This is a genomic window from Halorientalis persicus, from assembly GCF_900110215.1.
GTDB classification, from domain to species: domain Archaea; phylum Halobacteriota; class Halobacteria; order Halobacteriales; family Haloarculaceae; genus Halorientalis; species Halorientalis persica.
Genome location: NZ_FOCX01000003.1, coordinates 164,187 through 274,505 on the forward strand (window position 1 = coordinate 164,187; position 110,319 = coordinate 274,505).

General features: G+C 67.0%; 122 protein-coding genes, 3 tRNA genes and 2 pseudogenes (2 of these 127 running past the window's edge). 66 read left to right on the forward strand and 61 right to left on the reverse strand.

Annotated features, from left to right (window positions below):
* The 6 genes in view from lysX to argF are tightly spaced (at most 22 nt apart) and all read left to right on the forward strand, a layout consistent with a single transcriptional unit that may run on beyond the window.
* Nucleotides 1-524: the 3' portion of a lysine biosynthesis protein LysX gene (gene lysX / locus BMX17_RS04590; RefSeq protein ID WP_092658133.1), read on the forward strand. 337 nt of this gene lie to the left of the window's left edge; the window shows 524 of its 861 coding nt (coding positions 338-861); its start codon lies off the left edge, out of view; the stop codon is at nt 522-524.
* Nucleotides 524-1,573 (forward strand): N-acetyl-gamma-glutamyl-phosphate reductase, encoded by a 1,050-nt coding sequence (gene argC / locus BMX17_RS04595; protein WP_092658135.1) that lies wholly within the window; start codon nt 524-526, stop codon nt 1,571-1,573. The genes lysX and argC overlap by 1 nt, the downstream gene beginning before the upstream one ends.
* 22 nt (nt 1,574-1,595) lie before the next feature.
* On the forward strand, nt 1,596-2,474 hold the full coding sequence (locus BMX17_RS04600; RefSeq protein ID WP_092658137.1) for an acetylglutamate/acetylaminoadipate kinase: 879 nt from the start codon (nt 1,596-1,598) through the stop codon (nt 2,472-2,474).
* Nucleotides 2,471-3,610: an aspartate aminotransferase family protein gene (locus tag BMX17_RS04605; protein ID WP_092658139.1), complete on the forward strand. Its 1,140-nt coding sequence runs from the start codon at nt 2,471-2,473 to the stop codon at nt 3,608-3,610. The genes BMX17_RS04600 and BMX17_RS04605 overlap by 4 nt, the downstream gene beginning before the upstream one ends.
* A complete protein-coding gene (locus BMX17_RS04610) occupies nt 3,607-4,692 on the forward strand; it encodes a [LysW]-lysine hydrolase (protein ID WP_092658141.1) in 1,086 nt (361 codons plus the stop codon). The genes BMX17_RS04605 and BMX17_RS04610 overlap by 4 nt, the downstream gene beginning before the upstream one ends.
* Nucleotides 4,693-4,694: 2 nt before the next feature.
* The gene (gene argF, locus BMX17_RS04615) at nt 4,695-5,585 is read left to right on the forward strand and encodes an ornithine carbamoyltransferase (protein WP_092658143.1); all 891 of its coding nucleotides are present in this window, start codon (nt 4,695-4,697) and stop codon (nt 5,583-5,585) included.
* Nucleotides 5,586-5,784: 199 nt separating this feature from the next.
* Here the strand turns inward: argF and BMX17_RS04620 are convergent, their stop codons facing one another.
* The 3 genes from BMX17_RS04620 to BMX17_RS04630 form a co-directional block, all read right to left on the reverse strand.
* Entirely contained in the window at nt 5,785-6,141 is a 357-nt protein-coding gene (locus BMX17_RS04620) for a hypothetical protein (protein ID WP_092658145.1), read from the reverse strand.
* 232 nt (nt 6,142-6,373) lie between these two features.
* On the reverse strand, nt 6,374-6,598 hold the full coding sequence (locus BMX17_RS04625; protein ID WP_092658146.1) for a helix-turn-helix transcriptional regulator: 225 nt from the start codon (nt 6,596-6,598) through the stop codon (nt 6,374-6,376).
* Complete coding sequence (locus tag BMX17_RS04630; protein ID WP_092658148.1) at nt 6,595-6,996, reverse strand: DUF2178 domain-containing protein; 402 nt, start codon at nt 6,994-6,996, stop codon at nt 6,595-6,597. Before BMX17_RS04630 ends, BMX17_RS04625 begins: the two co-directional genes overlap by 4 nt.
* 327 nt (nt 6,997-7,323) lie before the next feature.
* On the opposite strand from BMX17_RS04630, the gene BMX17_RS04635 reads away from it, so the two are divergent.
* Entirely contained in the window at nt 7,324-7,767 is a 444-nt protein-coding gene (locus BMX17_RS04635) for an acyl-CoA thioesterase (protein WP_092658150.1), read from the forward strand.
* Between the two features lie 157 nt (nt 7,768-7,924).
* On the opposite strand, the gene radA is transcribed toward BMX17_RS04635, so the two are convergent.
* Nucleotides 7,925-8,962, reverse strand: coding sequence for a DNA repair and recombination protein RadA (gene radA, locus BMX17_RS04640; RefSeq protein WP_092658152.1), 1,038 nt, complete (start codon nt 8,960-8,962; stop codon nt 7,925-7,927).
* Nucleotides 8,963-9,155: 193 nt separating this feature from the next.
* Here radA and BMX17_RS04645 point away from each other — a divergent pair, with 193 nt between their 5' ends.
* Nucleotides 9,156-9,827 carry a histidine kinase N-terminal 7TM domain-containing protein gene (locus BMX17_RS04645; RefSeq protein WP_170845325.1) on the forward strand — a complete coding sequence of 224 codons (672 nt, stop codon included), beginning with the start codon at nt 9,156-9,158 and terminating at the stop codon, nt 9,825-9,827.
* Here the strand turns inward: BMX17_RS04645 and pspAB are convergent.
* Nucleotides 9,824-10,456 carry a PspA-associated protein PspAB gene (gene pspAB, locus BMX17_RS04650; protein WP_092658156.1) on the reverse strand — a complete coding sequence of 211 codons (633 nt, stop codon included), beginning with the start codon at nt 10,454-10,456 and terminating at the stop codon, nt 9,824-9,826. The genes BMX17_RS04645 and pspAB overlap by 4 nt on opposite strands.
* A 103-nt stretch (nt 10,457-10,559) precedes the next feature.
* Between pspAB and BMX17_RS04655 the strand changes: the two genes are divergently transcribed.
* A complete protein-coding gene (locus BMX17_RS04655; protein WP_092658158.1) occupies nt 10,560-12,410 on the forward strand; it encodes an ATP-binding protein in 1,851 nt (616 codons plus the stop codon).
* Nucleotides 12,411-12,413: 3 nt separating this feature from the next.
* On the opposite strand, the gene BMX17_RS25895 is transcribed toward BMX17_RS04655, so the two are convergent.
* Entirely contained in the window at nt 12,414-12,800 is a 387-nt protein-coding gene (locus BMX17_RS25895) for a DUF2270 domain-containing protein (protein WP_170845326.1), read from the reverse strand.
* On the opposite strand from BMX17_RS25895, the gene BMX17_RS25900 reads away from it, so the two are divergent.
* A complete protein-coding gene (locus BMX17_RS25900) occupies nt 12,783-12,947 on the forward strand; it encodes a hypothetical protein (protein ID WP_170845327.1) in 165 nt (54 codons plus the stop codon). The genes BMX17_RS25895 and BMX17_RS25900 overlap by 18 nt on opposite strands.
* Here BMX17_RS25900 and BMX17_RS27485 read toward each other — a convergent pair.
* Together BMX17_RS27485 and htpX are read right to left on the reverse strand one after the other, a co-directional pair.
* Nucleotides 12,881-13,036 (reverse strand): annotated as a pseudogene (locus BMX17_RS27485) (DUF2270 domain-containing protein); the annotation flags it as partial. The gene BMX17_RS25900 and the pseudogene BMX17_RS27485 sit on opposite strands and share 67 nt — an antisense overlap.
* 79 nt (nt 13,037-13,115) lie before the next feature.
* Complete coding sequence (gene htpX / locus BMX17_RS04665; RefSeq protein WP_092658162.1) at nt 13,116-13,985, reverse strand: zinc metalloprotease HtpX; 870 nt, start codon at nt 13,983-13,985, stop codon at nt 13,116-13,118.
* Between the two features lie 111 nt (nt 13,986-14,096).
* Between htpX and BMX17_RS04670 the strand changes: the two genes are divergently transcribed.
* On the forward strand, nt 14,097-15,233 hold the full coding sequence (locus BMX17_RS04670; protein WP_092658164.1) for a 60S ribosomal export protein NMD3: 1,137 nt from the start codon (nt 14,097-14,099) through the stop codon (nt 15,231-15,233).
* Complete coding sequence (locus tag BMX17_RS04675; protein WP_092658166.1) at nt 15,230-16,252, forward strand: class I SAM-dependent methyltransferase; 1,023 nt, start codon at nt 15,230-15,232, stop codon at nt 16,250-16,252. Before BMX17_RS04670 ends, BMX17_RS04675 begins: the two co-directional genes overlap by 4 nt.
* 129 nt (nt 16,253-16,381) lie before the next feature.
* On the opposite strand, the gene BMX17_RS04680 is transcribed toward BMX17_RS04675, so the two are convergent.
* On the reverse strand, nt 16,382-18,124 hold the full coding sequence (locus BMX17_RS04680) for an ATP-dependent DNA helicase (protein ID WP_092658169.1): 1,743 nt from the start codon (nt 18,122-18,124) through the stop codon (nt 16,382-16,384).
* 86 nt (nt 18,125-18,210) lie between these two features.
* Between BMX17_RS04680 and BMX17_RS04685 the strand changes: the two genes are divergently transcribed.
* Entirely contained in the window at nt 18,211-19,491 is a 1,281-nt protein-coding gene (locus BMX17_RS04685; protein WP_092658171.1) for a hypothetical protein, read from the forward strand.
* Nucleotides 19,492-19,554: 63 nt separating this feature from the next.
* On the forward strand, nt 19,555-20,862 hold the full coding sequence (locus tag BMX17_RS04690; RefSeq protein ID WP_092658173.1) for a hypothetical protein: 1,308 nt from the start codon (nt 19,555-19,557) through the stop codon (nt 20,860-20,862).
* On the opposite strand, the gene BMX17_RS04695 is transcribed toward BMX17_RS04690, so the two are convergent.
* From BMX17_RS04695 to BMX17_RS04710, 4 genes are all read right to left on the reverse strand, one after another.
* Nucleotides 20,859-21,062 (reverse strand): DUF7561 family protein, encoded by a 204-nt coding sequence (locus tag BMX17_RS04695; RefSeq protein WP_092658175.1) that lies wholly within the window; start codon nt 21,060-21,062, stop codon nt 20,859-20,861. The two genes, BMX17_RS04690 and BMX17_RS04695, sit on opposite strands and share 4 nt — an antisense overlap.
* 45 nt (nt 21,063-21,107) lie before the next feature.
* Nucleotides 21,108-21,827: an AAA family ATPase gene (locus BMX17_RS04700; RefSeq protein WP_092658177.1), complete on the reverse strand. Its 720-nt coding sequence runs from the start codon at nt 21,825-21,827 to the stop codon at nt 21,108-21,110.
* Between the two features lie 55 nt (nt 21,828-21,882).
* A complete protein-coding gene (locus BMX17_RS04705; RefSeq protein ID WP_092658179.1) occupies nt 21,883-22,311 on the reverse strand; it encodes an HIT family protein in 429 nt (142 codons plus the stop codon).
* A gap of 62 nt (nt 22,312-22,373) precedes the next feature.
* On the reverse strand, nt 22,374-22,751 hold the full coding sequence (locus tag BMX17_RS04710) for a DUF5658 family protein (protein WP_211611287.1): 378 nt from the start codon (nt 22,749-22,751) through the stop codon (nt 22,374-22,376).
* Nucleotides 22,752-22,953: 202 nt separating this feature from the next.
* On the opposite strand from BMX17_RS04710, the gene BMX17_RS04715 reads away from it, so the two are divergent.
* Genes BMX17_RS04715 through BMX17_RS04725 form a run of 3 tightly spaced genes read left to right on the forward strand, consistent with a single transcriptional unit; the run spans nt 22,954 to nt 25,305 of the window.
* Entirely contained in the window at nt 22,954-23,376 is a 423-nt protein-coding gene (locus BMX17_RS04715; protein ID WP_092658181.1) for a hypothetical protein, read from the forward strand.
* 1 nt (nt 23,377) lies between these two features.
* Nucleotides 23,378-24,100, forward strand: a complete 723-nt coding sequence (locus BMX17_RS25905) for a HalOD1 output domain-containing protein (RefSeq protein ID WP_092658183.1) — start codon at nt 23,378-23,380, stop codon at nt 24,098-24,100.
* A gap of 53 nt (nt 24,101-24,153) precedes the next feature.
* Nucleotides 24,154-25,305, forward strand: a complete 1,152-nt coding sequence (locus tag BMX17_RS04725) for a thiolase family protein (RefSeq protein WP_092658185.1) — start codon at nt 24,154-24,156, stop codon at nt 25,303-25,305.
* Nucleotides 25,306-25,591: 286 nt separating this feature from the next.
* On the opposite strand, the gene BMX17_RS04730 is transcribed toward BMX17_RS04725, so the two are convergent.
* The 3 genes from BMX17_RS04730 to BMX17_RS04740 form a co-directional block, all read right to left on the reverse strand.
* The gene (locus BMX17_RS04730) at nt 25,592-25,813 is read right to left on the reverse strand and encodes a hypothetical protein (protein ID WP_092658187.1); all 222 of its coding nucleotides are present in this window, start codon (nt 25,811-25,813) and stop codon (nt 25,592-25,594) included.
* A 74-nt stretch (nt 25,814-25,887) separates the two neighbouring features.
* The gene (locus BMX17_RS04735) at nt 25,888-27,708 is read right to left on the reverse strand and encodes an LEA/WHy family protein (protein WP_092658189.1); all 1,821 of its coding nucleotides are present in this window, start codon (nt 27,706-27,708) and stop codon (nt 25,888-25,890) included.
* Nucleotides 27,709-27,785: 77 nt separating this feature from the next.
* Nucleotides 27,786-28,655: a ZIP family metal transporter gene (locus BMX17_RS04740; protein WP_092658467.1), complete on the reverse strand. Its 870-nt coding sequence runs from the start codon at nt 28,653-28,655 to the stop codon at nt 27,786-27,788.
* Nucleotides 28,656-28,765: 110 nt separating this feature from the next.
* On the opposite strand from BMX17_RS04740, the gene BMX17_RS04745 reads away from it, so the two are divergent.
* The 4 genes and pseudogenes from BMX17_RS04745 (at nt 28,766) to BMX17_RS04760 (ending at nt 33,605) form a co-directional block, all read left to right on the forward strand.
* Nucleotides 28,766-29,314, forward strand: coding sequence for a type IV pilin domain-containing protein (locus BMX17_RS04745; RefSeq protein ID WP_092658191.1), 549 nt, complete (start codon nt 28,766-28,768; stop codon nt 29,312-29,314).
* Nucleotides 29,315-29,497: 183 nt separating this feature from the next.
* Nucleotides 29,498-32,704, forward strand: a complete 3,207-nt coding sequence (gene ileS, locus BMX17_RS04750) for an isoleucine--tRNA ligase (RefSeq protein WP_092658194.1) — start codon at nt 29,498-29,500, stop codon at nt 32,702-32,704.
* A gap of 184 nt (nt 32,705-32,888) precedes the next feature.
* Nucleotides 32,889-33,186: pseudogene (locus BMX17_RS27490) on the forward strand (toxin-antitoxin system TumE family protein).
* A gap of 20 nt (nt 33,187-33,206) precedes the next feature.
* Nucleotides 33,207-33,605 (forward strand): HVO_A0114 family putative DNA-binding protein, encoded by a 399-nt coding sequence (locus tag BMX17_RS04760; RefSeq protein ID WP_092658196.1) that lies wholly within the window; start codon nt 33,207-33,209, stop codon nt 33,603-33,605.
* A 3-nt stretch (nt 33,606-33,608) separates the two neighbouring features.
* Here BMX17_RS04760 and BMX17_RS04765 read toward each other — a convergent pair whose 3' ends face one another.
* Nucleotides 33,609-34,457: a ribose-phosphate diphosphokinase gene (locus BMX17_RS04765; protein WP_092658198.1), complete on the reverse strand. Its 849-nt coding sequence runs from the start codon at nt 34,455-34,457 to the stop codon at nt 33,609-33,611.
* Nucleotides 34,458-34,580: 123 nt separating this feature from the next.
* Here BMX17_RS04765 and BMX17_RS04770 point away from each other — a divergent pair, with 123 nt between their 5' ends.
* On the forward strand, nt 34,581-34,913 hold the full coding sequence (locus tag BMX17_RS04770) for a DMT family transporter (RefSeq protein WP_092658200.1): 333 nt from the start codon (nt 34,581-34,583) through the stop codon (nt 34,911-34,913).
* Here BMX17_RS04770 and BMX17_RS04775 read toward each other — a convergent pair whose 3' ends face one another.
* The 13 genes from BMX17_RS04775 to BMX17_RS04835 all read right to left on the reverse strand — a co-directional run bounded on the left by BMX17_RS04775 (nt 34,914) and on the right by BMX17_RS04835 (nt 47,391).
* A complete protein-coding gene (locus BMX17_RS04775; RefSeq protein WP_092658202.1) occupies nt 34,914-35,711 on the reverse strand; it encodes an HVO_0234 family beta-propeller protein in 798 nt (265 codons plus the stop codon).
* A gap of 48 nt (nt 35,712-35,759) precedes the next feature.
* Nucleotides 35,760-37,100 (reverse strand): glutamate-1-semialdehyde 2,1-aminomutase, encoded by a 1,341-nt coding sequence (gene hemL / locus BMX17_RS04780; RefSeq protein ID WP_092658204.1) that lies wholly within the window; start codon nt 37,098-37,100, stop codon nt 35,760-35,762.
* Between the two features lie 70 nt (nt 37,101-37,170).
* Nucleotides 37,171-37,470 carry a hypothetical protein gene (locus tag BMX17_RS04785; RefSeq protein WP_092658206.1) on the reverse strand — a complete coding sequence of 100 codons (300 nt, stop codon included), beginning with the start codon at nt 37,468-37,470 and terminating at the stop codon, nt 37,171-37,173.
* Between the two features lie 59 nt (nt 37,471-37,529).
* The gene (gene lrp, locus BMX17_RS04790) at nt 37,530-37,994 is read right to left on the reverse strand and encodes an HTH-type transcriptional regulator Lrp (RefSeq protein ID WP_092658208.1); all 465 of its coding nucleotides are present in this window, start codon (nt 37,992-37,994) and stop codon (nt 37,530-37,532) included.
* Nucleotides 37,995-37,997: 3 nt separating this feature from the next.
* Nucleotides 37,998-38,363: a nitrogen regulatory protein GlnK1 gene (locus BMX17_RS04795; protein WP_092658210.1), complete on the reverse strand. Its 366-nt coding sequence runs from the start codon at nt 38,361-38,363 to the stop codon at nt 37,998-38,000.
* Nucleotides 38,360-39,688: an ammonium transporter gene (locus tag BMX17_RS04800; protein ID WP_092658212.1), complete on the reverse strand. Its 1,329-nt coding sequence runs from the start codon at nt 39,686-39,688 to the stop codon at nt 38,360-38,362. The genes BMX17_RS04795 and BMX17_RS04800 overlap by 4 nt, the downstream gene beginning before the upstream one ends.
* Nucleotides 39,689-40,129: 441 nt before the next feature.
* Nucleotides 40,130-40,624, reverse strand: coding sequence for a DUF7519 family protein (locus BMX17_RS04805; protein WP_139203425.1), 495 nt, complete (start codon nt 40,622-40,624; stop codon nt 40,130-40,132).
* Nucleotides 40,621-41,913: a DUF58 domain-containing protein gene (locus BMX17_RS04810; RefSeq protein WP_092658216.1), complete on the reverse strand. Its 1,293-nt coding sequence runs from the start codon at nt 41,911-41,913 to the stop codon at nt 40,621-40,623. The genes BMX17_RS04805 and BMX17_RS04810 overlap by 4 nt, the downstream gene beginning before the upstream one ends.
* A complete protein-coding gene (locus BMX17_RS04815; protein ID WP_092658218.1) occupies nt 41,910-42,440 on the reverse strand; it encodes a DUF7269 family protein in 531 nt (176 codons plus the stop codon). Before BMX17_RS04815 ends, BMX17_RS04810 begins: the two co-directional genes overlap by 4 nt.
* The gene (locus BMX17_RS26635) at nt 42,440-43,117 is read right to left on the reverse strand and encodes a DUF4129 domain-containing protein (protein ID WP_211611288.1); all 678 of its coding nucleotides are present in this window, start codon (nt 43,115-43,117) and stop codon (nt 42,440-42,442) included. The genes BMX17_RS04815 and BMX17_RS26635 overlap by 1 nt, the downstream gene beginning before the upstream one ends.
* A gap of 76 nt (nt 43,118-43,193) precedes the next feature.
* Entirely contained in the window at nt 43,194-44,177 is a 984-nt protein-coding gene (hemB, locus tag BMX17_RS04825; RefSeq protein ID WP_092658220.1) for a porphobilinogen synthase, read from the reverse strand.
* Between the two features lie 37 nt (nt 44,178-44,214).
* A complete protein-coding gene (locus tag BMX17_RS04830) occupies nt 44,215-44,985 on the reverse strand; it encodes a CPBP family intramembrane glutamic endopeptidase (RefSeq protein ID WP_092658222.1) in 771 nt (256 codons plus the stop codon).
* Between the two features lie 201 nt (nt 44,986-45,186).
* Entirely contained in the window at nt 45,187-47,391 is a 2,205-nt protein-coding gene (locus BMX17_RS04835) for a heterodisulfide reductase-related iron-sulfur binding cluster (RefSeq protein WP_092658224.1), read from the reverse strand.
* Nucleotides 47,392-47,553: 162 nt separating this feature from the next.
* Here BMX17_RS04835 and BMX17_RS04840 point away from each other — a divergent pair, with 162 nt between their 5' ends.
* The 4 genes from BMX17_RS04840 to ilvA all read left to right on the forward strand — a co-directional run bounded on the left by BMX17_RS04840 (nt 47,554) and on the right by ilvA (nt 50,912).
* Complete coding sequence (locus tag BMX17_RS04840; protein ID WP_092658226.1) at nt 47,554-48,162, forward strand: hypothetical protein; 609 nt, start codon at nt 47,554-47,556, stop codon at nt 48,160-48,162.
* Between the two features lie 185 nt (nt 48,163-48,347).
* Nucleotides 48,348-48,743, forward strand: coding sequence for a hypothetical protein (locus BMX17_RS04845; RefSeq protein WP_092658228.1), 396 nt, complete (start codon nt 48,348-48,350; stop codon nt 48,741-48,743).
* A gap of 64 nt (nt 48,744-48,807) precedes the next feature.
* The gene (locus BMX17_RS04850) at nt 48,808-49,455 is read left to right on the forward strand and encodes a CRISPR-associated protein Cas4 (RefSeq protein WP_092658230.1); all 648 of its coding nucleotides are present in this window, start codon (nt 48,808-48,810) and stop codon (nt 49,453-49,455) included.
* 245 nt (nt 49,456-49,700) lie between these two features.
* Entirely contained in the window at nt 49,701-50,912 is a 1,212-nt protein-coding gene (gene ilvA / locus BMX17_RS04855) for a threonine ammonia-lyase (protein WP_092658232.1), read from the forward strand.
* 4 nt (nt 50,913-50,916) lie between these two features.
* Here the strand turns inward: ilvA and BMX17_RS04860 are convergent, their stop codons facing one another.
* Complete coding sequence (locus BMX17_RS04860) at nt 50,917-51,876, reverse strand: patatin-like phospholipase family protein (protein WP_092658234.1); 960 nt, start codon at nt 51,874-51,876, stop codon at nt 50,917-50,919.
* Between the two features lie 30 nt (nt 51,877-51,906).
* Nucleotides 51,907-52,761: an SDR family NAD(P)-dependent oxidoreductase gene (locus tag BMX17_RS04865; protein ID WP_092658236.1), complete on the reverse strand. Its 855-nt coding sequence runs from the start codon at nt 52,759-52,761 to the stop codon at nt 51,907-51,909.
* A gap of 95 nt (nt 52,762-52,856) precedes the next feature.
* Between BMX17_RS04865 and BMX17_RS04870 the strand changes: the two genes are divergently transcribed.
* The 11 genes from BMX17_RS04870 (at nt 52,857) to BMX17_RS04920 (ending at nt 63,460) form a co-directional block, all read left to right on the forward strand.
* Nucleotides 52,857-53,234, forward strand: coding sequence for a Rid family detoxifying hydrolase (locus tag BMX17_RS04870; RefSeq protein ID WP_092658238.1), 378 nt, complete (start codon nt 52,857-52,859; stop codon nt 53,232-53,234).
* A complete protein-coding gene (locus BMX17_RS04875) occupies nt 53,234-53,446 on the forward strand; it encodes a DUF7981 family protein (RefSeq protein ID WP_092658240.1) in 213 nt (70 codons plus the stop codon). The genes BMX17_RS04870 and BMX17_RS04875 overlap by 1 nt, the downstream gene beginning before the upstream one ends.
* A 27-nt stretch (nt 53,447-53,473) precedes the next feature.
* Nucleotides 53,474-53,555, forward strand: a tRNA-Ser gene (locus BMX17_RS04880).
* 470 nt (nt 53,556-54,025) lie between these two features.
* The gene (locus BMX17_RS04885) at nt 54,026-54,847 is read left to right on the forward strand and encodes a DUF6159 family protein (RefSeq protein ID WP_139203426.1); all 822 of its coding nucleotides are present in this window, start codon (nt 54,026-54,028) and stop codon (nt 54,845-54,847) included.
* A gap of 42 nt (nt 54,848-54,889) precedes the next feature.
* On the forward strand, nt 54,890-55,282 hold the full coding sequence (locus tag BMX17_RS04890) for a DUF7383 domain-containing protein (protein ID WP_092658244.1): 393 nt from the start codon (nt 54,890-54,892) through the stop codon (nt 55,280-55,282).
* Between the two features lie 55 nt (nt 55,283-55,337).
* Nucleotides 55,338-56,210, forward strand: coding sequence for an alpha/beta fold hydrolase (locus BMX17_RS04895; RefSeq protein WP_092658246.1), 873 nt, complete (start codon nt 55,338-55,340; stop codon nt 56,208-56,210).
* Between the two features lie 186 nt (nt 56,211-56,396).
* Nucleotides 56,397-58,076 (forward strand): thermosome subunit beta, encoded by a 1,680-nt coding sequence (gene thsB / locus BMX17_RS04900; RefSeq protein WP_092658248.1) that lies wholly within the window; start codon nt 56,397-56,399, stop codon nt 58,074-58,076.
* Between the two features lie 300 nt (nt 58,077-58,376).
* A complete protein-coding gene (locus BMX17_RS04905) occupies nt 58,377-58,829 on the forward strand; it encodes a hypothetical protein (RefSeq protein WP_092658250.1) in 453 nt (150 codons plus the stop codon).
* Nucleotides 58,830-59,043: 214 nt separating this feature from the next.
* Complete coding sequence (locus BMX17_RS04910; RefSeq protein WP_092658252.1) at nt 59,044-61,701, forward strand: alkaline phosphatase PhoX; 2,658 nt, start codon at nt 59,044-59,046, stop codon at nt 61,699-61,701.
* A gap of 37 nt (nt 61,702-61,738) precedes the next feature.
* A complete protein-coding gene (locus BMX17_RS04915; RefSeq protein WP_092658254.1) occupies nt 61,739-62,410 on the forward strand; it encodes a PGF-CTERM sorting domain-containing protein in 672 nt (223 codons plus the stop codon).
* A gap of 96 nt (nt 62,411-62,506) precedes the next feature.
* Nucleotides 62,507-63,460 carry an AEC family transporter gene (locus tag BMX17_RS04920; RefSeq protein ID WP_092658256.1) on the forward strand — a complete coding sequence of 318 codons (954 nt, stop codon included), beginning with the start codon at nt 62,507-62,509 and terminating at the stop codon, nt 63,458-63,460.
* On the opposite strand, the gene BMX17_RS04925 is transcribed toward BMX17_RS04920, so the two are convergent.
* On the reverse strand, nt 63,457-64,908 hold the full coding sequence (locus BMX17_RS04925) for an MATE family efflux transporter (protein WP_092658258.1): 1,452 nt from the start codon (nt 64,906-64,908) through the stop codon (nt 63,457-63,459). The two genes, BMX17_RS04920 and BMX17_RS04925, sit on opposite strands and share 4 nt — an antisense overlap.
* Entirely contained in the window at nt 64,905-65,522 is a 618-nt protein-coding gene (locus tag BMX17_RS04930) for a TetR/AcrR family transcriptional regulator (protein ID WP_092658260.1), read from the reverse strand. Before BMX17_RS04930 ends, BMX17_RS04925 begins: the two co-directional genes overlap by 4 nt.
* Before the next feature lie 180 nt (nt 65,523-65,702).
* Here BMX17_RS04930 and BMX17_RS04935 point away from each other — a divergent pair, with 180 nt between their 5' ends.
* Nucleotides 65,703-67,448 carry a hypothetical protein gene (locus tag BMX17_RS04935; RefSeq protein WP_139203427.1) on the forward strand — a complete coding sequence of 582 codons (1,746 nt, stop codon included), beginning with the start codon at nt 65,703-65,705 and terminating at the stop codon, nt 67,446-67,448.
* Between the two features lie 41 nt (nt 67,449-67,489).
* On the forward strand, nt 67,490-68,095 hold the full coding sequence (locus BMX17_RS04940) for a hypothetical protein (RefSeq protein ID WP_092658264.1): 606 nt from the start codon (nt 67,490-67,492) through the stop codon (nt 68,093-68,095).
* Between the two features lie 121 nt (nt 68,096-68,216).
* Here the strand turns inward: BMX17_RS04940 and BMX17_RS25910 are convergent, their stop codons facing one another.
* Nucleotides 68,217-68,384, reverse strand: coding sequence for a hypothetical protein (locus tag BMX17_RS25910; protein WP_170845328.1), 168 nt, complete (start codon nt 68,382-68,384; stop codon nt 68,217-68,219).
* 52 nt (nt 68,385-68,436) lie between these two features.
* Here BMX17_RS25910 and BMX17_RS04950 point away from each other — a divergent pair, with 52 nt between their 5' ends.
* On the forward strand, nt 68,437-69,264 hold the full coding sequence (locus BMX17_RS04950) for a hypothetical protein (protein ID WP_139203428.1): 828 nt from the start codon (nt 68,437-68,439) through the stop codon (nt 69,262-69,264).
* Between the two features lie 9 nt (nt 69,265-69,273).
* On the opposite strand, the gene lrp (BMX17_RS04955) is transcribed toward BMX17_RS04950, so the two are convergent.
* Nucleotides 69,274-69,729, reverse strand: a complete 456-nt coding sequence (gene lrp / locus BMX17_RS04955; RefSeq protein WP_092658270.1) for an HTH-type transcriptional regulator Lrp — start codon at nt 69,727-69,729, stop codon at nt 69,274-69,276.
* A gap of 127 nt (nt 69,730-69,856) precedes the next feature.
* Between lrp (BMX17_RS04955) and glnA the strand changes: the two genes are divergently transcribed.
* Nucleotides 69,857-71,230: a type I glutamate--ammonia ligase gene (gene glnA / locus BMX17_RS04960; RefSeq protein ID WP_092658471.1), complete on the forward strand. Its 1,374-nt coding sequence runs from the start codon at nt 69,857-69,859 to the stop codon at nt 71,228-71,230.
* A 44-nt stretch (nt 71,231-71,274) separates the two neighbouring features.
* Here glnA and BMX17_RS04965 read toward each other — a convergent pair whose 3' ends face one another.
* Together BMX17_RS04965 and BMX17_RS04970 are read right to left on the reverse strand one after the other, a co-directional pair.
* On the reverse strand, nt 71,275-72,180 hold the full coding sequence (locus BMX17_RS04965; protein ID WP_092658272.1) for a phosphatase PAP2 family protein: 906 nt from the start codon (nt 72,178-72,180) through the stop codon (nt 71,275-71,277).
* A 1-nt stretch (nt 72,181) separates the two neighbouring features.
* The gene (locus BMX17_RS04970; protein WP_244514934.1) at nt 72,182-73,450 is read right to left on the reverse strand and encodes a YihY/virulence factor BrkB family protein; all 1,269 of its coding nucleotides are present in this window, start codon (nt 73,448-73,450) and stop codon (nt 72,182-72,184) included.
* 112 nt (nt 73,451-73,562) lie between these two features.
* On the opposite strand from BMX17_RS04970, the gene BMX17_RS04975 reads away from it, so the two are divergent.
* Nucleotides 73,563-73,964: a hypothetical protein gene (locus BMX17_RS04975; protein WP_092658276.1), complete on the forward strand. Its 402-nt coding sequence runs from the start codon at nt 73,563-73,565 to the stop codon at nt 73,962-73,964.
* On the opposite strand, the gene BMX17_RS04980 is transcribed toward BMX17_RS04975, so the two are convergent.
* A complete protein-coding gene (locus tag BMX17_RS04980) occupies nt 73,961-75,073 on the reverse strand; it encodes a tRNA (guanine(26)-N(2))-dimethyltransferase (protein ID WP_092658278.1) in 1,113 nt (370 codons plus the stop codon). The genes BMX17_RS04975 and BMX17_RS04980 overlap by 4 nt on opposite strands.
* 141 nt (nt 75,074-75,214) lie before the next feature.
* On the opposite strand from BMX17_RS04980, the gene BMX17_RS04985 reads away from it, so the two are divergent.
* Together BMX17_RS04985 and BMX17_RS04990 are read left to right on the forward strand one after the other, a co-directional pair.
* Nucleotides 75,215-75,562 carry a hypothetical protein gene (locus tag BMX17_RS04985; RefSeq protein ID WP_092658280.1) on the forward strand — a complete coding sequence of 116 codons (348 nt, stop codon included), beginning with the start codon at nt 75,215-75,217 and terminating at the stop codon, nt 75,560-75,562.
* 45 nt (nt 75,563-75,607) lie between these two features.
* Entirely contained in the window at nt 75,608-76,012 is a 405-nt protein-coding gene (locus tag BMX17_RS04990; protein WP_092658282.1) for a pyridoxamine 5'-phosphate oxidase family protein, read from the forward strand.
* Nucleotides 76,013-76,073: 61 nt separating this feature from the next.
* Here the strand turns inward: BMX17_RS04990 and BMX17_RS04995 are convergent, their stop codons facing one another.
* Together BMX17_RS04995 and BMX17_RS05000 are read right to left on the reverse strand one after the other, a co-directional pair.
* Entirely contained in the window at nt 76,074-77,126 is a 1,053-nt protein-coding gene (locus tag BMX17_RS04995) for an aldo/keto reductase (protein ID WP_092658284.1), read from the reverse strand.
* Nucleotides 77,127-77,197: 71 nt separating this feature from the next.
* Nucleotides 77,198-78,178, reverse strand: coding sequence for a CPBP family intramembrane glutamic endopeptidase (locus tag BMX17_RS05000; RefSeq protein WP_092658286.1), 981 nt, complete (start codon nt 78,176-78,178; stop codon nt 77,198-77,200).
* Between the two features lie 165 nt (nt 78,179-78,343).
* On the opposite strand from BMX17_RS05000, the gene BMX17_RS05005 reads away from it, so the two are divergent.
* From BMX17_RS05005 to BMX17_RS05025, 5 genes are all read left to right on the forward strand, one after another.
* Nucleotides 78,344-79,252, forward strand: a complete 909-nt coding sequence (locus BMX17_RS05005; protein ID WP_092658288.1) for an acyltransferase — start codon at nt 78,344-78,346, stop codon at nt 79,250-79,252.
* A gap of 84 nt (nt 79,253-79,336) precedes the next feature.
* Nucleotides 79,337-79,612 (forward strand): DUF7577 domain-containing protein, encoded by a 276-nt coding sequence (locus BMX17_RS05010; RefSeq protein ID WP_092658290.1) that lies wholly within the window; start codon nt 79,337-79,339, stop codon nt 79,610-79,612.
* Between the two features lie 36 nt (nt 79,613-79,648).
* The gene (locus tag BMX17_RS05015; RefSeq protein WP_092658292.1) at nt 79,649-80,371 is read left to right on the forward strand and encodes an Nmad3 family putative nucleotide modification protein; all 723 of its coding nucleotides are present in this window, start codon (nt 79,649-79,651) and stop codon (nt 80,369-80,371) included.
* Between the two features lie 93 nt (nt 80,372-80,464).
* Nucleotides 80,465-81,151, forward strand: a complete 687-nt coding sequence (locus BMX17_RS05020) for an RAD55 family ATPase (RefSeq protein ID WP_092658294.1) — start codon at nt 80,465-80,467, stop codon at nt 81,149-81,151.
* Nucleotides 81,148-81,567, forward strand: coding sequence for a DUF8057 family protein (locus BMX17_RS05025; protein ID WP_092658296.1), 420 nt, complete (start codon nt 81,148-81,150; stop codon nt 81,565-81,567). Before BMX17_RS05020 ends, BMX17_RS05025 begins: the two co-directional genes overlap by 4 nt.
* Here the strand turns inward: BMX17_RS05025 and BMX17_RS05030 are convergent, their stop codons facing one another.
* Nucleotides 81,568-82,671 (reverse strand): sensor histidine kinase, encoded by a 1,104-nt coding sequence (locus BMX17_RS05030; RefSeq protein ID WP_170845329.1) that lies wholly within the window; start codon nt 82,669-82,671, stop codon nt 81,568-81,570.
* Between the two features lie 193 nt (nt 82,672-82,864).
* Here BMX17_RS05030 and BMX17_RS25915 point away from each other — a divergent pair, with 193 nt between their 5' ends.
* Entirely contained in the window at nt 82,865-83,164 is a 300-nt protein-coding gene (locus BMX17_RS25915) for a hypothetical protein (RefSeq protein ID WP_092658300.1), read from the forward strand.
* A gap of 313 nt (nt 83,165-83,477) precedes the next feature.
* Complete coding sequence (locus BMX17_RS05040; protein WP_170845330.1) at nt 83,478-84,614, forward strand: DNA cytosine methyltransferase; 1,137 nt, start codon at nt 83,478-83,480, stop codon at nt 84,612-84,614.
* On the opposite strand, the gene BMX17_RS25920 is transcribed toward BMX17_RS05040, so the two are convergent.
* On the reverse strand, nt 84,611-85,459 hold the full coding sequence (locus BMX17_RS25920) for a hypothetical protein (RefSeq protein WP_211611289.1): 849 nt from the start codon (nt 85,457-85,459) through the stop codon (nt 84,611-84,613). The genes BMX17_RS05040 and BMX17_RS25920 overlap by 4 nt on opposite strands.
* Before the next feature lie 386 nt (nt 85,460-85,845).
* Nucleotides 85,846-85,916, reverse strand: a tRNA-Gly gene (locus BMX17_RS05050).
* A gap of 294 nt (nt 85,917-86,210) precedes the next feature.
* Here BMX17_RS05050 and BMX17_RS05055 point away from each other — a divergent pair.
* Entirely contained in the window at nt 86,211-87,065 is an 855-nt protein-coding gene (locus BMX17_RS05055; protein WP_092658304.1) for a DUF4397 domain-containing protein, read from the forward strand.
* Nucleotides 87,066-87,194: 129 nt separating this feature from the next.
* Nucleotides 87,195-88,049 (forward strand): NAD+ synthase, encoded by an 855-nt coding sequence (locus BMX17_RS05060; RefSeq protein ID WP_092658306.1) that lies wholly within the window; start codon nt 87,195-87,197, stop codon nt 88,047-88,049.
* Here the strand turns inward: BMX17_RS05060 and BMX17_RS05065 are convergent.
* Nucleotides 88,046-88,684, reverse strand: coding sequence for a hypothetical protein (locus BMX17_RS05065; protein ID WP_139203430.1), 639 nt, complete (start codon nt 88,682-88,684; stop codon nt 88,046-88,048). The two genes, BMX17_RS05060 and BMX17_RS05065, sit on opposite strands and share 4 nt — an antisense overlap.
* 82 nt (nt 88,685-88,766) lie before the next feature.
* The gene (locus BMX17_RS05070) at nt 88,767-89,447 is read right to left on the reverse strand and encodes an enoyl-CoA hydratase/isomerase family protein (RefSeq protein ID WP_092658310.1); all 681 of its coding nucleotides are present in this window, start codon (nt 89,445-89,447) and stop codon (nt 88,767-88,769) included.
* Between the two features lie 61 nt (nt 89,448-89,508).
* Between BMX17_RS05070 and BMX17_RS05075 the strand changes: the two genes are divergently transcribed.
* The 3 genes from BMX17_RS05075 to aceA all read left to right on the forward strand — a co-directional run bounded on the left by BMX17_RS05075 (nt 89,509) and on the right by aceA (nt 92,480).
* Nucleotides 89,509-90,267, forward strand: a complete 759-nt coding sequence (locus BMX17_RS05075; protein ID WP_092658312.1) for a DUF7114 family protein — start codon at nt 89,509-89,511, stop codon at nt 90,265-90,267.
* A gap of 48 nt (nt 90,268-90,315) precedes the next feature.
* A tRNA-Thr gene (locus BMX17_RS05080) sits at nt 90,316-90,387 on the forward strand.
* Nucleotides 90,388-91,409: 1,022 nt separating this feature from the next.
* Entirely contained in the window at nt 91,410-92,480 is a 1,071-nt protein-coding gene (aceA, locus tag BMX17_RS05085; RefSeq protein ID WP_092658314.1) for an isocitrate lyase, read from the forward strand.
* 84 nt (nt 92,481-92,564) lie between these two features.
* On the opposite strand, the gene BMX17_RS05090 is transcribed toward aceA, so the two are convergent.
* Nucleotides 92,565-92,747, reverse strand: a complete 183-nt coding sequence (locus BMX17_RS05090; protein ID WP_092658316.1) for a hypothetical protein — start codon at nt 92,745-92,747, stop codon at nt 92,565-92,567.
* A gap of 294 nt (nt 92,748-93,041) precedes the next feature.
* Here BMX17_RS05090 and BMX17_RS05095 point away from each other — a divergent pair, with 294 nt between their 5' ends.
* The 3 genes from BMX17_RS05095 to aceB all read left to right on the forward strand — a co-directional run bounded on the left by BMX17_RS05095 (nt 93,042) and on the right by aceB (nt 95,582).
* A complete protein-coding gene (locus BMX17_RS05095) occupies nt 93,042-93,698 on the forward strand; it encodes a helix-turn-helix domain-containing protein (RefSeq protein ID WP_092658318.1) in 657 nt (218 codons plus the stop codon).
* 113 nt (nt 93,699-93,811) lie between these two features.
* On the forward strand, nt 93,812-94,168 hold the full coding sequence (locus BMX17_RS05100; protein WP_092658320.1) for a DUF7344 domain-containing protein: 357 nt from the start codon (nt 93,812-93,814) through the stop codon (nt 94,166-94,168).
* Nucleotides 94,169-94,277: 109 nt separating this feature from the next.
* The gene (gene aceB / locus BMX17_RS05105; protein WP_092658472.1) at nt 94,278-95,582 is read left to right on the forward strand and encodes a malate synthase AceB; all 1,305 of its coding nucleotides are present in this window, start codon (nt 94,278-94,280) and stop codon (nt 95,580-95,582) included.
* 21 nt (nt 95,583-95,603) lie between these two features.
* Here aceB and BMX17_RS05110 read toward each other — a convergent pair whose 3' ends face one another.
* Nucleotides 95,604-95,993 carry a hypothetical protein gene (locus BMX17_RS05110; protein WP_092658322.1) on the reverse strand — a complete coding sequence of 130 codons (390 nt, stop codon included), beginning with the start codon at nt 95,991-95,993 and terminating at the stop codon, nt 95,604-95,606.
* 148 nt (nt 95,994-96,141) lie between these two features.
* On the opposite strand from BMX17_RS05110, the gene BMX17_RS05115 reads away from it, so the two are divergent.
* The 3 genes from BMX17_RS05115 to BMX17_RS05125 all read left to right on the forward strand — a co-directional run bounded on the left by BMX17_RS05115 (nt 96,142) and on the right by BMX17_RS05125 (nt 98,798).
* Nucleotides 96,142-96,804 (forward strand): potassium channel family protein, encoded by a 663-nt coding sequence (locus BMX17_RS05115; protein WP_092658324.1) that lies wholly within the window; start codon nt 96,142-96,144, stop codon nt 96,802-96,804.
* Nucleotides 96,805-97,104: 300 nt separating this feature from the next.
* Nucleotides 97,105-98,193: a putative sulfate/molybdate transporter gene (locus BMX17_RS05120; RefSeq protein ID WP_092658326.1), complete on the forward strand. Its 1,089-nt coding sequence runs from the start codon at nt 97,105-97,107 to the stop codon at nt 98,191-98,193.
* Between the two features lie 131 nt (nt 98,194-98,324).
* On the forward strand, nt 98,325-98,798 hold the full coding sequence (locus BMX17_RS05125) for a DUF7384 family protein (RefSeq protein ID WP_092658328.1): 474 nt from the start codon (nt 98,325-98,327) through the stop codon (nt 98,796-98,798).
* Nucleotides 98,799-98,801: 3 nt separating this feature from the next.
* Here the strand turns inward: BMX17_RS05125 and BMX17_RS05130 are convergent, their stop codons facing one another.
* The 11 genes from BMX17_RS05130 to BMX17_RS05180 all read right to left on the reverse strand — a co-directional run bounded on the left by BMX17_RS05130 (nt 98,802) and on the right by BMX17_RS05180 (nt 105,512).
* Entirely contained in the window at nt 98,802-99,017 is a 216-nt protein-coding gene (locus BMX17_RS05130) for a hypothetical protein (protein ID WP_092658330.1), read from the reverse strand.
* A 153-nt stretch (nt 99,018-99,170) separates the two neighbouring features.
* Nucleotides 99,171-99,869, reverse strand: coding sequence for a non-canonical purine NTP pyrophosphatase (locus BMX17_RS05135; protein WP_092658332.1), 699 nt, complete (start codon nt 99,867-99,869; stop codon nt 99,171-99,173).
* A gap of 39 nt (nt 99,870-99,908) precedes the next feature.
* Nucleotides 99,909-100,181, reverse strand: coding sequence for a DUF5808 domain-containing protein (locus BMX17_RS05140; protein ID WP_092658334.1), 273 nt, complete (start codon nt 100,179-100,181; stop codon nt 99,909-99,911).
* Between the two features lie 52 nt (nt 100,182-100,233).
* The gene (locus BMX17_RS05145) at nt 100,234-101,922 is read right to left on the reverse strand and encodes a bifunctional N(6)-L-threonylcarbamoyladenine synthase/serine/threonine protein kinase (RefSeq protein WP_092658336.1); all 1,689 of its coding nucleotides are present in this window, start codon (nt 101,920-101,922) and stop codon (nt 100,234-100,236) included.
* Nucleotides 101,923-102,027: 105 nt separating this feature from the next.
* Nucleotides 102,028-102,162 carry a 30S ribosomal protein S27ae gene (locus BMX17_RS05150; protein ID WP_092658338.1) on the reverse strand — a complete coding sequence of 45 codons (135 nt, stop codon included), beginning with the start codon at nt 102,160-102,162 and terminating at the stop codon, nt 102,028-102,030.
* A complete protein-coding gene (locus tag BMX17_RS05155) occupies nt 102,163-102,477 on the reverse strand; it encodes a 30S ribosomal protein S24e (protein ID WP_092658340.1) in 315 nt (104 codons plus the stop codon).
* A gap of 83 nt (nt 102,478-102,560) precedes the next feature.
* On the reverse strand, nt 102,561-103,058 hold the full coding sequence (locus BMX17_RS05160; protein WP_092658473.1) for a GTP-dependent dephospho-CoA kinase family protein: 498 nt from the start codon (nt 103,056-103,058) through the stop codon (nt 102,561-102,563).
* 73 nt (nt 103,059-103,131) lie between these two features.
* Nucleotides 103,132-103,329 (reverse strand): transcription elongation factor subunit Spt4, encoded by a 198-nt coding sequence (spt4, locus tag BMX17_RS05165; protein WP_077206065.1) that lies wholly within the window; start codon nt 103,327-103,329, stop codon nt 103,132-103,134.
* A gap of 2 nt (nt 103,330-103,331) precedes the next feature.
* Nucleotides 103,332-103,907 carry a DNA-directed RNA polymerase gene (locus BMX17_RS05170; protein ID WP_092658342.1) on the reverse strand — a complete coding sequence of 192 codons (576 nt, stop codon included), beginning with the start codon at nt 103,905-103,907 and terminating at the stop codon, nt 103,332-103,334.
* 1 nt (nt 103,908) lies between these two features.
* Nucleotides 103,909-104,286 carry a PIN domain-containing protein gene (locus tag BMX17_RS05175; protein ID WP_092658344.1) on the reverse strand — a complete coding sequence of 126 codons (378 nt, stop codon included), beginning with the start codon at nt 104,284-104,286 and terminating at the stop codon, nt 103,909-103,911.
* Nucleotides 104,283-105,512, reverse strand: a complete 1,230-nt coding sequence (locus BMX17_RS05180) for a translation initiation factor IF-2 subunit gamma (RefSeq protein ID WP_092658346.1) — start codon at nt 105,510-105,512, stop codon at nt 104,283-104,285. The genes BMX17_RS05175 and BMX17_RS05180 overlap by 4 nt, the downstream gene beginning before the upstream one ends.
* Nucleotides 105,513-105,641: 129 nt before the next feature.
* Between BMX17_RS05180 and BMX17_RS05185 the strand changes: the two genes are divergently transcribed.
* From BMX17_RS05185 to BMX17_RS05195, 3 genes are read left to right on the forward strand one after another with little or no spacing between them, the layout of a single operon-like run.
* On the forward strand, nt 105,642-106,325 hold the full coding sequence (locus BMX17_RS05185) for a haloacid dehalogenase type II (protein WP_092658348.1): 684 nt from the start codon (nt 105,642-105,644) through the stop codon (nt 106,323-106,325).
* Between the two features lie 39 nt (nt 106,326-106,364).
* Nucleotides 106,365-107,525 carry a PstS family phosphate ABC transporter substrate-binding protein gene (locus tag BMX17_RS05190; protein WP_092658350.1) on the forward strand — a complete coding sequence of 387 codons (1,161 nt, stop codon included), beginning with the start codon at nt 106,365-106,367 and terminating at the stop codon, nt 107,523-107,525.
* 37 nt (nt 107,526-107,562) lie between these two features.
* The gene (locus BMX17_RS05195) at nt 107,563-108,531 is read left to right on the forward strand and encodes a DUF5787 family protein (RefSeq protein WP_092658352.1); all 969 of its coding nucleotides are present in this window, start codon (nt 107,563-107,565) and stop codon (nt 108,529-108,531) included.
* Here the strand turns inward: BMX17_RS05195 and BMX17_RS05200 are convergent.
* Complete coding sequence (locus BMX17_RS05200) at nt 108,524-108,727, reverse strand: hypothetical protein (protein ID WP_092658354.1); 204 nt, start codon at nt 108,725-108,727, stop codon at nt 108,524-108,526. The two genes, BMX17_RS05195 and BMX17_RS05200, sit on opposite strands and share 8 nt — an antisense overlap.
* A 43-nt stretch (nt 108,728-108,770) precedes the next feature.
* Complete coding sequence (locus BMX17_RS05205; protein WP_092658356.1) at nt 108,771-109,595, reverse strand: MBL fold metallo-hydrolase; 825 nt, start codon at nt 109,593-109,595, stop codon at nt 108,771-108,773.
* A gap of 114 nt (nt 109,596-109,709) precedes the next feature.
* Here BMX17_RS05205 and BMX17_RS05210 point away from each other — a divergent pair, with 114 nt between their 5' ends.
* Nucleotides 109,710-110,319: the start of a fibronectin type III domain-containing protein gene (locus BMX17_RS05210; protein WP_092658358.1), read on the forward strand. 1,628 nt of this gene lie beyond the right edge of the window; 610 of the gene's 2,238 nt are visible here — the first part of the coding sequence; it begins with the start codon at nt 109,710-109,712; its stop codon lies beyond the right edge, outside the window.

Sequence of the window (110,319 nt, forward strand, 5' to 3'; positions counted from 1 at the left end):
AGGACGCGGCCATGGAGGCCATCGAGGAGTTCGGCTACCCCTGCGTCCTCAAGCCCGTCGTGGGCTCGTGGGGTCGCCTGATGGCCAAGATCGACAGCCGGACGGCCGCCGAGGCCATCCTCGAACACAAGGAGACGCTGGGTCACTACGAGCACAAGGTGTTCTACGTCCAGGAGTACGTCGAGAAGGGCGGCGAGGACATCCGTGTGCTCGCGACCGACGGTGAACCCGTCGCCGCGATGGTCCGCTCGTCGGACCACTGGATCACCAACGCCGCCAAGGGGGCCGAAACCGACCAGTTCGGCCTCGACGACGAGGCGCTCGACCTGGTCGAACGCGCCTCCGACGCCGTGGGCGGCGGCCTGCTCGGCGTCGACCTCATGGGGACTGGCGAGGGGTACACCGTCCACGAGGTCAACCACAACGTCGAGTTCAAGGCTTTGAACGAGGCGACCGACGTGGACGTGCCCGCCCGCGTCGTGGACTGGCTGGAGACGAAGGCACAACAGGAGGTGAGCGCCTGATGAGTACGGATGCCTCCCTCACTGCGTCGGTCGTCGGCGGCACCGGCTTCACCGGCGGGGAACTCCTGCGGTTGCTCGCAGGCCACCCCGAGTTCGAGATCGTTCAGGCGACGAGTCGCTCGAAGACCAACAAGACGGTCGGCCACCAGCACCCGAACCTGCGGGACCTGGACCTGCGCTTCTCCGAGCCCGACGACCTCGAATCGGTCGACGTGCTGTTCGCCGCGACGCCCCACGGCGTCACGATGGAGCGGATCGACGAGTTCCGCGACGCCGCCGGGACCGTCGTCGACCTGTCGGCGGACTTCCGGCTCGACACCGAAGCCCAGTACGAGGAGTGGTACGACGGTCACAGTCGGCCCGAACTCCTCGAAAAGGCCGAGTACGCCCTGCCCGAGTTGAACCGTGAGAACCTCGAAGGAGCCGAAATCGTCGCCTCCGGCGGCTGTAACGCCACCGCGACGATCCTCGGACTCCTGCCCCTGTTCGAGCAAGGGGTACTGGACGGCGACGAGCAGATCGTCGTCGACGTGAAGGTCGGGTCCTCGGAGGGCGGTGCCGGCGGCGGGGAGGCCTCCAGCCACCCCGAGCGCTCCGGCGTCGTCCGCCCCTACGCGCCCACCGGTCACCGCCACGAGGCCGAGATCCAGCAGTTCCTCGGCGTCGACGTGTCCTTCACCGTCCACGCGGTGGAGATGATCCGCGGCGCGAGCGCGACCTGTCACGTGTTCCCCAACGGCCCCATCTCGAAGGGCGATCTGTGGGGAGCGTACCGCAGCCAGTACGAGGACGAACCGTTCGTCGAACTCGTCGCGGGCGGCGGTGGCGTCTATCGCTACCCCGAGCCCAAGGCCGTCGCGGGGACGAACAAGGCCGAAGTCGGCTTCGAACTCGACCCCGGAAACAAACGGCTGGTCGTGTTCTCGGCCATCGACAATATGATGAAGGGGTCGGCCGGTCAGGCCGTCCACGCCGCAAACGTCGCCCTGGGGCTGGAGGAGACGGCGGGCCTCGACATTCGGGGTCTGCACCCCGTGGGCTCCCCGTAGCAACTGGAGAGGTATTTTCGTAATGACTACAGTTATCAAAGTCGGCGGCGCTCGCGCGGTCGATCCCGCGGGTGCCCTTTCGGATATCGCAACGCTCGACGACGACGGCGAGGACGTGGCGGTCGTCCACGGCGGGTCGACCGCCGTCGACGACACGCTGGAGCGACTCGGCATCGAACCGGAGTACGTCGAGACGCCCAGCGGTGTGGTCGGTCGGTTCACCGACGCGGAGACGATGGAGGTGTTCGAGATGGTCTTTGGCCACCTCAACACCCAACTGGTCGCGGGCCTGCAGAGCCTCGACGTGGACGCCGTCGGTCTCAACGGCGTCGACGGAAAGCTCCTGTACGGCCCCCGGAAGTCGGCGGTCCGTGTCGTCGAGGACGGCAAGAAGAAGATCAAACGGGGCGACCACTCCGGGACCATCAAGCAGGTCAACGGCGACCTGCTCGAATCGCTCCTGCGTGATGGATACGTTCCGGTTGCCGCGCCGCCGATGGCCGGCGCAGACGAGGGGCGCGAGGCGCGGAGTGCGTCGGACAGCGCGAGCGGCGACGAGCCGGGAGCGGAGATCGTTCCCGTCAACACCGACGCCGACCGCTCGGCGGCGGCGATTTCGGGCGAACTCGGCGGAACGCTCGTCCTGCTGACCGACGTGGAAGGCGTCTACGAGGATCCCGACGACCCCGAGTCGCTGATCGAGGCCGTCGAGACGAGCGAGGAGTGGACGGCACTGGAAGACGCCGCCGAGGGCTTCATGGGTCGGAAGATCATGGCGGCCGAGGAGGCGCTGGACGCGGGGGCCGACGAGGTCGTGATCGCGGACGCCAACGCCGACGAGCCGATCCTCTCGGCGCTGGACGGCGGCGGGACACACCTGTATCAGGAGGCACTACAATGACTGGATTCGTCTTCAACGAGAAACCCATACAGATCGAACGCGGCGAGGGAGCGTACCTCTACGGATCGGACGGCACCGAGTACCTCGACATGGGGGCCAGTTACGCCTGCGTCCCGCTGGGGCACGACCACCCGGCGGTCCAGTCGGCCGTCCGCGACCAGTTGGACGACCTGACCTACGTGCAGGCGTCCTATCCCGTCGAGACCCGGACGCGGCTGTACGACCTGCTGGCCGAGACTGCGCCCGGCGACATCGACTACACGTGGCTCTGTAACTCGGGCACGGAGGCCAACGAGGCGGCGCTGAAGTTCGCCCGCTCGGCCACCGGCGACTCGAAGATCGTCGCGACGATGCAGGGCTTCCACGGCCGGACGATGGGCGCGCTGGCGACCACGTGGAAGGACAAGTACAAGAAACCCTACGAGCCCCTGATCGGCGACGTGGAGTTCGTGCCCTACGACGACCCCGAGGCGATGGCCGAGGCCGTCGACGAGGAGACGGCGGCGGTCATCGTCGAACCCGTCCAGGGCGAGGGCGGGATCAACCCCGCCAGCGACGCGTTCCTCCAGCGGACCCGCGAGGTCACCGCCGACGCCGGTGCGGCGCTGATCTTCGACGAGGTCCAGACCGGGATGGGCCGCACGGGCAGCCTGTGGGCCTCGGCGGAGGCCGACGTGGTGCCCGACATGATAACGAGCGCCAAGGGGCTCGGGAACGGCCTCCCCATCGGCGCGACGCTGTGTCGCGAGTGGATCGCCGAGAACTACGGCTCCCACGCTTCGACGTTCTCGGGTGGCCCCGTGATCTCGGCGGCCGCCGAGGCGACCGTCGAGACGATCCTCGACGACGGGGTCACCGAGAACGCGGCCCGTATCGGCTCGTACATCCAGGATCGGCTCGACGACGAACTCGGCGACGACGTGCGCGAGGTCCGGGGCGAGGGCCTGATGATCGGCGTCGAGGTCGGCCGCGGGGCCAACCGCGTGCTCAAAGAGTTGGCGCTGAACCACGGTGTGCTGGCGCTGCCGGCGGGACGGACGGTCGTACGGCTGCTCCCGCCGCTGACGATCACCGAGGACCACGCCGACGAGGTGGTCGACGCGCTCGTCGCCACCATCGGGGAGGGCGACGCATGAGTGGCACCCAGTTCACCAGCCAGAGCAGTATCGACGTGGACGGGGAGGCCCGGCAGTTGCTCGTCGACCTCGTTTCGACGCCGTCGGTGTCGGGCGAGGAGCGCCGCTGTGCGGAGGTGCTGGTCTCCTATTTCGAGGGCCACGACCGCGAGGCCTGGATCGACGAGGTGGGCAACGTCCGTGCGCCCGCCGCCGACGGCGTCCTCCTGACCTCACACATCGACACCGTCCCCGGCGACATCCCCGTCGAGATTAGCGGGGCCGAAGCCGGCGACGAGGAGGCCCTCTGGGGTCGGGGTAGCGTCGACGCGAAGGGGCCGCTGGCGGCGATGGCCGTGGCCGCGGTCCGGACCGGAGCCTCGTTCGTCGGCGTCGTCGGCGAGGAGGTCGACTCTCGTGGCAGCCGCTACCTGATCGAGGACCGGGAGTCGGCACCCGACGCCGTGATCAACGGCGAACCCTCCGGCTGGGAGGGGATCACGCTCGGCTACCGCGGTCTGGTGGCCGGCACCTACGTGGCGACCAGCGAGTCGGGCCACACCTCCCGCCCGGAGAACAACGCCGTGCAGGACGCGATCGCCTGGTGGAGCAACGTCGAGGACGAGTTCGCCACCGACGAGTGGGAGGCCGTCTTCGAGCGCGTGACTCCCAAACCCACGAAGATCGAGGGTGGACTCACCGACGACGGGCTCTCGGTCGAGGCGACGATGGAAGTGCAGTTGCGCGTGCCGCCGAGCATGAACACCGCCGAGGTCATCGAAATCACCGAGGGACATCTGGACGTGGCCGACCGGGTCCACTGGAAGGACAAGGTCGAGCCCGTGATGATGTCGCCCCGGACGGACGTGGCGCGGGCGTTCCGTGCGGCCATCCGACAGACGGGGGGTGATCCCCGTCTGCTCCGGAAGACCGGCACAAGCGATATGAACGTGTACGCACAGGCGTGGGACTGTCCCATGGTTACCTACGGTCCCGGCGACTCCGACCTCGATCACGCGCCCAACGAACACCTCGAACTCGCGGAGTACGACCGCTCGGTCGAGGTACTGGAGACGGTCGCCCAGCGGCTGATGGAGGAGTAGACATGGTGCGCGCACTTCTGGACGTCGACGACCTGACCGGCGACGAACTGACGACGGTTCTCGACCGGGCCGCAGAGCTGAAGGCGGCCGACGACGGCCGGCAACCGCTGGTCGATCAGACGCTGGGTATGATCTTCGAGAAACCATCGACCCGGACGCGGGTCTCCTTCGAGACCGGGATGACACAGCTCGGGGGCCACGCCATCTTCCTGGGGCCGGACGACATCCACCTCGGGCACGGTGAGCCGATCAAGGACACGGCCCGCGCGGTCTCGCGGTACGTCGATTTCATCATGGCGCGGGTGTTCGATCACGCGGACGTGGTGGAACTGGGCGAGTTCGCTACCGTCCCGGTGATAAACGGGTTGACCGACGACGCCCACCCCTGCCAGACGCTGGCGGATCTGCTGACGATCCGCGAGCGGTTCGGCGGGTTCGACGTGGACGTGGCCTGGGTCGGCGACGGCAACAACGTCGCCCAGTCGTTCGTCCTCGGCGCGGCGATGGCCGGTATCGACCTGACCGTCGCCACGCCCGAGGGCTACGGCATCGACGACGACGTGCTAAAGCGGGCGGCGGGACTCGGCAGCGAACCCGAGACCACCCACGACCCCGAGGCGGCCGTCGAAGACGCCGATGTGGTCTACACCGACGTGTGGGTGAGCATGGGTCAGGAAGACCGGCGCGAGCAGAAACTGGCCGACTTCGAGGGGTTCCAGGTGACCACCGACCTGCTCGGGGACCGGCCGCTGATGCACTGCCTGCCAGCCCATCGCGGCGAGGAGGTCACGGACGAAGCGCTGGAGAGCGAGAATTCGATCGTCTGGGATCAGGCGGAGAATCGGATGCACGCCCAGAACGGCCTGCTGGTGTGGCTTGGTGAGCAAGCGTAGCAGCGGCCACGAACGGAGTGAGTGGCCGCTTTTTCGCCCACGTTTTTGCGGCGAGTGGTGCGCGCAGCGCACCCGAGGCGGAAAAAGGTGGAGGCGGAGAACCGGATGCACGCCCAGAACGGGCTGTTGGTGTGGCTGTCCGAGCAAGGATAGCATCGGCCACGAGCGGAGCGAGTGGCCGCTTTTTCGCCCACGTTTTTCAAGGAGTGGTCGCGCGAAGCGCGACCCGACGCAGAAAAAGGTGGAGGTGGCGAACCGGATGCACGCCCAGAACGGCCTGCTGGTGTGGCTTGGTGAGCAAGCGTAGCACCGGCGAGTGACTGGCGGAAACGCCGCTTTCCCTGAATCGGTATTCGGACGTGCGGGATCGGAGCGGCCGCACTACACCAACCCACGAGACGAACAGGAGCATGAAGATGAGTTCGACGCTCGGGAGCGACACGAGGGCGACCCGTCCAGTCCAGATCAGCCAATCGAGTGCGCCGGCCGCCGTGAGTACGAAGAGTGCGACGGGAACGGGCCCCGGTGCAGGGATGTCGGTTACCCGCGGGACCATGCCGCCAGTTCGTGTCGAACGGATCATCAATCTGGCGTCCCAGCCCGTCGATGGGCGGATCGGGGATCGAGACTCAAACGACCGTTTGACTCTCCGGTAGCACTGTTATCCCGCGGTGCCAAGGAACGAGTGGGTGGCCCACCACCCGCACACCACCCTGCCTGCCCCTGCGGCCCCGCTGCCCTCCCGCCCCGTCTCTCATGGAGGAGTTCCGGGGACACGCTCTCCGTTTTCACTCGTGATCGCTCGCGGTCGTCTCGACGTCCACCTCCGGGTGGAACACGTCCTCGACCGGACACTCGAAGAACGCGGCGAGTTTGAACACGAGTTCGACGGAGGGGTCGTACCTGTTGCCCTCGACGGCATTTATGGTCTGGCGCGTGACGCCGACGTGTTCGGCCAGTTCGCGCTGGCTCAGTCCGTACCGTTCCCGGTACGCCTGCAGTGAGTTTTTCATGCTGATCGCTTCCGTCCCAGCGCGAACGCGAGCGCCCCGTAGGTGAGGTACAACACCGCGACGAACAGTGCGATAGCCACGCTCCAGAGTGGCCACTCGAAGATACCGAGCCCCCACGCGACCGTCAGCGCGGGGAACACGCCCGCGGAGGCCCAGCCGAAGATGGCGAGTGTCCAGTTCGCGGCGTCCCGGGAGATGGCCTCGTCCCGTTCGTCGAAGACGGGGACCTCGGCGGTCGCCTGGAGCCCCACTGCGCCCGCCAGCGCGACCGCGTAGACGCCGACGGCGACGAACGGCCGGTTCAGCACCGTAAACGCCGCGAGGCCGAGGCCGGAGACGGCCGCCAGGCCCGCGACCGCCGAGCGAATCCGACCGGCGCGCTCGAACACTCCCGTCACGTCTCGATCCCCCGGACCAGTCGTCGAAACCGGATCGGTACAGCGCCGAACGGGAGGTCAGCGCCGATCTGTGCGTTCGCGTCGCGGGTTCGCCGTGTTCGTTCCATGCGTGCCACCTCGTCAAACGCTCTTGTCGTAAAGAGCGTTTTACAGTAAAACACATTTGACGTAGTAAAATAAGTTTTACGCCCCGTGGGTTAGACGGGCCTGAACGGCAGTACAGTCGGTCTCTGGGTCGATTGCCGGCGTCGCGTTCGACGCCGCATCCGTAGGGCCGCGTTCCTGCCGCGCCGTCTCGCTTTTGCACTCGGGTGCCGACGCACTACCATGGCGACGATCACGGAGACGTACATCGAGAACAGGGAGCGGATCCAGCCCAACGACACCAACAACTACGGGGCCGCACACGGCGGCAACATCATGCGGTGGATGGACGAGGTCGGTGCGCTGAGCGCGATGCGACACGCCGGCGAGGCGTGTGTCACCGCCCACGTCAGCGATCTCAACTTCGAGCGCCCGGTGCCGCAGGGCGACACCTGCGTCGTCACCGCTTACGCCTACGCGACCGGGCGAACGAGCGTCCGCGTCCGGTTGCAGGCGTTCCACGAAGCGCCCCGAACCGGGGAGCGCGAGCAGACAACCGACTCCTACTTCGTCTTCGTCGCGGTCGACGAGGCGGGCGATCCGACGCCGGTCCCCGAACTCACCGCCGAGACCGAGCGCGGCGAACGCCTGCGGGAGACGGCTCTCGCCGACGAGTCCAGCGAGTAGGGAAGACCGGCGAGGTGCGGTTGCGGTTCCGGTGCTGTACGGTCACCACACCGCGTCGTACCGAGCGCGCGCCGGCGGCGCGCGCTCGGCCTTTTTCCCCAAGTTTTTGCGCAGGGGGGTGCGCCCCGCGCACCCCCCTGACGGAAAAAGTGGGCGGTTACTCGTCCATCAGGCCGCCTTCCTCGACGCGCATGACGCCCTCACCGTCGGGGAGGTTGGGGGCGTCGACGAGTTTGACGATCCGCTTGTCGCCCTTGGATTTCCGGAGGTAGATGCGGAACGTGGAGGTGTGGCCCAGGATGTTGCCCCCGATGGGCTGGGTAGGGTCGCCGAAGAACGAATCGGGGTTGGAGGCGACCTGGTTGGTGACGACGACGGCGGTGTTGTTGAGGTCGCCGACGCGCATCAGGTCGTGGAGGTGCTTGTTGAGCTTCTGCTGGCGCTCGGCGAGTTCGCCACGACCGACGTACTCGGCGCGGAAGTGCGCGGTCAGGGAGTCGACACAGAGCAGGCGGACGGGGAACTCGTCGTCCTGGCTCTCGCTGGCGATCTCCTTCGCTTTCTCCGCGAGCAGGATCTGGTGGTTTGAGTTGAACGCCTTCGCGACGTGGATGTTGTCGAGGAACCGCTCGACCAGTACCTCCAGGTCGTCCTCGTTATCGACACTGGCGTCTTCCATCCCGAACAGTTCCATCGTGTCCTGGAGTACGTCGTCGTCGTGTCCGCGGACCATCTGGTCGATCCGCTCGGGGCGGAAGGTGTCCTCGCTGTCGACGAAGATCGCACTGCCTTCGAGGCCGCCGTGTTCCTTGGGGAGCTGGACGTTGACCGCGAGCTGGTGGGTGACCTGGGACTTCCCGGCCCCGAACTCGCCGTACACCTCGGTGATCGACTGGGTCTCGACGCCGCCGCCGAGCAACTCGTCGACCTCCTCGACGCCCCAGGTGAGCTTCCCGATCTGTTCACGGCGTTCCAGAACTGCGGCACCGGACTCGAAGCCGCCGATGTCGGCGGCCTCGCGGGCGGCCTGGATGATGTCGGCGGCGCTCGATTCGCCGATGTCGGCGGTGTTGGACAGCTCCCCGGGGCTGGCGACCGCGATACCCTGATAGCCGTCGAATCCGTTCTCTTTCAGCTTCTCCGCTGTCGCCGGTCCCACACCCGGCAGCTCTTCGAGGTCTTCGTTCGTTGCCATACGCTGCCCTTCTGCCCCCTCCCACATAAACCCCCGTTAACACCGTGGTGAAAGTGAAACTGCCGGCCTGCGGCGGGTCGATCTCGACTCCTGTCCGAGGGCTTAACTATCAGATGCTGTGGGGGTAATTCGCATAGCAATTGCAATCTTTATATATGAGTGTCCGTTGATACTCTCCAACGGGGGATTCGGTGTGGAATTTACAGTATACACGATACCGCTGTGGATCGTCGCGGTCGTCGGGACCGGCCTGGCGGCGCTGACGGGGTACAATCACGAACAGAAGGGCGCGTACGAACTGTTTGCCGTGTTCATCGGGGCCGTGTTCTGGGCTGGCGGATACGCCATGGAGATGAGTTCCCAGCCCGGACAGACGGCGATTTTCTGGTACAAGATCCACTTCATCGGGAGCGCGATCGTGCCGACGGCGATCCTGCTTCTGGCGTTTCGGTTCACCGGCCGGGACGACCTGATCAACGCCCGGAACGTGGCCGCGCTGGCCGTGATCCCGGTCGTGACGACCGTGATGATCGTCGTGAGCCACGGGCTCTGGGTGGCAGGTCCCTTCCTGGCGAACAGCGAGAGCGCGATACTCCCGCTGACCTACCAGTTCGGGCCGTGGTTCCCGCTCTACGCGTACTACTCGCTGGGGATCGCGGTGGCCGCGATCGCGCTGTTCGGGCAGGCGGTGCTCGATCGCCTCGACGAAGGGGTCATAAACACGAGCACGGCGTTTCTGGTCGCCACGATTTTGCCGACGGTCGGCACCGGCATCTACGTGATCGGGGGCACGACGATCGACTACGGTCCCTTCGGCTTCCTGGTCTCGGGGGTCTGTATCATGGCCGCGATGTTTTACCTCTAATCCCAGGGGTGACCGCTGGCTGACTCGGGCCAGAGCGGATACCAGTAGCTTTCGTCGTCCTCCACGTCGAGTTCGCCGTCGAGGACGCTCGCGAGTTTGAACTCGGTCGTGTCGTCGCGCTCGTGCTCGCCCGCCGGCGCGAACGGGTAGTACGCGCCCCGTCGGAACGAGTACACCCAGTACAACGGGCGGTCGGCGGTGTCGCCGGCGAGCGCGGTCTCGGTCCGTTCGAAGGCGAAGAGTGCCGCGAGGAGTCGGGAGCCGTAGCCCCGTTCGACGAGGGTGTCGGCGGCGAAGTGGAGGCTCGTCAGGAGGTCTTCCACGTCGTCGTCTTCGAGGACGATCCAGTCGTAGCCGTGCCGATCCGCGCGGAACGCCGCGGCGGTGCCGGTCTCGGCCTCGCCGGCGTCGAGGATGGCCGCGACCTCGTCGACGGCGTCGGTGAAGTCCGCGCTGTCGACGCTGGAAAAACAGAGTGCAGCGACGCCCGCCGACTCGAACCCCAGATCGGCCGCCATCGTGACGTAGGCGGTGCTCATCCCGAACAGGTCTTCGGGGTCGGCCGGCCGGGTGGCGGCGGCTTCGGCCTCGGTCCCGAGGACCCGCCGGAGTCGGTCGAACAGTCCCATACCCACACCGTGGGAGCGGACGCTCTTGGCTCTGCTCACTGTCGTTTCGACTGTCGTTTCTCGACCCGGATTTAAGCCCCGTCAGTGCCGGAGTGTTGACACCATGGCTGTCCAGAGCGTGCCGGCAGTGACGGCGCTGTCCGTGTCCAGTGCCGTCGCGTTCGCGGCCGTCGCGGTCTGGGTCACTCGCCGTCGCCCGGGGGCCGGGGCACACTGGTTCGCGGCGACGCTCGGATTGCTGGCCGTCGGAGCGGTCGGGTCCGGCGTGGCCTACTATCTGGTGGGGACGGTCAGCCTGGCCACGGGCATCTACCCCCTGATCGTCGTCGTGATGCCGGTCGTGTGGGCCCGCTTTGCCTTCGAGTACTACGGCCTCTTCGAGTTCACCTCCCGGCGGCGGACGGTGGCGCTGATTTCGCCCGCCGTCGTCGCCGCGCTGGCCGGCACGTGGGTGGGGCTCGTCGAGGCTGGTTTCTTCCAGACCGTCTCGGAAACCTTCGCACTCAGTGTCTACAGCGGCTACGTCGCGATGCACTTCTACTCGGCGACCGTCCTGCTCGTCGCGGTCGGCCTGCTCGTCCGGACGGGGCTACGCCGGGATCACCTCGGGCCGTCGCTGGGGGCCGCGCTGGCGCTGATCGTCGTCGCGCCCTGGGTCGGGAACTTCATCCACGGCGCGCTCCGGGTCACCGACACCTCCGTGCCGGGCGTCGCCGACGAGATGGTCCGTGCCGGCGCGATCGCCATCGGTGCCGTCGCCGCCGTCGCCGCCGTTGCCCGGTACCGCCTGTTCGAGGGGTTGCCCGCGGCCGGGACCATCGGTCCCGAGACCGTCCTCGAAGAGATGGACGACCTCGTGATCGTCACCGACAGCACCGGGCGGGTCGTCCGGCTCAACGAACGGGCGCGCCAGACGTTCGCCGACGACGGCGAACCCGTCGGTCGGACCGCCGACGACGTGCTGGGGACCTCGGTCGACGCCCTGGCCGACCGGGACGGCGTGCGCCTCGACACCGCTACCGGTCCCCGCCAGTTCGACCCGTCGGTGTCCGAACTCACCAACGAGCAGGGCCACTGCATCGGACACACGCTCGTCCTCCGCGACGTGACCGAGCGGTACACCCGCCGCCAGCGGCTCTCGGTGCTCAACCGCGTCCTGCGGCACAACCTCCGCAACGAGACCGCGACCATCGTCACCCGCGCGGAGGTGATCGCCGAACGGGTCGACGACGACGTCGCCGAGATCGCCGACGAGGTCGTCGACACTGCACTGTCGATCGCCGAGACCGGCGACAAGGCCCGCCGGATCGAGCGGATGATGGCCGTCCCAGTGACCCCCGATCCCCGGACCGACGTGACCAGGATCGTACAGGATGCCGTCGACACGATCCGGGAGGAGACGGGCTGTGACATCTCCCGGTCGGCCCCCGACACCGTCGTCGCTCGGGCCGACCACCGTGTCCTCCACCCCGTCATCGAAGATCTCGTCGAAAACGCCGTCGAACATGGTTCGACGGGCCCTCGGTCGCAGGCTCCCGATGACGCCGTGGAGCACGACGAGTCGGCCGACCCGACCGTCGACGTGTCCGTCACCGTCGACCCCAAGGCCGATCTCCCGGTCGAGATCACCGTCACCGACGAGGGCCCCGGCATCCCCGAGTCCGAGCGCTCGCCGGTCGTCGCCGGCGACGAGGCCCCGCTCGAACACGGGAGCGGCCTGGGGCTCTGGGGCGTCAAGTGGGGTGTCACCCGAATGGGCGGCTCGCTCAGCTTCGAGGACAACGAACCCCACGGGACGATCGTTCGCGTCCGCATCCCGACGCCCGCCGATACGGACGACGCGGCGGCCGTCGACGAGGCGGCCGCGGCGACCGAAGTCCCGCCACGGACGCCGCCGGCAGTTCCGCCCGGTACCATCCGCGACCTGGACACCTCGACGGGCGGATCGCCGTAGCTCTTACTCGTCTTTCCGGTCGCCGGCCTTCCCGCGTTCCTGCAGTTCCCCTTTCGCTTTCCGACTTCGCGGCCAGAACGCGACGGCCAACAGCGCGATCGCGAGGGCGGCGACGCTCGCGACGACGAGTCGCCCCGGCAGGCCGAAGACGGCGGCGGACGCGAACGGATCGCCGCCCGGTGCGACGAGCAGTATCCGGACGACCCAGGCGGCGAGGACGACGAGGAAAAGCGGGAGGGAGACCCGCCGTAGCCGACGGGTATACGCCTCGGCGAACGCGATCTTGTGTGCGGGGTCGCGCAGGTCCTCCTCGACCAGTCGCACGCGAGACCGCCGGGCGTCGTCGGCCCGGTAGCGCCGCGTCTCGACGACGTGGAGCAGGCCCAACACGAGGATGCCCACGAGCAGGACGTGTGTGGCTGGTCGCCGCTGGAGAAGACGAGTGCCAGGATCGCGGCGAGCAGCGTGATCGCCCAGTTGGTCGTCCGGTCGATCCGATTCTGTTCGGTGTTCGTCCGATCCAACTCGCCGCGGTAGTAGTGACCCATCAGCGAGGTGGCCGTCTCGATGTCGTCGCTCACCCGCTCGCCCACGTCTGGCGGATCGGTGTCTGTCGCGTCGCACATACGGGCGTTTCGAACGCCGCCGCACTGCCGATTGTCGGCAGGTGCAACCGCGGGAAGCGCTACCGGGTAGCCGCCACGGTCACCGTCCCGCCAGTTCGCGTTCGAGCGCCTGGAGCCGCTCGATCCGGCGCTCGGTCGCGGGGTGGGTACGGGCGAACTTCCCGATGAACCCCCGCGTGATGGGGATCACGAAGAAGGCGTTCATCTCCGCCTGCTCGCGCAGATCCTCCGTGGGGGCGCGGTCCATCCGGCCGTCGATGGTCGAAAGCGCCGAGGCTAGCGCGGCGGGGTTGCCCGTGATGAGCGCGCCGCCGCGGTCGGCCGCGAACTCCCGATACCGCGAGAGGGCCCGGATCAACAGGAACGAGACGACCCAGACGACGAGCGAGATGGCGATGGCGACGACGACGCCCCCGCCGCGGCGGTTGCGACCCCCGAACAGCCATCCCCACCGGACGATCAGGAAGGCGATGGTCGACAGGAACGATGCGATGGTCATCACCGCCACGTCGCGGTTCTTGATGTGGGCGAGTTCGTGAGCCAACACGCCGTCGAGTTCGTCGGCCGAAAGCGTCGCCAGCAGGCCGGTGGTTACGCAGACGGTCGCGGTCTGCTGGGACCGCCCGGTCGCGAAGGCGTTGGGCACGTCCGAGTCGGCGACGGCAACCGTCGGCATCGGCAGGTCCGCCTGCTGGGAGAGTCGGCGAACCGACCGGTAGAGGTCGGGGTATTCGGACTCGCCGACTTCGCTCGCGCCCATGCTCTTCAGCGCCAGTTTGTCGCTGAAGAAAAACTGTGCGCCCATGAACGCGCCCATCACGAGCAAGATGGGGAGAATGCCCTGGAAGTACAGCGAGAGGACGCCGATGAACAGGACGTAGAGGCCGCCGAGCAACAGCATGGTCACCAGCATACGGCCCCGGAGCCCCCAGTCTGTCTGCCACTCCATGCGTCCCGTAGGGGCCGCGTCCAATTAAGGACCGCGTGGGCCGCGACAGCGTGGCGGGGCCTGCGACCGAGAGCGCGAGGCTTAACCGGCCGAATCGAGTACGAGGGGCCAATGAGCGAGTCACGCGAGTTCTGTCCGCGCTGCGGGGAGACTATCCCGGAGCGGCCGGAACCCAGGCCCGGCGAACCCAGAGATCCGGATCGCGTGCTCTGTAACGACTGTTACTTCGAGGAGTTCGACCTCGTTGACGCGCCGGATCGTATCGAGATCCGCGTCTGTGCCCAGTGTGGCGCGGTCCACCGCGGCAACCGCTGGGTCGACGTGGGAGCCGACGACTACGTCGACGTGGCCGTCGAGGAGGTCAGCGAGGCGCTGGCGGTCCACCTGGAGGCCGAGGCCGTCGACTGGGAGGTCGCCCCCGAACAGGTCGACGCGACGACGATCAAGATGCACTGCCGCTTTTCGGGTGTCGTCCGGGACACGCCCGTCGTCGAGGAGGTGCTCGTGCCCGTGAAGATCTCGCGGGAGACCTGCAAGCGCTGTGGCCGGATCGCCGGCGGGTCCTACGCCGCCATCGTACAGGTGCGGGCCGACGAGCGTGACCCCAGCGACGGCGAACTGGACGAAGCCGAGCGGATCGCCCGGGAGTACGTCGCCGGTCGCGAGGACGACGGCGACCGCGAAGCGTTCGTCACCGAAGCCAAACGGACCGAGGGCGGCCTGAATATGCGGCTCTCGACGACGAAACTCGGGAAGGCCGTCGCCGACCGGATCGTCCGCCAGCTGGGCGGCAGCTACACCTCGAACGAGACCCTCGTCACCGAGGACAGCGACGGCAACGAGGTCTACCGGGTGACCTACGCCATCCGCCTGCCCCGCTACCGCCCCGGCGAGATCATCGATCCCGAAGACGACGACGGGCCCGTCCTCGTTCGCAGCGTCAGGGGCAACCTCAAGGGACGGCGCGTCACGACCGGCGAGTCCTTCGAGGCCAGTTTCGAGGACGAGAACGCCCCGGACGCCCGGCGGCTGGGCACCCGCGAGGAGGCCGACGAGACGACCCTCGTCGCCGTCGAGGACGACCACGCCGTGCAAGTGCTGGACCCCGAGACCTACGAGGCCAAGACCGTCGCCCGGCCGGACTATCTCGACCCCGATGCGGACAGCGTGCCCGTGCTCAAGAGTCGCGCCGGTCTGCACGTGCTGCCCGAGGACGACGAGAACGACGGCGAGGACGACGAGGCATGACCGACGAGACCGACGACGCCGACCCCCTCGCTGCGGTCGTCGCCCGCGGTCGCACCGAGACGGCAGCCGACGCGCTCCGAGCGGAGGGCGTCTACGACGACGACCGCAGCGTCAGACCGTTCGGCGAGGACGCTGTCGCGCTCCCGGTGACGGCCCCGCCCGAGGAAACCGCGATCCGAGAGATCGTCCGGCAGGAAGCCGAGCCCCGCCTCCGGAATCTGGACGATCACCTCCGGGAACGGGGCTGGACCGAGGCCGAACGCGAGCGAGCGCCGGGGTCGTGGGCGGTCATCGGCACCGTCGTCCTCGTGGACATCGGCGACGCGCCCCGTCCCGACGAGGTGGGCGAGGCGTTGCTCGACCTCCACGCCAACGCCGACACTGTGCTGGCGCGCCACGGCATCGACGGCGAGCAACGGCGTCCCGACGTGGAGGTGATCGCGGGTGCGGGCGACACCGAGACGATTCATACTGAGCACGGGACCCGGTACGCGCTCGATCTGGCCGACGTGATGTTCTCGCCGGGGAACAAGGCCGAACGCAAACGGATGGGTGAGGCAGTCGAAGCCGATGACCGCGTCTTCGATATGTTCGCCGGCGTCGGCTACTTCACGCTCCCGATGGCCCGGGCCGGCGCGCGGGTCACGGCCGCCGAGATCAACCCCGCCTCCTTCCGCTATCTGCTGGAGAACGCCAAACTCAACGACGTTCACGAGCGGGTCGACCTCTACCGGGCGGACTGCCGGGACGTGGCCGATGGCGTCGAGGCCGACCGGGTAGTGATGGGCTACTACGAGGCCCACGAGTACCTCGACGCGGCCCTCGATGCCCTCGTTCCCGGTGGTATCGTCCATCTGCACGAGGCCACGCCCGAGACGCTGGTGTACGACCGCCCCGTCGAACGACTCACCGAGGCCGCCGCCGAGCGCGGCCGGGCGGTGGAGATTCTGGACCGTCGCAAGGTCAAAGGGTACAGCGAGGGGGTCGCCCACGTCGTCGTTGACGCGCGGGTCGCGTAATCTGGGAGTGCGAAAACCCTAATTCCCGTGGTACCGAAGGGCGGGTATGGACCGAAAACAGATCATTGCGATCATCTTCGTGATCCTGATGATCGGCTCACCGATCGCCTACGCGACGGTGTCGTTCTTCTAGCTGTCCCAGACGTCCGACAGGGGGTGGGAACCGTCGGAGTCACGGGTCGACGAGCGACGCGATCGTGAGCGCGACCGGGACCGACTCCGCCCGCTGGATTCGCCGACCGCCGCGCCCGAATCGAGCGCCGGCAGGTCGGGCGTCGACATCCGGTCGACCTGTTCGGCGAACCAGTCGGGCATATCGGTGCGAGCGCGCTCGAAGAGGTCGAGCAACGAGGAATCTCCCAGATACGTCGCCCCGTAGTCGTCCGGTGCCCGGACCACGCGGCCACAGGCCTGGATCACCGTCCGGAGCGCCGCCCGGTAGTACCAGCCCCACTGGCCGTCCTCCAGCCGCTGAGCGACCCGCGAGTCCCGCGTGTTGGGGTAGGGCGCTTTACAGAGCAACTGCCAGCGCGCCAGGTCGCCCTCCAGATCAAGCGCCTCCTCCATCTTCACGGACAGAAAGACCTCGTTGCCGTCGCTTCGCTTCCACGTCGAGAGGACGGCGTCGCGGTTCTCACGGTCGTGGACGCGGACGCGCTCGTCGACACCGTACTCGCTGAGCAGGTCGACCAGTCGCTCCTGAATCCCGTAGGAGTGGCAGTGGACGAGCCCCTTCTCGTCGGGATGGGCCTGCATGATCCGCACCAGCGTTTCGGCCATGCGGGGGAGGGTCCGGTCGCGCTCCTCGTAGGTCATCTTCCCCTGTGTCACGTCGTACAGCGGCCGGTTCTCGACGGGGAAGGTGTGGTCGACCTCCACGAGCGCCACCCGGGACGGGTCCAGTCCCGCGCCGGCACAGAACGCGTCCTTGCTGAGGATGGTCGCCGACAGCAGGGCGAACTTCTGGCCGCGGTCCCAGACGGTGTGTTTCAGATAGCGCTCGGGGTTCATCGGCTTGATCGTCACCGCCGTCCCCGCGCCGTCGGGCTGGTCGACGACCCACGTCGTCGCGCTGTCGGGGTCCCGGTAGTCCTCGAGGAACCACTGGAGTTCCGAGATCAACTCGGTCAGTCGGTCGCGTTCGGCCACCTCGTCGGGGTCGAGTTCGGCGTTGCCCCGCAACTCCTCCTGGCGGCGCGAGGCGATCCGCATCACTTTCTCGGCGTACCCCTCGGCGTCGTCGGGGCCGTCGATGTCGGGCGGTTGCACGTCACCCCAGACCGGGACGCGGCGGGGCGACAGATCGATGGTCGCGTACATCTCGGCCCACTCGGCGAGGCCGTGGGCCTCGTCGATGACGACCACGTCGCGCTGGCCGAACACGTCAGAGCCGGCGGTCTGCATGAAATAGGCCAGCGTCATCGCGGCGATGGGACGGTTGGCGGCGATCGATCGATCGGAAAAGTACGGACAGCGGTGTTTGACCTGGCAGTCGAACATCCGCTCGCGGTTGCAGGGGGCCTGATCGACGGGGGTATCGGTCTCGCCCGGCAGGATACAGGAGTAGTTGTTCTTCCCGCGGATGATCTCCAGGTCTTCCAGCAGGTCGTCGGATGCCACGTCGTCGAGCTGTGAGACCTGGGGTGTGGTGTAGTACGCGCCGATGGGCTCGTTGGCCTCGGCTTCCCCGGCGGTGCGGGCTGCCCCAGCGATGGATCGCGCGAGCAGGGACTTGCCGCTCCCGGTCGGGGCGCGCACCAGCACCACGTCGTTGCCGGCCTCGAACGCGGCGCGGATGTCCGCCAGCGCCTGCTCCTGGTTGCCGCGATAGGCGGGCGCGGGAAACTCCGTCTCGATCCGGGCGGGGTTCACGTCATCAGTTCCACGCGTCCGGGGCTAAAGTCGTTCGGCTCGCAGGACCCCCGGAGTTAAGTTACAGCTAATCGTCACGTTCGCGCATGGACGAGTCCCCGCGCCGTCGCGTCCTCCGGACGGGCGGCACCCTCCTCGCCGGCGGCCTGGCGGTAGGCCTCGGCGGTTGTCTGCAGAACGACGGCACCGGCACACCGACCGACGACGGCGACGACGGCGGCGACGGTGGCGACGACCTGCCCGCCTACACCGACTGGTTGCCCGCGCCCGCGGCGTTCGGACGCGATCACTACCAGTTCAGGGCAGCCACCGTCGCCACCCTCCGTGACCACCGATCCGCCGTCGAGGGAACTCGGTTCGAGAGCTTGCTCTCGGCCGCCGGGCAGTACTTGAGCATCGACGCGAGTGATGTCACGTCGATGATCGACGCCCAGCTCGCCTGGGTCGTACTCGGCGATTTCGGTGAGTACGCGTCCGCTCTCGAGTCGGAGGGTGCCGCGGTGACCGAGACGTACCACGGGTACGATATCTACGACGGCGCGGTCGCCGTCGGGGACGGCGCGATCGCCTTCCCGCGAAACCGAGAGGCTGGAGACCTCTCCGGGCTGAAGGCGGCGATCGACGCGAAACGCGGGACAGCCGACCGGTACGTCGAGGTCGACGACGACTGCCGGCGGCTCGTGGCGGCGCTCGGTGACGCGGCGCTCCTGTTCGGCCGGCCCCACCCCGGCACGTCCGGGATCGACGGCGTCGTCGCCTACGGCGGAGCCTGGACCGTCGAGGGCAAGCGGACGACGCTCGCCGCGCCGCTGGTCTTCGAGAACCGGGACGTGGTCGCCGTCGACGCGGTCGAGTCGGCGGTCGCCGACGCCGACTTCTTCGACCCCGCGTCGTCGACGAGCGTCACGCGCCGGGGGCGAAGCGTCGTCGTCACGGCCACGTTTCCGACGGACACCGTCGAGTACCTCTCGCCGCCGTACCTGTACGGTGGCCGACAGCAACAGCAGGTCCCGAAGGCCGCGTTCTCGTGGGACTACGAGCGCCGGGGCGACGACGCGGGCGTCCTCACGATCCAGCACGACGGGGGCGACTCGATCAAGGCGACCGAACTGTTCCTCCGCGGGAGCGGGATCGTGGCCGCCGACGAGATTCCCGACACCGAGCCCGCCGATCTGGACGTGAGCGAACCCGGCGCTCGGTGGCCGAACGACGCGGCATCGGGACAGGTCGGCGACGCGCCCGGGGTCGTCGGTGGCGACGAAGTGCGGATCGGCGTCGCCAGCGATTACAAGATTTCGGTCGTCTGGGAACCCGTCGACGGTGCCACGTCGGCGACGCTCGGTGATGGCGCGGGTCCGGACGCCTGAGAACGCACGAGCGATCCCCCGTCCGGTGGAACTAAGTATTTTCTCGTCGTCATGTCTGTTACTATGAACGATACCCCGCGCCGTCGCGTCCTCCGGACGGGCGGTACTCTCCTCGCCGGCGGCCTCACGGTGGGCCTCGGCGGCTGTCTGCAGAGCGACGGCACCGACACACCGACCGACGACGGTGACGACGGCGACGACGGTGGCGGTGGCGGTGACGCGTCGGTCCCGGCCTTCGCCGACTGGCTGCCCGCGCCGGCCGCGCTGGGCACCGACCACTACGAGTTCACCGCGGCCGATCCCGGCGCGATCTACGACCACGAGTCGGCAGTCCAGGGAAGCGCGTTCGGTGGCCTGACGCGAGCGACGGAACAACTGGACGGCATCACGCTGTCGGATCTCTCCGGCCTGTACCTGATCGACGGCGGGATGGTGTTGACCGGCGACATCGACGCCGACGCGTTCCGGTCGTTCCTCTCGGCGAACGGCTACACCGAGGGGCAGTCGTACCACGGCTACACGTTCTACACGGGCGGGCCGGGCGGGACCGCCGCCGTCTCGTCGGACACGGCGATCCGGGCCGGGACCCTCGGTGACGCCGCGGGGACGGTCGAAACTCTCATCGACGCCAAGCAGGGCGCGGCCGACCGCTACGCCGACGCGAACCCCGACTGCCGGACGCTGTTGTCCCGGCTCGGCTCGGGGGCGGTCGCCGGCGGGCGGACCCACGCGGCGGCCGCGTTCCTCGACGGTGTGGTCGCCGACGGCTTCCGCTGGCGGCTGGATGGAAGCACCGCTTCCTTCACGGGCACGTTCGTGTTCGAGAGCCAGTCGGCAGTCGACACTGCAGCGGTCGAGCGTCTCGTCGCCGACAACGCCGTGTTCGACCCGCTCTCCTCCCCGTCTGTCAGCGCGGCCGGCCGGACCGCCGTCGTCGAAGGGACGGCCGACACCAGCTCGGTCAGCCGGCTCGGGCCCCGGTACGGCTCCTCGGGCGATGGAACCGATCGCCCGCCACAGGTCGCGGTCTCCTTCGACTACGAGAGCCTGGGCGACGGCGTGGGCGTCATGACCGTCTCCCACGACGGCGGCGACTCCGTCAAGGCGAGCGAACTCGTCTTCCGCGGGAGCGGGATCGTCGATGCCGATTCGATCCCCGAGACGGCGGCCGGTGACCTGGACGTGACCGAGAGCGGCGGGCAGTGGCCCACGGCGAATGCCGATGGCGAAATAGGTGGTGACGCCGCCGTCGTCGCGGGCAACCAGGCTCGACTCGGCGTCACCAGCGACGCCGAGATCTCGCTGGTCTGGGAGTCCGAAGACAGCGACACGTCGGCGACGCTGGCGTCGTACCAGGGCCCGGACGCCTAGAGGGCCTCCACGTCTTCGGCCGTCGCGTCGCGATCGTCGGGCAACCGCTCGATACAGTCCGCACAGAGGAGCCACTCCGAGCCGTCGGCCAGTTCTAGCGCCAGTCCCGCGGCACGGTCGCCGCCGAACGACCAGATGTCGGCGATGCCGCCGGCGACCTCGACGCGCTCCCCACAGCCGTCACAGGGCTCGTGTGCCATACCGGCCGTTGGGTCGCCCGCGGTTTGGCGGTTCCGGCCTCGAACTCAGAGCAACCCTTCGTCGGGGAAGTCCAGTCCCAGATCGGTGTCAAGCACCCGCTCGACGGCGGCCGCGACCGCGGGCGCGAACTCGGTGTCGGGGTCGGCCGAGACCGGCAGGTCCGCGACCGTCCGCACGTCGCTCTCCGGAATCGTGGCGTCGGCGGGGTCGACGGCCCCGTCTGCTCGGGTCGCGATCACGGCGTCGCTCGTCGCGCCGAGGTCGCGGAGCCGGTCACGCATCGTCGGGACCCGGTCCAGCCCGCGTTCGGTGGCGGGGACGACGAGCGCCACGCGGTCGGCGCTGGTGACGGCCGCGACAGCCTGGTTGGCCGCCACCGGCGGCGTGTCCACGAGGACGTGATCGAACCGGGCGGCCGCCGAGTCGAGCAGACTCTCGAACCGCCGGGCCGCTTCGGGGGTTTTCGCTCGCGCCAGCCGTTCGAACGGGGCGCGAGCGGGGCAGGCGGCCAACCGGCCCGGTACGTCCACGGGGAGGTCGACGAGCCCGTCGCGTAACTCCCCCGAGCCAATACAGAGGGCGGTCAGGTCCGGGTCGATACGCCCGGGGACGTGTGCTGCAAGGCCCTGTGTGGCGAGAGCGGCGTCCAGCAGGGCCACGTCCCGGCCGGCGCGCGCGAGGGTCGCGCCGAACTCCACGGTCGTCCGCGTCGTGCCCGCGCCGCCGACCACGCCGGCCAGCGCGAGCGTCGATCCGCTGGTCACAGCCCGGTCTGGCCCCCTTTTCGGATAAAAACCTACGGGTGCGGGAGCGACCGTCTCAGTCGTGTGCGGCCGCGATGTCCGCGGCGATGTCGGCCAGTTCGTCGTCGGCCAGATCCGGTGCCGCACCGCCGACGGCGTGGATGGGACTGCCGCCGTCGTCGGCGAAGCGCGGGATCACGTGGCCGTGGACGTGAGGCACCTCCTGGCCGCTCTCTTCGCCGTTGTTGAACCCGACGTTGCTCGCCGGGGCGTCGACGGCGGCCTCGGCGGCCGGCACGAGGTCGTGGAGTGCGGCGTAGAGCGCGTCCGCGGTGTCCTCGGGCAGGTCGTTCAGTCGCTCGTGGTGGGCCTTCGGGATGACCAGTGTGTGACCCGGCGCGAGCGGATTCACGTCGAGGAAGGCGAACACGTGGTCGTCCTCGTAGACGGTGTGGCTCGGGATCTCCCCTGCGACGATCTGACAGAAGATACAGTCGTCTGGCATCGCCCGGGTGTTCGACCGCCGCCCTCAAAAAGCGTACGCGCTGGCGGGGGCGAGACGGTGGCTCACCCGAACAGCAGGGTAGCGTTGACTACCGACGCACCGAGCCACGGGAGCGCGAGTCCCAGGGGGACGACGGCGCGCTCGCGGTCGGGCATCGCGCGCCAGGCGGTCAGACCCAAACTGACCGCACCGACCTTCAGCGCGCCCAGCATCCCGATGCCGGCGTCGGCGACGGCCGCTCTGACCACCGGGTTGCCCTCGGTCAGTCCCCGGACGAGCCCCCGGTGTGTCAGCACGATGTCGGCCAGCAAGGTGACGGCGACCAGCGCCCACAGCCACCGCTCGCGGCGACTGGCCGCCAGCACGATCCGTTCGACGTAGCCACTGTGCGACCGCTGTCCGTCGGGTACCCCACCCGTGTCGTAGGCGTCTGTTGCCATGTCCGTCGACCCCACCACGTCGCCGGGCCCACCCCACCAGCGCGGACCGCGGCGTCGGGTGTCGTGTTCGTTCCTTGCCGAACTGGCGGAAATAAGCTTTCGATCCGCCACACGGGGTCGGAGGGCGTCGTTTCCGCTCCCAGTCGTGTTCACCGTGCCGGGGCAAACAGTTAATAGCAATTCGTCTGAAAACTGCATGAGAATGACTCGCATTGCTGGTCGTCCGACACGGACGGCCGCCCTCGGACTCGGACTGCTCTGGGTCGCAAGTGTCGCGTTCACGGCGCCCGCACTGGCACAGAGCGGGGGCGCAGGGTCGGGCGGCCCCGGCTTCTGGTACGCGACGAGCCTCATCGCACAGGTGATGCTCTCGATCGGTGCGGTCGGGTTCGTCGTCCAGGCCGCCCGGGCCTACGGCGGCGAAATCGGGAAAGCGCTCTACGTCGCTGGCGGCGGCGTCATCGTCTTCGCCGTCTGGCGACTGCTCGACGGCGCGGTCAAGATTCTGGACCTCCAGAGTCCCGGCGAGAGCATCGAGAGCACCGTGTATCTCGTGACGACGGCACTGTTGCTGGCCGGCTTCTATATGCTCTGGGAGACGATGAGCGAACACAGTCCGGCCTGAAATGACCAGCTACGAACGCCTCGCCGAGCGACTGATCGAGACCCAGCGGACCATGATCGGCAAGCGCGCCGTCGACATCGCCCGCTCGGTCGACGGACTCTCGATCACCGACGACGGCGCGGTCGAGGACGTGGCCGACGACGACCGCACAGTACTGGACGATCTGGTCCGATCATACGTCGACGTGATGGGTGACTCCGCCCGTACCAGACTCACCGACGTGGCCAGCGAGTACGAGGACCTCACCCTCCCGGCGACGCTGGGCGGACCACCAGCGGGGGAGACGGCGGATGGCGACCAGACGACCGGCGAGTCGGCGGACGCGGCCACCGCCGCCGAGGTCGACGACGCCGTCGCTGCCGCCGAGGACGACACGGCCGGAGGGGACGTAGTCACGGACATCTGGGGCGACGACGTGGCGACCGAAACCGAGGCGGACGCCGACCCCGCCGCCATCGACGTGGTCGATGGATCGCTTGCCACCATCTACGTCAACGTCACTGGCGACCGCGGGCAGGGTCCCGTCCCGGTCGGTCAGTTGATCGTCGACGCGGTCGTCGCCGAGACGGACCTCGATCCCGACGAGATGGATCGCCTGTCGAAGTACGTCTCCGCCGACGAGATCGTCGCGCTCGCCGAGGATCCCAACCGCTCATCGCTTTCCTTCTCGGTCGAGGGTCACGAGATCCGACTCGACGAGGACGGGACGGTGACCGTCGCGTAACCTCACAAGACGGGAGAAACACCTATCGGTCTCGATCCGGTAACGTGTCTCACATGAGGGATGCACTCATCGTCGACGCAGTACGAACGCCTTTCGGCAAGCAGAACGGCTCGTTCCGGGATACACACCCACAAGATCTGGCGGCGGAACCGCTGACGGCGCTGGCCGACCGCAACGACTTCGACGGTGAGGAGACCGTCGAGGACGTGATCTACGGCTGTGTCACGCCGGTCGACGAGCAGGGGCTCAACATCGCTCGCCTCGCGCCGATGGTCGCCGGCTGGGGCGATCGGGTGCCCGGCGTCCAGCTGAACCGGATGTGTGGCTCCGGCCAGCAGGCGGTCAACTTCGCCGCGACGAACGTCATGGCTGGGCAACACGACGTGCTGGTCGCGGGCGGCGTCGAACACATGACCCGCGTGCCGATGGGCTCGGACGGCAACAGCGTCACCGAGACCTACTTCGAGCACTTCGACGAGGTGACCACGCAGGGTGAAGGGGCCGAACGCATCGCCGAGGAGTACGGCTTCAGCCGGCAGGAACTCGACGAACTCGCCGCCGACTCCCAGCAACGCTGGGGCGAGGCCTGGGAGGCCGGCCACTACGACGACCAGATCACGCCCGTCGAGACGGAACTCGACGGCGAGCCCGTCACCGTCGAGCAGGACGAGCACCCCCGCCCCGAGACCGACGTGGAGACCCTCTCGGGACTGCCGCTGTCCTTCCGCCAGGAGGGCAACGGCGTCCACCACGCCGGCAACTCCTCGGGCATCGTCGACGGCTCGGCGGGGCTGCTGGTCGCCAGCGAGGACGCCGTCGAGGAACACGGCTGGGATCCGATGGCGCGCATCGTGGCCACCGAGGTCGTCGGCGTCGACCCGATCACCATGCTGAAAGGCCCGATCCCGGCGACCGAGGGCGTGCTGGAGAAGGCGGACATGGACATTGAGGACATCGATCTCTTCGAGGTCAACGAGGCCTTCGCCGCCGTCGTCGCCGCCTGGCTCGAAGAGACCGGCGCGTCCTGGGAGGACACCAACGTCAACGGCGGAGCCATCGCCCACGGCCACCCGCTCGGTGGCACCGGCGGCGCACTGTTGACGAAACTCGCCCACGAACTCCAGCGGACCGGACAGGACTACGCGCTGTCGACGATGTGCATCGGGTTCGGACAGGGCGTCGCGACCATAATCGAGCGGGTCTAAGACTCCCACTTTTTCCGTCAGGGGAGTCGCCAGCGGCGACCCCCTACGCAAAAACTCGGTTCCCGTGAGCCGAAGGCGAACAGGAGTCCACGAAAACCGGAGGTTTTCGGTATGCCACGAGAGCATCGCTCTCGTGAGCACTTGGAAGGCTCGCTCTGCGAGTCTTCCGGTTGGAAAACGCCGAGCGCGCGCCGATGGGGCGCGCGCGGTACAATACTTACCCGCCAGCCGTCTCGAACCGCTAAGGGGCGCTGTTCCCTTTCTCGGTCAGCAGAGTTCGTCCGTCTCAGTCGTTCGTCGGTGTCGCGTCCGTCCCGACCAGTCGAAGGACGGTCGACCCGACGAGGGCGACGGCGAGGCCGGTGACCGCCACGAGCGCCAGCAGTTCCGGCTCGCCCGCGGCTATCGCCCACAGCGACGCCGTGCCCACCAGCAAGGCGAGGGCGAACGCGGCGTCGGTGATCGTGAACTGCACTCGCCGACGGACCGAGGCCGTATCGAGGACCATACCCGACTCGTCGGGCCGCCAGCACAAATATCTTCTCCTGTATTGTCCAGAACGAGTAACTGCTTTCGCGTCCGTTACCCGCCGCTCGCGTTCAACACGTCGGTCTCGATGGTCGACTCCTGACCGAGCGAGTCCAGCGCGACGCGGTCACGCTGGCCGAGAACGGACACGGTGGCGGTCACGTCCACGTCGAAGGTGGACTGTTCGCCGTTGCGGACGTGGCGCACCCACCAGCGATCCATCTCGGCGTTGTCGAGCACTAGTCGGGCCTCGACGCGATCGCTCGACTGGGGGTCGATCACCTGTCCGACCTGCGTGCTCCGGTCGGCCAGCGTCACGCCGTTGGTCGTCACGGTGTAGTCGATCGACTCGACCGTGACTGGGGCCGTGAGTTCGTTCCGGACCGCCGTCCGCGTCTGGATGGGTGCCGTGTCGGCGGTGGCCTGGTCCCACTCGGAACTGACGCCGGTGACGACCAGCGCGGTCCGGCCCTGCACGTCGACTGCCTCGTCGCGGTCGCCGTTCATGCCGGCGAGCAGGTCGGTCCTGAACGTACTTCTTCGGATCCCCAGGTCGGCGTCGAACTTCGTCGCGCCAACGTCGGCGGTCGCGGTGGGCGTGGTCACCACCTGCGAGCGCTCGCCGTCGTTGAGGTGGCGGGCCCACCACTCGGGCACCTCGCCGTTGTCCTTCAGGCTGGTCAGCGAAAGCGTGTCCGTGCCGGGGGAAACGGTGTCGAGTGCGGTCGAGCCTTCGGCGACCCGGAGGCCGTTGATCGTCGTCGTCTGGGTCACGTCGAGGCGCAGCAGCGCCGCCAGCCCCGGATCGTCGGGCGTGTCGAGACTGGCGTCGGTCTCGATCTCGGTGGTGGCGTCGGTGACCGCGCCCCACTGCTGGTCGGTGTCGGTGACCGACGGCGGTTCGAAATCACCGTCCTGCTGGGGGGTATCGACCGGTTCGACGCTCGTCTTCCCGCTGCCGAGCATATCGGTCTCCAGGCGCAGGGTGCGGTCGAACACGCGCATGGGGACGCGCTGGCGCTTCCCGTCCCGGACGACGTAGCCGTACATCCGAACCGAGAGGTCGCTCACCTCGTCGTCGGTGACGTGTTCGCGCCACCAGTCGGCCATCTTCGGCGAATCCAGGGCGACGGTCACGTCGATGGCCCCCGATTCCCCGGGCGCGACGTTCAGCCCCGCCTCGCGCTGGCCGCGGCCGAGTTCGACGCCGTTCATCTCGACGACGTACGCCACGCCGTCGAGAGTCACCGCGTAGTCGTGGACGTTCTCCACGTCGGCTGAAAACGACAGCGGCGTCGTCTCCGCGGTCGCCTCGCCCCAGGTGGCGCGCTGGTTCCGGAGGTTCAGGAGCGGATCGCCCTGGAAGTCGACCTGCTGGGTCCCCTCGGTCGTGAACCCGCCGAGGATGTCCGTCTCGACGGTCGAGGATTTCGCGGGAATCTCACGGGCGAAGCCGGGGGCGTTCACCGTCGCGTCGACGGTGAGTTCCGACTGTTCGCCCCCGTTGACGTGGGTCACCCACCAGTCGGCGATCTTGCTGTTTCGCATCTCTGCAGTGAGACTGATCGTGTTCCGCCCGGGGCCGAACCCGACGCCCGAACGCTCGCCGCGGGCCAGGGTCACGTCGTTCAGCCGTGCCGTGTACGCGACGCTGACCACGCCCGGCACCCCGACGGGATTGGGGTTGTCCACCGTGACCGTCGTCTCGATCTCGGTGGTCTCGTCGGTGACCGCGCCCCACCCGTAGCTGGTCGATTCGACCGTCGGTGCGGCGAAGGCACCGGTCGCCGCCAGCGCGCCGACCACGACGACACCGAGGACGAACACGGCCGCGACGACGCCGCCGACCTTCAGTGCGACTGCACGTGACACCATTTCGAGAAACTATGGACAACGCAGGGATAGTTTCGTCGGCCGAATCGACCGTCGATGCCGGTCGTGACGGCGGACGTTCACCCGAGCGATACGTCCAGGTACAGCATGACGATGACGCCGAGCATGGTACCGAGGGTGGCGACGCGTTCGTTGCCCCGGACGTGGGTCTCGGGGACGATCTCGTCGGAGATGACGAAGAGCATCGCGCCGGCGGCAAAGCCCATCGCGTAGGGGAGCAGGGGTTCGACGACCGTCACCGCGAGGACGCCCAGCAAGACGAGCGGGAGTTCGACGATGCCCGACCGGAGGCCGGCGACGACTGCGTAGAAGCGCCGATCGAGGCCGGCGTTGATCGCCGCGACCGACACCGCCAGCCCCTCGGGGACGTTCTGGATGCCGATGGCGAGCATCAGCGAGATGGCCTGGCCTAGCGCCGCCTCCGCCGCCGCGGGGTCGGTGGTCTGTGCGACCGCGCCGAAGCCGACCCCCACGGCCAGTCCCTCGGGCATATTGTGGAGCGTGATCGCGAGGATGAACAGGACGACGGGGGCCAGGCGCTCGCTGTCGACGCCGGGGACGGACTCGCCGGGATCGGCGGCGTCGGTCCGGCGCTCGCCCGTCAGCAGGTAGTGTGCGTGGGGCACCAGCCTGTCGGCCTGGTCGAGAAAGAGGACACCTAGCGCGAGGCCGACGAGGACGGGGATCGGGTCGCCGCCAGCGTACTCCTCGATGCCGGGGACGATGAGGCTCGTGAACGCGGCCGCGAGCATCACGCCGGCGGCAAAGCCCAGCGCGCCGTCGAGGCCCCGCTCGCTCGGGTTCCGCCAGACGAAGACGAGCGAGGCTCCGAGCAGGTTGAGACCGGCGATGACCAGTCCCCCAACCAGTCCCATCACGACCGGGTTCGTCCCGACGACGCTCCGGAACGCTTCGATGACTACGCTCATGATCACCATGTCGACAAGCACGACTAAAACAGTTCCTCGACCGCACCCTCGATGCAAGCTCGCCGTCGATATGAACGTATTAGTGTTGCCAAACCACTAGAATCGACACAGTGAGGATTCCCCGGTCGTCGCGTGCTGTCACCCCCGTCGTCTCGAACGTCCTGCTGGTGGCGACAGTGGTGGTTCTCGCCGCGACGATTTCTGTTCTCGCGCTTGGATTCACCGAAGAAACGACCGAAACGGGGCCCGTCGTTGGCGAGTCAAGCGGAAATCTCGTCACACAAGAAGGGTATGATGGTGGTATTGTCCGACTCAATCATATCGCAGGCGATACGCTCACGGTATCGAATCTCGAAATCGTTGTTGACGCACAAGACGCCTGTGACAAAACCGGACGGTTAGTGAATCTACCGGCAAGTGGTGGTGACCCAGTACCGACGAGTAAGTTCGTTCGCGGTGACGACGTGTTCGATAACTCATACAACTCAGTGGGCGGGCCGATCGGTGAGGCACGTGGAGAGTGGGAAGCGGGTGAAACGGCAACGTTCCGTTTAGCCAAGAGCGAGTGTCAACTCGATAACGGCGATGAAATAATAGTTCGCGTCGTCCACACCCCGACGAACTCGGTCGTAATCAAAGAGACGCTGACCGCGACGTAGTCGATCAGAGATACCGGAGTGTCGGACGATGTCGCCCATGATTGCCGAGTCATCACTCTGCCAGCGGCCGGTCTCGGGGTCCCCGTGGTCCGACGTCCCTGCGGTCGTGCCGTGTCCATCGCTTGTCTCTCCCGGTACGACGGGACCGATTTGCCTTTAGTCCCGGCACCGAATTGGGCTCACATGAGCAGGTTCGAGCCGGTCGAGGACCAGTACGAGCCCCACGACCTCGAAGACGAGGTCTTCGAGTACTGGGACGCGGTCGACGCCTACGAACGGACGAAAGAACACCGGGCCGACGGCGAGACCTACTTCTTCGTCGACGGGCCGCCCTACACCTCCGGGTCGGCCCACATGGGCACCACCTGGAACAAGACCCTGAAGGACTGTTACATCCGCTATCTCCGGATGTGCGGGTACGACGTGACCGACCGCCCGGGCTACGATATGCACGGGCTCCCCATCGAGACGAAAGTCGAGGAGAAACTCGGCTTCGAGAACAAGAAAGACATCGAGGAGTTCGGCGAGCAGAACTTCATCGACGAGTGCAAGGACTTCGCCGAGGAACAGCTGGAGGGCCTGCAGGAGGACTTCAAGTCCTTCGGCGTCTGGATGGACTGGGACGATCCCTACAAGACGGTGCGGCCGGAGTACATGGAAGCCGCGTGGTGGGGCTTCGAGCAGGCCCACGAGCGCGGGCTGGTCGAACAGGGGAAACGCTCGATCAACCAGTGTCCCCGGTGTGAGACCGCCATCGCCAACAACGAGGTCGAGTACCACCAGGTCGGCAAACCCTCGATTTACGTCAAATTCCCCCTGGCCGACCGGGAGGGCTCGCTGGTCATCTGGACCACGACGCCCTGGACCATCGTCGCCAACACCTTCGTCGCGGTCGACGGCGACCTCGACTACGTCGGCGTCGACGCCGAGAAAGGCGGCGAGACCGAGCGCCTCTACGTCGCCAAAGAGTGCGTCGAGGACGTGCTGAAGGCCGGCCGCTACGACGACTACGAGGTCGTCGAGCAACTCGACGGCGAGGAGATGGTCGGCTGGGCGTACGACCACCCACTCGCCGAGCAGGTCCCCGACCACGCCCAGGCCGAGGACAGTCAGCAGGTCTACACCGCCGACTACGTGGAAGCGGACCGCACAGGGCTAGTCCACTCCGCACCCGGGCACGGTGAGGAGGACTTCGAGCGCGGGCAGGAACTCGATCTGGAGATCTTCTGTCCGGTCGGCAACGACGGCGTCTACACCGACGCCGCCGGCAAGTACGAGGGCCAGTTCGTCCGGGACGCCAACGACGACGTGATCGCCGACCTCGACGCGGGCGGCCATCTCCTGTCGAGCGAACAGGGTCACTCCGTCCGAGAGGGGCAGTGTTGGCGGTGTGACACGGACATCGTTCGCCTCGTCACCGACCAGTGGTTCATCACGGTCACCGACATCAAAGACGAACTGCTCGACAACATCGAGGACAGCGAGTGGTACCCCCAGAGCGCCCGGGACAACCGCTTCCGGGACTTCGTGGCGGACTCGCCGGACTGGAACGTCTCCCGCCAGCGCTACTGGGGCATCCCGATCCCGATCTGGACTCCTGAGGGTGACGAGTGGAGCGGCGACATGGACGACGCCATCGTGATCGGGACCCGCGAGGAACTGGCCGAACGCGTCGATCAGGACATCGACCCTACCGAGGTGGACCTCCACAAGGGCACCGTCGACGACCTGACGATCACCGAGGACGGCCGGACGTACACCCGCGTCGGCGACGTGTTCGACGTGTGGCTGGACTCCTCGGTCGCCACGTGGGGCACGCTGAACTACCCCGAGGAGGACGATCGATTCGACGAGCTGTGGCCGGCCGACCTCATCATGGAGGCCCACGATCAGACGCGGGGCTGGTTCTGGTCGCAACTCGGTATGGGGACCGCCGCGCTGGGCGAAGTCCCCTACGACCAGGTGCTGATGCACGGCTGGGCGCTGGACTCGGACGGCCGGAAGATGTCCAAGTCGATCGGCAACATCGTCGAACCCGGCGAGGCCATCGAGCGCCACGGTCGGGACCCGATGCGCCTGTTCCTGCTCTCCCAGACGCCACAGGAGGACGACATGAAGTTCTCCTGGGAGGAGATGGCCGAGATGCAACGCCGGCTCAACATCCTCTGGAACGTCTTCCGGTTCCCGCTGCCGTATATGCGGATGGACGAGTTCGACCCCGAGGAGGTGGACCTCACCGAGGCCGAGACGGAACTCGTCGACGAGTGGGTCCTCTCCCGGCTTCAAACTGTGGAGGAGACCATGACCGAGCACTTCGAGAACTTCGAGCAGGACAAGGCCCTCGACGCACTGCTCTCGTTCGTCGTCGAGGACGTGTCCCGCTTCTACGTGCAGGTCGTCCGCGAGCGGATGTGGGCGGAAGGCGACAACCCCTCCAAACAGGCCGCCTACGCCACGCTCTACCACGTGCTGGAGGAGACGGTCGCGCTGATCGCACCCTTCGCGCCCTTCGTCGCCGAGGAAATCTACGGCAACCTCACCGGCGACGCGGGGTACGACACCGTCCATATGTGCGACTGGCCGGAACCCGACGCGTTCTGGCACGATTCCGACCTAGAGAGCGAGGTCGAGGTCGCACGCGCCGTCGAGGAGGCCGGCTCGAACGCCCGCCAGCAGGCCGAGCGGAGCCTCCGCTGGCCGATCACGCGAGTCGTCGTCGCGGCCGACGACGAGACAACCGCGGCCGCGGTCGAGAGCCAGCGCGACCTGCTGACCGAGCGACTCAACGCCCGGAACCTGGAACTGATCGAACCCGACGAAGACTGGGGCGAACTGTCCTACGCCGCCGAGGCCGACATGAGCCTGCTCGGGCCGGAGTTCGGCGACGACGCCGGCCGCGTCATGAACGCTATGAACGAGGCCAGCGTCGACGAGCCGACCGTCGATGCCCTCGAAGCCGCCGTCGCGGACGCGCTGGGCGAGTCCGTCGACCTGACCGAGGAGATGGTCGAGTTCGTCACGCAGACGCCCGACGACGTGACCGGCGTCGCCTTCGACGTGGACGGGACGGAGTTGGGTGTGGTCTACATCGACGCGAGCCTCACCGAGGACATCGAGAGCGAGGGGTACGCCCGCGAGGTGATCCGCCGGGTACAGGAGATGCGCAAGGATCTCGAACTCGATCTGGAGGCACGGATCCGCGTCGAACTCGAGATCGACGACGACCGTGTCGCCGACCTCGTCAGCGAACACGAGGATCTGATCGCCGAGGAGGTCCGCGCCGACGAGTTCGGACCGGTCGAGGACGGCCACCGCAAGGAGTGGGAGGTCGAAGGCGTCGCAATGGAGATCGCAGTGGAAGCGGTCGCGGCGGCCGAGGCGTCGGACTAGTCTGTCGTACCGGTCGCGACCGAAGGGAGCGACCGGCTTTTTCGCCCACGTTTTTGCGCGAGTGGTGACGAGCGCAGCGAGTGACCCGAGCGGAAAAAGGTGGGGTGGCGGCATCGGACTGATACTCTGCTGTTAGCCTCCGTCCTAACACTTTTGTTGTTAGGGTAGATACTAACAGACGTGGATGGACGACGACGTGACGGTGCTGAAAGACGAGATCAGCGCGTACGACGGACGGGACCGTCGCACGGGCTCGCGTACTCGAGGTTCCGCAATCCGACCGGTTTCCGGACGGCATCAAGTACGCGTTCCACTACGGCGAAGCCGGGTCTGGCGATCCGATCATCCGTTTCGACAATCACCACGGACCGCACGAACTCCATCTCGATACCGAGACGTTCGAGATCGAATGTCCGGGGCTTCAGCAGCTCTACCGGGCCTGGCGGGCGGCGCTGCCGCCGGAAAAACGCTGTGACTGGTAGCCAACCATTCATCGAAAACCATGACCGAAACAATCCACGTCCAGATCGGGACGACACCGGATCGAGGCGACCTCGAAGAGACGCTGGAAGCGATCGACGCCGGTGAATCCGTCGAATCAGAACCGGCACGGCTCACAGTCGAGAGTCTCGAACTGTTCGGCCGCATCTTCCGACCGACGAATCTGGAACTGCTCGAAGCCATCGCCGAACACGACCCGGCGAGCATCCGTGAACTCGCCCGGATCGTCGACCGACATCCGCCCGAAGTCACCGAGAACGTCCACGAGCTAGCCGACTACGGGCTCGTGGAACTCGTCGACGACGGACGGGCCAAACGGCCGACGATCTGGTACGACGAGATCGAGATTTCGGGGGACGTTCCGCTCCGGAACGCGACCGACGACGCGGCCCCGGCGTGAAATCTACAGTTCCTCCGCGAGCACGGGCGCGACGCTGACGGCGCTGACGGAGCGCTCCAGCGTGTCGGTGCCGTAGATTGCTTCGACGCCGGCGCGGGCGAGTTTCGTCCGGGCGTCGGCGGCCAGCATCGGGTGGACGCAGGTGACGAAGATCCGCGCGGCACCCATGTCGCCCAGCGCGGCGACGGCCTCGGACATCGTCGAGCCGGTGGCAACGATGTCGTCGGTCAACACCACGTCCCGGCCGTCCACGTCGGCGTCGCAGGGTTCGATCTCGACCTCCGAGCCCGAGAGGCGGGTCTTCTCGAAGTAGTCGGTCCGGCCGCGGCCGTAGGCGTCCTGTACCGTCTCGGCGATGTCGATGGCTCCCTCGTCGGGCGAGAGGAAGACGGGTTCGGTCAGGTCCTCGGGCAGTGGCTCGGCCAACTGGGCGGCGGCGTCGACGGTCTCGGCGGGCACGTCGAAGTGATCGGCGATGGCGGGCTCGTGGGGGTTCACGGTCAGCACGCGGTCGGTCCCAGTACTCAGCGCCTTCGCCATCGCGCGGGCGGAGACGGGTTGTCCGGGCTCGAAGGCCTCGTCCTGGCGGGCGTAGCCCATGTAGGGGAGCACGGTCGTGATTTCGTCGGCACCGGCCTCGCGGACGGCATCCTGAAGCTGGAGCAACTCGACGTGTGCGTCGCTCGTGTCGGTCGACGCGACGATCACGGCCTCGTCCGTGTCGAAGTACGGGACCTGTGCCATGAGCTCCCCATCGGGGAATCGCTCGAAGGAGACGGGCGCGAGGTCCGCGTCGGTCGCCGCGGCCAGCGCCGCGGACAGCGACTGTGAGCTGGACCCACTGACGATCATAGTCGAGTCCTCGCTACGGCGACTCTAAAACCCATCTCTTTGTTTCCTCGGCCGTCTCCAGCCGGGTCCGCGTGACGGCCCCGGAACACAACGGCTTAGTGACACTGCTCGGTACGGTCGCGCGTGAATCCCTACGCCCTCCTCGCCGCCGCGATCGCCTCTGAACTGGTCGCCACGGTGTCGCTGAAACTCTCGGAGGGGTTCTCGAACCCCCTCCCGAGCGTCGGCGTCGTCGTCGGCTACGGCGCGGCGTTCGTCCTGCTCTCGTTCGTCCTCGAAGAACTCCCCGTCGGGCTGGTCTACGCGACGTGGGCCGCGCTGGGTATCGTCGGCATCGCGGCCGTCGGTGTCGTCGCCTTCGGCGAGACGGTCGACCTCGCGGGGGTGGCCGGCATCGCCTCTATCATCCTCGGCGTCGTCCTCCTGAACGTCGTCTCGGGGATGTCCGCACACTGATTACGATTCGGCGGCGACCGCCAGGCCGCTCACGCCCGGCAGACCGAGCGCCCGGGTGCGCCAGCCGTCGCCGGCGTCCACGAGGACGGTGCCCTGTGCCGTGACGGCGTAGGTTCCAGCGCCGTGGGTCACCGCCACGACCGACTCGTCGGTCGGGAGGTCACACGCCGCCCAGTCCTCGCCGTCGCCTTCGTAGAGCGTGTCGGCGGTCGCCGCGTGGCCCCGGTCGGGACTGCTGGCGACCGCCGCGAACGCGCCGTCGCGGGCCTTCGCCCAGCCCGGCCCGAGGTAGTAGAGGCCGTCGTCGGTCGCGGCCAGCGGCGTTCCCCCGGTCGCCACGTCCCGGGCGTCGGTGAGCCCGACGTGGTCGAGTTCGTCGCCGACGCGATAGACCCCCGCGGCGGCCCCCAGCAGGTCCCCGTCGATGGCGCGGGCGTCCTCGACGGTGCCGAGTGTCGTCCACCCGCCGCCCTCCCGGCGGGCGACCCGACCCTCGGGACCGGCCGCGAGCAGGTCCGCACCGTCGAAGCCGACCGCGACCGCGGGGCCGAAATCCGTTTCGGCGTACCCGCCGTCGGCGCTAACCAGTACGTCCTCGTCGGTGGCGACGGCCAGGGCGTCGGGGCCGGCGGCCACGTCGCGGGCGGTACAGCGGTGGGCCAGCGAGAACTCACCGACGATGTCCGCCGAGACGGCGACGACGGCCACGCCGAGGTCGGCGGCGACGTACAGCTCCGTCGTGCCCGTCTTCTCACCGTAGACCCGCTTCTCGTCGAGACTGATGTCCGCGTCGCTCATACCTCACTCTCGAACGGCCCCGGCCGAAAGGCTACCGACTCCCCGGTTTCACAGCGCTTCCTTGTACGCTTCGAGCGTGTCCTCGACGTCCTCGTCGGTGTGGGCGTCCGTGACGAACTGGGACTCGAACTGATTCTGGCTGAGGAACACGCCCTCGTCTTTCATCTTTGGCCAGAAGACGCGCCGCCAGCGGTCGGTCTCGCCGGCGGCCACGTCCGCGCCGTTTTTCGGGCAGCGCTCGAACCGGGGGCAGTCCTCGCGCTGTTTGCAGGCCCCCTCGCAGTGGCCCTCGAAGCTGTCGGGGGCATCGCGGGTGAACACGAGCTTGAACATCCCGTCGACGCCGGTGACGGTGTAGGCGGGGGCCTGATCCTGCACGATCTCGGCCAGTCCGGTCCGCAACCGCTCGCCGAGGTCGTGGATGTGGTCGTGCACGTCGTGTTCGGCGGCGTAGCGCAGCGATTCGAGGCCGGCCGCCATCGTGACGGGATGACCCGAGAAGGTCCCGGCCTGGAACACGTCGCCCGAGGGGGTGAACTCCTCCATGAGCCGGGCGGGACCGCCGATGGCACCCACGGGGAACCCGCCGCCGATGAGCTTGCCGAAGGTCGTCAGGTCGGGTTCGATGCCGAACTTGCCCTGGGCACACTGGAGACCACCGACCCGGAAGCCCGTGATGACCTCGTCGAAGATCAACAGCGAGCCGTGGTCTGCGGTGAGGTCCCGGAGGGTCTCGTGGTAGCCGTCGACGGGGCGGACGATGCCGTAGTTGGCGAGGATCGGCTCGACGAGGACGGCCGCGATCTCGTCGCCGTAGTCCTCGAAGACGCGGTGGGCAGCCTCGGTGTCGTTGAACGGAATCGCCAGCGTCTCGTCGGCGAACGACTGGGGGATGCCCGGGCTGGAGGGGCGGGTGTCGTCGTACTCGCCTTCGACGAGGGTGGTCTCCTGTGCGCCGTGGTAGCCGCCCTGCATGACGAGGATCTTGTCACGGCCCGTGTGGGCGCGGGCGAGCCGACAGGCCGAGACGGTGGCCTCGGTGCCGGAGTTCACGAAGCGAAGCATCTCGACTCCGGGGACGTGGCGAGCGACGAACTCGGCGTGTTCGACCTCGATCTCGGTCGGCATCCCGTACATCGGGCCCTCGCTGGCGTGGGACTGGATGGCCGATTCGACGGACTGGGGCGTGTCGTGGCCGTACAGGAGCGGGCCCAGCCCCATCACCCAGTCGATGTAGCGGTTGCCGTCGGCGTCGATGACGTGGCCGCCGTCGCCCCGCTCGATGAAGGGCGGATAGGGTTCGATGGCCGCCCGCACCGCGGAGTTGACGCCGCCGGGCAACACCGACAGTGCCCGGTCGTACAGATCGCGCGACTGCTCGTGAGTCATGCTCCGATCTTGGCCCGCCCACACCAAAGACTTGACTCACTCCGTCCGCGCGACCGCAGTGGCCGGGCGCTCAGAACTGCCGGGCCGCTGCGACGTGTTTGCGGGCCTCTTCGCGGGTCATGCCCCGGACGCCACAGGAACAGGAGAGCAGTTCCGGGTCCGCGAAGTCGTCGACCTGTTCGCGCCGGTCCCGTTCGAGCGCGTCCGCCGACGGATCGTACTCGAAGTACACTCGATAACTGACCTGGGACACACCTTCGATCCGGTGGTCCTCGTCCGGATCGGGCTCGGTGATCTGGGCCTCGTGTTCGGCCTGCATCTCCGCTTTCCAGTCCTCCAGCGTCTTCTCCGGGTCCCGATCGTCGGTCATGTAGCCGGTTCCGTGTCCCCGGCTGAAAAAAGTCGCTCCCGCGGGACGGCGACCCTCGCTCAGTCCTCGGTTTCGAGGCCGACGGGGAACTGCGCGTTCTCCCGGACCACGTCGAGGACGACGCTAGTGTTTGCCGCCTCCACGTCGGGATCGGTCAGCAGATCCTTGATCTTGCGGTTCATCTCGTCGGTGTCCTCGAACTTCCCGACCGCGACCACGTCGTGACTGCCGGTCACCTCGTAGACGCTGACCATCCGTTCGTGGTCGCGCAGGCGGTCGACGACGGATCTGAGGCCGTTGCCGTCCACGCTGAGGTGGAAGACGGCGGTCACGTCGTAGCCCAGGCGGTCGTAGTCGACCATCGGTCGGTAGCTCTCGATGACACCGTCCTCTTCGAGGTCCGACAGCCGTTTCGAGACCGTCGTCGCCGCGAGACCGGTCTCGCTGGCGATCTCGCGGGCGCTGGCCCGGCCGTCGGAGAGCAGCGCGTTCACGATACGACGGTCGGTGTCGTCGATCCCCATCCGTCAGACCGCGTCGGGACCACGTTTGTCGGTGCGGATCTGGATGGCGTCGTCGACGTCGACCACGAAGACCTTGCCGTCCCCGGGTTCGCCGGTGTGGGCGGCGTCCTGGATCGCGTCGACGACATCCTCGGCGGGCACGTCGGCGACGACTGTCTCCAGTTTGACCTTCTCGTGGAGGTCGACGACGTACTCCTCGCCGCGCCACTGGCCTTTCTTGACCGGCTGGCTCCCGCGACCGCGGACGTTCGTCACCGTCAGCGAGGGCGCGCCGACTTCGGCGAGGCCTTTCTTGACATCCGACAGCTTGCCGGGCCGGATGAACGCGACCACCATCTTGATACTGCCGTCGTTTGGTTCGTCACTCATTCGTCGTCACCTCCGTCGATTTCGCGACCGCCGTCCGTTTTGTACGTCTGTCCACCGTCCGTCATCGTCGCGTCGTCACCCAGCGAGAACTCGGGGTAGGACTCGACGCCGTGTTCCGCGATGTCCAGTCCTTCGCGCTCGTGGGTCTCGGAGACGCGTGCCTGTCCGAGTGCCTTCAGCACGCCGAACACCAGGCCGGTCGTGATGACGGTCCAGACCGTGATGACGAGGACGCCCGCCACCTGCGTGATGACCGCGTTCACACCGGCGAAGCCACCGGCGGCGACGAAGGGGTACGCGAGCGTCCCGAGGACGCCGGCGCTCCCGTGGACGGGGAAGACTGCACACACGTCGTCGATCTTGAGCGTCTTCTCGACGAAGCCGAAGACGATGGGGAGCTGGGCACCCGCGAGTGCGCCGACGACGATTGCGCCCCACCAGCTAGCGACGTTGGGGATCGCGGTGATCCCGACGAGGCCGGCCAGCAGGCCGTTGGCGACGTACAGCGTGTCGACTTTGCCCGTCTTCGCGAGTGCGACGGTCCCGGCACCGATGGCACCCATCGCCATCGCGAGGGTCGTCGTCAGGGCGACGCGGCCGAGCACCGCCCCGTTGAACAGCATCCCGCTCTCACCGCTCGTGAAGATCGCGGCCGTGCCCACGTTGAACCCGTACCAGCCAAAGGCCAGGATCAGGGTCCCGAGCACGGCGAAGGTCAGCGAGTGACCGGGGATGACGTTGACGCTGCCGTCACTGTTGTACCGGTCGATCCGCGGCCCGAGGACGTACGCGGCCGTCAGCCCGGCGATGCCGCCCATGCCGTGGACGATCATCCCGCCCGCGAAGTCCTGGAAGGTCGTCCCGAGGTACTGGGAGAAGTACGCACCGGACCAGGTGATCCCGGTGACGACGGGGTAGATGATCGCCGCCAGCAGGAACGTGTAGGTCACGTACGCACGGAGCTTCGCGCGACCGGCCACCGCTCCGGAGACGATCGTCGCCGCCGTCATGGCGAAGACGGCCCCGTACAGCCAGCTGCTGGCCCAGGACCCTGGGTCTGCGCCGGCCGTCCAGGCGAACCCGCCGCCACCGACGAGACTACTGATCCCGGCCCCGATCAGGAAGAACGCCATCACCCCGACCGACCAGGTCAGCAGGTTCTTGGTCAGCTGGTTGGCGACGTTCTTCGAGCGTACCTGCCCCGCCTCCAGCATGGCGAAGCCGGCGTGCATGAAGAAAATCAGGAAGGAGACGACCAGGATCCACGTGAAGTTCACCGCGCTAGCGACCTCACTCACGCCGACCTGCAACAGGAGCGGATCCATCAGGCCGACACCCCCGTTACACGGATTCCGGGATTACCTGCGTGTTTGTCTAACTTCCCACCGAAACGCGCTATGTTCGTTTGGTATTTCACGAGAGAACGTCATGGAATCCCACTACATAAGGGTTAGCTTGAATATCGGGGAATTTTCAACCCTTGGGTAGACGAACGTTGGAATTACAAGAGACTATTATCGATATAAGGTTGTATTCCGTCCAGTCTCTGGGCACTTGTTCGCGCGATTTCCGAACGTTCGTCAACCGGGGTTCGGATGGATTACCCGTTCGTAGCCGGTGCGCGCGTCCGAGTTCTCCATACATCGTCTCGGGCGTCTTTTTGGTACTGGTTCGTTCCGCCTTCAGGTCTTTTCGGTGTATCTTTTCGAATTATTACCCACGTCCGACCGTTCGGACAGTTCTCTCGCGCACCCTGTCTGAGAGTGTCACATGGGCCCGTCCGCCGTGAGCGTGAGCGCGGCGGTCAGGCAGATCCCGCCGACGAGCAGGAGGGCGACGCCGACCGGTGTGGCCTCGACGGACACGACCGTCGGTGCGATGGCGATGCCCGCCGCCGCCAGTGTGACGGCGCTGGTTCCGGCGGCGTGGGTCGCCTCCAGACGGCGCGACTCGGCCGCCGTATCGAGTGCCGCCCGCAGTTCCGTCGCGGTTCGTCCGACCGTCCAGGCGACGACGACGGCCCCACCGGCAGCCACCAGCTGCGGGGCCCCCGCGCCCGCCACGCCGCCGGTCACGATTGCGCCGAACTGCCCGAGGCTCCCGACCGTGACCAGGCCCGCTCGCCCCCGGAACGCCCCGACGGCGATCCCGATCAGTCCGAGCGCGCCCAGCACCGTGGCGAGCGCCCCGACGCCCGCGAGGACGAACGCCACGACGGCCGCGCCCGTCGCGTACCCGGCGGCGAGCCGCCCGGGTTTCACCGGGACCACCCCGCGGTCGCGAGCGCGCGTTCGATGTCCTCGCCCGCCCCCACATCCACGACGGGGACACCGCTCGCGCGAACGTCGGCGAGCCGATCCCGGCGCTCGTATCGTGCGAGCGTCCGGCCCGCCGTGTTCTCGACTGTGGGGTCCGGACTGACGACGCTGACCGGCGTCCCCAGCGCGGCGACCCCCTCGATCAGCCCCACGACGGCGTCGTCGACCAGCGGTGTCGACACGATCACTTCGGCGGTCCCCGGGAGCCGCTCGCGCAGCCACCCGCGACCAGCGTCGGTCGGATCGGCCGCCGTGTCCCTTCCCTCGCCGTCCCCGTCGCTCGTCACCTGTTCGACCGATCGGGAGAACAGTTCCCGTGCGCGTTGCTCGTGTGCGCGCCCGCGACCGGGTGCGAGCCACGTTCGTTCCGGACCGAGCGTCGCGACGCCGACGCGGTGGTCGTCGGCCGCGAGGCCGCCGAACAACGCTTCCGCTACCGACAGCGACCGCTCGACAGCCGTCTCGCCGTCCGGCGTCGGTGCGACCGCGGCCACGGGTCGGGTGTCGACCACGAGAACGACCGGGAGCGACCGCTCGGGGTGGAACTCGACCGTCGCCAGCTGGCCCGTCCGGGCTCGTCGCCGCCAGTCGACCCGGCTCAGTGGGTCCCCTCGCTGGTACTCCCGGATCGTCCGGAAGGTCAGCCCGTCCCCGGAGCCGTCGACGGTCTGCCGACCGGCGTAGCGGGCGTTCGCGGCCCGGAGCGGGAGTCGCTGGCCGTCGTCGAGTCGCGGCGGCTCGCCGATCTCCGTCGCCTCGTCGGCCTCGATCTCGATCCGCCGCTCGACCACGCCCGCCGCGTCCCGGAGGAGGACCGTCGCCGGCTGGAACTCGTGGACACCGGATGCGGCCTCGACCGCGTAGGACAGCGTCGCCGTCCCGCCGGGTCGCAGGCTCGTCCCCAGACTCGGCGCGCCGTCGACGACCCGGAGCGCAGGCGGCACGCCATCGACTAGCCTGAGTTCCGGAAGCGTCCGGTCGCCGACGTTCTCGATCGTGAGTTGGACCGTCACCGTGTCGCCGGGTTCGGGGTCCGGGTCGCTGACCGACCGGGTGAGCGCGAGCGTCGCGGCCGGCGGTGCGACCACGCGCCCGTACGCCAGCAGTGCGACTGCGAGCGCGGCGACGGGGAGCAGTGCTGGCGTCCAGGTGAGGAGCCCGAGCGCGCCGGCGAGCAACGCCGCGGCGCTCAACCCGCGCCACCGTTCCGTTCGCTTGACCGTTCCGCTCATCCGTCCACCTCCCGCAGTGCCGCCAGCGCCGCGCGGGCCCGCCGCGAGATCGTCGGCTCCCCGCGCAACACGGTCCGCATCCGCTCCCGGCGCGACGGCGGCCGTTCCTCGAAGAAGGCCCGCGCGGCGTCGTCGTCGGTCCAGTCACCCGCGATCAGGTGCTCGCGGGCTTGCGCCCGCGAACAGTCCAGCCGGTCGGCGAGGATGGACACGGCGACCGTCTCGATCCGCGCCCGCAACCGCGCCTGTTCGTCCTCGTCACGCGTCGAGAGGTCGGCTAACTGCCGGTCGATCTCGTCACCGGGTACCGGCCGCCCCCCGTCGCCGGGATCCGGGAGCGACCCGTCGGCGACCGTCGTCCACGAGCGGTCGAGGGCGGCCAGCCCGCCCACGCCGCCGGCCAGCAGCGCCGACCCCACGAAGACGACCGCGGCGAGCCCGCTCCCACCGACCGACAGCGGCGTGAACACCAGCGCTGCGCCGGCGGCCGTCGACGCGAACCCGACCGCGAGCAGGACCCGGCGCATCAGTCCTCTCCCTCCCCGTCGAGTGCGTTCAACGCGTCGCGAGCGCGTTCCTCGCGGTCCTCGGTCGGCTCGGCCGCGCCGTAGCGCACCCGGTCGAACAGGTCGGTCAGCCGCTCGACGGGCTCGGTGTCCGCGCCGGTACGAACCGCCTCGCGGGCGAACTCCCGGGGCGTTGTCGTCTCGCCGTATGGGACGTCGAGCTCCGTCACCATCGTCCGCCAGGCGCGGTACACCTCGTTGTCCGCCGCGGCGTCCGGAACGGGCATCGTCGTGCCTTCTTCACCGCCTCCGTCGTCGGGCCGATCCCGGTCGGTACCGGGGCGGTCTGTCGCCCTTTCTTGCTCCGTTCGACCCCGGACGCCGAGCCACCAGAGCGTCGCGATTACCAGCGCCGTCACGGCCAGCAAGAGCAGCGGATTCACCGCGGGCAGGTACGCCGCGAGCCGCGAGTTGATCCCGTCCGGCGGATCGGGGACGGCGGTCGCGCTGTCGCCACCGGGGTCGGTGAGGTTCGCCGCCCCTGCCGCCGACGACCGCGGTGACGGGGTTCGGAGGTCACCACCCTCGCTCTCGACCGTCGGCGAGGGGCGCGACCCGTCGATGGTCGCTCCGACGACGGCGAACGAAAGCGCGGCGACGACCGCCGCCAGAACGACGAGGAGGGCCTGTCTGCTCACGGCCGCCGCTTCGCCCGCACGGGACTTGAAGCTCGACCGTGATTTTCGCGGTCAGAAACCGTCCGAAACTGGAGTCTTACAGCCGGTCGGCCACGTCCTCGGCGAAGTAGGTCAGGATCAGGTCCGCGCCGGCCCGCTTGATCGACAGCAGCGACTCGTGGGCGACGGCCTCCAGGTCGAGCCACCCCTTCTCGGCGGCGGCGTGCAGCATGGCGTACTCCCCGGAGACGTTGTAGGCCGCGACGGGGTGGTCGAACTCGCGGCGGACAGCGCTCACCACGTCCAGATACGGGAGGGCGGGCTTGACCATCAGCACGTCCGCGCCCTGTTCCACGTCCAGTTCGACCTCGCGCATCGCCTCGCGGGCGTTGGCGGGGTCCATCTGGTAGTGCCGGCGGTCGCCGAAGGCGGGCGCGCCGTCGGCGGCGTCCCGGAACGGCCCGTAGAACTCGCTCTCGTATTTGGCCGCGTAGCTCATGATCGGCACGTCCGAATAGCCCGCGCCGTCCAGTCCCTCGCGGATCGCGCCGACCATCCCGTCGGTCATCGAGGAGGGCGCGACCATGTCCGCGCCGGCCTCGGCGTGGGAGACCGCCGTCTTCGAGAGGAGATCGAGCGTCTCGTCGTTCTCGACTGTGAGCGTGGGGTCGTCGGCGGCCTCGTCTTCCACCACTCCACAGTGCCCGTGGTCGGTGTACTCGCACATACACACGTCGGTGATGACGTAGGCGTCGGTCTCGTCGGTGATCGTTCGAACGGCGCGCTGGACGACACCGTCCTCGGCCCAGGCCCGTGAGCCCCGGGCGTCCTTGGATTCGGGAATGCCGAAGACGATGACCGCTTCGACGCCGGTCTCGCGGATCTCCTCGACGCGGGCGACGGCCTCGTCGACGGGCACGCGCTCGTGGCCGGGCATCGAGGGGATCGGCTGACGGTCGTCGGTCGTCGCGTCGACGAACACGGGCGCGATCAGATCGCTCGCGGAGAGATCGACCTCGCTGACGAGCGACCGGACGCCGTCCCGACGGAGCCGGCGGGGCCGGTGTGTGAGGTGGTCCATACCCGGACGTATCCGCGTTGTGGGCAAAAGCACACCGCTAGAGGGTGACGACACCCAGTTCGACCAGCACCCACGCGCTGGCCATGATCAGCGAGTTGTAGAGGCCGTGGACCCCGACCGGGACCCAGATCGACCCGGTCCGGTGGTAGCTGTAACCGAACCCGAGGCCGACGCCGAACACGATGGCGAGCATCACGGCCGCCCAGAACGTCGAGTAGGCCAGATACGACGGGAGGTGCAGGATGGCGAAGAGGACGCCCGCACCGACGATGGCGACGGCACTCGACGACGCCTCCCCGAGGTACTGCTGGACGACGCCGCGGAACAGCACCTCCTCACAGGGGGCGACGACGAACAGCGATAGCGGAATCATCACGAGCACGAGCGTCTGCGGGTCGATCGCCGTCTCCGTGACGCGTACCGGCAGTGCTGGACCGCCAAACTGGAGGGCGGCGAGGACGGCGACCGACCGGACGGCGAACAGCGCCACCGCGCCGCCGACGACCCACGCCACCACGCGGCCACGAGTCGGACTCCCGAGTCCCATGTACTCGATGCCGCGGTCCGTCGCCTTGACGAACGTCAGCGCCGCGACACCGAACCCCAGTTCGGCCAGTCCCAGCGCGAGGACGACCGTCGGGACCGTCGCCGGGAGGAAAAACGTGGGCACGATCAACACGGCGCTGCTGACGGCGGCGAATATGGTCAGCCCGACGGCGACGACGCCGCGTCGTAGCCGGGGCCAGTCGTACCGACTCGCGGACGATTCGGCGTCGGTCCGGTCCGGACCGTCCGTGGGTGCGTCCATGCGTGCCCACCTTCGTCGCCGACTGAAATACAGCTTTGCCCACACGAGACGGCGTGCGGGGCGGGACCGAGGCGGTGCTGAGCGGTCGTGGTGGCGGTAGCAGAAGGTATCGTACCGAACTCGCGCGGAGCGCGAGTTCGGCTTTTTCGCCCACGTTTTTGGCGAGGGGGTCGCTCTGCGACCCCCTCGCGAAAAAGGTGGTTAGTCGTCAGCGGGCGCGGACTCGCCGCCGGCGGTCGCGCCGGCCGTGACGCCGCCCTGTTCGACGGCTTCGACGAGCAGTTCGGCCACGTCGACGATCTCGATGTCGTCCTCGAAGTTGCCGGTCTTGCGGCCGTCCTCGTACATCGTCATGCACATCGGACAGGCGACGACGAACTTCTCGACGGCGTTGCCGGCCTCCGTATCTTCCAGCGCCTCCCGGAGGCGTTCCTCGCTGGGTTTCTCCTCCTCTTCGAGTTCCATCCAGAGGCCACCGCCACCGCCACCGCAACAGAACGAGTCGTCGCGGTTGCGCGGCATCTCGTGGAGGTCACAGCCCGTCGCGCGGATCAGGTCGCGTGGGGCCTCGTACTCGTCGTTGTACCGGCCGAGGTGACACGGATCGTGGTAGGTGACGGTGTAGTCGAGTTCGGTGCCGCTGAGGCCGAGTTTCCCGCGGTCGACGAGTTCCTCGACGGCCTGAGTCCAGTGGTAGATGCCCGCGTCGGGGTTCCACTCGTCGTCCTCGATGTCGAACTCCATCATCGGGTCGTCGGCGAACTCCGCGAAGTCGACCTCCGGGTATTCGTTCTTGAACGTGTTGAACGAGTGGGGGTCGGTACAGACGATCTTGTCGAAGTTCACGTCCTGGAAGTTCTCGACCATCGTCGCAGCCTGCTCGACGAACAGGAACTCCTCGCCGACTCGCCGGATGTCGTTGGCGTCGTAGACCTCGTCGTCGTAGAGGATGCCAAAGTCCACGTCGGCTTCCTGGAACAGTTTGGCCAGGGACTTGGCGACCTGCTTGTTCCGGTCGTCGAAGGAGGGGTAGTCGCCGACGTACCAGAGGAACTCCACGTCCTCCTCGCGGGCGTCGGCCACGTCGAACTCGAGGTCCTCGGTCCAGTCGCCACGGTTGCGCTGACTGTTGCCGAAGGTGTTGCCCTTCTGCATGACGTTCTGGAACACGTCCTGCAGGCTGGGCTGGATCTCGCCCTCGTCGGTGAGCTGCCGGTTCAGCCGGGTGAAGGTCTTGAGGTGCTCGATCTCGACCGGGCAGGCGTCCATGCAGGCCATGCAGGCCATACAGGACTCCATCGTCTCGGCCTGGATCACCGCGTCGTCGGAGTCGGCGACGATGTCTTTCTCGTCGCCACCGTTGTCGACGTGCTCGCGGTAGTTCTTCAGGTCGAGGATCACGTCCCGCGGCGAGAGGTTGCGCCCGGAGTTGTTGGCCGGACAGACCGAGGTACAGCGGCCACACTTCGTACAGGCGTCCTGATCGAGGATCTCCTTCCAGGAGAACGAATCCATCGACTCCGCGCCCGTGTCGGCGTCCAGATCCGCGGGGATGCCGGGCAGGCGCTTGCCGGCTTTCTCGTCGCGCGTGACGACGTTGGCGAACGACGAGATCATGTGGAACGGCTTGGCGTAGGGGATCGCCGCGATGAAGACGAACGCGATGATTGCGTGTGACCACCACGCGAGCGGGTAGGCTGCCGTCGCCATCTCCGGGGTCATCCCGGCGGCCGCGAACGTGTCCTTGAGGAACCAGCCGACGAAGCTGACGGTCTCGAAGGACACGTCACGAGTGGCGCTGGTGCCCAGAATGCGGATCGCCTCGGTGACGAACCCGCCGACGCCGAGCAGGAACAGCGACCAGATGAACAGGTGGTCTTCCAGACTGGAGTTGGGGCCCCAGAGCCGCTCGTTCCGGACGACGTAGCGCCGGTACAGCGCCATGCCGATCCCGACGACGAACAGCAGGCCCATGAAGTCCATCACCAGGGAGTACGAGAGATAGAAGTCCCCGTTGAAGATGGAGAAGCTCTGGCCCGTCAGGAGCTTCCCGCCCTTCTCGAGGAAGTCCATGTCGATGGCCAGGATCGTCGTCCCGATGAGCAGGGTCAGAAAACCCCACATGATGAACGAGTGCATCAGCCCGCCGTAGAGGTCACGGTCGAACTGTTTTTGATTCGTAAAGACGATCTTGGATGCTTCGCTGATCCGACTTCCGAGGTCGTCCATGCGCTCGAACCAGTCCTCGTCGCCCTGCGCGTACCGATCGAACCGACGGTACACACCCCAGATGAGAACTGCGATCGTCAGCGCCGCCAAGTAATAAAAGACGACCTCACCGATGTGGCTGATCTGCCACATCGTAGGACGTGTGACGGTGTCACCCGCCTGCAACGGAAGTACCATGTTGTGGTTGTGTGGAAGTTACGCGCTTAAGTCTTGCCAAGCGCCAGCATACCCACGGTACACAACCTGTCAACGATTTCTCCGCCCCTGGCGGCCACGGGAAACCGCCCCCGGCTATGGCCGGCAATACCTTTTTGTACGCGCGTCGACCGTCCAGTGACGATGGACGAGAAAACCGAGGAACTCCGGGATCTCTTCGTCGAGGTCACCGACGAGGAGACGGTGACCGAACGCCAGGAGGAGGGGCCGGGGTCGCTCACCGACGCCGACGAGGCCGCCGTCGCCGACCGCATCGCGGCCGTCGTCGCCGAGATGCGGGAGCGCTACGACTTCGTGACCGACCTCGACGCCGACACCCTCGTGACCGTCGTCCGCGGGTTCTACGACGGCGCGGCCGACGCCGCCATCGCCGACACCCTCGACACCGACCCCGACACCGTCTTTCGCGCCCGCATGGACCTCCACCTGCTCGACGACGACGACACCGAGTTCCCGTTCGACCTCGCCGACCTCCGGGACGCCCGCGCGGACGCGGACGGCTCCGACGCGGCCACGCTGGCCGACACGCTCGATGCCGACCCCGAGACCGTCGAGCGTGCCCTGCTCGTCGCCGAGACCCAGAAGGCGATCCGCCGCGTCAGCGGCCGCTTCCGGAGCGAGTTCGAGGACGCCATCCCCGACGCCGCCCTCTCGGTCCGCCTGACCGAGTCGGCCCAGGAGGACGGCCTCGAAGAAGCCGCCGAGGACATCGAGACGGATACCAAGTTCTAGAACCCACTTTTTCCGTCGGGGGGTCGCCGCTGGCGACCCCCCGAAGCAAAAACGTGGGGAAAAAGGCGCGAGCGCGTCGGAGACGCGCTCGCGATGAACCCCGCGCCTCCGGCGCGCGGACGCTTACGGCGTCCGCACCGCACAGCACAGTTTTCTTTTCGCCGGTTGTTCAACTCTCCAACACGATGGGTGTCCTTGCTCCCCGCAACTGGCTCTCCACGGACTCGCCGAGCGGGACCGACCTACTCGTCGCGGCGCTGGCGGTGCCCGTCGTGGTCCAGAACCTGCTCCTCCCGAGTTCCCTCGCCTGGCCCTGGGTCGCCGTCGGTTTCCTCGCGTTCGCGGTCGCGATGGGGCCGGTCGCCGCGTCGTCGTTCGGTGAGCGCGTCGGGTCCTGGTTCCGTGGGATCGGCGTCGAGGGGCGGCTACTCGCCATCGTCACCGTCGCCGCGGCCGTCTGGCTGGTGACCGAGGTCGTCGAGGGCGTGTTCACGCCGCTCCACAGCCTCGGCACCGGCGGGTTGCTCGCCGTCGTCGTGTTCGTCGCGCTCCGGACGGTCTACGCGCGGATCGCGGGCTGAGACGCACCGCCGGCGACCGGGTCGTCACGAACGTTCAAATACCAGTCCGGGACCACCCCCGGCCATGCACACGTTCCGGGACGTAGAGACGGCCGCGTACTGCCCGCGAAAGCTCTACTACCGACGGCGCTCGGGGCCGCCGGACGTGCCCGACGAGGTGGCCGCCTGCCGGAGCCTGGCCTTCGAGTACGAGCGCCTGCTCGATTCCGACGCCGACCTGCTGGCCGCCCCCATCGAAGTCTCGCCCACGACGTTCCGGTCTCGACTCGGTCGGGCGAAGGCCCGACTCGACGCCTGGGACGGCCTGGTCGACCCGCCGACCCGCGAGCGCACGCTCGAAGGCCGGGAGTGTCGCGGCGTCGCCCACAAAGTCCTCGAAGACCCACTGGCCCCGTCGCTGGTGTTCGCCGGTCGCCCGCCCGAGGAAGGGGTCTGGGAGCCCCAGACCGTGCGGCTGGTCGCGGCGGCCAAGGCCCTGTCCTGGGAGCACGAGACTCCCGTCGAACGCGCCTTCGCGGAGTATCCCGCCCACGGCGTCGTTCGAACTGTGCCGCTGACGACCCGCCGGAAGGCCGCCTATCGGAGCGCCGTCCGCACGGCCGACGCCGTCGACGGCCCCCCAACTCGGATCGACAACGACGCGAAGTGCTCCCCCTGTGAGTTCCGCGAACAGTGTGGGGTCCGCACCCGCTCACTCCGATCACTGCTCTAACTATTTATATAGTTGGACGCCCGTCAGCTACCCGTCTGACACAGGTCATATACGGCCGCAGTATAGCGGTTTTGGGTCGGCAGAATGTCCGAGGGGTTTAAGTACATCGGGGGTGGCAATAGAAATGCAGTCACACGCTCCACTCCGCTTTTGCCGATCGCCGGACGGCGCGGGTAGTACGTAACTCCGGGGACTGCGACCACGGGTCGGGAAATACCTAACTCCGCGTAGTGGAAAGACCGGCTATGCTCGAACTCGACGACGTAGAGGCCGCCAGAGAGCGGGTCGCCGAGACCGCCAGGCACACGCCGCTGGAGTACTCCCACAGTTTCTCGTCGATGACCGGTGCGGCGGTCCACCTGAAACTGGAGACGTTCCAGCGGACGGGCGCGTTCAAGATCCGCGGTGCGACCAACCGGATCGCGACCCTCTCCGACGCGGAGCGCGAGGCTGGTGTCGTGACGGCGAGCGCCGGCAACCACGCCCAGGGGGTCGCGCTGGCGGCCACGAAGGCCGGCGTCGACTCGAAGATCGTCATGCCCGACCCCGCCCCGGTCTCGAAGGTGAAGGCGACGCGGGCTTACGGAGCCGAGGTCGTCCTCCACGGGGAAGACTACAGCGAGGCCGCCGACCACGCCCACGAGCTCGAACGCGAGGAGGATCGCACCTACGTTCACGCCTTCGACGACCCGATGGTGATGGCCGGACAGGGTACCATCGGTCTGGAGATCGTCGAGGACTGTCCCGCGGTCGAGACGGTCGTCGTCCCCATCGGCGGCGGCGGACTCATCAGCGGTATCGCAACCGCCGTCAAGGGCCGGAACCCGGACGTGCGCGTGATCGGTGTGCAGGCGGAGGGGGCCTCCAGCGCGGCCGCGTCGCTGGCGAAGGGCGAGATCGTCGAGCGCGACAGCGTCGAGACCATCGCCGACGGCATCGCCACGCGGCGGATCGGCGACGAAACCTTTCCGATCATTCAGGAGCGCGTCGACGAGGTGGTCACCGTCTCCGACGAGGAGATCGCCGTCGCGCTGACCACACTGCTAGAGCGCTCGAAGACCCTCGTCGAGGGGGCCGGCGCGGTCCCGCTGGCGGCCGTCCTCGAAGCGCGGTTCGACTACGCCGACGACGAGGTGATCGTCCCGGCGCTCTGTGGCGGGAACATCGATCTCAACACGCTCACGACGGTGATCCTCCGCGGGCTGGTCACGACCGGTCGCTACCTGCGACTCCGCACGGTCCTGAAAGACCGGCCCGGCACGCTGGAGGAGTTGACGACCATCCTCTCGGAACACCGGGCGAACATCTACGCCATCCGCCACGACCGCACGTCTCGGGACGTGGCGATGAACGACGCCGAGGTCGAACTCGACCTCGAAACGCGGGGCCACGACCACGTCGAGACCGTACTGGACGCACTGGAGAATGCGGGCTACGAGACCGAGGTCCTGCTGTAGCCTCTCAGACCCCGTCGAGAAAGTCGGCCGCTCGTTCGCGTCCAGTCTCGATCAGATCGTCGACGAACGCGGGACTGCGGTCCAGTTTCGAGGCGTAGCCCAGGTCGCCGTCGAAGCCGATCCGTCGGACTTCGGTGTGACGGAACTCGCCGTCGGGTAGGTGCCCTGCGGCGACGAACTCGTTGATTTGTTCGACCATGTGGAGTTCCTGGTTGAGCGAGAGGTTGCCGGCGAGTTCGTTGCGCCGGTCGGCGATCTCCCGCATCGAGGTCGGCTCCCCGTCCCGGGTCTGGGGGTTGATCTGGACGACCCACAGTTCGTCGGGTTTCCGCTCGGGTGAGACGTGATAGAGGTCACGGATCGGTGGGTTCTGCGAGAAGAGGCCGTCCCAGTGTTCGTCGCCGTCGATCTCGACGGCCGGGAACAGCTGCGGGACCGCCGCCGACGCCAGCACCGCCTCGGGAGTCACGTCGGCGTTGGTGAACGTCTCGAACGTCCCGGCCTCGATGTCGACCGTGCCGACGACCAGTTCGGGGGCCGCGGCGGTCGCCAGCCCCGGCACCGCATCGAAGTCGACGACTGACTCCAGCGTCCGCTGGAGCCGGGCCTGCCCCCAGCCCGTGAACGGGTGCTGGTGCGGGCTGATCTCGGGGAACGGGACGCCCATGTTCTCGAACCGGGTGGTCCAGACCAGCGTGTCGTTGCCCGCGCGGTCGGCGGGGGTCGAGGCCGCCAGTTCGTCCCAGAGGTCCGAGAGTACTTCGGGCGCGGTCGTGTCGTCTGCGAGGTAGCCGTACCAGCCGGCCAGCGCCGCGAACGCGCCGCCGGAGGTGCCACTGAGGCCGACCAGTCGGTCGCCTCGGTCCTCGATGGCCGGGAGCAATTCCGCCAGTACGCCGGCGGTGAACGCGGTGTGACTGCCCCCGCCCTGGCACGCGATCGCGACGTTCGCCTCGTCGCTCATACCGGTGCTCGTCGGTCGGCCCACGTAACTCTACTCGTACGTCGACAGGTGACCCCCGGCCCAGGTGAGGTCCTCGCCGTCGAGGTGCTGGCCGTACTTCGAGAACCCGAGCGTGAAGAGGTTCGCCACGTCGACGGGCTCCATCATCTCTTTGACCTGTGACTCCCCGAGCATCACGTCCTCGACGACCTCCTGTTCGGTGATGCCTCGCTCCTCGGCGGTGTCGGGAATCTGATCGGTCACGAGTGGCGTCTTCACGTAGCCCGTCGAGACGGTGAACGCGCGCAGGGTGCCGTCGCCCTCCGCCGCGATGGATTTCGTCAGCCCGCGCAGGCCGAACTTCGAGGTGATGTAGCCCGCCTTGTCCTGGGTCGCGGTGTGGCCGTGGATCGAACACATATTCCCGATCGCTCCCACGCCGTCCTCGGTCTCGCGGATGTGGGGCATCGCGAGCTTGGCGATCAGGAACGGGGCCCGGAGCATCACGTCGTGCATCAGGTCGTACTTCTCCATCGGGAACTCCGGCAGCGGCGAGATGTGCTGGAGGCCCGCGACGTTGGCGACGTAGCGCAGGTCGCCCAATTCGGCGGCCTCGTCGACGATTCGCCGCACGGCCTCGTCGTCGGTCAGGTCGCCCGCGATCTCGTGAATCTCGCCGTCCACGTCCAGCTTCTCGGCCTTCTCGGTCGTGCCGGCCAGTCCCTCTTCGTCCACGTCGGTCGCCGCGACGGCGAGGCCGTTCTCGGCCAGTGCCACGGCGGACGCGCGGCCGATGCCCGAGCCCGCGCCGGTCACCAGCGCCACGCTGTCGGTCGTGAAGCGGTCGTCGTCCAGAGTCAGAATGCGGTCGGCCGTGAGTTCGGGGGGTTCGACGCCGTCGGTCATGGCTAACCCCTCACCGGCCAGCCGAAAAAGCGGGCGGGTGCCGGCAGACCTCTCCACCGCCGGCATTTAAGTCTGCGCCGCCCCCGGTAGCGGGTATGAAACGCACCGTCAGTACCGACGACGCGCCCGCCGCGGTCGGCGCCTACAGCCAGGCCACCGCCACCGACTCGCTGGTGTTCACCGCCGGCCAGATCCCCCTCACGCCGGACGGCGACCTGCTCGACGACGCCCCCATCGCCGACCAGACCGAGCAGGCCCTGGACAACCTCGCCGCCATCCTCGACGAGGCCGGCGCGACCATGGACGACGTGTTGAAAGTCACCGTCTATCTGGCCGACATCGACGACTTCGAGGCCATGAACGAGACCTACGCAACCTACTTCGACGACGAACCCCCGGCCCGCAGTGCCGTCGAAGTCGCGAACCTCCCGAAAGGCGTCGGCGTCGAGATCGAGGCCGTCGCCACGACCTGATGGACCCCCGTCTCAAGTCGAGCCTGCTGTGGGGCCTGGTCGGCGGGCTGGCCTTCCTGGTCCTGTTGCAGGGGTACGAACTCGTGAGTACCGAACGGGTGGCCTGGCTGGTGAAATTCGCCGTGGCGGCCCTCGTCGTGATCGGCGCGACCGGGGTGAGCTACCTCTACCAGTTCGGGCTGCCGACGGACGCCCCAAAGGGTAAACGTTAAACGCAGAACGGCGATAGGCTCAGGTGAGCCAGGATGGCCGAACGGTAAGGCGCACGCCTGGAAAGCGTGTTCCCTTCCGGGATTCTGGGTTCAAATCCCAGTCCTGGCGTGTCTGTGACGAGCAACCCGTGAGCGACGCCGACCGTCAGCGAGGCGTCGCTCACTCCTCGCGAGTCACGACCGACAGTGGATTTGAAGCCCTGGAAGACGCAGCCCCGGGAGCGCAGTGAACGGAGTGAGCGAGCACCCCGGACCGTCTTCCTCTGGGTTCAAATCCCAGTCCTGGCGTACCACCTTTTTACTTCGTCGGGTGGCGGCACGGCCGCCACCCTCCTCGCAAAAACGTGGGCGAAAAACGGGCCGAACTCGCGGCGTCGCCGCGAGTTCGGTACGATACCCTGCCTCAACCGCACAGCTACCGCACAACTACCGCACAGCTACCGTACTGCCACCGGCACAGCTACCGTACTGCCACCGGCACAGCCACCGCACTGCTCCCACTCCGCTCCCGCTACCGCCAGGACTGCCGGACGCGACAATCCAAAACAGATATGTGATTTCTGCGTCAAAAGAGCCCGTATGGGGATATTTAGCCGCCTGAAGATGGGCTGGAACCTGTCGATGGACAGCCTCCGCGTCCTCCGCAAGCAACCGGAACTGACACTGTTTCCGGTGATCAGCGGCGTCGCAGGGATGCTGTTCATCGCCCTGCTGTTCGGTGGATCGTACGTCCTCGACCTGTTCGAGGGCACCATGGCCTTCGTCGTCCTCTTCGTGTTCTACCTGGGGACGGCCTTCATCGCCTCGTTTTTCAACGCCGGGCTGGTCTACAGCGCCCGCGAGAGTTTCGAGGGGCGTGAGCCATCCGTCAAATCCGGCCTGGCCGCCGCCTGGCGACACAAGACGCCGCTGTTCGTCTGGGCAGTGATCTCGGCGACCGTCGGAATGTTGCTCCGGGCCATCGAGAGCGACGACAGCATCGTCAGCAGCATCATCGCGCTGGTCGTCAGCGTCGCCTGGTCGATCATCACCTACTTCATCATCCCGGTGATCGTCTTCGAGGACGTCGGCCCGCTGGAGATGTTCAAGCGCAGCGGCGAGACGTTCAAGAACACCTGGGGCGAGACCGCGGGCGCGAACTTCGGCGTCGGACTGGTCTCCGCGCTGTTCATGCTCGTCGGGCTGGCCGTCGCCGTCGCCGTCTTCTTCGCACTCGGCGGGTTCGGCGGTGGGCCCGGGTTCCTCGTCGCCGCCGCCATCGGCGTGGTCGTCGTCCTCGTCGCGACGCTGCTGTCGACGGCGCTCGGTGCCATCGCCAAGACGGCGCTGTACGTCTACGCGACCGAGGGCAAGCGTCCGCCCGAGTTCGACAACGTCGATTTCGACCGCGGTGCACGCTGACGGATCACCGCCTTTCTTGTAGTCTGGAAGTCATGTTTGGGTATGAGCGAGCAGTATCGCGCCGACTACCGATTGCTGGAGATGCGGGAACACCTCGGTGAGAACCCGAACGCCCTCGACGTACCGTGGGCGGAGTTCGTCGGCGACCGCTCAACCGAACAGATATTTCGGGTCCCGACCGCCGAGGCCACCGACGCGTATCTCGAACTCCAGGCCTACGGCGTCGACGCGTACGGCCACGAGGTCGTCGTGAACGACCGGGCGCTCTCGGGGTTCGACGTGCCGCCCGGCGACGGCTGGCAGTACTGGATGACGACGATCCAGGTCCCCGACCTCCGGGAAGGGGAGAACACCCTCCGTATCCGCCGCGATCCCGCCACACACGACGAGTTCGTCGTCGGGACGGTCACGGTGAACTGGCGCGAACCTGTATAAATCCCCTCACGTCTCGGGAGACAGTCAAATCCGGGTCGGTACTGTGACCCGACATATGTCGACGCCAGCAGTGACGGAGACGACACTCGACACGACCGGACTGGAGTTCGCGGCGCTGACCTGCGGGGACGGGGACCGCGACGCCCTGCTGTTGCACGGCTTCCCCGACGCACCGCAGACGTTCGTGCCGCTGATGGACCGGCTCGCCGACGCGGGCTACACCTGTTATGCCCCCTATATGCGGGGCTACGGCGAGACCGAGCGCCCGCCGACCGAGCCGGGCAACTACTCGCCCATGCTGCTCGCCTCGGACGTGTTCGCGCTGACCGGCGAACTCGACGACCCCGACCCCCTCGTCGTGGGCCACGACTGGGGCGGGATGGCCGTCACGACGGCGGCTGTGGCGGGCGGGCAGGGACTGGGCACCTGCGTCTCGCTGGCCATTCCACCCAACTTCTGGTCGCAGTTCGACGACTACGCCACCCAGGCCATGCGAAGCTGGTACATGAACCAGTTCCAGGTACCCGGCCACGGCGAGGAGATCCTCCGGGCCAACGACTTCGCGCTGATCGAGCGCCTCTGGCGACTCTGGAGTCCCGACTGGAACTACGACGACGATCATCTGGAAGCCGTGAAAGACACGTTCCGCACCGGCGAGACCGTCGAGGCCGCCCTGCGGTACTATCGGGACGTCTTCGATATGTTCCTGCCGCGTCGCCGGTCCGAACAGGAGATCGCCGGGATCGACGTGCCCACGCTCGTGCTCGCGGGCGCGCACGACGGGTGTATCGGGGCCGACCTCTTCGAGGGCGTCACCGACTGCTTCGACGCCCGTGCCGACCTCGACGTGCTGAACGACGCCGGCCACTTCCTGCACGCCGAACGCCCCGACGCCGTCGCCGACCGAATCCTCGCCTTCGCCGACTGATCACTTAAACAGGGCTGCATTTCGGGGTCCGGTCGCCGACTGCCAGTGTGCGAACGCGACACACGGTCGCAGGAAACCCGTCGCAGGCGGCCGGATATTCGCCTCGGAGCGCCCTCATGAGCAGTCACTCGCTCGCCACCGGGACGATACTTTTTTATAGAAGCACTTTCAATCATTCGCTTGATTATGAGCCAGCAGCAGCGAATGCAAGGGCAGCCGATGATCATCATGGGCGAGGACGCCCAGCGGATGAAAGACAAGGACGCACAGGAACACAACATCGCGGCTGCTCGCGCGGTCGCCGAATCGGTACAGTCGACACTCGGCCCGAAGGGCATGGACAAGATGCTCGTCTCCTCGATGGGCTCGGTCACCGTCACCAACGACGGCGTGACCATCCTCCAGGAGATGGACATCGACAACCCGACCGCCGAGATGATCGTCGAAGTCGCCGAGACCCAGGAAGACGAGGCCGGCGACGGGACGACGACCGCCGTCGCCGTCGCTGGCGAACTCCTCAAGCAGGCCCAGGACCTGCTCGACCAGGACATCCACCCGACGGCGATGATTCGTGGCTTCGACATCGCCAGCAAGCACGCCCAGGCCGAGATCGACGACATCGCCGAGTCCGTCGATCCCGACGACGAGGAGACCATCCGCAAGGTCGCCGAGACCTCCATGACCGGCAAGGGCGCGGAGCTCAACAAGGAACATCTCAGCCAGCTCATCTACGAGGCCGTCCAGGCCGTCACCGTCGAGGCCGAGGACGGCTCCCACGTCGTCGATCTGGAGTTCCTCAACATCGAGACCCAGGAAGGTAGCTCCGCGGGCGACTCCGAACTGCTCGAAGGCGCTGTCATCGACAAGGACCCCGTCCACGAGGATATGCCGACCGACCTCGAAGACGCCTCCGTCATGCTGCTCGACCAGCCGGTCGAGATCGAGGAGGCCGAGGCCGACGCCTCCCTCTCGGTCGACAGCCCCGACCAGCTCCAGTCGTTCATCGAGCAGGAAGAAGAACAGCTCCGCGAGAAGGTCGACCGGATCGTCGACAGCGGGGCCGACGTGGTCGTCTGCCAGAAGGGCATCGACGACATGGCCCAGCACTACCTCGCCAAGGAGGGGATCCTGGCCCTGCGCCGCGTCAAGAAGACCGATATGCAGTTCCTCGCCGAGGTGCTGGGCGCGAACATCGTCTCCGACCTCGACGGCGTCACGGCCGACGACCTCGGCACCGGTGACTTCACCCGCGACGACGACGGCGAACTGTTCTACGTCGAAGGGACGGACAGTCACGGTGTGACGCTCCTGCTGCGTGGCTCGACCGAACACGTCGTCGACGAACTCGAACGCGGCATCTCCGACGCGCTCGACGTGGTCGCTGCGACCGTCACCGACGGCCGCGTGCTGGCCGGCGGCGGTGCCATCGAGGTCGAACTCGCGCGCCGCGTCCGCGATCACGCCGACTCCGTCGAAGGCCGCGAACAGCTCGCAGTGGAAGCCTTCGCCGACGCGCTGGAACTCGTCCCCCGCGTCCTGGCTGAGAACGCCGGGCTCGACTCCATCGACACGCTGGTCGACCTGCGCGCCGCACACGATAACGGCGACAAACGGGCCGGCCTGAACGTCTTCACCGGCGACGTCGAGGACACCTACGAGGCCGGCGTCGTCGAACCGGCCCACGCCAAGGAACAGGCGCTGTCCTCCGCGACGGAGGCCGCCAACCTGGTCCTCAAGATCGACGACATCATCTCGGCCGGCGACCTCTCGACCGAGGGCGACGGCGAAGAAGGCGGCCCTGGCGGTGCGCCCGGCGGCATGGGCGGCATGGGCGGCATGGGCGGCGGTATGGGCGGGATGATGTAACCCCACTTTTTGCACGCTCGTCGCGCCGGAGGCGCGACTCGCGGCAAAAACTTGGGGAAAAACGCTCCTCGCTCCCTGCGGTCGCTCGTCGGCGTTCCGCGCGCTCGGGCCTTCCGGCCCTCGCGTGCGGTGCAACGCCTTACTGCCCGCCGCACCGCTCCCGAACCGCTCGCAGACCATACCTGCGTTTCGACTGCGTTCTCCTGCCGTCTCTGTACTCTATAGAGCCGTCCGTTCCGTTCTGATCGAAACGTATCAGAATTACTTAAACTAAAGCCGAGGCGTGGCCGAACTCCGGCCATGTCCCGCTCAGTGGACCAGTCCGCCGACACAGAGGAGACCGTGTACGAGAAGTACGTCCTGAACGTCCGCGTCGTCGAAGTGACCGACGGCGACGACACACGCTACCGCTTCGAAGCGCCGGATCACTGCGGCAAGACGTTCGAGGACCCGGAGATGGCGACGCTGTACGCCGACGTGTACTTCGACGTGAACGGCTTCGTCGAGTCGGAGACGGGCGAGCGAGGCGTCCCGCCGAAGATCATCCCGGCGGGGCGGGACACGATGGTGGCGTATATGCGGACGCTCCCCGGTGCGGACGAGGACTGGGTGAGCTGTTACTTCGCCGAGCGACCCGACAAGATCAAGCGGCTCATCAGGAACGTCCGGGCGCGGGCGGAGAAGGTCCGGGCCGGCGTCGTCGAACAGGACGTGGCGGACCGGCACGGCTCGCGCCAGAACGTCGAGGGCTAGTCGCGCCCCGGTCGCGACCCCGCTGTTTCTCACCTGACTTCCGAGCGCTTCCCGTAGCGACTCGCGGTTCACCCCTGCACGCGAGGAGTGTCAAACGTACTCACGCATAACGGTACGAAGCGACGGCGATTGTATTTACGCGCACGTATCTTCCTTCCCCCAACGTACTGGTAATATAAAGTGGCTTTGTACGTGCATCCTGCTGTCCGCCTGCATGGTGGATCTCAATCGGCGAAACCTGATGAAATCGTCAGTCGCTGCCGCACTGGGGGCCAGTGTGGTGGGAATTGCCAGCGGTTCAGAGACGGAGATACCGGAGAGCGATACGTCCAGTGCGCCGAGCGTGGTCGGCGATATCAAGCGCTTTTCCACGACGGCCTACGGCGCCGAGGTCACGGGTCCGTTCGTCTTCGAGAACGGCGGCCTGCTGTACAGCCTCCAGCACCCGAGCGGCGACAACCCGGAACCGTTCGACCGGGCCGGTGTCGGCTACTTCAGCGGCTTCACCTTCGAGCTGGACGGCGACAACGACGACTTCGAGGAAGTTCCGGTCCCGACCTCGGATTCGGCCCAGGGGAAAGTCCGCTCGGCCAACCACGAGTACGTGTTGCTCGGCCAGGGTCGCGAGCCGATCAACGGCGGGAGCGAACGCCTCGGCGTGACCCAGACGCCCGACGGTAACGACATCTCGCTCGACAACTTCGAGGGCACTCAGTACGGCGGTGCCGCGACGAACCCGGACTGCAACCAGTTCGTCCCCACGGACGACGCGGGGACCGAGGGTTACCTGTTCACAAACTGGGAGAACAGCCCGGGGAACGTCAGCCGCATCCCGATCAGCATGACCGAGGACGGCGAGTGGGAGGCCGACCTGGAGAACGCGATCAACCTTGCCAACACGGAACCGCTCCGGGAACTCGGCGGGACCCGGATCAACTGCTACGGCGATCTCAGCCCCTGGGACACGATGATCTCCTCCGAGGAGAACTACGCACATCCCCGCGTCTCCCTGACCAACACGGTCGGCGACATCGTCGACGCCGGCTCCGGCGAGGGCATGATCGGCGGCTGCCAGTTCTGGAACCGACCGAACCCCAGCGACTGCACGGAGAACCTCGACTTCTCCCCACAGGGCTACTGGGCGCTCAGCGGCGTCGAGTTCCTGGCGTACTATCTCGGTGCCGACCGGATCGACCAGGGCAGTGACGCCAACACGACCGAGCCGATCTCGGACGTCTACCCGAACCCCTATCGGTACGGCTACCACGTCGACTTCCGCGAGCCGACCGCCGACCCGCCCCAGCCCGTCAAGTACTACGTCATGGGCCGCGCCGCGTGGGAAGCCCCCAACATTCAGGCCGACCGCAAGACGGCCTACGGGCTCTCGGACGGCGACAACAAGGGCATCTACAAGTTCGTCGCCGACGAGGAGATCGACAGTTACGACGACCCGATGGACATCGAGGGCACGCTGTACGCCCCGAAGATCACGAACGACGCGGCCTCGGCCGAGGACGCAGGCGTTCGCAACAACCCCGCCGAAACCGACCTCGTGATCGACTGGCTCCCGCTCGGGCACGCCAGCCAGCGCGAGTGCGAGGCGTGGATCGCCGAGTACGACGACGTGACCCAGGTCGACTACCTCGAAGCCCACACCGAAAGCTGGAGCGAGGGCGACGAGGTCACCGACGAGGTCCTGGCCGAAGCCGACCGGACCGTCGTCGAAGACGGCAACCAAAACTACATCACGAACGAGGAGATCGTCGAGTGGGCCCGTCAGTACGAGGAGAACGGCTACGACGGCGTCGACGAGGAGCTCCGGAGAGTGCCCTTCCTGGAGACTCGCGCGGCCGCCAAGGAGATCGGGGCGTCGATCGAGTTCAACAAGGCCGAAGGCGTCGACAGCCGCGACGGTGCCGGCCCCGGCGAGTTCGTCTACTTCGGCATCTCGGAGTTCAACGACGCCCTGGCCGACGAAGAGGGCGACATCCAGCTCGACCGCATCGACGGCGGCATCATCTTCCGCGGCGAACTGGAGCAGGATTACAACGTCTCCCGGCTCGAACCCGTCATCGTCGGTCCCGACTTCGTCCCGAGCGACCGGCAGGCAGACGGCGACGACGGCGTGGCCAACATCGACAACGTCTACGTGATGGACGACGGCCGCGTCATCTGCTGTGAGGACGGCTTCAAGGCAGGTCCCGCGAACTTCCCCAACGACGGGCTCTACGTCTACCAGCCGCCGGTCGACGTGGACGTCGAGTCGCTCGCCATCGCCAACGGCGGCTCGGGCGAGGCCGACCTGACCGTGTCCTCGCTGCCGAACGGCTTCTCGGGCGCCCGCGTCACCGTCTCGACCAGCGACGACGGCGTCGCCGAGTTCACGGGCGCGAGCTACGACGACGCGCTCGGCATGACCGCCGACCCCAAGGTGGCCGCGGACGGCCAGTCGGTCGAACTCCGCGTCGCGGACCTCGACGGCGAGATCCAGCCCGGCGCACAGAACGTCACGCTCGGGACGCTCGAACTCGACGCCGACGGCACCGGCACCACCGACCTCGAAGTGACCGTCCACGACATAGACGACGAGGGAGGGAGCGAGATCGACGTGCAGGAACGGATGGGGATGGTCGTCACCGGCCCGCCCGCCATCGGCGGCGGCCCCGCCGGCGGGCAGGCCCCGACCGACCCCGACGGCGACGGCCTGTACGAGGACGTCAACGGGAACGGTCGCATGGACTACGCCGACATCGAACTCCTGTTCGAGAACCTCGACGACGAGTCCGTGACGATGAACGTCGAGGCCTACGACTTCAACGAGAACGGCCAGATCGACTACGACGACGTGGTCGAACTGTACGAGGAACAGTAAGCCGACCGACTCCCGACACTCTCTCCCCCCGACAGCCATGACACGAACCCAGACGGTCGCCGCCCTCGGACTCCTCGCTGGCCTGCTGCTGGTCGGCGGGGTCGGGACGGCGACGGCCGACGACGGCGCACAGCTGACCGTCACGAACGCGACGGTCGAGGAAAACGAGACGAGCACGCTCCGACTCGCGCTCTCGCGCGCCCCGTCTGGGCTGTCGGGCTACGAGGTGACCCTCGAACTCTCCGAGTCGGGCGTCGCCGAGATCACGAACGCCAGCTATCCGGACTCGTTCCAGCTGACGACCGAGCCCGAGATCGTCGGCGACGGACAACGCGTGACGCTAGAAGCCGCCGTGACCGACACGCCACCCGGCGCGACGAACGTCACGCTGGCGACCGTCGAGGTCGGAGGCACAGGCGGCGGGACCACCGCCGTCCGTGTCACCGACGCACAGGTCGACGCCGACAACGGTAGCCGGGTCGCGCCCGCGTCCCGTTCCGGGTCGGTCGCCGTGGAACCGCTGTCCAACGACCGTGGTGGGGGCTCCGTCGGCGGTTCCGTGACCGACGGCGCGTCGGACAACCCGGCCGACGACCCGGGATCGGGTGACTCTCCCTCCCCGACCGGGGCGACCGGTCCCGGCTTCGGTGTGATCGTCGCGCTCACGGCACTGCTGGCCGTGGCGCTGCTGGCTCACCGGCGACGCTGACCGCTGACCGGCCGCCGCACCCGGCCCGTTCTCACACACCGCTTCTTTTCGCGCCGGATCGAAACCGTTGACTCGCCGCCGCGGCAGACTCGGACCGTGTCGCTGGTATCGGTGCTGGGTTCGGCGGTCTTGCCCGTCGTGGCCGTCGCCGCGGTCGGGTACGCGCTCGGTTGGACCAAGGACGTGGCCGTCGAACCGCTCTCCGATATCACGTTGTACGTTCTCGCCCCGGCGCTCGTGTTCTACAGTCTGGTGACGACACCCATCGCCGGCCCGACGGTCGCGCGACTGTTCGCCGGCGTGGCGGCCTTCAGTGTCGGGATGGTCGGCCTCGCGGAACTGGTCGGCCGCGCGCTGGGCGAGGACGAACCCGTCCTCGGAGCGCTCGTCCTGACGAGTACGTTCTCGAACGCGGGCAACTACGGCATCCCGCTGTCGGCCTTCGCCTTCGGCGCACTCGGGCGGAGTACGGCCGTCCTCTACATCGTCGCCCAGTCCGTCCTGATGTACACGGTCGGGGTCTACGTCGCCGCCCGCGGCGAGGCCGGGTCGGCCCTGGGCGCGGTCACGCGGGTCTTTCGGCTCCCGCTCGTCTACGCGCTGGCGGCCGCGGCCGTCGTCCGGGTGGGTGACCTCGCGCCGCCGACCGACACCGCCGTGATGGAGACGATCCGTCTCACCGGCGATGCCGCGATCCCCGTCATGCTGCTCATGCTCGGCATCCAGCTGGCGAACTCAAGCGGCGGGAGTTCCGTCGCCCGGACGGCCCCAGCGAGCGCGCTCAAGCTACTGGCCGCGCCCGTCCTCGCGGCCGGCGTGGCACTCGCGGTCGGACTGACGGGGACGGTCGGCCGGGTGTTCGTCCTCGAATGCGCGATGCCGGCGGCGGTGACGCCGCTGATGCTGACCATCGAGTTCGGGTCCGGTGATACCGCCGCGGGGATTTCGGCTGCGGACTACGTGAGCACGACGATCCTGGTCACCACGCTCGCGAGTCTGGTGACACTGACCGGCCTGATTGCGCTCCTGCAGGCGGGCGTGATCCTCTAGTCGTCGGTCGCGGCCGCGGGGCTACCCAGCTCCGACTCCTCGCCGCCCTCACCCTCGCCCTCGTCCTCCGTGAGGTCGGACTCGCGCCAGGTGCCCCGCCTGAACCAGAGGTAGGCGACGACGGCAGCGAGGACGTTCGAGATGGCGAAGGAAGCCCAGATCCCGCTCGGCCCGTAGATCTGTGCACCGAACCAGGCGATGGGGAGCCGGATGAGTCCCAGCATGAGCACCGTGATCGCGGCGGCGGTCAGCACCTTCCCCGCGCCACGGAAGCCGCCGCTGTACGCGCGGGTCACGCCCATGAACCCGAAGGTCGGCGCGACGATCCGGAGGAAGTTCGCGCCCTCACCGATCACCGCCGGGTTGTCCGAGAACAGGCCCATTATCGCCGGTGCGGCCACGAAGGTCACGACGCCCAGCGCCGCGAGGATCACGAACGAGGCCTTCGCGGCGAAGTGGTTGGCGGTCGCCGCGCGGTCGGGCTTGTCCGCCCCGATGTTCTGCCCGGTCATCGTCTCGACGCCGCGGTCGACCGCGATGGCGGGCATGAAGATCGTCGAGAACACTCTGATTCCGACGCCGAAGGCGGCCTCCACGGTGACGGAGAAGGTCGCAACGATCACCAGCAGGAGGTTGACCGACACCGCCCGCCCGGTTCCCTCGACGGAGGCCGGAATCCCGATCCGCAGGAGCCGCCGGGCGTAGGACAGATCGGGGACCATGTCACGGACGTTGATCTGGATGCCGCGCCGGCCCTGGACCATGATCCCGACGCCGACGGCCATCGCCAGCCCCCGGGAGAAGACCGTCGCGATGGCTGCGCCCTGCACGCCGAGTTCGGGGAACGGCCCCCAGCCGAAGATCAGGAACGGGTCCAGCGCGACGTTCAGGATCACGGTCCCGAGCATGACGAGCATCGGCGTGATCGTGTCGCCCGAGCCCCGCATCAACGCGATGAACACGATGAAGCCGAACATGAACGGCAGGCCGAGGGTGACGACCTCCATGTAGTCGGTCGCCGGCGGCAACACCGCGCCGGAGGCCCCGATCAGCGCCAGGAAGTCCTCGACGAGGAAGAAGCCGGCCAGTCCCAGTAGCGCCGAGAACAGCAGGGCGAACGTGATAGTCTGGGAGGCGGCGTACTCGGCCTCGTCGGTCTCCTCGGCCCCGGTGTACTGGGCGACCATCACGCTCCCGGCCACCGACAGCCCCATCCCCAGCGAGATCAGCAGGAAGACCAGCGGAAAGCCGAACGTGATCGCCGCCAGCGCCACGGTGCTGTACTGGCCCAGCCAGAACGTGTCCGCGAGGTTGTAGGTGACCTGGAGCAGGTTGGTGATGACGATCGGCAGGGAGAGATAGAACAGGGGCCTGGCGATGGGGCCGCTCGTCAGCTCCAGTTCCTCCTGGCCCACGAACAGGCCGCTCAGACGCTGGCGGATGCTCATTCGGGACCGACCTCCTGTGGTTCGCGGTCCGGGCCGTCGACCGTCAGCGTCCCCTCGATGTAGGCAGTGAGCATCCGGCGAGTGCAGTCGGGGTCCTGGCCGACAGCGACCTGTTTCGTCCCCGCACCGTCCAGCGTCGTCACCAGGAACCGCGCGGCGTCCTCGGGGTCGATTTCGTCACGGATCGTCCCCGCTTCGATCCCGTCCGCGAGGACTGCCTGGAACTCGTCGTGGAGGAACGCGTCGAACCGCTGGAGTCGCTCGCGGATGCCCTCGTCGTAGGGGGCCTGGGCCTTCAACTCCAGCATGGCGGTCTTGAACGCCACCCGCTCGTCGTCGTCTTCGACGGGCGGCGAGAGAACCTTCTCGACCAGCGCGCGCAGGCGCTCGGGCGCGGTCTCGCCCGGCGGGTCGCCCACGCGCTCGGTGAAGCTGTCGTAGAGGAAATCCAGAAACGACTCCAGTAGCTCCTGCTTGCTGTCGTAGTGGTAGTGGAGGGCGGCCTTGCTCAACTCGGTCTCGTCCGCGATGTCCTGCATCGTCAGATCGGCGTACCCGTGGGTACAGAGCGCACGGTACGTCGCCTCCATAATCTCGTCGCGCGCGTCGCTCATCTACGCCACCTTACTGACTGTTCAGTCAAAAGGATTGGGAAGTGCCGTGTCACGGTTTGACGCCCCATCGTTTCACGTGGAACCGACACACGAAACTTATGTGAGCGGCGGACCGATTGGCGGACAGACATGTTCCGTCGACTGGTCCTTGCGGGGGTAGTGGTGGCAGTGATTGGGAGTGTGGGTCTGGCTGTCCAGCCAGCGGCCGCGACCAGCACGAGTGCGCAGACAGCGGACAACGGGACGACCATGGACGTGCAATTCGACCGCGATGCGATTCACGTCGGTGACGGGACCGGTGTGCAGGCACACATGGAGGTCGATAATGTGTCGTCGGGAGCAGAGGTAGAGATAACGGCAGCGGGACTTTCAGAGGGGGCGCTTGCCGCGATGATCGACGGCGACATGACCGCCAACGGCGTTCGGACGACGGTGCCGGCAAACGGCACGATCCCCGTTCATGGTCCGCCGTCATGTACAACCGGCGACTTCGAGTTCACCGTCCAGCGATCCGACACCGGCGCGACGGCGACGGCTCCGCTGACACTCACGATCTTGGGAGACCTCGACGTTCAGTTCGAGCGTGCGAACTACTCCGGAACGCCCGGCAGTGTCGTCCCCGTCACGATCGACGCCGAGTGTGCAGACCTGAGAGTGGGGATCGCAGATCCGGACTCGGACTATCAGGTGTCGGTGGCAATCGACGACGACGACCGGAACCACACTCTCTGGATCGACACGGCCGAGCCGATGAACGCGAGTCAGCTGTTCACGGCCGAAATCGACGCGAACACCAGTGGGTACCGTCGATCCGGAACCCTCACGAAACTGAACGGAACGTATCGGCTGTTCGTCGGTTCCAGCCCCCGGACGCCGTTCACGGCCAACCTGACCGTCACGCCGAACGGGACGCCACGACCGACGGCCGAGGACGCGCTCTCGGTCGAAGTGTACTCGGATCTGTTCGTCACGAACGACGACAGCCAGTCTCGGCCGTTCCCCTTCGGACTCCGGGACCTGAACTCGAACGTCCCGGTCACTGCCCACCTCCGGAATGCGACCGCCGACATCCCGTCAGCGACGTTCGCAGCGATGGTTTCGAACGGTTCTATCCGGGAGGATCCACGAGTTCACCGGTTCGAGAACGGAACGGTGCCGCTTTTCATCCCGGCGGGAATGCGATGTCGGACTGGCGAGTTGACCGTCGCCTTCCAGCGTCTGGACACCGGCGCGACGGCGATGGCCGAGACGACTGCGGCCGCCAACGCCGCGGTCGGGGGGTCGCTCCACAGGAGAAACTACACCGTCGAGTCCGGTTCCGTCCTCCCTGTCACGCTCACGCGGGAGTGTCACGACCTGACGCTCGAACTCACCCGGACAGACTCTGAGGCGACGGCGTCGATAGAACTCGGCACGAATCGCTCCGTGGAGCGCAACGAGACAGTGTGGTTCGACACCGGACGTGCCGGGACCGCGAGCGGACTGTTCCGGTCGGAGGTCGGCACGCCGACCCGCAACACCACGACGGATTTCTCGGACGGCGCGCTCCCGCTCGGAATCTACTCGCTCAGAACAATCTACAACGATCACGAGATAGATACCGCGACCCTGACCGTGACGAACGAGTCGGCCGATGGACCCCCGTCGGACTCGACGGACGGGTCGTCCGGAATCACGACACCGACGCCGAACACAATCGTCCCACCGCCGACCGAAACGTCCACCACCGAGCACACCACCGCCGACCGCCCGACGACCGACCCGCCGACCACGGGACCGCTCCCGACGGTCGCGATCACGGACTCTGCCACAGCGGTGGCGACGAGTTCGGAGACTGCCGGTACTGGTCCAGGCTTCGGCCCCGGTCTGGCACTGGTCGCGCTTGCGGCAGTGATAGTACTCGCACTGCGCGGTCCTGAGCGATGACACGAGACTCATCCCGATACCGTCACGACTGCCGGACAGACATGTTCCGTCGACTGGTTCTCGCGGGGGTGCTGGTGGCGGTGATTGGGAGTGTGGGTCTGGCCGTCCAGCCACCGGCCGCGACGCCACAGGAAGCCGAGAACGCGACCGCGTTCGAGGTACGCGCCGCCAGCGACGAGATCCCGCTGGACGGGAACGGAACCGAGTTGTTCGTCTCTGGCGTGCCGGTTGGCACCCCGATAGAGATAACGGCCACCGGGATCGAATCGCCGACGCTGGGGTCGATGATCGACGGTGATCCGACCGCCGACGGCGTCCGGACGACCGTGCCGGCGAACGGCACGATTCCGGTGGCAAATCCGCCGGTACTGGGGTCGGGGGACTACGAGTTCACGGTCCAGCGCCTCGACACCGGCGCGACGGCGACGGATTCGGTCACGGTGACTCACGAGGGTGACTTCACCGCGGACTTCGCCCGAGACACGTACACGGGCACGCCGGGCAGCGTCGTCCCGGTCGAGATCACGACGCACTACGACCGGGCGACACTCCAGATCGTCGATCCGAACTCCGACTACCGGGCGTCGGTGACCGTCGACGACGAGGACCGGACCCACACGGTCTGGATCGACACGCCGCGCCGCTGAACGCGAGCGAACTGTTCACCACAGAGATCGACGCCGAAGCGACCGACCGCGAACGGAACGGGTACCTGCCGGAACTGAACGGGACCTACAGACTCCGGCTCGATCCACAGGTCTACGGGAATCAGAGCAACACGGCCAATCTGACGATATCGCCCGACGCCAGGCCGCGACCGACCGCGAGCGAAGGGGGGTTCTCGGCCGACGCGCTCTCGGACGAGTTCGCGACGAACGATCCGGGTGAATGGGCGTTCATCCGGGTCGACGGCGTTCCCGACGACGTCCCCGTCACCGCCGCCCTCCGCGATCCACCGGCACCGTTCTCACGGGCGACGTTCGGGGGGATGGTCCGGGGGCGATGGGCGGGTGGCGACATCGTGACGAACCGCTACGAGAACGGGACCGTCGAACTGTCGACCACCCCGGCGATGCGGTGTCTGGCTGCGGACCTGACACTCGCCTTCCAGCGGCTCGACACCGGCCGGACGGCGACGGCGATAATTACCGCGACCGTCGAACAGGAGGCGGGCGGAGACCTCCACAGCAGAAACTACACCGTCGCGCGAGGTGCCGTCCTCCCCGTTACCCTCACGCGGGAGTGTCACGAACTGACGCTCGAACTCGATCGGACCGACCCGAATGCGTCGGCGTCGATCACGCTTGCCGAGGACGAACCCATCGAGCGCAACGAGACGCTCTGGCTCGACACGACCCACGCGGGGAACGCGAGCGGGCTGTTCCGATCCGAAGCCGGGACCGTGACTCGCAACGCGACGACGAACGTCTCGGACGGCGCGCTCGCGCCCGGGACCTACCGACTCAGGGCAACGTTCGGCAGGTACGAGTTGGATACCGCGACCCTCTCCGTGACGAACCGGTCGAGCGGGCACTCACCGACGGAACCGACGCCTGAGTTCCCGGAAACGCCGCAGTCGACACCGAACACGATCGTGCCGCCGCCGACCGACACACCGACCACCCACCGCCCCACGACCACCGCGACGCCCTCGAACCGCACCGCCGCGGGCAACGCTCATCGCCCCGCCGGCACCGATCCGTTCGGAACGACCGCCGCGACGACAGACGCCTCCGGTCCCGGATTCGGCCCCGTCCTCGCGGCGCTGGCGGTCGCGGTGCTGGCGGTACTCGCGGTCCACAGAACCGGCGACTGATCGCGTTCGTTACTCGGCTTCGAGCGTGAACTGCTCGTGCTCGCTGGCGGCGTTGAGCACGACGCTCGTGTTCGACTCCTTGATCTCGGGATCGACCAGCATCTCCTTGATCTGGTCGTTCATGCCGTCGGTGTCGGTGAACTTGCCGATGGCGATGATGTCGTAGTCGCCGGTGACCTCGTAGACCGAGATCATCTGCTTGTGTTCTTGCAGGCGGTCGGTCACGTCCGGCAGGGCCGACCCCTCGACTTTGAGCTGGACGACCGCGGTCACGTCGTAGCCCAGCGCGTCGTAGTCGACTTTTGGCGTATATCCCGTGATGATCCCGTCTTCCTCTAGATCTTTGAGGTGATTCGAGACGGTCGTAACGGAAACGTCCAGTTGCTCGGCAAGGCTTCGCAAGCTCGCTCGTCCGTCGCCCAGCAGGGCATTCACCAACTTTCGGTCCAGATTTTCGTACGTCATTATATCTGCACAGACGCCCCTCCCTTTAGAATTTTACGAATATGCAATTCCCTTCGCTCTGACGGAAGACTTGCGCAAAGCAGTAGGGTTTTTGTATCTCGGGTCTACCGATCCGATGACGAGAAAGATGACAAACCCGAACATCAAGGCTGACGGCGGGTTGACAGAAGACGCACAGGCAGTAGTCGACGAGATCGAGGAGAAAAACGTCGATTTCCTCCGACTGCAGTTCACGGACATTCTGGGGACCGTGAAGAACGTCTCCGTGCCGGCAGAGCAGGCCGAGAAGGCGTTCACCGAGGGGATCTACTTCGACGGCTCTTCGATCGAAGGGTTCGTCCGGATCCAGGAGTCGGATATGCGGCTCGTTCCGGACCCGGACACGTTCTCAGTCCTGCCGTGGCGCAACAGCGACGAACACGCCAGCGCCCGGCTCATCTGTGACGTCATCAACACGTCCACTGGCGAGCCCTTCGAGGGCGACCCGCGCTACATTCTGAAGCAGGCACTCGAACGGGCCGAGGAACTGGGCTATACGGTCAACGCCGCGCCCGAACCCGAGTTCTTCCTGTTCGAGGAAGACGAGGACGGCCGCGCCACGACCAAGACGAACGACGCCGGCGGCTACTTCGACCTCGCGCCCAAGGACCTTGCCTCCGACGTGCGCCGTGACATCATCTACGGGCTGGAAGACATGGGCTTCGAGATCGAGGCCAGCCACCACGAGGTCGCCCAGGGGCAACACGAGATCAACTTCGAGTACGACGACGCCCTGACGACGGCGGACAACGTCGGGACCTTCCGGACGGTCGTGCGTGCCATCGCGGCCCAGCACGACCTCCACGCGACCTTCATGCCCAAGCCGATCCCGAAGATCAACGGCTCGGGGATGCACACCCACATCTCGCTGTTCACCGAGGACGGCGAGAACGCCTTCCACGACGGCGACGACGAGTTCGACCTGAGCGAGGAGGCCAAACAGTTCACCGCCGGGATCCTCGAACACGCGCCCGCGCTCGCGGCGATCACGAACCCGACCGTGAACTCATACAAGCGCCTGGTGCCCGGCTACGAGGCTCCCGTCTACGTCGCCTGGTCGGACCGCAACCGCTCGGCGCTGATCCGCAAGCCGGCCGCGCGCATCCCGGCCGCCAGCCGGATCGAAGCCCGCTTCCCCGACCCGTCGTGTAACCCCTATCTCGCCTTCGCGGCGCTCATCCACGCCGGACTGGACGGCATCGAGCGCGGCCTGGAGTGCCCCGACCCCGTCCGGGAGAACATCTACGACTTCGACGCGGAGAAACGCGAGGAGTACGGCATCGAGACCCTGCCCGAGAACCTCGGCGAAGCCGTCGAGGCCCTGCAGGAAGACGAGACCGTCTTCAACGCCCTGGGCGACCACATCGGCGAGAAGTTCGTCGAGGCCAAAGAGCAGGAGTACAAGGAGTACCTCGTCGACGTCTCCGAGTGGGAGATCGACCGGTACCTCGAGACGTTCTAAGCCGACTCGCTCTCTTTTTCGACCGTCGATGGGGATCGCGTCCACTACCCGAGAGCGGCATCGAGGCGCGCGCCGGCCACCGGCACCGCCACCAGCGCCGCGAGGACGACGCCGATCGCGAGGACGGTCCCCAGCGCCGCGAGGTCCAGTGTCGCGACGACCGCCAGCAGCCCGCCGACGACCAGAATTCCCGACACGGCGGTCACCAGCGCCTCACGTCCCGAGCGGGCCGTGATCGGGATTCGGTCCCGGAGGGAGACCCACGCGGCGGTCGCGCCGAGCGAGGCACCCAGGCCGAACAGCAGGTACTCGGTCGGGCCGACTGCGACCAGCCCGACCGCGGCCAGTGCCCCGGCCGCGGGGAACGACCGACCCGGTGTCGAGAGATATCGGGTCGCGAGAAAAAGCAGTGCGACGCCCAGTGCGACCCCGGCGAGGACGTCCCCGAGATAGTGGACGCCGACGACGACCCGGGACAGCGAGACGAGGGCCGCCAGGGTCGCGCCGACGTACAGCGGTCGGCGGTCGCCCGTCCCGGAGACTAGCCAGCCGAGGCCGCCGTAGACGACCGTGCTGCCGATCGCGTGACCGCTCGGGAACCCGTAGCCGTCGTCGACGCTCGCGTCGCTCACCAGCGGCCGGAGCGCGTCGGGAACGCCAGTCACGGCGATCGGTGTGTCGGCTCCGGGCGGGCGCGGGAGCGTGAAGACGTGTTTCAGGAGCGTGACGAGCGCGAGCGCGACGAACCCGAGTGCGACGATCTGGACGATCAGTTCACGGTCCAGTCGGTCGCCCACGAAGGGTGTCCGATCACCGAGCCAGTACAGCACGGAGAAGACGAGAAAATAGGCGGCCACGTCGCCCAGCAGTGTCACCAGCGCGAACGCAGCGACGAGGGGGTCTGGCAGTGCACCGAGTGCCTCGACGGCACCGGCGTCACGGACCGGCATCTCAGCTCCGGAACTCTTCGACGGTGTTGCGGAGACGGCCGGGGAGGCCGGCCATCGTGACGCCGATGCCGACCAGCACCATCAGCGTGTACAGGCCGAGCGTCGACAGCCAGATGACGAGCATGGCGAGGATGGCCCAGCCGCCGCCGAGGAAGTAGAACGCGCCGATGGTCATGGCGGTGCCGTACAGCAAGACCAGGTACGGGCCCCACCCGGTCGCGTGGCCGCGGCCCACGCGTCGGCGGACGTACCGCTTCAGGTCGCGTTCGATCTCCTCGCGGTGGACCGTCCGGTCGTCGATGTCCTCTTCGAACGCGTCGAGTTTCGAGCGGAGTTCCGCCAGTTCGTCCTCGACGTCCTCGTCCGGACCGGTCGCTGTCGTGCTCGCGTCGACACCGTCGTCGCCGTCGTCCGGCGCGCCCCCGTGTTCGTCGGACATACCTCGTTGGCCGACACCTCGTGGGGGTTCCTGTTGTAGTTGCCGGTTGCCGTCCTCCCGGCCGGCCAGCACAGCGTTCAAGACCACACCGGCCAGCAAGACGATACTCCCGACGTAGAACCACGTGACCAGGAGCAAGACGCCACCGATGACGCCGTACAGCTGGAAACTCCCCGCGCTCGCGGCGTAGAGTCGGAAGACCGTACTCAGGAGGGCCCAGCCGCCGCCCGCGAGGACGGCTCCGGGCAGGGCCTCCCGGACCCCGACCGGGACGTCCGGGAGGATCACGTACAGCGGGAGGAACGTGATGGTGAGCGTCAGCGCCAGTACGGGCGTCCCGAGCGCGGCGGTCAGCCGTCCGGGGACGAACCCGACGAGGACGTTGACGCCCGCCGCGACAGCCACGCCGGCCCCGACCGCCACCAGCGCGACGGTGGCGTCGGTCACCTGATTGACGAACGAACTCGACTCGGGGGTCCCGTACACCTGTCCGAAGGCGACGTTGAGGCCGCGGAACAGCTTCAGCGCGCCCCACACGAGTACCGCCACGCCGGCGACGGTCGCGCCGGCGCGCCCGCTCGCGCCGGTCAGCGACTCCAGCAGGACCTGTTCGCCCGCCGGCGAGAGGACACTCCCCAACTGCGCGACGACGGTCTCGGCTAGCGCTTCTCCGCCCAGCGCCGAGGCGACGACCAGCGCCAGCAACAGGAGCGGCATCAGCGAGACGAACGTGTAGTAGGCGAGGCTGGCGGCCAGAAACGTGATCTGCTCGGACCGCGCGGCGGTGACGACCGCCCGTGCGACACCCGTGGCGTCGGCGTTCCGTGACACGACTTCCAGTTCGACCGCCGGACCCAATACCGCATCGGAAGCCGGTCCGTCCCGTCTGGGGACGATCTGTAGGACCGAAAACCCATTTAGTCCCGGGCCTGCAGGAATCGGTATGGACGAGAAATACGAACGGGGGATCCTCCGCATCTCGGCCGTGTTCCTGCTCGCGGCTGTCCTCCTCATCCCGGTCGGCTACGCCGGGATCGCCGCCTCACCGATCCTGCCCGTGGGCTTCGCGGTTCTGGCCGGTGGACTCTACGTCGCCTGGCAACGCAGCGAGGAGTACGGCGTCTACCTCTCGGGCCTCTGGCTCGGCCCGGTCGTCGCGGCTATCGTCGCCATCGCCGGGTTCGTCATCGGTGCCTCGGCCGGCGAACTCCAGGCGCTGGGTGGTATCGTCGGTCTCGTCGGCGTATTCAACCTCATCCTCCGCCCCGTCTACCGAGCCGTCCACTACGTCGTCGCTGGCGCGGTCCAGATCGGCCGCGAGATCCAGGAAGAACGCTCCTCCTAGTGCAGGGCCGCCTCGATGTCGGCCACGTCCGCCGTCGTCTTGAACGTCGTTCCCCCGTAGTGGCTTCTGGAAGCTTCGTATCCCGCCTCGCGAAGCGCCGCCAGAAAGTCGTCCATCCCGACTGCCGACTCGTTCCAGCGCTTGTAGAGGCGGTGCTGGTCGTAGTGGGTCGGCGTCGATAGCTCCCCCTCGATAGTCGAGAGCAGGTCTCGCGCTCGGTCTGCAGTCCCGAACTCGTCGGTGACCTGCTCGCGGACGGCGGCCACGAATTCGGGGTCGTGGGGGTCGCCCAGCCAGATCGGCCCGGCGGTCTGGAGGTGATGCCCACAGTTGGGACACGCCTCGCGCGGGTCGGCCAGCAGGCCGCGCTCGTGCTCACGGTAGAGACAGTGCTGGCAGTGGTCGACGTGCCCGAGTTCGTCCAGCAGGGCGTTCGCGGCGCGGGCCCCCTGCTCCACGTCGAGGTAGGTCCGGGCGTAGTGGTCGGTGACGTGGCTGAACACGGGGCGGGCGGCCACGTCGAACTTCGCGGCGGTGCGGACCAGCGCCGACACCAGTACTCTGAGCCCCATCTCGGCGTGGTACTCGGTGTTGCGCGGGACCGCGCCGTACTTGCGGACGCCGCTCTCGAAGTGTGCGCCACACAGCGGCGCGGTGTCGGTCGCCGTGACACACAGGAGGCCCTGCGCGCTCCGGACGGCGGCGTCGGCGAAGGGGATGGGCGTCCCGAACGGGTCAACGTCCACCACGTCGAACCGCTGCTGGTGCATGAGAACGTTCGCATCGTCGTGGACGGTCTCCCCGTCGAGTCCGTTGCGCTCGAAGTTCTCGGCGGCCAGTTCGACGGCGTCGGGGTCCACGTCACAGGTCGTCGCCGTCCAGCCGTCGGCCGCGGCCCGGACGCCCCTGATTCCGCTGGCGGCCGTCGCGTCCAGATACGTGGTCGGCTCGCCACCGTCGCCCCCCTCGCGCTCCCGGTAGGCCCGCAACGTCGCCACCGTCAGGTCCCGGTTGAGTTCCATCTCCGGGTTGTAGAACACCTCGCCTTCCTTCCCGTCGGTGGCCTCTCCGGGGACCTCGACCTCGATACTGCCCTCCTCGATTCGCATACCTCCGATCCGGACGCGGGGGCGAAAAGGGATGCGCTCTGTCTCGGCCGGTGTCGGCCAGCCTCGCCGCTCGCGCATTCGGGGACGCTCCCCGTCTCCCGCATCGAACCTGTTTTGGCGGTCCACCACTATTTCAGGTCCGTGACAGCGGTCGACGACTGGGTGGCCGACCTGGCTACCGCCGGCGAACTCACTCCGGAGAGCGTCGACCGTATCGTCTCGCTCCACGGCGAGCGCGGCCAGCGCGCCATCGAAGCCGTCGGCGAACACCGTGTCAAGGAGTACCGCGATTTTACCGTCGTCGTCGGCTACGAGGACGAGTACATCGTCGAGGCCGGCGGTTGCAACTGCGCCGACTCGGAGTACAACCTCGATCCCGACGACCCCACGCAACTGTGCTGGCACGCCCTGGCCGTCCGGATCGCCGAGGCTATCGACGAGGTCGACCACCACGATATGTGGTACAGCGACGTGCGGGATTTCCTGTGAATCGCCGCCCCAGTCTATAATTGCCGACGGACCGTCCGGCGTACCATGCCCGAGGTTCCCGAGGCGTACCACGACCTGTTCGAGAAGGCGACGTTCGCCCACGTGACGACGATGCTCCCCGACGGCCGCCCGCACACCACGCCGGTCTGGGTCGACTACGACGCCGAGGCGGATCGCCTGCTGGTGAACACCGAGCGCCATCGCCGGAAGGCGAAAAACGTCGAGAACGATCCGACGGTCTCTGCGAGCATGACCGACCCGGATAACCCCTACCGATTCCTCTCGGTCACCGGCGAAGTCGACGAAACGACGACCGAGGGGGCGCGCGCCCACATCGACGAACTCACGATGCGATACATGGGCGAAGCCGAGTACCCCCAGCCGATCCAGAGTGAGCGGCTCCTCCTGTGTATTCGCCCCGACGAGGTTCACTCGATGAATCAGGCCTAACGGTCAGTCACCGGCGGCAGGCCGGTGACCGCGGTTCCGACCCCGTCGGTGTCCTCACCGGTCAGTCACCGGCGGCCTGCTTGTCCACGTCTTCCAGATCCGCACCGCCGACCGAGGAGCGCAGGGCGTCCATCCCGTCGTCGCGGTCGATGCCGAAGTTGTTCTCGGCGAGTTCCTCGACGCGCTCGAACTCCTCCTCGGAGAGTGCGGGCGTGTCGGCCGCGCCGGCCCACTCGTCGATGTCGTCGGTCGTCCGGAACGTAGGTGTGACCGAGGCCACCTCGTCGAAGGCCAGCAGCCACTGGATCGAGGCCTGTCCCATCGTGCGCTCGCCGTCGCGTTCGAGGAATCGGAGGTTGTCGACTTTCTCCCAGCCTGTCTCGTACCACTCGTCGGGGCGGTGCGCGCGGTGGTCGCCCTCACCGAGTTCGGTGTCGGGCGTGACCTGCTCGTTCAGGAGCCCGGAGGAGTGGGGAACCCGGGGGAGGATGGAGGTGTCGGCGTCGAGCCGGCGGACCTCCTCGATGGCGTGGCGGCCCGGCGTCTGCTCGAACACGTTGAAGACGAGCTGGAGGGCGTCGAACTCCTGTTCGACGGCCTCGGTAGCTTCCGCGAGCCAGCCGATGGAGGGGCCCAGCGCCCAGCCGATGGCCTCGACCTTGCCTTCCTCGCGGAGTTCGTCCAGCGTCTCCAGCACGTCCGGCGTGACCTCGTCGACGTTGGCGTTGTGCAACATCAACACGTCGACGTAGTCCATCCCTAACCTATCGAGCGAGCGGTCCAGCGCCGTCCGGATCCACTCGGGATCGACGCGCTTGGGGAGTTCGCCGTGGCCGGCCTGGGGGTTGTTGTAGAAGTCGTAGCCGACCTTCGTGGAGACGGTCACCTCGTCGCGGTAGTCGTCCAGGGCCTCGCCGACGAGTTCCTCCGAGTCGCCGTGGCCGTACACGTCGCCGGTGTCGAAGAAGGTGATCCCCTGGTCGATGGCGTGCTGGACCATGTCGACGGCCTGCTGGCGGGAGCGGTCGCCCCACCAGTCCGTGCCGACGACCCAGGCCCCGAAGCCGACTTCGCTGACCTCGACGCCCGAGTTACCGAGTTCGCGCTGGTTCATGCCCCCTCGTTGGCACGCGGCCCACTTAGCGCGTACGATTGTCGGCCGCCGTGCCCGTCGCCGCTCCGTCGCTACTCCCGCAGGCTGGGCACCGCCACGGACTCCCGGAGCGCCAGACCGCCGTAGGCCCGGCGGACCCACCACGCGGTCAGGGCCGTGCCAGTCACGAGCGCCAGCAGGACGAGCAGACCGCCCTCCGGACCGAACGCGCCGCCCGTGAGGAGCACGGGGCCGGTCGTCTCCGTCGCCAACACCGCGACGCCGACGGTGAGCCCGCTGACGGGCAGGCCGTACACCGCGCCGACGACGGCGTTCCAGGCGAGATGCAGGCCGATGGCCACGCCGAGCCGGTCGGTCCAGACGTACGCCAACCCGAGCAGGATACCGAAGAGCGTGATGTTCGTGACCGAGAGGACGCTCGCGCTGGGATTCGTCGCGTGGAGCAGGCCGAACAGTCCGGCCGTCGCGAGCGTCGCGATCAGGATGGCCCAGCGACGCCCGATCCGCTCGAATCCGCCCAGCGCCTCCGCCAGATTCGTCAAGAGGTAGCCCCGAACCAGCAGTTCCTCCGACACCGCGACGCCGAGGAAAAAGATCGCGACCGCGAGCAGGCTCGTCGGCGTCGAGAGGGTGCCGAACGCGATGCCGGCGTCGGCGTCCCGGACGAACGTCCCCGTGACTCGCAGCCAACCGGCGAGAAACGTGACGGCGACCAGCAGGGTCGGGAGAATCACGCCAAGCGCCAGCCCGAAGCCGGCGTCGCGGAGCCACTGCCGGTCCACATCCAGTCCGAGGGCATCGAGTGGCCGCCGTCCGACGAGGTAACTCGCCGTCGGCAGTGCGAGCACGACCGTCACGAAAAACAGGCTCTGGCCGACGACGCCGTCGATGCCGCCCAGCGTCGCGAGCACCAGCGAACCCAGGAGGAGGTTGGCGAAGACGAGCAGGCCGGCCCCGGCGGCCAGCCGCCAGGGGAGTCGAGGCCGGCGTTCCCGCCGGTTCCAGACGACGCTCACGACGAGTCCGGCGATACCGCGTTCGTCCTCGGCCATTGCCGGTGTGTCGAGCGCCCACGGGATGAACGTGGGGGTCGTGCTCGTGTCGGTACGGCCGTGTGGGTCGCGACGACCGGCCGAACGTGTGCGGCGGTTACCTTCGGGTAACGGGACAGAGAGTAACGAAAACCCCTATGAGAGCGGGGATCCGACGAGGTGGGTATGACGAAGCGTCACGTCTCGTTGCCGCCCCTGGCCGAGGAGGGGCTCCGGGCGTTCATCGACGAGGTCGACGAGCGCCTCAGCAGTGACGAGAACACGTGCGACGTGGTCGAGGACGTGCTCGTCGACCTCCACGGCGACCGACAGGCCTACGAGCGATGGCAGTCCGGCGACGACATCTCGCCGGCCGAACGCGTCCGCCTGCAGGGATACGACCCCTGTAACGCGACCCTGGAGAGCGAGTACTACGCCGAGGTCGCGGGGATGGACGAGGGTGAGTACGAGCGCTCCAAGCACCTCCAGTGGCTCTGGCGGCAGTTCGACGCCACGCCGATGGCCGATAACATCGCCTTCGCCCTGCGCTTCCGGGAGATGCTCGCCGACCACCTCTTCGCCGAGGCCGGCGACGACCTCCGGCTGTTCAAGGGGATCACCTTCACCTACGGCCACAACATCGAACTGGGCGACAACGTCGTCGTCCACGACGACGTGCATCTGGACGACCGCGGCAAGCTCACCGTCGGCGACCGAGTCTCGATCTCCGACAACGCCCACGTCTACACCCACGACCACGACGTGGTCGACCAGACCGAGGTCACCAACTACCACACCATCATCGAGGACGACGTGCGCGTCACCTACGACTCGATGGTCCGGGCGGGCGTGCGCATGGGCGAGAACTCGATCCTCGCGGCCAAGTCCATCGCCGGCAAGGACGTGCCGGCCCACCACATCGCCGCCGGCCAGCCCGCCAAATCCATCGCGATCAAAGACGGCTGGGAGAGTGTCGCCGACTCCGTCGAGGATGCCAACGTCGACCGCAGCGACGAGCGCGTCGTCGAGTACGACGTGCCCGACGTGGACGTGTTCGACGAGTTCCAGCGGGACCGCTCGCCGCCCGACGCCTGAGACGTACTGTCACCCTCGACCGGCTACCCCTCGGCCCTTGCAACCGACGGAAGAGCCAAGTACCGTGATACCCTATCACATGGCATGGAGGTCTGGACCTGGATCGTGGCGTACATCGTCGGGTTCAGTCTGCTCCAGTTGCTGGTCTACCGGTATTTCCGGGACAGCGACCCATCGGTCGAGGGAGCCTCGACGGGTTCGGGCGAGCAGTACTCGGCCGCGACCGACGGACTGGAGCGAGACCAGACGAGTCGCCGGACGCGTGACGACGATGGCACAGTGTGCCAGCACTGCGGCACGTTCAACGAACACGAAGCGACGTATCGGTACTGCAAGCACTGCGTCTCGCCGCTCCGGTAGCGACGAGGTTTTGCCCACGACCGCCGACCGGTCGGTATGCGAAGCGTCGCCATCAACGTCGCCGCCAACACCAACGAGCCCGGCGTCCGCGGCCCGCTCTTTCCCGACGGTCGCTTCGAGTACGTCCCGATTCCCGAATCCGAACCCATTCGTCCCGACGCGACCGTCCCGACCTACGCCGACCTGGATCTGACCACCGACGTGCCCGCTCCCGACCGCCCGGTCCACCTCGACCCGGAGTTCGCCGAGTACCCCGGCTGTGAGCGGTACACCTACGGCGACCCCAACGGCGTCAAGGCCGGCCCCATCCTCGACCTGTCGGCCGGTGATGTCCTCCTCTTTTATGCGACGCTGTCGACCGACGCTGACCGACCCGACTGGGCCCCGCCCGAGTGGGGCGCGTTCCTGATCGGTCAGTTCCGACTGGCGCGTGATCCACTCGACGGCGACGCGTACCGCGACCTGCCAGCCGACGCCGAGGCCCGGGCCGGCTTCGCCAACAACGCCCACGTCAAACGCGACCCCTTCGACGCCCGCGTGCTGGTCCAGGGCGACCCCGACGCGTCGGGACTGTACGACACCGCCGTCCCGCTGAGCTCCCCTGAGAGCGGTAGCGAGGCCAACGCCGTCGTGACCGCCCTCTCGGCCGACTCCGGGGAGGGCCCGTGGTGGCGACGGCCGCTCCGGTTCGACGCCGACGCGACCGACCGACTCCTGGCACTCGACCCCGGCGACGCCGTCCGGTTGGCGGGCCGGTGAGACCACTCACTGCTCGGCGTGTGGCCCCGGACTGTTCTCAATCGTGAGAACCCAGCAGGAACACCTATATCCCGAGATGGATCTGTTCCGGGTATGCGTGTTTCGAGCGGTGTCCCGGGTTTCGACGAAATCGTCGAGGGCGGCCTCCCGGCGAATCGGCTGTACGTGGTCAGCGGGCCGCCCGGCAGCGGGAAGACGACCTTCTCCTCGCAGTTCATCACGGAAGGTGCGCGTAACGGTGAGAACTGCCTGTACGTCACGATGCACGAGTCCAAGGACGAACTCATCCACGATATGTCGAACTTCGATTTCGGCTTCGAGAAGGTGATGCGATCGGATCGAGTGCAGTTTCTCAATCTCGTGACCGAGGCCGGCAAGCGGACGATCACCCAGTTCGGGACCGACGGCGGGCTGACCAACCGACTGACCGCGTTCATCGAGTCAAACGACATCGACCGCGCGGTCATCGACTCCACAATGTTGCTCCAGCACTTCTTCGCGGATATGTCAGAGGAGATCACAGGCTTTCTCTCCTCGCTGAAACAGACCGACACCACCATCCTGCTCATCTCGGAGATGACCGACCCGACCTCCTACTCCGACGAGCATTACCTCGCCCACGGGGTGATCTTCTTCCACAACTACATGGAGGGCGGCGGGATGACCCGCGGCGTCCAGACGATCAAGATGCGCGGGACGGCCATCGACTGTGACATCCACAGGATCAGCTTCTCGGACAAGGGATTGCGCGTCTATCCCAACGAGAAGGTACAGCGATGAGCCTCTACGAGGATCGCTTCGACACGGACTGGGACCATCTCGACCGCGACGAGGCCATGGAGCGCGCCTTCGCGCTCGGCGTCGCCGCCTCGCTGGGCCATCACAACGAAGACGAGTACGAGGCCGTCCACGAGGCGATGGGGACCAACTACGACGCCAGCATCGTCGAACTCGCCTACAAGGAGGGCAAACAGAAAGGCACGGAACGGAAACGCGCCGTCGACAACGCGACCGACACCGAGGAGATCTGGGAGACGGTCATCAGCGCCGAACTCGACGACGTCGAACCCGCCGACGACGAGGACACGACCAGCCGGGCCACCGACTTGCCCTCCGCCGTCTCCGATCTGCCCGAGATGACCGACCAACCGGATCGGGACCCCGAACAGACCGAATTCCCCGACTTTCTGGAGTAGTTACTGTGGCAGTTCGAGGTTCACGACGGCCCCCTCGGCCCTGTCGCCGATCCAGGCGCGCCCGCCGTACTGTTCGAGGACCGACGCCGTCAGGAAGAGTCCGAGGCCTTCCCCGTCGCTGTCGATCCCTCGCTCGCTGGGCTCGAACACGTCCGTCCGAACTTTCTCCGGAATGCCGGGGCCGTTGTCCGCGACCGAGAGAACCACCGCGTCCTCGCGCTGTTCGACCGACACCTCCACCCGCGGGTCCTCGGTGTCGTTGTGTTCGACTGCGTTCGCCAGCACGTTCGCGACTGCCCGCCCGAGCAAGTCGTTGGCCTGGACGGTACAGTCCTCCGGGATCGAGCCGACCACCTCGAAGGTCCCCTCGGGGAACGTCTCGCGAGCCGCGGCCAACTCCTCGGACAGGACTGCCTCGAGGTCGACCGGCAGCAGGGTCGGCTCCTCGGTGAGCGTTCGCGTGATGTCCCTGATCTCCTCGATGGTCGCCGTCATCTCGTCGGCCCGGTCGATCACCGTCTCGGCGTGATCGGCACCGTCGTCGTCGACACGCGCTTCCAGCAGCTGTGCCTGCCCCCGGATGACCGTCAGTCCGTTCAGCAGGTGGTGGCGCAGGATGCGGTTCAGCACCTCGTTGGTCTCCTGCTGGCGCTCGACGAACTCCTGTTCGAGCTGGGCCTGCGTCGCCGCCTCGGCGTTCTGTTTGGCCCGGACCTGTGCGATCCCCACCAGCAGGCCGAAGAAGCCGCCGGCGACGATCTCCGTCATCGACTCGACGCTCATCGGCACGTCCTGGCCCAGCAGTCCCAGCAGGACCGACCACCCGGCCAGCCCTACCATCGTGTAGATCCCCAGCGCGTACCAGACCGCGACCGTCCGACGCCCCTCCGTCGTCAGGTCCTGCTTGTGGAGTTTCAGCCCCTGCCAGACGATCAGCGTCACGAAAAGCGCCGGCAACACGAGATCCAGCGCCCGGAAGAACGGCTCGTCGACGCGCATCCGGACCAGTCCGACGAACAACACGAGCAAGACGAGACTCACGACGGGAACGATCCACTCGAAGAACGTGTCGATGACCCACTCGTCGACGTCGGCCCAGTCCATGTCCCCTGGTTTTCCCTGTCCGACTCGCCGCCTTATGTGTATCGGAGTGGCAGATCCAGGCCGACCGACCATCCCTGCTCCCTCGGATGTGAGGACGAACCTTTTACTCGGATGCTGACGATAGCGGTACCAACGGAAGCATCGAGTGGGTGTCGTGGGGACGACACAGCGAACGCTTCCGGGGGGTCAACGGATGGGACAGACACGAGACGACGGAACCGTGTACAGTGTGATCGACCGAGCGGCGCGACTGGCGCTCGCGCTCGCCGTTCTCGGCGTGGCCGTCGCCGGCGTCGCCGCCGCCGACAACGCGACGACGCCGGCACCCGCCACGCCGGCCCCGGCCGCCGACGATCCCGGCGCGCCCGGACCAGCCGACGCGAGCGCCGAGATGGCGATCCCGTCGGCGACCGGTCCCGTCGCCGGTGCCGGCATCGCCGCGGGCATCGCCATCGGCTTCGGCCTGTTCTCCCGATTTGGCCGGGAGGAGTGAGTCCGGGGGTGGCGAATTGAGCACCGCAGGTATGCGCCGGCCGGGTGTGTGACTGCGTCAGGCCATTGGCTGTGACGCCTGGTGTACTTCTGGACGTCCGATTGCGATCACGCGTCGATGGTCGCAGACACCCTTCGTGCTGACGGTCGTGTCATAACCGACGAGATCGGCAAGGAGTCAGTACCCCTCGATCAGACGATCACCCGTCCTAACCTGCGTCAGTGAAGGGCGCAAAGACGTGTATCTTAGCGGCTGAATGGAGCGAACAAACAGTTTAAGTGAGATACAGGGCAAACCACACTACACCATTATAATGAGCGAGAACATCTCTTCTGACTCTTCCAAGTCGAAAGTCGAACGGGTGGAATCGATGAAGAAATACCAGAAGCGGGCCGAACTTCTCCGGGGCAGCTTTCAAAATATTGGTCGTGCCAAGTGGGTCGACTCGACTGACGTGGACGACGATGGCTTCACGTATAACGTCGTTGACCTCTTTTCGGGTGCAGGCGGATTAACTCTCGGATTCGAGGAGGCAAATTATAACAGTGTTCTCGGAATCGAACACGACGAGGATGCCGCGGCTACCTACGAACACAACTTCGAGAACGCGACACAACTCAACAAGGATATTCGGGAAGTAACCGCACAAGAAGTACGAGAAGCGATCGGTGACAAAGAAATCCACGTCCTGCTTGCTGGGTTTCCCTGCCCAGGGTTCTCTATCGCAGGGGAGCGTGATCCAGAGGACGAGCGTAATTTCCTCTATCAAGAGATTATCCGATTGATCGACGCTATCGACCCGTGGTTCCTGGTGATGGAGAACGTTCCGGGGATTACGACGATCGAGGACGGTAAAGCGTACGATGCGATCCTCGACGACTTCGAGGACGCAGGCTATCCACTCGCCACACAAATTCTCGAAGCCGCCGATTACGAAGTCCCACAGATCCGCTCACGAAGTGTCTTCATCGGGAACAAATTCGGCCTCGAAAACCCATATCCGAAAAAAGTCCTCAGCGAAGAGGAGTATTTGGAATGTGATACATACATCTCTGATTTGAAAGATACAGCGCGCGACCCGTCAATCAACCACGAATGGACAGATCACAGGGACGATACGATAGAACGCATCTCGGAGGTTGACCCCGGCGAATCCCTGTACGACAGTTACAAGGACGCATGGAAGCGGCAATATCCCGGTGCCCCGTGTATGGCGATCAAAGAGAATCACGGCGGCGTACACATCCACCCTGAACTAGACCGTTGTATCTCCGCCCGTGAGATGGCACGTCTCCAGACGTTCCCGGATGACTTCCATTTCGAGGGTCGTATGAAACGAACCTTCGTTCAAATCGGGAACGCCGTTCCGGTCAACCTCGCCAAACACGTCGCTCTCGGGCTTCGACCGACGCTCGACGAGGTTCGAGAAGACCACATCGAGAACGCTTAATCGCTGGTGTCTTCCAACGTCAATTGTTTTTCACCCGAACCACCGATATCCAACACGGTCCCCTCTAAATCAATATCTTCGCTGAACGCGATGCTTTCTCGGATCCGTTCGTTGAGTTCTCGCCGCCATCGGTCGAAGTTGTACCAGCCACAGCCGACACAGCCGACTTCTGCTTCGGGCCCGTTCTCGGGAACACCCTCCGGCCACGTCGGCCCGCCGCGATACCAGAATTCGATCCCCATCGGTGCGCCTCGTTCTCCCGTCTCGATACAGTGTTCGCAAGCCCGTGACTTCAGCAAATTGTGGTTTCCCTTTCCGTCGTCCTTCAACAGCTGGAACTTGCGCTCGATCTCCCTCTCGCTGATCTCCTCGGCGTACGATTCTTCGACGCCGCCCCATCGTTCCATCGGGAATCGATGGTCGATGACCAGATCGTGAAGCTGCCGTTGTCGATTTTCGATTACGTCTCGATGGTCGTAATGCTCCAATATTTTCTGTTTAACAGCTTCGGGGATGTTCGCAGCGGCATTCGCTGTTTTCCGTTCACCAGTCCATCGATCGTGTCGAGTCGTCTCCCCACAAACATCACAGTGCTGATCTTCCGATTCGATCTCGAAGCCCGGTCGGGTCTTGGTTCCGCGTTCGAGCCCCTGGATACCGCCTCCCCCAGCGATCTGGTCCGTTTCTACGTGGCCGTACTCGTGACTTCGACAGTGCCAATTCCTGTCTGAAAGAACGGATAGTACTTTGAATTGCTTGCTGTCACGGCTGCGATATTCGTCGGCCAACGCGTCGGTGAGTTCGTCGTCAGATAGGGTTTCGAGATCGTCTTTCGTAACTGGCATCTCCTGAAGTGAACACGACGCCCCAGAATAGATGTTTCCCCTATACGTACACCGCACGATCACATTGATCGCATATCATCTACGCATCGAGCACAACCGCGATGCGCACTTCTATTACGGTTGGCAGTGGAGAGCTACTTCGACGATTGGCCGATTCAGTGCCTGCTTCGAACGTGCGTTCGGAGTCGCTTCGCGGCGGCCCCGTCCGAGGTCGAACCCGGACACCGTTTCGACTCCCGCTCCGATACCTGCGACTCACGAATCGTTCCTCGCAGATATGCGCCGGCCGGGAATTGAACCCGATGGCAACTCCTCGCCACCGCTCGGATTTGCGTGATTCAAGTCCCTCTGACGATATCGCTCGTCACGTCCGTTCCTCGCAGATATGCGCCGGCCGGGAATTGAACCCGGGCTATGAGCTTGGGAAGCTCATGTCCTACCACTAGACCACCGGCGCACTCATTCATTTGCGCACCGAGCCTCGCCTCACTCGCTCGGCGAGACACCGGCGCGCACATCCGTTCGCGCCGAACACCATCTCGCTTCGCTCGATGGGACCCCGGCGCGCTCGATTCGTGGTACCGGGTCCCGGCACTTGAACGTAGCGCTTCGCTCGACTGGCTCCAGCGACCGTTGCACGCGCCGTAAGCCGAATCAAACCGGCTGCTCACTCGACCGACCGCCGAACAACAGTTGCAGACCGTTGCTATCCCACGAATAACCAAGCCGTCCTCGCCCCTGGCATGGATGTATGCCAGCCAACAATCCACGCCGCGCCGCCGGTGTCGTTCTGGTGGCCACACTCCTCGGGGCCCTTCTGGTCGCCGGGGCGACGGCGGGCCTCGCACAGGACGGGGACGAGACGCCGGACAACGAGACCGAGGACGGGACGGCACAGGTCCGGATCGCTCATGCGGTCCCGAACGCGCCGGCCGTCGACGTCGCCGTCGACGGTGAGACGGTCCTCGAAAACGTCACGTTCGGGACCGTCAGCGACTACCTGTCGGTCGACGCGGGCGCTCGACAGGTGACCGTCACGGCCGCCAACGACTCCGAGGCGGTCTACTACGACGAGACGCTCCCCATCCGGACCGGTACCTACACCGTCGCCGCGGCCGGCGAGGTCGGTGACGACGCCGCCGAGCCGTTCACGCCCGTCATCCTCCTCGACGAGGGCACCGAACCCGACGAGGACGAGGCGCTGGTCCGACTCGCCCACCTCGCGCCCGACGCGCCCGCCGTCGACGTGACCGTCGTCGAGACGGACGAGGCGCTGTTCGAGAACGTGAGCTTCGCCAACAGTAGCGAGTACCAGACTGTCCCGGCCGGCAACTACACTCTCGACGTGCGGCCGGCCGACGACGCGGACGCCGACCCCGTCGCGACGGTGAACGTCACCCTCGACAACGGGACCGCCTACACCGGCTTCGCCGTCGGCTACCTCGACCCCGAGGCGGCGGCCGGTGACGAACCGTTCGACGTGGTGCTGGAAGCCGACCAGCTCACGGCACCGACCGTGGAGAACGAAACCGGCGAGACGCCCGACATCCAGGTCGAAACCGCCGCGGAGACGCCGACCGACGACGGAGACGACGCCGCGGAGTGAACAGGAGCCTCGACCGGCCAGCCGAACGGGCCGCTGATCCCGTTCTTTTCTGCCCGCTCGAACCGGACACGCGTCCGGAAATCAGGGTGCGTCGGGACGTATTAGTCCATCGGGGTCGAACGGGACCCCATGGCAGAGACGGACCACATCGCACGTGCCGACCAGCCGCTCGATCTCTCGCTGTCGACGGCGGAACTGGACGCCCGTCGGGATCACATCACGTCGTTCATCACGGACCAGCTGGAGGCGGCGGGCGTCGGGGACGCGATCATCGGACTTTCCGGGGGGATCGACAGCACGCTGACCGCGTATCTGGCCGTCGAGGCACTCGGGGCGGACAGCGTCCACGGGCTGGTGATGCCCAGCGAGGTCAACCGCGAGGAGAACATGAGCGACGCCGAACGCGTCGCGGAGACGCTCGGTATCGAGTACGACGTGATCCCGGTCGAACCCATCGTCGACACGATCCTCGACGTGGTGCCGGGGACTGATCCCGCGGTCGACGTGGAGACCGAATCCCGCCGGATGGCCGTCGGGAACCTCCGGGTCCGGGCGCGTGCGGTCCTGAACTACTTCTACGCGAACCAGAACGACGCGCTCGTACTGGGGACTGGCAACCGGAGCGAGGCGCTGGTCGGCTACTACACGAAGTACGGCGACGGCGCGGTCGATTGCCACCCCATCGCCAACCTCTACAAGGGACAGGTGCGCCAGCTGGCCAAACACCTCGGCGTCGAGGACGATCTGGCGGAGAAGACCGCTAGCGCCGAGATGTGGTCGGGCCAGACCGACGAACAGGAACTCGGGTTGACCTACGAGACGCTCGACTCGGTGCTCGCGCTCCACGTCGACGGGCCGCTCTCGAAGTCCGCGACCGCCCGCGAGATCGGCGTGGAACCGTCGGTTATCGACCGGGTGGTCGGGCTGTACGAGCGGAGCGCACACAAGCGACGGATGCCACCGGGACCGGAACCGCTGTCCTAACTGCTCTCGGCGACGACCCGAATGCTGTCACCGTCCTGCAGGACGTACGACGACGGATCGACGTCGTTCCCGTTGACGGCGACTGTGACGTTCGTGTTCGCATCGCTCTCGTTGTAGGTCGTTCCCTGGAAGGTGACCGACGAGTCGGTGACGCCGATGCCCAGCGTCGACATGGCGTACTCCAGGGTCACGCCCTGGGCGTGTTTGTGCCACTGCTGGCCGTTGCCGTTCTCGAAGTGGAACGCGTCGTCGCGGAGCTGATACTGCTCCTGACTGAAATCGAGTGCGTTCCCGTCGACGACCACGTCGATGCTCCCGTGCTGGTGGACGCTCTGGTACCTGTAGGGTGTCTGTTCGACCTCACCGACGCTCCCGCTGGCGGCCGCGGGACCGCTCCCGCCGCCGACGTTGAGGACGAACACGACGTAGACGAGGACGGCAACCGTGAACAGGAGCGTCCCCGCGATGATGACCGGGCCGGTCGGAAACTCCCCCGCTTCGTCGTCGCCGACGTGGTCGGCGACCCGGCGGCGGTCGATCCGGCTCAGTTCCGATTCGTCGTGCTCGGCGTGCAAGTGTTCGAGATACGCCCCCTCTCCCTCGAACGACCCGTCGCAGTAGTTACATTCCGGCATGAGACTCCCCGTTTCGTACCGCCACACTTCGAGACTCCACGGTTCAACCTTTTCGGTCCGGCAGTTCTCGCGGGCCGGGGCGTCAGGCCCGGTCGAAGTCGGCCGCGGCGTGCAGATCCGCGAACGCGTCCGCTTCCCGCCGTTCCTGCTCGGTCGTGCCGGCGTCGTCGCGCAGTCGGCGCTTGAGGACGGCCAGCGCGCCGTGGTCGTTGGCCGCGATCTCGTCCGCCACGGCCCGAGGGTCGGCGGTGACCCGTGAGAGCAGTCCCATCCGGAGTGCCGCCTCGGCGTCGACGACCCGGCCCGACAGCGCGATGTCCATCGCCTCGCCCTCCCCGACCACGCGGGGAAGGCGCGCGGTGCCGCCCCAGGCCCCGAACAGACCGAGTTCCACGCCAGTCTCGGCGAAGGTCGCGTCCGCGGTGCCGACCCGGAGGTCACACGCGAGCGCGAGTTCGACGCCACCGCCACGGGCGGGCCCGTCGATCCCTGCGACGACGACGGGCTCGCTGTCCTCGATGGTGCGGGCGACTACCTGTCCGTGGGCGGCGAACTCGCGGGGATCGGCGAGGTCGGCGACCACGTCGAGGTCGGCCCCGGCACAGAAGGCGTCGCCGGCCCCCTGCAGGTAGACGACGGGTGCGTCGGCGTCGGTGACGGCCGCTTCGAGGGCGTCCAGCCCCGACGGGGTGAGCGCGTTGCGTCGCTCGGGCCGGTCGAGCGTGACGACAAGCACGCCGTCGGCCCGTTCGGTCGTTATCATGCGGGGTCCGTGGTCGGTCGTTTCCAAAGGTCTTTGCCTTTCCCCCCGCTAGTTCGGCGTAATGGACGAAGCCGCTGCGGTTCGGCGAGCGGCGCTGGAGGCCGTCGACGACGTCGATCCGGATCGTCTCTTCGAGCGCATCGAACAGCGCATCGAGGGCGGGTCGATGGCGCCGGGCGCGCTGACGCTGTGCAGTGCAGCGGCCGTCGCCGAGGGTGCCGAGACGCCATCGGCCGGGTCCGAGGAGGCGGTCGGCACCGACGGACTCGACGACCGCGCCGCCGGTGTCCAGCTTATCTACGAGGGACTCCGGCTCACTCGCTCGCTGGCTCACGCCGAACCCTGGGCCGGTCACGATCGGCTCGACGACTGGTCGACCTCCGCCGTCGCGGCGGCACGGCCCGGCGACGACGGGAAAGAACTCGCGGCCGCCGCGGCCGATCTGGACGTCCTGGTCGCGGACATCCTCGTCGCACGCGGCTTCTACCTCCTCGCACGAACCGAGGCGGCCGAGGCCGCCGTCACGGTCGTCCGCTCGTTCGGCCAGGATCAAACTGTGCGCCGGGAGACCGACGACCCCACGCTCGACGGCAACCTCGAAGCCGACGTGTTCGAGCTGGCCGTCGTCGCCGGGACCACCGCCGCCGGCGGGAGCGCCCCCGTCGGACTCCGGGAGTTCGTCACCGATCTCGCGACCGTGGAGGGCGAGCTGCCCCAGGCCGAGGCCGTCCTCACCGGCGAGGTCCGCGACCGACTCGGGGGACTCGTCGGGACCGACCCCTCGCCCGCCAGCGGTGCGCGGACCTCCGCCGACCATTAAATCGAAACGCATAAAGACAATCTCCTGCTACTCCTGAGTGCAGCACGCGCCTGGGTAGCTTAGCGGTAAAGCGCGTCCTTGGTAAGGACGAGACCCCGGATTCAAATTCCGGCCTAGGCTCTTTTCGTTTCTCAGGGTCTGTACGGAGTAATACCGGAAGATTCGGCCGTCCTTCGAAGCCTCCTGTTTCGAGAATGCGTCCATCTAGCTGCTACGATATCGGACCGTGGCCAACCTTTATTTTCTCCCGGGATGCACTCGAAGATACGTCCGTTCGGGCCAACAGCTGTCCGAGCGGACGGGCTCCGGTCAACGAGCCCCGAAGTCCGGGCCCATGACGCCGAGCGCGAGGATATCGCCCACGTAGTACAGAACAGTACTGCGGTCGAGGCCGAGGTCACGGACAAGCCTTGCCTGCCACGAGCGAGTGGGTACAACCCCGAGCGAGATAGGCAGGGCCGTTGACTTCCCGCCTCAGGCTTTCTTGCAGGACCCGACTCGTGGGTACTGCCTGGGTTTCTCGACACCTCACCGCACCTCTCACTCTTCTTGAATTTCACGCATGATAATCAGCCAAAAGATACTTTACCCATCCGCGCATACCGATGAATAGGCACCAACACGGTGCCACCCCCCACCCCCCACCCCCACCGATCCCCCACCCTTTCTACTTCGACGCTATACCCCCGAGCGACAGCCGTGTGTCGGCACACAGTCGGGATCGCGCGACCGACAGATTCCGTGCTAGAGAACCACAATCCCTTATATTCGTTAGCTCGCTCTAGGTCCGGGAGGGCGATTAAAGAGTTTTAACATTATAGACCATAACATTTTTCTGCTGATGTATACTCGTGACGGATGCGTACGAACAGACACCGCGGCAACGCGGGCGGAGTTCCAATGTTACCGGGTACGATCCGTCGCAGATTCCAGTCGTCAGCCGCTGTCGGCACGTGGGCACAGTGGGCGGTTCGCGCCGTCGCTGGTTCCCGGAGTGGGGTCGACCGGCTGGGTCGAGGACGGTCGCTGATCGGTTCCGGAACCCGCTCGCGCGGTTCCTGGACGGCACCCAGGTCCCACCGTCCCAGAGCCGTTTCGACAGAGATAAACCAATTCTACTGGAGGACCTAAACGCAATAACCATGGCACACGATTCAGATGGGGACGACCCCGTTGCGAGCAGCGTCAAGAGCACAGAGCCGTACATCAAGGACGTCGACAACAAGAAGGCACGCGAACTGCGCGAGCAGCTGAACAACGAAGACTTCGTCTTCGCGCCCGGTCTCTACCACGCGCTGGACGCCCGACTGGCCGAGATGGCCGGTCTGGACGCCGCGTACATGTCGGGTTACTCGACGGTTCTCGGTCAGTTCGGCTTCCCGGACCTCGAGATGGTCGACATGCGCGAGATGGTCGAGAACGCAAAGCGCATCGTCGAAGCGACCGAGCTTCCGGTCATCGCGGACTGTGACACCGGCTACGGTGGCATCCACAACGTCCGCCGCGCGGTCCGTGAGTACGAGAAGGTCGGCGTCGCCGCGGTCCACATCGAGGACCAGACGACGCCCAAGCGCTGTGGGCACATCGCCGGCAAGAAGATCGTCTCCCGCGAAGACGCCAAGGCCCGCTTCGAGGCCGCCGTCGACGCGAAGCAGGACGAGGACACGATCATCATCGCCCGGACCGACGCCTACGGCTCGGCCAACGGCGACTGGGAGGAACACCTCGAGCGCGGTCGGATGTACGCCGACGCCGGCGTCGACCTGGTCTGGCCCGAGATGCCCGACCCGTCCCGCGAGGACGCCGTCAACTACGCCGAGACCATCCACGAGACCCACCCCGACCTGAAGCTGGCCTTCAACTACTCCAGCTCGTTCGCCTGGTCCGAGGAAGAGGACCCGCTCACGTTCCAGGAACTGGGCGACCTCGGCTACAAGTACCAGTTCATCACCCTGTACGCCCTGCACTCGGGCGCACACGCGGTCTACGAGGACATGAAGAACATCGCGCAGAACGACGAAGAAGCGCAGTGGGACCTCGAGGACCGCTACCTGGGTCACGAGACCGAGAGTCACCACCAGCTCTCGTTCGTCCCGCGCTTCCAGAACATCGAAGCGCAGTTCGACCCCGAGGCCGCCAAGCGCCAGGAGGAGTCCGCCGGCTTCAGCGACGAAGAGGAAGGAGCCGTCATCAACTCCGACCAGGACGACTGATCGGCTAACCGCAACTTTTCTTTCGACGCGAACCGGATAGCGGCTGCTTCGTCCGTCTGCGTCCGTCGAAACCGAGTCGCCTGCTCAGTCGTCTGCGGCCCGATCGACGACGGTCACGACCACGTCCCAGTCGGGGTGGCCGTCGTCGCCGTCCACGTCCCAGCCGCCTTCGATGTCGATACCGTTCTCGTGTGCCAACCGTATCAGCTTGGTGAGTAGCCGCTCGAAACTCGCCGCGTCAGGAACGCTCAGGTGTGGGTCCTCCATGGTGTCCTCACGGGGTATGCAGTGACTTCGGTAGAACCGGTGCCTCGTGTCGCCCCGCCGCGAGGTCCGTAGCAGTGTACAACGCCGTACTCACTGCTATGGGGCCCCGACTTAATAACTCCCGGATTAGCTTGGTATACCATGCAATTTTCGCCAACCCGGGTGCCGTCCCCGGATTCATGTCTGAGAAATTTAAAAAGAACCGGGGTGGCTTATGCCTGGGCCATGTAGCCTCGTATACCAAGGCACCCACATTTGACCCCAGAACCAGAACCAGCGGACACTGAATCGCTCATGAGTGTCATCGTAGAGATGGAAGTCGCCGCGAGTGATTTCGAGCTAGGTCGCATCCTCGATGTCGTCTCCGGCGTACGAATCGAGGTGGAAACGATGGTGCCCGCCGGCGAGCGAGCGGTGCCTTTGTTCTGGGTCTACGACGGCGATCAGAATTCCTTCGAGTCTCGCGTCCGGGAGCACCCGGCCGTCGACGCGGTCACCGAGATAGACGAGTTCGAGGATCGCACGCTGTACGCCATCGACTGGAACGTCGAGTTCGACCACTTCTTCGGGGCGATCGTCGAGAACGAGGGCCACGTGCTGGCCGCGACGGGTCACAGCGACGCCTGGCAGTTCGAGCTCCGGTTTCCCGATCACGACAGCCTCTCGGCGTTCCGGGAGTCGCTGGACGACGCCCGGATCAACTTCGAGGTGATCCGGGTGTACAACCCCACGAAACCCGATGCCGGCCCCTGGTTCGGGCTGACGCCGACCCAGCGGGAGGCGCTGGTGCTGGCCGTCGAGTCCGGCTACTACGACATCCCGCGGACCTGCACGACCGTCGAACTGGCCGAGAAACTGGACATCTCCGACCAGGCAGTAACCGAACGGCTCCGCCGGGCCATCGTGAATCTGGTCAACCACTCGCTACTGGTGACGGCCGACGACGACTGATCGGTCCGCCCGACATGGAACGCCGTTCATCGTCTGCCGGGTACCTGACCGGGGCATGGCAAACCATGCACTGGCTACAACTGGGTTCCGACTGTGGGATAGAACGTCTCACAATGACTTCCGCGGGACCCGAGGGCGGCGGTCGTGAAGTGCACGACCCGGCCGAACCGTCGTTCGGCCGGTGGCTCGAACTCCTGGCCAACAGCGACCGCCGTCTGGTGCTCTCGACGCTGCTGGAGAACGGCGACGACAGGCTCCCCGTGGGTGTCCTGACCGACGTGATCGCCCGCGAGCGGCCCGAGGACGTGACGCCGCAGTCGGTCCTGATCGACCTCCACCACGTCCACCTGCCGAAGCTCCAGCGCGCGGACGTCATCGAGTACGACGCCGACGAGTCGCTGGTTACCTACCGGGGCCACGAGGACCTCGAACGGTGTCTGGCCGCTATCGAGGACCTCGCGGCCGACTGACTCGCCGGGGCGGTCCGGACGGTAGGCACCCGCACAGCCGCCTCTCGACTCGATTCGGCCAGCTTTAAGAACCGCGGAGTAGTCCCTCCGAGTGACTACAATGACTGCAATCGACAAGCGTCTCCACGACCGAAAGTTCGTGCGGACGTTCTTCACGACCCCGACAGCAGAGAGCGGTGCCGACGACTCCGCGAAGAAGCTCCGAAGCGCCATCGGTCTGCGCGGGATGCAGGCCCCCGACGTGTGGGTGCCGGACAACGAGGACGCCACCGCGCCCAATATGCGCGACGAGGGTGCCGAGAACATCGCCGAAGTCGTCGCCGACGAGGGCGACGAGTTCCCCGGCGAGATTCACCCCCGCGTCGTCTGGCACCGCGACAGCCCCAGCACGCGCTACAAGGGCTTCCAGCATATGCTCGAGATCGCCGACCCCGAGAACGGGGCCGTCGAGAACATCGACGGGTTCGTCATCCCGGAAGTCGGCGACATCGACGACTGGAAGAAAGCCGACGAGTTCATCACCATCGTCGAGAACGAGTACGACCTCGAAGAGGGCTCGCTCGCGATGTCCGTCATCATCGAGTCCGGCTCCGCCGAGCTGGCCATGGGCAAGCTCCGCGAGGAGATGGGCAAGGCCGACAACAACCTCGAACGCCTGTTCCTGCTGGTCGACGGTGAGGTCGACTACACCAAGGATATGCGCGCGATCACGCCGACCGGCGGCCTCCCCGAGTGGAAGGAACTCCGCCACAACACCTCCCGCGCGGCCAGCGCCGCCGGCTGTATCTCCGTCGACGGTCCCTACGACGACATCCGCGACGTGGACGGCTACCACGAGCGCATCACTGCCAACAACGCGATGGGGATGCTCGGCATCTGGTCGCTGACGCCGGGCCAGGTCGTCGAGGCCAACAAGAGTCCGCTCCCGCCGGAAGAGGGCTACTGGATCATCGACGCCGACGGTCGCGAGGTCGAACTCGAAAGTCGAGAGGGCGTCGAGGTCTACAGCGGCGACCGGATCGAACTCGAAGCAGAGGACGGCGGCTACGAACTCGAAGTCGGCAGTGACGAGATCTTCGTCGAGTCCGAGGAGGACCTCGCCGCGGAACTGCTCGATCTGGTCGACTACGTCCCGAGCATGGACGACATCGTCGACTCCATGGAGGAGTTCGAGGCGGCCAAGGAGGCCGGCAAGGGTGCCATCGCGATGACCCGCGCGGCCACCATCGAGATCGACGGCGTGCAGGTCGACGTTTCCAGCGACCGGATGTGGGACGAGGCGACCTACCAGGCCCTCATGACCCCCGTCGCGCTGTTCCAGGACGTCTACGAGAACCGTCCGGACCAGCACGACGACCTCGCGGAACTCTACGGCGAGGACGTCGTCGACCGCGCGATGGACGTCGGCAACTAACGGCTCTAACGCACTCGTTTTTTACAGCCAGCCGGACAGATCAGCCGCTGGACCGCCGTTCGCGAACGGCGTCTCCGCGAACGGGACGGGCCGTGGGCGGTCCCGTTCGGCCAGCAGTGACTCGGCGGCCGCGCGGTCGGCCGCGCCGGCGTCGACGACACCCCAGGGCGGCCAGAACGCGGCGTAGACGAAACTGCCGTGTGAGCGATCCCACCGCAGGTACATATCGGCCTCGTCGGCGCTGGTCACCAGGCACACGTCGCCGTCGGTCACCCGCGTCACCTCGACGTAGTCGGCCAGATCGAGATCACCCAGATCACCGCCGTCGCCCAGCGCCCCCCAGAGCAGTCGACAGGGCCGGCTATCGGTGTACTGAAACAACACGTCACGCACAGCGTCCCGATCGGACATCAGCCTGTGTAACGTGACCAATACGCATAAGCCTCCGGGTCCCGCCGGATACCGCCTCGACACGGCACTCGGGCGGCGTGACCGTCCGGCCGCTCCCGCACCGACAGCGGGGCTAGTGTTTTTATCCATGGTGGCATACCACACACCCATGAAGTTCGTTATCGTCGGCTTTGGGCGCGTCGGGATGCGCACCGCACAGACCCTCCAGTCGGAAGGGCACGAGGTCGTCATCGTCGAGCGCGACCACGACAAGATCGCTCGCGCCGAATCGGAGGGCTTTGCCGTCGTCGAGGGTGACGGAGCCGAAGAGGACGTGCTGGACGCGACTGGAATCGAGGCGGCAGACGCCATCGCCGCGCTCACGGGTGACCTCAACACGAATTTCGCGGCCTGTATGGTCGGAAAACACCACGGCTGTCGAACGGTACTGCGAATCGACGAGGACTACCGCGAGGAGATCTACGAGAAGTACGCCGAGGATGTCGACGAGATCATCTACCCCGAACGGCTCGGGGCCGCCGGCGCGAAGACCGCGTTGCTCGGCGGTGACTTCAACGTCCTCGCGGATATCACCGAACAGCTCTCGGCGGCCAGTGTGCAGATCCCCGAGGACTCGCCGATGATCGGCAAACGCGTCGTCGAGATCGATCTCCCTGCCGACGCCCGCGTCTACGCCCACGGGCGCGCGAACGAAGCCATGACGATCCCACTGCCACAGACCGAGATCCAGGCCGACGACAGCGTGGCCCTGATCTCACATCCGGACTCGCTGCCGGCCGCTCGCGAACAGTTGCGCGGCGAGAGTGCCTGAGCCGTCGCTCGCCGGTCGCGGTGAAAGGAAGTGGGGTGGGGTCAACGGTGTCCGGGCGCGCGAAAGGATGGGAGACTGAGGCCGTCTTGGCGCGCCCTAATTTTCGGATGGTCCGGGAGTTACTTAAATTCGCGTCAGACATCCGTCACACCCGCGAAACCGCGCGACAGCGAGTCCCCGCGAGACAGGCCGCCATTCCTGTGTGGAAGGGGCTAGCCGATTCCAGTCACGTGTAACTCGTCGAGAAACGCCGAACGGTTCCTGATAACGCTGATATGGCGGGGGTCCCGAGAGCGTGCCGTGGCCGTTTCCACCGTCGAGCGTGTCGACCAGTGGCTTCCCGTCGCCGTCGGAGACCTGACGGGCGCGTTAGGGGATTCGGTTACGGTGTTGCCCCTCGTGGTGGCGCTGGGTGCGCTGACGCCCGCGTCGCTGCCCCACGTTCTCGTCGGCTTCGGTGTCTTCCAGATCGTCTGGGGGCTGCGGTACGGCCTCCCGCTGTCGGTCGAGCCGATGAAGGCGCTGGCGGGACTGGCCATCGCCGGCGCGCTGACCTACGGCGAACTCGTCGCCGCCGGTCTGCTCGCGGGCGGTGTCTTGCTCGTCCTCGGCGCAACTGGGACGCTTTCCCGCCTCCAGACCGTGGTCGGCCGGCCGGTCATCCGCGGCGTCCAGTTTGCTGTTGCCCTCCTGCTCGCCCAGGCCGGTCTCGACCTCGCGCTGGGCGATCCGGGCGTGGCGGCCGTCGGTGCGGCGCTGGCTGGCGTGGTCGCCGTCACCGGCTACCGCCGCGCCGCCGCGCTGGTCGTCCTCGCGGCCGGCACCGTCTGGACCGCGGTCGCTGCGGGCGTCCCCGCACCCGCCGTTCCCGCCGCGTCGCTGTTTCCGACCGGCGGCCCCACGCTGACCATCGGCGCGGTCGAGGGCACACTCGCCCAGCTCGCGATGACCGTCGGCAACGCCGCGGTCGCGACCTCGTTGCTCTGTGCGGACCTGTTCGACCGCGAGGTGTCGCCGGATCGGCTCGCCCGGAGCATGGGCGGGATGTCCCTGGCCGCGGTGCCGCTGGGCGGCCTGCCGATGTGTCACGGCAGCGGCGGCCTCGCCGGGAAGTACGCCTTCGGCGCGCGCAGTGGGACCGCCAACGTCGTCCTCGGCGTGCTCTATCTCGCCGGCGCGCTTGTGGCCGGCCTCTGGCTGTCCTTCCCGATGGCGCTGCTTGGCACCCTGCTCGGCGTCGTCGCCGTCCAGCTCGGCCGGGTCGCGCTCGACACCGACCACCTGCCGCTCGTGGGCGCGATCGGCCTGCTCGCCGTGGCGACCAACGTCGGCATCGCCTTTCTCCTCGGACTCGCCTACTGGCTCGCCCGCGAGCGCTGGCTCGCGTAAGCGGTGGGTTTTCGGCACGGGCCCACCCACTCCGGGTATGACCTGGGCGGACCTGTTCGACCGCGCCGACGAGTACGACGTCGACCTCGTGACTATTCGCGAGCGGCTGGCGGCCCGCAGAGGTGACGAGGATGACTGACGGACCGAACCCCGCCCGGTTCGTCGCGGACGCGGACGTGCTGGCGGCCGACCTGCTCGTGGACGGCCCCGCCCGCGAGGCTCTCGACATCGCACGGGCCCACGACTGGGTGTCGCTGCTCGCCAGCGACCGCCTGCTCGACGACGCCGAGGCCGTGATCGCCGACTGTGCCGACGCCGCTCTGGCTGGCGAGTGGCGCGAGACGATCGAGGCCCTGCGCGAACCCGTCGAGCACCCGCCCGGCGACCACCCGGCGCTCGCTTCCGCTTACAACGGCGACGCCCCGCACCTCCTCACCTTCGACGAGGATCTCCAGTCGGTCCAGGCCGGTGCCGCCCTCCGGAAACACGTCGACGTGAGCGTCCGCGACCCGCGGGCGTTCGTCTCGCTGTTCGATCCCGAGTCGATGTACGAAGTCGTCGTCGGCGGTGCGTATCCCGGCCCGGACCGGGACCCGCGAACCTGACACTCAGACGCCGGTTCCGTCGTCGCCCGCGAACGTCCCTTTCTGCTCGAAGTTCTTCGAGAACACGTAGTACACCACCGATGCGTCGAACAGGCCCGCGACGGGCGCGAGCAATCGAAGTTGGCTGTCCTGAAACACGAACCAGAGCGCCGCGGCGAGGATCGCCCCCGACAGCAGTCCCACGACGGCGGCGATCCGTTTCCCTTTCGTCCCCAGCATACCTGTCAGTGTAACTCTATTTCACATAGATGCTTCGCTCCTGCGCGGACTGCGACTGGTCCGATATCCCTCGCTAGCGCTCGGCTCCCGATCGCTCACTTCGCTCGCTCTCGGGACTTCCGGGAGAACGGCGTTCTCCCGGCGTACTGGTCGCTAGCGCTCCCGGTACCACTCCCCGAACTTCGCCAACGCCCGCCCGCGATGGGAGACCGCGTTCTTCTCCTCCGGCGTCATCTCCGCGAAGGTCGTCCCGTCGTGCTCGAAGATCGGATCGTAGCCGAAGCCACCCTCTCCACGCGGCGCGACGATCTCGCCGGGAACGTACCCCTCGAAGATCTTCACCGGTAGATCGCCCGTGGCCACCTGATCGTCCGTCGTCGCCGCCGCGCGCTCCTCGGCACTCTGGTCCTGCCCGCGGCGCTCGCGGGTCGCACCGCTCCCCGTTCGCTCGTCCCGAGACCCGTCCTCCGTCCGGGTCTCGTGATCGACTGGCTCCGGCGACGCGTCGAAGCCCTCGCCGTCGCAGTAGGCCAGTACCGTCTTGAACGACGCCGAGCGGTCGTCCTCCTCGCGGGTGAGCCGCCAGACGCGCTCGACGCCCACCGTGTCCTCGACGTAGGCTGAGTACGGACCGGGAAAGCCGTCGAAGGCGTCGACGAACAGCCCGGCGTCGTCGACCAGCACCGGTTCCTGTGCGTGCCGGTAGGCCTCCCGCGCACCGTGGGCCGCCACGGTCACCAGATCGTCGGCCTGAATCTCCGTGTAGTCGAAATCGAGCTGTTCGACCGTCTCCCCGAGATACTCGCGGGCTTCCCGCACCTTCCCCTGATTGGTCGTCACGAACCGGAGCATACCCGGCGGTCCGCACCGCCGGAAAAAAGGGCCGTCGATTCAGTCGACGATGACTTCGACCGGCTCGTCCTCGTCGCCGGCTTCACCCTCCTCGCTCGACTGCTGGCTCTGGTAGAACAGGAGGGCGGCGACGCCCAGCACGATCCATGACCGCCAGTTGGCCAGGTTCAGCGTGTAGCCGATACCGAAGGGCTTCTTGACGAGCATCCCCTCGCCAGGCCGCCAGTACGACGAGAGCAGGCGCTTGATGCTCGGTCGCTCGAAGTTGTACGGTACCCCGAAGATCTCACCGGACTCCGGCTTGTCAGCCATACTCCGTGTTTCGTCTGGCCCCGTTAAGACGTTTGTCCTGCCCGGCTCCCGGTCACTGGTACCGCCCGCGCCCCTCGATCTCCCGCAGGTGCGCGACGACGCGCTCGTCACCCACCGCGGCGTAGGCGTCCTCCGCGGCCGCGAACAGGGCCTCGTGGTCGTCGGTCGTCCCCGCAAGCGACTGCGCGAGGACGTGCAGGTCCATCGCGTAGTCCTCGCGGTCGTCCGTGTAGTAGCCCAGCCCGAAGTCGATGAGGTAGGTCCGATCATCGTCGCCTTCGAAGGAAACACGGACGTTCCGCGTCGTCGGATCGCCGTGGACGAAGCCGGCCTCGTGGATCGTCGCCAGATGTCGCCCCACGTCCCGGACGTTCGGCTCGGTCAACCGCTCCCGGAGGTCCGCGTCGCCGACGAACTCGAAGACCAGTCGGGTCTCCCAGGGGTCCACGTCCAGCACCACCGGTGTCGGGACGCCGTGGCGGCGCGCGTCGGCGGTCAGCCGGGCCTCCTCGCGCGTGCGCTCGACCCGCAACCGCTCGTCCAGTTGTGGATGACGGTACCCCCGTGGCTTCCGGTGTTTGACGACGCGGTCGCCGTCGATCTCGACGGTCGCCTCCGCGCCCTGGAGTTCGTCGGCGTCGCCGGGCCGGTAGTGAACCGTCTCCTCCGTCCCGCGCCAGGTAACTTCGACCTGATCCGGCCGGAAGTCCGCGTCGATGCCCGACTCGGCAATCGCGAGCGTGTCGCCGGCCGCGTACATCTTCGCGCCAAGCACCGCGATCATCCCGGCGTTGTCCCGCAGGAAGCGCGGCTCCGGGGCGAAGAAGTCCGCACTGCGTTGCTCGCACATCTCGCCCAGCATCGCCTGCAGGCGAGCGTTCTGGCCGACGCCGCCGCCCAGCACCAGCTCGTCGCTGCCGGTCAACGACAGCGCCCGCTCGCTCACTTCCGTCAGCATCGCGAACACGCTCTCCTGCAGGCCGTGACACACGTCCTCGACGGGAACACCACCGTCGGACCCGCGGTCCGACGAGGTCCCACTCGCGCTGCTCGCGGGACCGCCGTCCACGGCGTCCTTGGCGGCGCTCATCACGCCGGAAAAGGAGAAGTCCATCCCCTTCACGACGTAGGGGAGTTCGTGGTACTCGCCCCCTTTCGCGGCTGCTTCGACTTTCGGCCCGCCGGGGTGGGACCAGTCCAGATGGCGGGTGAACTTGTCGATGGCGTTGCCGACGCCGGTGTCCATCGTCTCGCCCAGCACGCGGTACCGGCCGTTCCGGTAGGCCAGTACGTGGGCGTTCGCGCCGCTGGCGTTCAGACAGACCGGCGACGAGAAGCCGGAGCGGTGGCGGCCGATCTCCAGGTGTGCGACCATGTGGTTGACGCCCACAAGGGGCACGTCAAGCCGCTGGGCGACCGCACGGGCGGCCGTCGCGACGATCCGCAGACAGGGGCCGAGTCCTGGCCCCCGGGAGAAGGCCACGCAGTCGACGGGCGGATCCGCGGCGTCGCGGTCGGAATCGTCGGCTGCTAGCTCGCGGGCGTGACCCAGCGCTCGCTCGACGACCGCAGGAATGTTGTCGCCCATGTGTTCGGCGGCCTCGCGCGGGTGGATGCCGCCGCTGTCGGGCTGGTAGGCCTCGGTCTCGATCTCGACGGTCTCGGTCGCGCTGTCGTAGACGGCCGCGCTGGCGGCCCAGGCGGTCCCCTCGATGCCCAGCACGCGCGTGTCCGGCGTCACTCTTGCCCGTCGAGAGGCGACGGGCGGGCAAATGGATTGTCATCCGGGCCGCCCAGTGCGGTCGCTACCCGATGTGGAGCCCCAGGACGAAAACTGAACGGAGCCCTACTGCCACTCGGTGTAGCTACACCGGCCGCAGTGGAGGCGGTCGCCGTGATCCGCGAGGAAGGAATCGCCACAGCGCGGGCACGTTTCCTTCTCGGTCGTCCCGTCGTCTTCGTAGAGTTCGTGGCGGGGCATCTATGCCTCCTCGGCCTCTTCGTCGGCCTCGCCGTCGGCCGTGATCTTGTTGCGTTCGAGCATATGGTCCTGCTCGACGTCGGCGGCGAACTCGGGGCTGTCGTACACCTTCGCGTAGCCCACGGTCTTGCGCATCCCGTATTTCGTGTCGAGTTCGTGGACGACGACCTCCTCGGCGTCCTTGTTGAGTTTGGCGGCGAGACTGTCACGAACCGAGAGCCGCGAGGGGGTCGCGTCCTCGTGGACCATCTCGAACCGAACGTCGGTCCGGTGTAACATCGGATTCTCCGTCTCCTCGATGATGTCGATATCCATGGTTCTTGCAGGTACTCCCCGCGAAACGAGTAAAAGGATTTCGAAGCCCGTACCGTCGTTGCGCTGCCGGGTCGGTGCCCGGTTCAGCCGTCGAGCAGGTCCCACAGCCGCTCGTCGTCGCCGTCCATCCGCTCGAACAGGTCCCGAACCCGCGCTTTGATCTCGTCGTCACACTCGACGAGGACCATCCCCTCGTCGGGCTGGCCGTAGACGACGCTCGCGCCCGACGGTGCGGCGGCGACGGCCGGCAGCGTCGCCAGGTCCTCCTCGCCGTCGACGACGATCACCGTCGACTCGCCCTCGCCCGCGGCGTCGATAGCCGTCGCGAGCGCCGACAGCAGCCCCGCGCTCAGCCCCGCCGCGGCGTTTGCGACTTCGACCTCGCGGTCGAACACGCCCGCGTCGATGGCCTCTCGGATGTGGTCCTCGATGGCCGAGCGCTTGGTCTGGCCGTCGATCAGCGCCACGTCCGGCCGGTGGTCGGCCTCGATCAGGTGGTAGGTGACGATGTCACCGACCGCGATCAGGGGTGGCTCGGCGGCCGTGAACAGCGCCTCGGCATCCGTGTAGACCTCGCCCATCGGGTCTTTGAGCTCGCCACGCAGTGCCTCCTGCAGGCTGACGACGACCTCCGTGTCTGTGTCCTCGGTCACGTTAGCGTACCTTCAACGCGTATTTGCCGGGCTCGTCGACCTGCATCTCCTCGGCAACCTCGCTCTCCTCGGGGTGGGCGATGATGACGTAGCCGGCCCAGTCTTCGGTCAGCGAACTGGAGCCACAGGAGACACACGCCTCCTCCTCACCGGACTGCTGGACGCGGTGACACTCCCGGCAGACGAGTCTGTCAGCCATGACTACTCACCCGTGGTCGCCTCGCTTTTCCGTTCCTGGCGCTGGGCTTCGAGCCAGCCGTGTTTCCCGAGGCCGACCTGTTTGGCGGTGAGGCCGATCTTCGAGTCACGCGGGTTGCGCTCGTCGATGCTCTTCGTGACGATCCGGGCCCGCACCGCGTCCCCGACCGTCAGTGTGTCGTTGGAATCCCGGGAAGCCAGTTGCTGGTTCTCCTCGTCGTAGGCCAGATACTCGTCGGAGATCTGGGAGACGTGCAACAGGCCGTCGACCGGTCCGATACCGACGAACGCGCCGAAGTTGACGACCTCGACGATCTCCCCGTCGACGACCTCCTGCATCTGGGGATCGAAAGTCAAGGCGTCGAACTCGGCCTCGTAGTAGACGCCCGGTTCGTTCGGGATGACCGCTCCCTCACCGATGTCGTGGACCTCGACGACGGAGACGACGCTGCCCACGTCCTCGTCCATCCGGCCTTCGAGTTTGTCCTGTAGGAGTCGCTTGATCCGTCCCGGAGTCACGTCTGCGAGGTGTTCCGGGGGCACCTCTACCGTGTCGCGAAGTCGAACCCGTTTGTACATGTTATGGTTGAGTAATGGCGAGTTTGTTCTGACCCCTTAAACCAATTACTGGAACGCCACGGTCCAGTACGCGGTCTCGTAGGGGGCGGTCGTTCGTGACGACACAATCGCACTCGCCGTCCGCGGCGAGTTCGACGATGGCGTCGTCGGCGTACGATTCCTCGTGATCGAGGGCGCGAGCGCGCTCGGCCAGATCCCGGCCGACGCTGGCCGCGGTACCTTCCTCGCCGCCGCCCTCGGCCAGCGAATCCAGTTCGGTGACCACGGCCTCCGGCACGGCGAGGTCGTGGTCGCCCAGCACGCGGTCGAGTTCCTCGAACAGCCGCACGTCACATTCCACCGGCATCATCAACGCGCTCGTGTCCAGACACACCGTCATTCCCGGAGCGTCCCGACGCCGATCAGCCGCCACCGTGCGCCGACCCGGCGGTTGATGGCGATCTTTGCACCCGGCTCGGCACACACCGGCCGTTTCAGCGCGACCTCACACTCGCCGCCCCGGGCGCTCGTGACCGATCCGACCGTGGTCGCCGTCCCGACGGTGAGCATCAGCGGCTCGCCCGTCGAGATCTCCTCGACTTCGTCGGTCTCGCCGACGATTCGCTCCAGCAGGTCGACGTCCATCTCGAACTGCTCGAAGGTCGGCGGGAGCGTCCCCGGCGGCCCGGCGACCTGTCCCGCGAGCGCGTCACCTTTCGTCAGCGACGGATCGAGCCCGGTCCCGACGCCGAGCAGGCCACCCGGCGTGGCTTCCTCGACGTCTTCGCCGCCGGCCTGGAGCGACCTGACGGTGGTCTCGACGGGTCGCCACTCGGTCTGGCCGCCCTCCTCGACTTCCCGGCCGGGTCGGAGTTCGATGTCCTCGCCGTCGTGGAGCTGGCCCTCGACGAGACTGCCGCCCAGCACGCCACCCATCAGCGAGTCCCAGGTCGTGCCCGGGCGGTTGATGTCGAAGCTGCGTGCGACGAGCATCTGGGCGTCCTCGCTTGGATCCCGGTCGGGCGTGGGGATCTCCTCCTCGATGGCCTGGATCAGCACGTCCATGTTGACGCCCTGCTGGGCCGAGACGGGGACGATGGGTGCGCCCTCCGCGACCGTGCCCGAGACGAACTCCTGAATCTGCTCGTAGTTCTCGGCGGCCTGCTCGCGGTCGACGAGGTCGACCTTGTTCTGGGCGATGACGATGTTGTCGATGCCGATGATGTCGAGCGCCATCAGGTGTTCTTCGGTCTGTGCCTGCGGGACGGGCTCGCTGGCGGACACGACGAGCACCGCACCGTCCATGATCGACGCCCCGGAGAGCATCGTCGCCATCAGCGTCTCGTGACCGGGGGCGTCGACGAACGACACAGTCCGAAGGGGCTCACTCGGCGAGCCGTCCGGACACTCCTCGTCGACGGTGTACTTCTCGGGTTCGTCTTCGTCGGGGCACTGCCGGAACGTCGCGTCGGCGTAGCCCAACCGGATGGAGATGCCGCGTTTCATCTCCTCCGAGTGCTGATCGGTCCACTCCCCACTCAGCGCCTGGACCAGCGTCGTCTTGCCGTGGTCGACGTGGCCAACGAGCCCGATGTTCACCTCCGGTTGTCGGTGTTCGTCTGTCATTTCGAGAGTAATCTTACCGTCCCTTCGCCGCCTGCACGTGATAAAGTTGCTGTTCTCGCCCGCCGGCGGCGATATCGGCCCGGTCTGCCGGCCCCAGAGGTTTTCCGCTCACTCCCCCTCTTGGGGCCTGTGACCTTCGATCCCGACCGCGTCACGACCGTCACCTTCGACTCCTACAGCACCGTCGTCGACGTCGGGGCCGCCGCCGACGCGCTGGCCGAGGTCGTCCCCGAGCCAGAACCCGTCTCGAACCTCTGGCGCGCGCACTCGCTCATGTACACGATGGTCGCCAACCACGTCGACGCCTACCAGCCCTTCTACGAGATGAACCGCGACGCGCTGACCCACGCGCTGGACGTGTTCGGCGTCGACTACACCGCCGAAGAGCGCGACGAGATCCTCGCCGTCTACCACGAACTCGACGTATTCGCGGACGTGCGCGACGGGATGGAACGGCTCACCGAGGCCGGCTACGATCTCTACGTCGTCTCGAACGGGAACCCCGAGATGCTCGACTCGATGGTCGCCCACGCCGGCATCGGCGACCTGCTGGCGGACACGATCAGCGCCGACGAGGTGGAGCGGTTCAAACCCGATTCGGCCCTCTATCGCCACGCCGCCGCCCGGACCGGGACACCGATCGACGAGATCGCCCACGCCACCGCGGGCTGGTTCGACGTACAGGGGGCGATCCACGCTGGGATGCAGGGCGTCTGGGTCGACCGCGAGGACGACCCCTGGGTGGCCTTCGACGGCGAACCCCACCTCACGGTCGCGGACTTCCACGGCCTCGCGGACGCGCTGGACGCCTGACCAAACGATACTTTTGGGCCGTGGTCGAATGCCGATGTGATGCCCTCCAGATACGACCGTCGCGCGTTTCTCCGGAGTACCGCCCTCGTCGGTGCGCTCGGGGCCGCAGGCTGTGTCAGGTCGCCGGCCCAGTCGACCGACGACGGACCGACCGAGACAGAGACCGAACCGCCGACCGAGACACCCACAGACGCGCCGACCGAGACGGACCCGGAGACGACGGGGCCGGAGGAAACTACCGAGGACGATGCGGAGGAGGCGGAACCACAGACCGAACCGCTCGCGGCCGACGGCTCCTCGACGGTGTATCCCATCGTCAACGAGGCGGCCGCTTACTGGAACGCCAACCGCCCAGCCAGCGACCGCGAGTACTGGCCTCATGCCGAGTACGGCATCGATACCGACCGGAACTACGCCGACTACTGGGCCAACCGCTATGGGTTCGAACCGACCGGAGAATCGAGCGAACCAGCATTCCCCGCGGTAGTCGGCCTCTCTCACTCCGAGCGTGGCCTCGAAGGACTCACCGACGGACGGTTCGACATCGGGAACGCCTCCGCGTCCGTCGAGAGCGAACTTCAGAATCGCGCGTCGTACGGGAACTTCACCGACCACGTCGTCGCCGTCGACGGCATTCCCATCGTCGTCTCACAGGAAATTGCCGACGCCGGGGTCACCTCGATCACCGGCGAGCAACTCCGAGACCTCTACCGGGGTCGGATCGAGAACTGGCAGGAACTCGGTGGGCCGGACCGCGAGGTGGAGGTCCTCGGTCGCGCTGAGGGATCGGGGTCCCGTACTGCGTTCGTCACCGCCCTGCTCGGGGACCCGGCCGCAGAGACGACCGTCGACGACCGCTACGAGCAGGCTCAGCAACTCGCGACCGCTGTCGAACGATCCGACAGCGCGCTCGCGTACCTCGCGCTCGCGTTCGCCGACATGGAGGGAGTCACCCCCATCACACTGGAGTGGGAGGGAACGACCTACGCGTACGGCGAGAACCTCGGCGCACGCGGCTACCCACTCTCGCGTGACCTGCACTGTTACACCTGGGACGGGACCAGCCCGAAGGAGGCCGCGTTCCTGAACTCGATCCTCTCCGAGTTCGGACAGGACAAATTCGTCGCCGGAAACAACTACGTGGCCCTGCCCGACGACCGATTGCAGACCCAGCGCGACCGCCTGCCCGACCGAACCTGAGCGCGACGCTTTTGCTCGCTGCGTCCCTGCACCCGATGTGTCCGAGTTCGCGTTCGAGGTTGCCCTGTCGGCCCGCCTGGAGAGCGACCGCGAGGCCGTCATCGCCCGACAACTGGGCACCGCCTGCCACGGCAACCGGGTGATGGACCTCGTGGTCGTCGAACCCGGTCCCGGACTCGACGAGCGGGCGGCCATCACGCCCGAGCGCATCCCCGGACCGGCCATCGAGAGCGCGGTCGGTCCAGGGACGGCCCGGTACTGGAAGGACGCGTTCGAGGTCGGCCCGGACCGCGCCGAGGCCGTCGTCGAGCGCGCGGTCGACCTCGGCTTCTTCGAGCGCGAACGCCGCAACGGCCGCACGTACCTCCGCCAGACCGCCCGCTACCCCGACGACTGGTTCGATTCCCTCGTGGGCATCGAGAACAAACCCGACCTCGGGCGGCCCGGCGACCTCGAAACCCAACTCCGCAAGGACGTGAGCCTCGGCCTGCTGGACGCGGTGGTCCTGGCGACCGAATCCCACGTCACCGGCGCACACCTCAATCGCATCCCCGAGGCGGTCGGCGTCTGGCGCTTCTTCCCCGACAGCGGCGAGCGCGAGGTGATCCGGGAGCCGACGCCGCTGGGCACCGACGAGACGGGAATCGACGTGCTGGACCGGCGGACGGCCCGGACGGACGTGGCAGTGGTCACTGCCGGAGAGAAACGCCGTCAGCGCCGCCGCGTGGCCGAACGCGCCTACGGCAAGGGCTGGCGGACCTACGACTTTCCCGACTGTGCTGAGATCGAAGCCCGCGAGCGATTCGAGCGAGGCGGCCTCCCGTACTGCGCCTGGAAGGCCCGGATCGTCGACCCCGCGCGGGAGTGTGGCCCCGACTGCGACGGGTACGATCCGGCGGACCCACCCGACGTGGACGCCGAGAGCCAGCGCGCCGCCGGCCAGCCCTGGGACCCAGATCCCGAAGGGCGACAGCGCCGCCAGTCCGGGCTGGATCGGTTCACGTGATTCCAAGCCGCCGGGAGACGACGACCACACTCATGTAGCACGCGGTGAAGGCCACGACGAACGCGAGGACTGGCACTGGCTCGACGGATCGCCCGAACAGTGCGGTCGGGACGGCATAGCCCACCGCGCCCACTGCCGCGACGAGTCCGGTCGCGACCAGTGGGTGGTCGGTCGGGAACTGCTCGGCGTCGGTCATCGTCCGTTCCAGCGGCTGGGACGACAAAACTGTCCGCTCGATTTCAGAGGTCGTACCGCTCGCCGTCGACGGCCAGTTCCTCGTCGAAGGCCTCGTCGGCCGGGATGAAGTGTGAGAGGTGGACGATCCGCGTCTCGTCGGCGTCCAGTTGCTCGCCGAGCGAGCGCGCCCCCTCGATGGTCATGTGTTTGGTCCCGAACGTCCGTGGGACGCCGTCATCGTCTTCGTGTTTCCCGCCGTATGGGTGGTGTTCACAGAGGTGGGCCGGGACGATCCCGTCGGCCAGCAACAGGTCGGGGTCGGCCAGCGCTTCGCGGGACTCGTCGGGAATCCCGTAGCTGGTGTCGCCCGACAGCGAGAGCTTCGCGCCCGTCTCCGGGTCCTCGACGACGAGGCCGTAACACACGAGTGGCGGGTGATCGACCGGGACGAGCGTGACCTCGAATCCGCAGGTCTCGAACGGCTCGAACGGCGACTCGGCCGAGACCGTCACGGCGTCGAGGTAGTCGTAGTCGTTTCGGACCGTCTCGGCGACGCTCTTTCCGGTCTCGGGGTCGGTCTCGTCGGCGGCGTAGACGGGGAGATCGGAGAACAGCCGGTAGGCGTTACCGAGGCCGTCGAGGTGGTCGAAGTGGATGTGGCTGATCACGGCGGCGTCGGGCAGGTCCACGTCGCGTTCGAGGAACTGGTGACGAAAGTCCGGGCTGGCGTCGACCAGCAGCGCCTCGTCGGTCCGCTCGTTGCGGACGTGGATCGAGTACCGCGTGCGCTCGACGCCCCGCTCGCGCGCTCGCTCGCAGGTGTCACAGGAACACCCGGGCGTCGGTGTGCCGGTCGTGTCGCCGGTGCCGAGCAGCGTGACCTCCATTCGCCCACCGAAAGGAACTCCGTCGGCCTAAACATCGCGGTTTCGCCGACCGAAATCCATCATTCCGCGACCGAAGAGACAAATATTTAATACAACCACGTGTCGGTGTGCTCGATGTCAACTGGAGAGAACGATCGGTGGCCTACCGCGGGTCGGATCGCCGTCGTCGTCGTGATCTTGGCGACGGTCGGCGCGCTCGCGAGTGGCGTCGCCGCAGGGAGTACAGCGACGGCAGTGAGTGTGAACGCCTCGGACGGGCCGGCGGTTGAGACCGCCTGGGCAGACGCGCTCGGAGACACTCACTACCTCGTCGAGACGAACCTGACGAGCCTCGGTGGGGCCGACGAGGCGACCGTCCGGGTCGAGTACCGCGTGGCCGGTGCGAGCCAGTGGTCCCGGACGACGAACCGGACGGTCAACCGGACCGGCGGTGTCCGGTTCGAGTTGCGCAGCCTCGACAACGACACGACCTACGAGTATCGGGCCGTCGCGACCACGGTCGACGGGCGCGACACGGGCGCGATTCGGAACTTCACGACCCGGGGGAATCCGCCGGTCGTCGAGACCCGGCCCGCGGCCAACGTCGGGCAGAACACCGTCGAGTTGCGCGGTGAACTGCTCGACCTCGGCGGGGCCGACACCGCCAACGTCAGCTTCTACTGGCAGGCGGTCGACGGCCTCGACTCCGGATTCACCGACGACCAGACGCTGACTGCCCCGGGCA

Coding starts and splice junctions, on each gene's coding strand:
- argC (WP_092658135.1), top strand. CDS start 524: ATGAGTACGGATGCCTCCCTCACTGCGTCGGTCGTCGGCGGCACCGGC.
- BMX17_RS04600 (WP_092658137.1), top strand. CDS start 1,596: ATGACTACAGTTATCAAAGTCGGCGGCGCTCGCGCGGTCGATCCCGCG.
- BMX17_RS04605 (WP_092658139.1), top strand. CDS start 2,471: ATGACTGGATTCGTCTTCAACGAGAAACCCATACAGATCGAACGCGGC.
- BMX17_RS04610 (WP_092658141.1), top strand. CDS start 3,607: ATGAGTGGCACCCAGTTCACCAGCCAGAGCAGTATCGACGTGGACGGG.
- argF (WP_092658143.1), top strand. CDS start 4,695: ATGGTGCGCGCACTTCTGGACGTCGACGACCTGACCGGCGACGAACTG.
- BMX17_RS04620 (WP_092658145.1), bottom strand. CDS start 6,141: ATGGTCCCGCGGGTAACCGACATCCCTGCACCGGGGCCCGTTCCCGTC.
- BMX17_RS04625 (WP_092658146.1), bottom strand. CDS start 6,598: ATGAAAAACTCACTGCAGGCGTACCGGGAACGGTACGGACTGAGCCAG.
- BMX17_RS04635 (WP_092658150.1), top strand. CDS start 7,324: ATGGCGACGATCACGGAGACGTACATCGAGAACAGGGAGCGGATCCAG.
- radA (WP_092658152.1), bottom strand. CDS start 8,962: ATGGCAACGAACGAAGACCTCGAAGAGCTGCCGGGTGTGGGACCGGCG.
- pspAB (WP_092658156.1), bottom strand. CDS start 10,456: ATGGGACTGTTCGACCGACTCCGGCGGGTCCTCGGGACCGAGGCCGAA.
- BMX17_RS04655 (WP_092658158.1), top strand. CDS start 10,560: ATGGCTGTCCAGAGCGTGCCGGCAGTGACGGCGCTGTCCGTGTCCAGT.
- htpX (WP_092658162.1), bottom strand. CDS start 13,985: ATGGAGTGGCAGACAGACTGGGGGCTCCGGGGCCGTATGCTGGTGACC.
- BMX17_RS04670 (WP_092658164.1), top strand. CDS start 14,097: ATGAGCGAGTCACGCGAGTTCTGTCCGCGCTGCGGGGAGACTATCCCG.
- BMX17_RS04675 (WP_092658166.1), top strand. CDS start 15,230: ATGACCGACGAGACCGACGACGCCGACCCCCTCGCTGCGGTCGTCGCC.
- BMX17_RS04685 (WP_092658171.1), top strand. CDS start 18,211: ATGGACGAGTCCCCGCGCCGTCGCGTCCTCCGGACGGGCGGCACCCTC.
- BMX17_RS04690 (WP_092658173.1), top strand. CDS start 19,555: ATGAACGATACCCCGCGCCGTCGCGTCCTCCGGACGGGCGGTACTCTC.
- BMX17_RS04695 (WP_092658175.1), bottom strand. CDS start 21,062: ATGGCACACGAGCCCTGTGACGGCTGTGGGGAGCGCGTCGAGGTCGCC.
- BMX17_RS04705 (WP_092658179.1), bottom strand. CDS start 22,311: ATGCCAGACGACTGTATCTTCTGTCAGATCGTCGCAGGGGAGATCCCG.
- BMX17_RS04710 (WP_211611287.1), bottom strand. CDS start 22,751: ATGGCAACAGACGCCTACGACACGGGTGGGGTACCCGACGGACAGCGG.
- BMX17_RS04715 (WP_092658181.1), top strand. CDS start 22,954: ATGACTCGCATTGCTGGTCGTCCGACACGGACGGCCGCCCTCGGACTC.
- BMX17_RS25905 (WP_092658183.1), top strand. CDS start 23,378: ATGACCAGCTACGAACGCCTCGCCGAGCGACTGATCGAGACCCAGCGG.
- BMX17_RS04725 (WP_092658185.1), top strand. CDS start 24,154: ATGAGGGATGCACTCATCGTCGACGCAGTACGAACGCCTTTCGGCAAG.
- BMX17_RS04730 (WP_092658187.1), bottom strand. CDS start 25,813: ATGGTCCTCGATACGGCCTCGGTCCGTCGGCGAGTGCAGTTCACGATC.
- BMX17_RS04735 (WP_092658189.1), bottom strand. CDS start 27,708: ATGGTGTCACGTGCAGTCGCACTGAAGGTCGGCGGCGTCGTCGCGGCC.
- BMX17_RS04740 (WP_092658467.1), bottom strand. CDS start 28,655: ATGAGCGTAGTCATCGAAGCGTTCCGGAGCGTCGTCGGGACGAACCCG.
- ileS (WP_092658194.1), top strand. CDS start 29,498: ATGAGCAGGTTCGAGCCGGTCGAGGACCAGTACGAGCCCCACGACCTC.
- BMX17_RS04760 (WP_092658196.1), top strand. CDS start 33,207: ATGACCGAAACAATCCACGTCCAGATCGGGACGACACCGGATCGAGGC.
- BMX17_RS04765 (WP_092658198.1), bottom strand. CDS start 34,457: ATGATCGTCAGTGGGTCCAGCTCACAGTCGCTGTCCGCGGCGCTGGCC.
- BMX17_RS04775 (WP_092658202.1), bottom strand. CDS start 35,711: ATGAGCGACGCGGACATCAGTCTCGACGAGAAGCGGGTCTACGGTGAG.
- hemL (WP_092658204.1), bottom strand. CDS start 37,100: ATGACTCACGAGCAGTCGCGCGATCTGTACGACCGGGCACTGTCGGTG.
- BMX17_RS04785 (WP_092658206.1), bottom strand. CDS start 37,470: ATGACCGACGATCGGGACCCGGAGAAGACGCTGGAGGACTGGAAAGCG.
- lrp (WP_092658208.1), bottom strand. CDS start 37,994: ATGGGGATCGACGACACCGACCGTCGTATCGTGAACGCGCTGCTCTCC.
- BMX17_RS04795 (WP_092658210.1), bottom strand. CDS start 38,363: ATGAGTGACGAACCAAACGACGGCAGTATCAAGATGGTGGTCGCGTTC.
- BMX17_RS04800 (WP_092658212.1), bottom strand. CDS start 39,688: ATGGATCCGCTCCTGTTGCAGGTCGGCGTGAGTGAGGTCGCTAGCGCG.
- BMX17_RS04810 (WP_092658216.1), bottom strand. CDS start 41,913: ATGAGCGGAACGGTCAAGCGAACGGAACGGTGGCGCGGGTTGAGCGCC.
- BMX17_RS04815 (WP_092658218.1), bottom strand. CDS start 42,440: ATGCGCCGGGTCCTGCTCGCGGTCGGGTTCGCGTCGACGGCCGCCGGC.
- hemB (WP_092658220.1), bottom strand. CDS start 44,177: ATGGACCACCTCACACACCGGCCCCGCCGGCTCCGTCGGGACGGCGTC.
- BMX17_RS04830 (WP_092658222.1), bottom strand. CDS start 44,985: ATGGACGCACCCACGGACGGTCCGGACCGGACCGACGCCGAATCGTCC.
- BMX17_RS04835 (WP_092658224.1), bottom strand. CDS start 47,391: ATGGTACTTCCGTTGCAGGCGGGTGACACCGTCACACGTCCTACGATG.
- BMX17_RS04840 (WP_092658226.1), top strand. CDS start 47,554: ATGGACGAGAAAACCGAGGAACTCCGGGATCTCTTCGTCGAGGTCACC.
- BMX17_RS04845 (WP_092658228.1), top strand. CDS start 48,348: ATGGGTGTCCTTGCTCCCCGCAACTGGCTCTCCACGGACTCGCCGAGC.
- BMX17_RS04850 (WP_092658230.1), top strand. CDS start 48,808: ATGCACACGTTCCGGGACGTAGAGACGGCCGCGTACTGCCCGCGAAAG.
- ilvA (WP_092658232.1), top strand. CDS start 49,701: ATGCTCGAACTCGACGACGTAGAGGCCGCCAGAGAGCGGGTCGCCGAG.
- BMX17_RS04860 (WP_092658234.1), bottom strand. CDS start 51,876: ATGAGCGACGAGGCGAACGTCGCGATCGCGTGCCAGGGCGGGGGCAGT.
- BMX17_RS04865 (WP_092658236.1), bottom strand. CDS start 52,761: ATGACCGACGGCGTCGAACCCCCCGAACTCACGGCCGACCGCATTCTG.
- BMX17_RS04870 (WP_092658238.1), top strand. CDS start 52,857: ATGAAACGCACCGTCAGTACCGACGACGCGCCCGCCGCGGTCGGCGCC.
- BMX17_RS04875 (WP_092658240.1), top strand. CDS start 53,234: ATGGACCCCCGTCTCAAGTCGAGCCTGCTGTGGGGCCTGGTCGGCGGG.
- BMX17_RS04885 (WP_139203426.1), top strand. CDS start 54,026: ATGGGGATATTTAGCCGCCTGAAGATGGGCTGGAACCTGTCGATGGAC.
- BMX17_RS04890 (WP_092658244.1), top strand. CDS start 54,890: ATGAGCGAGCAGTATCGCGCCGACTACCGATTGCTGGAGATGCGGGAA.
- BMX17_RS04895 (WP_092658246.1), top strand. CDS start 55,338: ATGTCGACGCCAGCAGTGACGGAGACGACACTCGACACGACCGGACTG.
- thsB (WP_092658248.1), top strand. CDS start 56,397: ATGAGCCAGCAGCAGCGAATGCAAGGGCAGCCGATGATCATCATGGGC.
- BMX17_RS04905 (WP_092658250.1), top strand. CDS start 58,377: ATGTCCCGCTCAGTGGACCAGTCCGCCGACACAGAGGAGACCGTGTAC.
- BMX17_RS04910 (WP_092658252.1), top strand. CDS start 59,044: ATGGTGGATCTCAATCGGCGAAACCTGATGAAATCGTCAGTCGCTGCC.
- BMX17_RS04915 (WP_092658254.1), top strand. CDS start 61,739: ATGACACGAACCCAGACGGTCGCCGCCCTCGGACTCCTCGCTGGCCTG.
- BMX17_RS04925 (WP_092658258.1), bottom strand. CDS start 64,908: ATGAGCATCCGCCAGCGTCTGAGCGGCCTGTTCGTGGGCCAGGAGGAA.
- BMX17_RS04930 (WP_092658260.1), bottom strand. CDS start 65,522: ATGAGCGACGCGCGCGACGAGATTATGGAGGCGACGTACCGTGCGCTC.
- BMX17_RS04940 (WP_092658264.1), top strand. CDS start 67,490: ATGTTCCGTCGACTGGTTCTCGCGGGGGTGCTGGTGGCGGTGATTGGG.
- BMX17_RS04950 (WP_139203428.1), top strand. CDS start 68,437: ATGGTCCGGGGGCGATGGGCGGGTGGCGACATCGTGACGAACCGCTAC.
- lrp (WP_092658270.1), bottom strand. CDS start 69,729: ATGACGTACGAAAATCTGGACCGAAAGTTGGTGAATGCCCTGCTGGGC.
- glnA (WP_092658471.1), top strand. CDS start 69,857: ATGACAAACCCGAACATCAAGGCTGACGGCGGGTTGACAGAAGACGCA.
- BMX17_RS04965 (WP_092658272.1), bottom strand. CDS start 72,180: ATGCCGGTCCGTGACGCCGGTGCCGTCGAGGCACTCGGTGCACTGCCA.
- BMX17_RS04975 (WP_092658276.1), top strand. CDS start 73,563: ATGGACGAGAAATACGAACGGGGGATCCTCCGCATCTCGGCCGTGTTC.
- BMX17_RS04980 (WP_092658278.1), bottom strand. CDS start 75,073: ATGCGAATCGAGGAGGGCAGTATCGAGGTCGAGGTCCCCGGAGAGGCC.
- BMX17_RS04990 (WP_092658282.1), top strand. CDS start 75,608: ATGCCCGAGGTTCCCGAGGCGTACCACGACCTGTTCGAGAAGGCGACG.
- BMX17_RS04995 (WP_092658284.1), bottom strand. CDS start 77,126: ATGAACCAGCGCGAACTCGGTAACTCGGGCGTCGAGGTCAGCGAAGTC.
- BMX17_RS05000 (WP_092658286.1), bottom strand. CDS start 78,178: ATGGCCGAGGACGAACGCGGTATCGCCGGACTCGTCGTGAGCGTCGTC.
- BMX17_RS05005 (WP_092658288.1), top strand. CDS start 78,344: ATGACGAAGCGTCACGTCTCGTTGCCGCCCCTGGCCGAGGAGGGGCTC.
- BMX17_RS05010 (WP_092658290.1), top strand. CDS start 79,337: ATGGAGGTCTGGACCTGGATCGTGGCGTACATCGTCGGGTTCAGTCTG.
- BMX17_RS05015 (WP_092658292.1), top strand. CDS start 79,649: ATGCGAAGCGTCGCCATCAACGTCGCCGCCAACACCAACGAGCCCGGC.
- BMX17_RS05020 (WP_092658294.1), top strand. CDS start 80,465: ATGCGTGTTTCGAGCGGTGTCCCGGGTTTCGACGAAATCGTCGAGGGC.
- BMX17_RS05025 (WP_092658296.1), top strand. CDS start 81,148: ATGAGCCTCTACGAGGATCGCTTCGACACGGACTGGGACCATCTCGAC.
- BMX17_RS05030 (WP_170845329.1), bottom strand. CDS start 82,671: ATGGACTGGGCCGACGTCGACGAGTGGGTCATCGACACGTTCTTCGAG.
- BMX17_RS25915 (WP_092658300.1), top strand. CDS start 82,865: ATGGGACAGACACGAGACGACGGAACCGTGTACAGTGTGATCGACCGA.
- BMX17_RS05040 (WP_170845330.1), top strand. CDS start 83,478: ATGAGCGAGAACATCTCTTCTGACTCTTCCAAGTCGAAAGTCGAACGG.
- BMX17_RS25920 (WP_211611289.1), bottom strand. CDS start 85,459: ATGCCAGTTACGAAAGACGATCTCGAAACCCTATCTGACGACGAACTC.
- BMX17_RS05055 (WP_092658304.1), top strand. CDS start 86,211: ATGCCAGCCAACAATCCACGCCGCGCCGCCGGTGTCGTTCTGGTGGCC.
- BMX17_RS05060 (WP_092658306.1), top strand. CDS start 87,195: ATGGCAGAGACGGACCACATCGCACGTGCCGACCAGCCGCTCGATCTC.
- BMX17_RS05065 (WP_139203430.1), bottom strand. CDS start 88,684: ATGCCGGAATGTAACTACTGCGACGGGTCGTTCGAGGGAGAGGGGGCG.
- BMX17_RS05070 (WP_092658310.1), bottom strand. CDS start 89,447: ATGATAACGACCGAACGGGCCGACGGCGTGCTTGTCGTCACGCTCGAC.
- BMX17_RS05075 (WP_092658312.1), top strand. CDS start 89,509: ATGGACGAAGCCGCTGCGGTTCGGCGAGCGGCGCTGGAGGCCGTCGAC.
- aceA (WP_092658314.1), top strand. CDS start 91,410: ATGGCACACGATTCAGATGGGGACGACCCCGTTGCGAGCAGCGTCAAG.
- BMX17_RS05090 (WP_092658316.1), bottom strand. CDS start 92,747: ATGGAGGACCCACACCTGAGCGTTCCTGACGCGGCGAGTTTCGAGCGG.
- BMX17_RS05095 (WP_092658318.1), top strand. CDS start 93,042: ATGAGTGTCATCGTAGAGATGGAAGTCGCCGCGAGTGATTTCGAGCTA.
- BMX17_RS05100 (WP_092658320.1), top strand. CDS start 93,812: ATGACTTCCGCGGGACCCGAGGGCGGCGGTCGTGAAGTGCACGACCCG.
- BMX17_RS05110 (WP_092658322.1), bottom strand. CDS start 95,993: ATGTCCGATCGGGACGCTGTGCGTGACGTGTTGTTTCAGTACACCGAT.
- BMX17_RS05115 (WP_092658324.1), top strand. CDS start 96,142: ATGAAGTTCGTTATCGTCGGCTTTGGGCGCGTCGGGATGCGCACCGCA.
- BMX17_RS05125 (WP_092658328.1), top strand. CDS start 98,325: ATGACTGACGGACCGAACCCCGCCCGGTTCGTCGCGGACGCGGACGTG.
- BMX17_RS05130 (WP_092658330.1), bottom strand. CDS start 99,017: ATGCTGGGGACGAAAGGGAAACGGATCGCCGCCGTCGTGGGACTGCTG.
- BMX17_RS05135 (WP_092658332.1), bottom strand. CDS start 99,869: ATGCTCCGGTTCGTGACGACCAATCAGGGGAAGGTGCGGGAAGCCCGC.
- BMX17_RS05140 (WP_092658334.1), bottom strand. CDS start 100,181: ATGGCTGACAAGCCGGAGTCCGGTGAGATCTTCGGGGTACCGTACAAC.
- BMX17_RS05150 (WP_092658338.1), bottom strand. CDS start 102,162: ATGCCCCGCCACGAACTCTACGAAGACGACGGGACGACCGAGAAGGAA.
- BMX17_RS05155 (WP_092658340.1), bottom strand. CDS start 102,477: ATGGATATCGACATCATCGAGGAGACGGAGAATCCGATGTTACACCGG.
- BMX17_RS05160 (WP_092658473.1), bottom strand. CDS start 103,058: ATGGGCGAGGTCTACACGGATGCCGAGGCGCTGTTCACGGCCGCCGAG.
- spt4 (WP_077206065.1), bottom strand. CDS start 103,329: ATGGCTGACAGACTCGTCTGCCGGGAGTGTCACCGCGTCCAGCAGTCC.
- BMX17_RS05170 (WP_092658342.1), bottom strand. CDS start 103,907: ATGTACAAACGGGTTCGACTTCGCGACACGGTAGAGGTGCCCCCGGAA.
- BMX17_RS05175 (WP_092658344.1), bottom strand. CDS start 104,286: ATGACGGTGTGTCTGGACACGAGCGCGTTGATGATGCCGGTGGAATGT.
- BMX17_RS05180 (WP_092658346.1), bottom strand. CDS start 105,512: ATGACAGACGAACACCGACAACCGGAGGTGAACATCGGGCTCGTTGGC.
- BMX17_RS05190 (WP_092658350.1), top strand. CDS start 106,365: ATGCCCTCCAGATACGACCGTCGCGCGTTTCTCCGGAGTACCGCCCTC.
- BMX17_RS05200 (WP_092658354.1), bottom strand. CDS start 108,727: ATGACCGACGCCGAGCAGTTCCCGACCGACCACCCACTGGTCGCGACC.
- BMX17_RS05205 (WP_092658356.1), bottom strand. CDS start 109,595: ATGGAGGTCACGCTGCTCGGCACCGGCGACACGACCGGCACACCGACG.